105 protein-coding genes (2 of these 105 cut by a window edge) are annotated in these 114,956 nt (G+C 63.6%); 63 read left to right on the forward strand and 42 right to left on the reverse strand.

What is annotated here, in order from left to right:
• Nucleotides 1–419, reverse strand: the 5' portion of a protein-coding gene (locus ACLF6L_RS10440; RefSeq protein WP_412851645.1) for an Rrf2 family transcriptional regulator. 67 nt of this gene lie to the left of the window's left edge; 419 of the gene's 486 nt are visible here — the first part of the coding sequence; the start codon lies at nt 417–419; the stop codon falls past the left edge of the window.
• An 89-nt stretch (nt 420–508) separates the two neighbouring features.
• Complete coding sequence (locus tag ACLF6L_RS10445) at nt 509–985, reverse strand: DUF1249 domain-containing protein (protein WP_238616055.1); 477 nt, start codon at nt 983–985, stop codon at nt 509–511.
• 125 nt (nt 986–1,110) lie between these two features.
• On the opposite strand from ACLF6L_RS10445, the gene ACLF6L_RS10450 reads away from it, so the two are divergent.
• Entirely contained in the window at nt 1,111–2,745 is a 1,635-nt protein-coding gene (locus tag ACLF6L_RS10450; protein WP_238616146.1) for an alpha-D-glucose phosphate-specific phosphoglucomutase, read from the forward strand.
• 20 nt (nt 2,746–2,765) lie between these two features.
• Here the strand turns inward: ACLF6L_RS10450 and epmA are convergent, their stop codons facing one another.
• Entirely contained in the window at nt 2,766–3,686 is a 921-nt protein-coding gene (gene epmA, locus ACLF6L_RS10455) for an EF-P lysine aminoacylase EpmA (protein WP_412852783.1), read from the reverse strand.
• Nucleotides 3,687–3,712: 26 nt separating this feature from the next.
• Nucleotides 3,713–4,276, reverse strand: a complete 564-nt coding sequence (efp, locus tag ACLF6L_RS10460) for an elongation factor P (protein ID WP_008931599.1) — start codon at nt 4,274–4,276, stop codon at nt 3,713–3,715.
• A 141-nt stretch (nt 4,277–4,417) separates the two neighbouring features.
• Between efp and epmB the strand changes: the two genes are divergently transcribed.
• The 3 genes from epmB to ACLF6L_RS10475 all read left to right on the forward strand — a co-directional run bounded on the left by epmB (nt 4,418) and on the right by ACLF6L_RS10475 (nt 9,658).
• A complete protein-coding gene (epmB, locus tag ACLF6L_RS10465) occupies nt 4,418–5,458 on the forward strand; it encodes an EF-P beta-lysylation protein EpmB (RefSeq protein WP_238616054.1) in 1,041 nt (346 codons plus the stop codon).
• 101 nt (nt 5,459–5,559) lie between these two features.
• Nucleotides 5,560–7,323, forward strand: coding sequence for a hypothetical protein (locus tag ACLF6L_RS10470; RefSeq protein WP_238616053.1), 1,764 nt, complete (start codon nt 5,560–5,562; stop codon nt 7,321–7,323).
• A gap of 235 nt (nt 7,324–7,558) precedes the next feature.
• A complete protein-coding gene (locus ACLF6L_RS10475; protein WP_238616052.1) occupies nt 7,559–9,658 on the forward strand; it encodes a GGDEF domain-containing response regulator in 2,100 nt (699 codons plus the stop codon).
• Nucleotides 9,659–9,701: 43 nt separating this feature from the next.
• On the opposite strand, the gene htpX is transcribed toward ACLF6L_RS10475, so the two are convergent.
• The 4 genes from htpX to parE form a co-directional block, all read right to left on the reverse strand.
• Entirely contained in the window at nt 9,702–10,592 is an 891-nt protein-coding gene (htpX, locus tag ACLF6L_RS10480; protein ID WP_238616051.1) for a protease HtpX, read from the reverse strand.
• Between the two features lie 134 nt (nt 10,593–10,726).
• On the reverse strand, nt 10,727–12,979 hold the full coding sequence (gene parC, locus ACLF6L_RS10485) for a DNA topoisomerase IV subunit A (protein WP_412851646.1): 2,253 nt from the start codon (nt 12,977–12,979) through the stop codon (nt 10,727–10,729).
• 37 nt (nt 12,980–13,016) lie between these two features.
• On the reverse strand, nt 13,017–13,250 hold the full coding sequence (locus tag ACLF6L_RS10490) for a hypothetical protein (protein ID WP_008931591.1): 234 nt from the start codon (nt 13,248–13,250) through the stop codon (nt 13,017–13,019).
• Nucleotides 13,251–13,304: 54 nt separating this feature from the next.
• Nucleotides 13,305–15,197, reverse strand: a complete 1,893-nt coding sequence (gene parE, locus ACLF6L_RS10495) for a DNA topoisomerase IV subunit B (RefSeq protein WP_008931590.1) — start codon at nt 15,195–15,197, stop codon at nt 13,305–13,307.
• 291 nt (nt 15,198–15,488) lie between these two features.
• Here parE and trxA point away from each other — a divergent pair, with 291 nt between their 5' ends.
• Nucleotides 15,489–16,352 carry a thioredoxin gene (trxA, locus tag ACLF6L_RS10500; RefSeq protein WP_412851647.1) on the forward strand — a complete coding sequence of 288 codons (864 nt, stop codon included), beginning with the start codon at nt 15,489–15,491 and terminating at the stop codon, nt 16,350–16,352.
• Nucleotides 16,353–16,418: 66 nt separating this feature from the next.
• On the opposite strand, the gene ACLF6L_RS10505 is transcribed toward trxA, so the two are convergent.
• The 5 genes from ACLF6L_RS10505 to ACLF6L_RS10525 form a co-directional block, all read right to left on the reverse strand.
• Nucleotides 16,419–17,156, reverse strand: a complete 738-nt coding sequence (locus ACLF6L_RS10505; protein ID WP_238616047.1) for a DsbC family protein — start codon at nt 17,154–17,156, stop codon at nt 16,419–16,421.
• A gap of 143 nt (nt 17,157–17,299) precedes the next feature.
• Entirely contained in the window at nt 17,300–18,205 is a 906-nt protein-coding gene (xerD, locus tag ACLF6L_RS10510; protein WP_412851648.1) for a site-specific tyrosine recombinase XerD, read from the reverse strand.
• A gap of 3 nt (nt 18,206–18,208) precedes the next feature.
• Nucleotides 18,209–19,000, reverse strand: coding sequence for a slipin family protein (locus ACLF6L_RS10515; RefSeq protein WP_238616046.1), 792 nt, complete (start codon nt 18,998–19,000; stop codon nt 18,209–18,211).
• Nucleotides 18,997–20,499: an NfeD family protein gene (locus ACLF6L_RS10520; RefSeq protein ID WP_238616045.1), complete on the reverse strand. Its 1,503-nt coding sequence runs from the start codon at nt 20,497–20,499 to the stop codon at nt 18,997–18,999. The genes ACLF6L_RS10515 and ACLF6L_RS10520 overlap by 4 nt, the downstream gene beginning before the upstream one ends.
• Nucleotides 20,500–20,504: 5 nt before the next feature.
• Nucleotides 20,505–20,891: a PilZ domain-containing protein gene (locus ACLF6L_RS10525; protein ID WP_008931584.1), complete on the reverse strand. Its 387-nt coding sequence runs from the start codon at nt 20,889–20,891 to the stop codon at nt 20,505–20,507.
• A gap of 173 nt (nt 20,892–21,064) precedes the next feature.
• On the opposite strand from ACLF6L_RS10525, the gene ACLF6L_RS10530 reads away from it, so the two are divergent.
• Nucleotides 21,065–21,586: an RDD family protein gene (locus ACLF6L_RS10530; protein WP_238616044.1), complete on the forward strand. Its 522-nt coding sequence runs from the start codon at nt 21,065–21,067 to the stop codon at nt 21,584–21,586.
• Nucleotides 21,587–21,595: 9 nt separating this feature from the next.
• On the opposite strand, the gene lptG is transcribed toward ACLF6L_RS10530, so the two are convergent.
• Both lptG and lptF read right to left on the reverse strand, forming a co-directional pair.
• Nucleotides 21,596–22,657 (reverse strand): LPS export ABC transporter permease LptG, encoded by a 1,062-nt coding sequence (gene lptG / locus ACLF6L_RS10535; RefSeq protein ID WP_008931582.1) that lies wholly within the window; start codon nt 22,655–22,657, stop codon nt 21,596–21,598.
• Nucleotides 22,654–23,763, reverse strand: a complete 1,110-nt coding sequence (lptF, locus tag ACLF6L_RS10540) for an LPS export ABC transporter permease LptF (RefSeq protein WP_238616043.1) — start codon at nt 23,761–23,763, stop codon at nt 22,654–22,656. The genes lptG and lptF overlap by 4 nt, the downstream gene beginning before the upstream one ends.
• A gap of 155 nt (nt 23,764–23,918) precedes the next feature.
• Between lptF and ACLF6L_RS10545 the strand changes: the two genes are divergently transcribed.
• The 10 genes from ACLF6L_RS10545 to narI all read left to right on the forward strand — a co-directional run bounded on the left by ACLF6L_RS10545 (nt 23,919) and on the right by narI (nt 39,268).
• Nucleotides 23,919–25,412: a leucyl aminopeptidase gene (locus ACLF6L_RS10545; protein WP_238616042.1), complete on the forward strand. Its 1,494-nt coding sequence runs from the start codon at nt 23,919–23,921 to the stop codon at nt 25,410–25,412.
• Between the two features lie 22 nt (nt 25,413–25,434).
• Nucleotides 25,435–25,857 carry a DNA polymerase III subunit chi gene (locus ACLF6L_RS10550; RefSeq protein ID WP_008931579.1) on the forward strand — a complete coding sequence of 141 codons (423 nt, stop codon included), beginning with the start codon at nt 25,435–25,437 and terminating at the stop codon, nt 25,855–25,857.
• Between the two features lie 62 nt (nt 25,858–25,919).
• Entirely contained in the window at nt 25,920–28,682 is a 2,763-nt protein-coding gene (locus tag ACLF6L_RS10555) for a valine--tRNA ligase (RefSeq protein WP_238616041.1), read from the forward strand.
• 217 nt (nt 28,683–28,899) lie between these two features.
• Complete coding sequence (gene cowN, locus ACLF6L_RS10560; RefSeq protein ID WP_238616040.1) at nt 28,900–29,202, forward strand: N(2)-fixation sustaining protein CowN; 303 nt, start codon at nt 28,900–28,902, stop codon at nt 29,200–29,202.
• A 361-nt stretch (nt 29,203–29,563) separates the two neighbouring features.
• Entirely contained in the window at nt 29,564–30,844 is a 1,281-nt protein-coding gene (locus ACLF6L_RS10565) for an MFS transporter (RefSeq protein WP_412851649.1), read from the forward strand.
• 18 nt (nt 30,845–30,862) lie between these two features.
• Nucleotides 30,863–32,467 carry an antiporter gene (locus ACLF6L_RS10570; RefSeq protein WP_238616038.1) on the forward strand — a complete coding sequence of 535 codons (1,605 nt, stop codon included), beginning with the start codon at nt 30,863–30,865 and terminating at the stop codon, nt 32,465–32,467.
• Between the two features lie 70 nt (nt 32,468–32,537).
• The gene (locus ACLF6L_RS10575; protein ID WP_412851650.1) at nt 32,538–36,302 is read left to right on the forward strand and encodes a nitrate reductase subunit alpha; all 3,765 of its coding nucleotides are present in this window, start codon (nt 32,538–32,540) and stop codon (nt 36,300–36,302) included.
• Between the two features lies 1 nt (nt 36,303).
• On the forward strand, nt 36,304–37,854 hold the full coding sequence (narH, locus tag ACLF6L_RS10580) for a nitrate reductase subunit beta (RefSeq protein WP_238616036.1): 1,551 nt from the start codon (nt 36,304–36,306) through the stop codon (nt 37,852–37,854).
• 14 nt (nt 37,855–37,868) lie between these two features.
• Nucleotides 37,869–38,591, forward strand: a complete 723-nt coding sequence (narJ, locus tag ACLF6L_RS10585; protein ID WP_412851651.1) for a nitrate reductase molybdenum cofactor assembly chaperone — start codon at nt 37,869–37,871, stop codon at nt 38,589–38,591.
• The gene (gene narI, locus ACLF6L_RS10590) at nt 38,591–39,268 is read left to right on the forward strand and encodes a respiratory nitrate reductase subunit gamma (protein WP_238616034.1); all 678 of its coding nucleotides are present in this window, start codon (nt 38,591–38,593) and stop codon (nt 39,266–39,268) included. Before narJ ends, narI begins: the two co-directional genes overlap by 1 nt.
• A gap of 224 nt (nt 39,269–39,492) precedes the next feature.
• Here the strand turns inward: narI and ACLF6L_RS10595 are convergent, their stop codons facing one another.
• The 3 genes from ACLF6L_RS10595 to ACLF6L_RS10605 form a co-directional block, all read right to left on the reverse strand.
• Nucleotides 39,493–41,154: an ABC-F family ATPase gene (locus ACLF6L_RS10595; RefSeq protein ID WP_412851652.1), complete on the reverse strand. Its 1,662-nt coding sequence runs from the start codon at nt 41,152–41,154 to the stop codon at nt 39,493–39,495.
• 18 nt (nt 41,155–41,172) lie between these two features.
• Nucleotides 41,173–42,861, reverse strand: a complete 1,689-nt coding sequence (gene ggt, locus ACLF6L_RS10600; protein WP_412851653.1) for a gamma-glutamyltransferase — start codon at nt 42,859–42,861, stop codon at nt 41,173–41,175.
• 90 nt (nt 42,862–42,951) lie between these two features.
• Complete coding sequence (locus ACLF6L_RS10605; RefSeq protein WP_238616030.1) at nt 42,952–43,866, reverse strand: LysR family transcriptional regulator; 915 nt, start codon at nt 43,864–43,866, stop codon at nt 42,952–42,954.
• Between the two features lie 88 nt (nt 43,867–43,954).
• On the opposite strand from ACLF6L_RS10605, the gene wrbA reads away from it, so the two are divergent.
• The 19 genes from wrbA to ACLF6L_RS10700 all read left to right on the forward strand — a co-directional run bounded on the left by wrbA (nt 43,955) and on the right by ACLF6L_RS10700 (nt 60,911).
• The gene (gene wrbA, locus ACLF6L_RS10610) at nt 43,955–44,554 is read left to right on the forward strand and encodes an NAD(P)H:quinone oxidoreductase (RefSeq protein ID WP_238616028.1); all 600 of its coding nucleotides are present in this window, start codon (nt 43,955–43,957) and stop codon (nt 44,552–44,554) included.
• 220 nt (nt 44,555–44,774) lie between these two features.
• A complete protein-coding gene (locus tag ACLF6L_RS10615; RefSeq protein ID WP_238616027.1) occupies nt 44,775–46,697 on the forward strand; it encodes a methyl-accepting chemotaxis protein in 1,923 nt (640 codons plus the stop codon).
• 29 nt (nt 46,698–46,726) lie between these two features.
• Nucleotides 46,727–48,340: a chemotaxis protein CheW gene (locus ACLF6L_RS10620; RefSeq protein ID WP_238616025.1), complete on the forward strand. Its 1,614-nt coding sequence runs from the start codon at nt 46,727–46,729 to the stop codon at nt 48,338–48,340.
• Between the two features lie 43 nt (nt 48,341–48,383).
• Entirely contained in the window at nt 48,384–49,472 is a 1,089-nt protein-coding gene (locus tag ACLF6L_RS10625) for a protein-glutamate methylesterase/protein-glutamine glutaminase (protein ID WP_238616019.1), read from the forward strand.
• A gap of 28 nt (nt 49,473–49,500) precedes the next feature.
• Complete coding sequence (locus ACLF6L_RS10630; protein ID WP_238616018.1) at nt 49,501–50,127, forward strand: HEAT repeat domain-containing protein; 627 nt, start codon at nt 49,501–49,503, stop codon at nt 50,125–50,127.
• A 5-nt stretch (nt 50,128–50,132) separates the two neighbouring features.
• Entirely contained in the window at nt 50,133–50,978 is an 846-nt protein-coding gene (locus ACLF6L_RS10635; RefSeq protein ID WP_238616013.1) for a CheR family methyltransferase, read from the forward strand.
• Nucleotides 50,975–51,352 carry a response regulator gene (locus ACLF6L_RS10640; protein WP_200176117.1) on the forward strand — a complete coding sequence of 126 codons (378 nt, stop codon included), beginning with the start codon at nt 50,975–50,977 and terminating at the stop codon, nt 51,350–51,352. The genes ACLF6L_RS10635 and ACLF6L_RS10640 overlap by 4 nt, the downstream gene beginning before the upstream one ends.
• Nucleotides 51,349–54,006, forward strand: coding sequence for a chemotaxis protein CheA (locus ACLF6L_RS10645; RefSeq protein ID WP_238616011.1), 2,658 nt, complete (start codon nt 51,349–51,351; stop codon nt 54,004–54,006). Before ACLF6L_RS10640 ends, ACLF6L_RS10645 begins: the two co-directional genes overlap by 4 nt.
• Nucleotides 54,006–54,248 carry a hypothetical protein gene (locus ACLF6L_RS10650; protein ID WP_238616010.1) on the forward strand — a complete coding sequence of 81 codons (243 nt, stop codon included), beginning with the start codon at nt 54,006–54,008 and terminating at the stop codon, nt 54,246–54,248. Before ACLF6L_RS10645 ends, ACLF6L_RS10650 begins: the two co-directional genes overlap by 1 nt.
• A 5-nt stretch (nt 54,249–54,253) precedes the next feature.
• On the forward strand, nt 54,254–54,628 hold the full coding sequence (locus ACLF6L_RS10655; protein ID WP_238616009.1) for a response regulator: 375 nt from the start codon (nt 54,254–54,256) through the stop codon (nt 54,626–54,628).
• A 9-nt stretch (nt 54,629–54,637) separates the two neighbouring features.
• Entirely contained in the window at nt 54,638–55,906 is a 1,269-nt protein-coding gene (locus ACLF6L_RS10660) for a methyl-accepting chemotaxis protein (RefSeq protein WP_412851654.1), read from the forward strand.
• A gap of 38 nt (nt 55,907–55,944) precedes the next feature.
• Nucleotides 55,945–56,817 (forward strand): STAS domain-containing protein, encoded by an 873-nt coding sequence (locus ACLF6L_RS10665; protein WP_412851655.1) that lies wholly within the window; start codon nt 55,945–55,947, stop codon nt 56,815–56,817.
• A complete protein-coding gene (locus ACLF6L_RS10670; RefSeq protein ID WP_238616004.1) occupies nt 56,814–57,209 on the forward strand; it encodes an STAS domain-containing protein in 396 nt (131 codons plus the stop codon). The genes ACLF6L_RS10665 and ACLF6L_RS10670 overlap by 4 nt, the downstream gene beginning before the upstream one ends.
• Nucleotides 57,202–57,612 carry an anti-sigma regulatory factor gene (locus ACLF6L_RS10675; RefSeq protein ID WP_238616002.1) on the forward strand — a complete coding sequence of 137 codons (411 nt, stop codon included), beginning with the start codon at nt 57,202–57,204 and terminating at the stop codon, nt 57,610–57,612. Before ACLF6L_RS10670 ends, ACLF6L_RS10675 begins: the two co-directional genes overlap by 8 nt.
• A gap of 82 nt (nt 57,613–57,694) precedes the next feature.
• Entirely contained in the window at nt 57,695–58,078 is a 384-nt protein-coding gene (locus tag ACLF6L_RS10680) for an ATP-binding protein (RefSeq protein WP_412851656.1), read from the forward strand.
• Nucleotides 58,075–58,659, forward strand: a complete 585-nt coding sequence (locus ACLF6L_RS10685) for a SpoIIE family protein phosphatase (RefSeq protein ID WP_238615998.1) — start codon at nt 58,075–58,077, stop codon at nt 58,657–58,659. Before ACLF6L_RS10680 ends, ACLF6L_RS10685 begins: the two co-directional genes overlap by 4 nt.
• Nucleotides 58,660–58,669: 10 nt before the next feature.
• Nucleotides 58,670–59,743: a sensor histidine kinase gene (locus tag ACLF6L_RS10690; protein WP_238615997.1), complete on the forward strand. Its 1,074-nt coding sequence runs from the start codon at nt 58,670–58,672 to the stop codon at nt 59,741–59,743.
• Between the two features lie 17 nt (nt 59,744–59,760).
• Nucleotides 59,761–60,132: a response regulator gene (locus ACLF6L_RS10695; RefSeq protein ID WP_238615996.1), complete on the forward strand. Its 372-nt coding sequence runs from the start codon at nt 59,761–59,763 to the stop codon at nt 60,130–60,132.
• A complete protein-coding gene (locus ACLF6L_RS10700) occupies nt 60,129–60,911 on the forward strand; it encodes a ParA family protein (RefSeq protein WP_238615995.1) in 783 nt (260 codons plus the stop codon). Before ACLF6L_RS10695 ends, ACLF6L_RS10700 begins: the two co-directional genes overlap by 4 nt.
• Nucleotides 60,912–60,935: 24 nt before the next feature.
• On the opposite strand, the gene ACLF6L_RS10705 is transcribed toward ACLF6L_RS10700, so the two are convergent.
• From ACLF6L_RS10705 to ACLF6L_RS10720, 4 genes are all read right to left on the reverse strand, one after another.
• Nucleotides 60,936–61,847: a diguanylate cyclase domain-containing protein gene (locus tag ACLF6L_RS10705; RefSeq protein ID WP_238615994.1), complete on the reverse strand. Its 912-nt coding sequence runs from the start codon at nt 61,845–61,847 to the stop codon at nt 60,936–60,938.
• Nucleotides 61,847–66,349, reverse strand: a complete 4,503-nt coding sequence (locus ACLF6L_RS10710; RefSeq protein ID WP_412851657.1) for a PAS domain S-box protein — start codon at nt 66,347–66,349, stop codon at nt 61,847–61,849. Before ACLF6L_RS10710 ends, ACLF6L_RS10705 begins: the two co-directional genes overlap by 1 nt.
• Nucleotides 66,350–66,440: 91 nt before the next feature.
• Entirely contained in the window at nt 66,441–67,055 is a 615-nt protein-coding gene (locus ACLF6L_RS10715) for a BMC domain-containing protein (RefSeq protein WP_238615984.1), read from the reverse strand.
• Between the two features lie 17 nt (nt 67,056–67,072).
• Nucleotides 67,073–68,662 (reverse strand): BCCT family transporter, encoded by a 1,590-nt coding sequence (locus ACLF6L_RS10720; protein WP_412851658.1) that lies wholly within the window; start codon nt 68,660–68,662, stop codon nt 67,073–67,075.
• Between the two features lie 162 nt (nt 68,663–68,824).
• Between ACLF6L_RS10720 and gloA the strand changes: the two genes are divergently transcribed.
• Together gloA and ACLF6L_RS10730 are read left to right on the forward strand one after the other, a co-directional pair.
• Nucleotides 68,825–69,367: a lactoylglutathione lyase gene (gloA, locus tag ACLF6L_RS10725; RefSeq protein WP_412851659.1), complete on the forward strand. Its 543-nt coding sequence runs from the start codon at nt 68,825–68,827 to the stop codon at nt 69,365–69,367.
• The gene (locus ACLF6L_RS10730; protein WP_238615982.1) at nt 69,364–70,053 is read left to right on the forward strand and encodes an MOSC domain-containing protein; all 690 of its coding nucleotides are present in this window, start codon (nt 69,364–69,366) and stop codon (nt 70,051–70,053) included. Before gloA ends, ACLF6L_RS10730 begins: the two co-directional genes overlap by 4 nt.
• 28 nt (nt 70,054–70,081) lie before the next feature.
• Here the strand turns inward: ACLF6L_RS10730 and ACLF6L_RS10735 are convergent, their stop codons facing one another.
• Entirely contained in the window at nt 70,082–70,570 is a 489-nt protein-coding gene (locus tag ACLF6L_RS10735) for an LEA type 2 family protein (protein ID WP_412851660.1), read from the reverse strand.
• An 84-nt stretch (nt 70,571–70,654) separates the two neighbouring features.
• Here ACLF6L_RS10735 and ACLF6L_RS10740 point away from each other — a divergent pair, with 84 nt between their 5' ends.
• The 3 genes from ACLF6L_RS10740 to ACLF6L_RS10750 all read left to right on the forward strand — a co-directional run bounded on the left by ACLF6L_RS10740 (nt 70,655) and on the right by ACLF6L_RS10750 (nt 73,314).
• Complete coding sequence (locus ACLF6L_RS10740; RefSeq protein ID WP_238615978.1) at nt 70,655–71,206, forward strand: DUF2058 domain-containing protein; 552 nt, start codon at nt 70,655–70,657, stop codon at nt 71,204–71,206.
• Between the two features lie 111 nt (nt 71,207–71,317).
• Entirely contained in the window at nt 71,318–72,808 is a 1,491-nt protein-coding gene (locus ACLF6L_RS10745; protein WP_238615976.1) for an ammonia-forming cytochrome c nitrite reductase subunit c552, read from the forward strand.
• A gap of 50 nt (nt 72,809–72,858) precedes the next feature.
• A complete protein-coding gene (locus ACLF6L_RS10750) occupies nt 72,859–73,314 on the forward strand; it encodes a NapC/NirT family cytochrome c (protein ID WP_238615974.1) in 456 nt (151 codons plus the stop codon).
• A 16-nt stretch (nt 73,315–73,330) separates the two neighbouring features.
• Here the strand turns inward: ACLF6L_RS10750 and ACLF6L_RS10755 are convergent, their stop codons facing one another.
• A complete protein-coding gene (locus ACLF6L_RS10755; RefSeq protein WP_412851661.1) occupies nt 73,331–74,524 on the reverse strand; it encodes an NAD(P)/FAD-dependent oxidoreductase in 1,194 nt (397 codons plus the stop codon).
• 286 nt (nt 74,525–74,810) lie between these two features.
• Between ACLF6L_RS10755 and ACLF6L_RS10760 the strand changes: the two genes are divergently transcribed.
• The 3 genes from ACLF6L_RS10760 to ACLF6L_RS10770 are packed head-to-tail and all read left to right on the forward strand — an operon-like array spanning nt 74,811 to nt 77,472.
• Nucleotides 74,811–75,707 (forward strand): metal ABC transporter solute-binding protein, Zn/Mn family, encoded by an 897-nt coding sequence (locus ACLF6L_RS10760; RefSeq protein WP_412851662.1) that lies wholly within the window; start codon nt 74,811–74,813, stop codon nt 75,705–75,707.
• An 11-nt stretch (nt 75,708–75,718) separates the two neighbouring features.
• On the forward strand, nt 75,719–76,528 hold the full coding sequence (locus ACLF6L_RS10765; RefSeq protein ID WP_008932724.1) for a metal ABC transporter ATP-binding protein: 810 nt from the start codon (nt 75,719–75,721) through the stop codon (nt 76,526–76,528).
• A complete protein-coding gene (locus tag ACLF6L_RS10770; protein WP_238615969.1) occupies nt 76,525–77,472 on the forward strand; it encodes a metal ABC transporter permease in 948 nt (315 codons plus the stop codon). Before ACLF6L_RS10765 ends, ACLF6L_RS10770 begins: the two co-directional genes overlap by 4 nt.
• On the opposite strand, the gene kdsB is transcribed toward ACLF6L_RS10770, so the two are convergent.
• The 6 genes from kdsB to ACLF6L_RS10800 are packed head-to-tail and all read right to left on the reverse strand — an operon-like array spanning nt 77,469 to nt 82,326.
• Nucleotides 77,469–78,224, reverse strand: coding sequence for a 3-deoxy-manno-octulosonate cytidylyltransferase (gene kdsB / locus ACLF6L_RS10775; protein WP_008932722.1), 756 nt, complete (start codon nt 78,222–78,224; stop codon nt 77,469–77,471). The two genes, ACLF6L_RS10770 and kdsB, sit on opposite strands and share 4 nt — an antisense overlap.
• 44 nt (nt 78,225–78,268) lie before the next feature.
• Nucleotides 78,269–78,463 carry a Trm112 family protein gene (locus tag ACLF6L_RS10780; protein ID WP_238615968.1) on the reverse strand — a complete coding sequence of 65 codons (195 nt, stop codon included), beginning with the start codon at nt 78,461–78,463 and terminating at the stop codon, nt 78,269–78,271.
• A 7-nt stretch (nt 78,464–78,470) separates the two neighbouring features.
• A complete protein-coding gene (lpxK, locus tag ACLF6L_RS10785) occupies nt 78,471–79,478 on the reverse strand; it encodes a tetraacyldisaccharide 4'-kinase (protein ID WP_412851663.1) in 1,008 nt (335 codons plus the stop codon).
• An 18-nt stretch (nt 79,479–79,496) separates the two neighbouring features.
• Nucleotides 79,497–81,281, reverse strand: coding sequence for a lipid A export permease/ATP-binding protein MsbA (gene msbA, locus ACLF6L_RS10790; protein WP_412851664.1), 1,785 nt, complete (start codon nt 81,279–81,281; stop codon nt 79,497–79,499).
• The gene (locus ACLF6L_RS10795; RefSeq protein WP_238615965.1) at nt 81,278–81,697 is read right to left on the reverse strand and encodes an ExbD/TolR family protein; all 420 of its coding nucleotides are present in this window, start codon (nt 81,695–81,697) and stop codon (nt 81,278–81,280) included. Before ACLF6L_RS10795 ends, msbA begins: the two co-directional genes overlap by 4 nt.
• Nucleotides 81,694–82,326 carry a MotA/TolQ/ExbB proton channel family protein gene (locus ACLF6L_RS10800; protein WP_238615964.1) on the reverse strand — a complete coding sequence of 211 codons (633 nt, stop codon included), beginning with the start codon at nt 82,324–82,326 and terminating at the stop codon, nt 81,694–81,696. The genes ACLF6L_RS10795 and ACLF6L_RS10800 overlap by 4 nt, the downstream gene beginning before the upstream one ends.
• A gap of 67 nt (nt 82,327–82,393) precedes the next feature.
• Here ACLF6L_RS10800 and ACLF6L_RS10805 point away from each other — a divergent pair, with 67 nt between their 5' ends.
• Nucleotides 82,394–82,894, forward strand: coding sequence for an acyl-CoA thioesterase (locus ACLF6L_RS10805; RefSeq protein ID WP_238615963.1), 501 nt, complete (start codon nt 82,394–82,396; stop codon nt 82,892–82,894).
• Here ACLF6L_RS10805 and ACLF6L_RS10810 read toward each other — a convergent pair.
• Together ACLF6L_RS10810 and ACLF6L_RS10815 are read right to left on the reverse strand one after the other, a co-directional pair.
• Complete coding sequence (locus ACLF6L_RS10810) at nt 82,889–83,512, reverse strand: LysE family translocator (RefSeq protein WP_238615962.1); 624 nt, start codon at nt 83,510–83,512, stop codon at nt 82,889–82,891. The genes ACLF6L_RS10805 and ACLF6L_RS10810 overlap by 6 nt on opposite strands.
• Before the next feature lie 74 nt (nt 83,513–83,586).
• A complete protein-coding gene (locus ACLF6L_RS10815; RefSeq protein WP_412851665.1) occupies nt 83,587–85,881 on the reverse strand; it encodes a DNA internalization-related competence protein ComEC/Rec2 in 2,295 nt (764 codons plus the stop codon).
• A gap of 89 nt (nt 85,882–85,970) precedes the next feature.
• On the opposite strand from ACLF6L_RS10815, the gene ACLF6L_RS10820 reads away from it, so the two are divergent.
• A complete protein-coding gene (locus tag ACLF6L_RS10820) occupies nt 85,971–86,522 on the forward strand; it encodes a DUF2062 domain-containing protein (protein WP_238615960.1) in 552 nt (183 codons plus the stop codon).
• Here ACLF6L_RS10820 and lolD read toward each other — a convergent pair.
• Genes lolD through sfsA form a run of 3 tightly spaced genes read right to left on the reverse strand, consistent with a single transcriptional unit; the run spans nt 86,430 to nt 89,217 of the window.
• Complete coding sequence (lolD, locus tag ACLF6L_RS10825; protein WP_238615959.1) at nt 86,430–87,209, reverse strand: lipoprotein-releasing ABC transporter ATP-binding protein LolD; 780 nt, start codon at nt 87,207–87,209, stop codon at nt 86,430–86,432. The genes ACLF6L_RS10820 and lolD overlap by 93 nt on opposite strands.
• A 13-nt stretch (nt 87,210–87,222) precedes the next feature.
• A complete protein-coding gene (locus ACLF6L_RS10830; protein WP_238615958.1) occupies nt 87,223–88,470 on the reverse strand; it encodes a lipoprotein-releasing ABC transporter permease subunit in 1,248 nt (415 codons plus the stop codon).
• 30 nt (nt 88,471–88,500) lie between these two features.
• Entirely contained in the window at nt 88,501–89,217 is a 717-nt protein-coding gene (gene sfsA, locus ACLF6L_RS10835; protein WP_238615957.1) for a DNA/RNA nuclease SfsA, read from the reverse strand.
• A 112-nt stretch (nt 89,218–89,329) separates the two neighbouring features.
• On the opposite strand from sfsA, the gene ACLF6L_RS10840 reads away from it, so the two are divergent.
• On the forward strand, nt 89,330–89,623 hold the full coding sequence (locus ACLF6L_RS10840; RefSeq protein WP_008932709.1) for a hypothetical protein: 294 nt from the start codon (nt 89,330–89,332) through the stop codon (nt 89,621–89,623).
• 28 nt (nt 89,624–89,651) lie between these two features.
• Nucleotides 89,652–90,683, forward strand: coding sequence for an agmatine/peptidylarginine deiminase (locus ACLF6L_RS10845; protein ID WP_238615956.1), 1,032 nt, complete (start codon nt 89,652–89,654; stop codon nt 90,681–90,683).
• 52 nt (nt 90,684–90,735) lie between these two features.
• Here ACLF6L_RS10845 and mrcB read toward each other — a convergent pair whose 3' ends face one another.
• Complete coding sequence (gene mrcB, locus ACLF6L_RS10850) at nt 90,736–93,063, reverse strand: penicillin-binding protein 1B (protein WP_412851666.1); 2,328 nt, start codon at nt 93,061–93,063, stop codon at nt 90,736–90,738.
• An 87-nt stretch (nt 93,064–93,150) separates the two neighbouring features.
• Between mrcB and ACLF6L_RS10855 the strand changes: the two genes are divergently transcribed.
• The 4 genes from ACLF6L_RS10855 (at nt 93,151) to ACLF6L_RS10870 (ending at nt 98,157) form a co-directional block, all read left to right on the forward strand.
• Nucleotides 93,151–94,716 (forward strand): AAA family ATPase, encoded by a 1,566-nt coding sequence (locus ACLF6L_RS10855; RefSeq protein ID WP_238615954.1) that lies wholly within the window; start codon nt 93,151–93,153, stop codon nt 94,714–94,716.
• Nucleotides 94,717–94,729: 13 nt separating this feature from the next.
• Nucleotides 94,730–95,209 carry a C40 family peptidase gene (locus ACLF6L_RS10860; RefSeq protein WP_008932705.1) on the forward strand — a complete coding sequence of 160 codons (480 nt, stop codon included), beginning with the start codon at nt 94,730–94,732 and terminating at the stop codon, nt 95,207–95,209.
• A 14-nt stretch (nt 95,210–95,223) separates the two neighbouring features.
• A complete protein-coding gene (locus ACLF6L_RS10865; protein ID WP_238615953.1) occupies nt 95,224–95,721 on the forward strand; it encodes a DUF302 domain-containing protein in 498 nt (165 codons plus the stop codon).
• A gap of 78 nt (nt 95,722–95,799) precedes the next feature.
• Complete coding sequence (locus ACLF6L_RS10870) at nt 95,800–98,157, forward strand: putative bifunctional diguanylate cyclase/phosphodiesterase (RefSeq protein ID WP_238615952.1); 2,358 nt, start codon at nt 95,800–95,802, stop codon at nt 98,155–98,157.
• A 42-nt stretch (nt 98,158–98,199) separates the two neighbouring features.
• Here ACLF6L_RS10870 and ACLF6L_RS10875 read toward each other — a convergent pair whose 3' ends face one another.
• The 3 genes from ACLF6L_RS10875 to ACLF6L_RS10885 form a co-directional block, all read right to left on the reverse strand.
• Nucleotides 98,200–98,511 carry a hypothetical protein gene (locus ACLF6L_RS10875; protein ID WP_238615951.1) on the reverse strand — a complete coding sequence of 104 codons (312 nt, stop codon included), beginning with the start codon at nt 98,509–98,511 and terminating at the stop codon, nt 98,200–98,202.
• 83 nt (nt 98,512–98,594) lie between these two features.
• Nucleotides 98,595–99,035, reverse strand: coding sequence for a nuclear transport factor 2 family protein (locus ACLF6L_RS10880; protein ID WP_238615950.1), 441 nt, complete (start codon nt 99,033–99,035; stop codon nt 98,595–98,597).
• Complete coding sequence (locus tag ACLF6L_RS10885; protein WP_238615949.1) at nt 99,032–99,811, reverse strand: SDR family NAD(P)-dependent oxidoreductase; 780 nt, start codon at nt 99,809–99,811, stop codon at nt 99,032–99,034. Before ACLF6L_RS10885 ends, ACLF6L_RS10880 begins: the two co-directional genes overlap by 4 nt.
• 66 nt (nt 99,812–99,877) lie before the next feature.
• Between ACLF6L_RS10885 and ACLF6L_RS10890 the strand changes: the two genes are divergently transcribed.
• A complete protein-coding gene (locus tag ACLF6L_RS10890) occupies nt 99,878–100,852 on the forward strand; it encodes a MerR family transcriptional regulator (RefSeq protein ID WP_238615948.1) in 975 nt (324 codons plus the stop codon).
• Nucleotides 100,849–102,306 carry a cryptochrome/photolyase family protein gene (locus ACLF6L_RS10895; RefSeq protein WP_412851667.1) on the forward strand — a complete coding sequence of 486 codons (1,458 nt, stop codon included), beginning with the start codon at nt 100,849–100,851 and terminating at the stop codon, nt 102,304–102,306. The genes ACLF6L_RS10890 and ACLF6L_RS10895 overlap by 4 nt, the downstream gene beginning before the upstream one ends.
• Nucleotides 102,307–102,346: 40 nt before the next feature.
• Here the strand turns inward: ACLF6L_RS10895 and folE are convergent, their stop codons facing one another.
• The gene (folE, locus tag ACLF6L_RS10900) at nt 102,347–102,928 is read right to left on the reverse strand and encodes a GTP cyclohydrolase I FolE (protein WP_238616143.1); all 582 of its coding nucleotides are present in this window, start codon (nt 102,926–102,928) and stop codon (nt 102,347–102,349) included.
• 63 nt (nt 102,929–102,991) lie between these two features.
• Here folE and ACLF6L_RS10905 point away from each other — a divergent pair, with 63 nt between their 5' ends.
• From ACLF6L_RS10905 to ACLF6L_RS10950, 10 genes are all read left to right on the forward strand, one after another.
• Complete coding sequence (locus ACLF6L_RS10905; RefSeq protein ID WP_412851668.1) at nt 102,992–103,159, forward strand: hypothetical protein; 168 nt, start codon at nt 102,992–102,994, stop codon at nt 103,157–103,159.
• Between the two features lie 150 nt (nt 103,160–103,309).
• Nucleotides 103,310–104,653 (forward strand): NAD(P)/FAD-dependent oxidoreductase, encoded by a 1,344-nt coding sequence (locus ACLF6L_RS10910; RefSeq protein ID WP_412851669.1) that lies wholly within the window; start codon nt 103,310–103,312, stop codon nt 104,651–104,653.
• Nucleotides 104,650–105,399, forward strand: a complete 750-nt coding sequence (locus tag ACLF6L_RS10915; RefSeq protein WP_238615944.1) for a DUF1365 domain-containing protein — start codon at nt 104,650–104,652, stop codon at nt 105,397–105,399. The genes ACLF6L_RS10910 and ACLF6L_RS10915 overlap by 4 nt, the downstream gene beginning before the upstream one ends.
• A gap of 15 nt (nt 105,400–105,414) precedes the next feature.
• Entirely contained in the window at nt 105,415–106,647 is a 1,233-nt protein-coding gene (locus ACLF6L_RS10920) for a class I SAM-dependent methyltransferase (protein ID WP_412851671.1), read from the forward strand.
• Nucleotides 106,644–107,135, forward strand: coding sequence for a DUF3833 domain-containing protein (locus ACLF6L_RS10925; protein WP_238615942.1), 492 nt, complete (start codon nt 106,644–106,646; stop codon nt 107,133–107,135). The genes ACLF6L_RS10920 and ACLF6L_RS10925 overlap by 4 nt, the downstream gene beginning before the upstream one ends.
• A 369-nt stretch (nt 107,136–107,504) precedes the next feature.
• Entirely contained in the window at nt 107,505–107,825 is a 321-nt protein-coding gene (locus ACLF6L_RS10930; protein ID WP_238615941.1) for a high-potential iron-sulfur protein, read from the forward strand.
• 145 nt (nt 107,826–107,970) lie between these two features.
• Entirely contained in the window at nt 107,971–108,765 is a 795-nt protein-coding gene (locus ACLF6L_RS10935; RefSeq protein WP_412851672.1) for a hypothetical protein, read from the forward strand.
• A 94-nt stretch (nt 108,766–108,859) separates the two neighbouring features.
• The gene (locus ACLF6L_RS10940; RefSeq protein ID WP_412851673.1) at nt 108,860–109,666 is read left to right on the forward strand and encodes a peptidase; all 807 of its coding nucleotides are present in this window, start codon (nt 108,860–108,862) and stop codon (nt 109,664–109,666) included.
• Between the two features lie 181 nt (nt 109,667–109,847).
• A complete protein-coding gene (locus tag ACLF6L_RS10945) occupies nt 109,848–110,156 on the forward strand; it encodes a DUF485 domain-containing protein (protein WP_238615938.1) in 309 nt (102 codons plus the stop codon).
• Nucleotides 110,153–111,784 (forward strand): cation acetate symporter, encoded by a 1,632-nt coding sequence (locus tag ACLF6L_RS10950; RefSeq protein ID WP_412851674.1) that lies wholly within the window; start codon nt 110,153–110,155, stop codon nt 111,782–111,784. Before ACLF6L_RS10945 ends, ACLF6L_RS10950 begins: the two co-directional genes overlap by 4 nt.
• 56 nt (nt 111,785–111,840) lie before the next feature.
• On the opposite strand, the gene ACLF6L_RS10955 is transcribed toward ACLF6L_RS10950, so the two are convergent.
• Both ACLF6L_RS10955 and ACLF6L_RS10960 read right to left on the reverse strand, forming a co-directional pair.
• Nucleotides 111,841–112,716 (reverse strand): transglutaminase family protein, encoded by an 876-nt coding sequence (locus tag ACLF6L_RS10955; protein ID WP_412851675.1) that lies wholly within the window; start codon nt 112,714–112,716, stop codon nt 111,841–111,843.
• On the reverse strand, nt 112,716–114,956 hold the 3' portion of the coding sequence (locus ACLF6L_RS10960) for a circularly permuted type 2 ATP-grasp protein (RefSeq protein ID WP_412851676.1). 318 nt of this gene lie beyond the right edge of the window; the window shows 2,241 of its 2,559 coding nt (coding positions 319–2,559); its start codon lies off the right edge, out of view; it ends in the stop codon at nt 112,716–112,718. The genes ACLF6L_RS10955 and ACLF6L_RS10960 overlap by 1 nt, the downstream gene beginning before the upstream one ends.

Genomic DNA, 114,956 nt, shown 5'->3' on the forward strand with positions numbered 1-114,956 from the left:
CGGGCGATCTGCTGAACCTCGGGACGGTTGGCGAACTGGTCCAGGGTGATCCCGTCCAGGAACGCAAACAGTTGCTGACTGAGTTCATCCCAAAGCTGGTGAGTCAGGCAACGCTGCCCGTCGTGGCAGTCACCGGTACCCAGGCAACGGGTCATCTTCACGTTTTCGTCCACCGCTATGATGATGCTCGCCACGGTGATCTCGTCGGCGGGCTGCGCCAGGCGATAGCCGCCGCCGGGACCCCGCACCCCCTCCACCAGACCATGCTTGCGCAGCTTGGCGAAGAGCTGTTCCAGGTAGGACAGGGAAATCCCCTGGGTCTGGGAAATATCCGCCAGGGTGACAGGGCCGATCCCATCGTGGATGGCCAGGTCCAGCATGGCGGTCACCGCGTATCGACTCTTGGTTGACAGTTTCATGGACGCCCCCTTCCTCGGTTGTCAGGCTTCACAATTCCCGACTTGCTAAGTCAGGTTTAGAGGCAGTCTCACAAAACCAAGCTGGGGAGTCAAGAATTTTTTGCGGCGGCGCCCTCAAACCGATGGCCCTGATGCAGGCAATAGCCGAGCCATTTATAGAGAAAGCGGTTGAAACGCCAGCGGTGCTCCAGGGCCTGCCAGTCCGGATGATCGCCCAGACTGACTTCCTCGCCGGAGCGACGGCAGGCACACCCCATCACTTCCACCTGACGGGCGTCATGATAGACCCGCAGATGCAGATTGGGGCTCTTGCGACGATGCCGTCCCTCGTCGCCTTCAAAGTGATAGGTCAGTATCAGGGTGGTGGTGTAGGGGCAACACTCGATCACCTCCAGATGCAGGTCCATGGCCCCCGCCACCCGGGAAACCAGCGCACCCTGCTGTGATCTCAGTTCGGGAGAGAGTCGGCGCAGGCGGATGTAATTGGCCTCATACAGGTCCATCAACGCCGCAAAACTGCGGGGCCTGGGGTCCAGATAGGCGGGTTTGCGAGCCTCGATCAACATGGGCGGCATATTACCAAGGAGAACACTGGGAAAGCCATCGAGCCGAGACCCTCCATGCCCGATCGGGACAGATGACCGCGTATTTGGTAACTTCAATGACTCAAGCCACTCACCGCCGCGAGCCCATGAACATCAACCTGGTTGCCACCACCCCCTTCAAAGACCAGAAACCGGGCACTTCCGGCCTGCGCAAGCAGGTACGCGTCTTTCAGCAGCCCCATTATCTGGAAAACTTCGTCCAGGCCGTCTTCAACACCCAGACTGCGCTCAAGGGCGGCACCCTGGTGCTGGGCGGTGATGGCCGCTACTTCAACCGGGAAGCCATCCAGATCATCCTGCGCATGGCGGCGGCTCACGGAGTGGCCAAGGTCATCGTGGGACTCGGCGGGATCCTCTCCACCCCGGCGGCCTCCTGTCTGATCCGACGCTACCGCACCCAGGGTGGACTCATCCTCTCTGCCAGCCATAACCCCGGCGGCCCCCATGCCGACTTCGGCATCAAGTTCAATACGCCCAACGGGGGACCGGCACCGGAAAAGGTCACCAATGAGATCCACGCCGCCACCCTGACGCTGAGCGAGTACCGGATTGCCGATATCCAGCACGTGGACATCGATCACCTGGGCACCAGCAAACTGGGCACCATGGAGATTGCCGTGGTGGATCCGGTGCAGGATTACGCGGCACTGATGCAGAACCTGTTCGACTTTGATCGCATGCGCGCCCTGTTCAACAGCGTTCCCTTCCGCATGCGTTTTGATGCCATGCACGCGGTGACCGGCCCCTATGCCCGGCGCATCCTGGAAGACATGCTCGGTGCCCCTCCGGGCACGGTGATGCGGGCCGAGCCGCTGGCGGATTTCGGCGGCCACCACCCGGACCCCAACCTGGTCCATGCGCACGATCTGGTGGAGGCCATGAACGGGCGCACCGGCCCCGATTTCGGTGCCGCCTCCGATGGGGACGGGGATCGCAACATGATCCTGGGGCGTCGCTTCTTCGTCACGCCCAGCGACAGTCTGGCGGTTCTCGCGGCCAATGCCCACCATGTTCCCGGCTACCGCGGCGGCATTGTCGGCATTGCCCGCTCCATGCCCACCAGCCAGGCGGCGGACCGGGTGGCGGAGCATTTGGGCATTGAGTGCTTCGAGACCCCCACCGGCTGGAAGTTCTTCGGCAACCTGCTGGATGCCGGCCGGGTCACCCTCTGCGGCGAGGAGAGTTTTGGCACCGGTTCCGACCATGTACGGGAAAAGGACGGGCTGTGGGCGGTGCTGTTCTGGCTCAACCTGCTGGCGGTGCGCCACGAATCGGTGGAAAACATCGTCAAGTCCCACTGGCGTCAGTTCGGACGCAATTATTACACCCGCCATGACTTCGAAGAGGTGGACGCCCAGCGGGCGGAAACCCTGATGAACCGGTTGCGGGACCGTTTGCCGGGCCTGACCGGCAAACGCCTGGGTGACCACACCGTGAGCCTGGCGGATGACTTCGCCTATGAAGACCCCATTGACGGGTCCATCAGTCAGGGACAGGGGGTTCGCATCCTGTTCGAGGGCGGTTCACGGCTGGTGTTCCGACTGTCGGGCACGGGTACGGCGGGGGCGACGCTGCGGCTCTACGTGGAACGGTATGAGCCGGATCCGCAACGGCACGCACTGGAGACCCAGTCGGCGCTGGCGCCGCTGATTGCCATTGCCCACGAGGTGGCGGGCATCCGGGAACATACCGGGCGCGAGGCGCCAACGGTGATCACCTGAAGAGACAAAAGGCCCTGTTTTCAGGCCCGCTCCCAGTCAAAGGCCAGCACCTGCCGGATGTGGTCGCAACCACTCAGGCACATGAGCAACCGGTCCACGCCCAGGGCCACGCCGGCGCAGTCCGGCAAACCCTCGGCCAGGGCCGCCAGAAGATGATGGTCCACCGCCACCGCCGCTTGCCCGGCGGCCCGGCGGCGGCGGTTGTCCGCCTCGAAACGGGCGCCCTGCTCCACCGCATCCCCCAACTCATGAAAACCGTTGGCCAGTTCCACCCCACCCCAATACAGCTCGAAGCGCTCGGCCACCGCCGGATTCTCCGGACAGATCCGGGCCAGCGCGGCCTGGCTGGCAGGATAATCATGGATGAAAGTCAGACCATCCGCGGGTAGCGCGGGTGCCACCACCATGGACATGATCAGGTCCAGCCAGCCATCCCGATCCAGTTCACCCCGCACATCCAGCCCGAGCGCCCGCGCCCTGTCGGCCAGTTCCCCGACATCGGCATGCAGGGGATCGATACCGGCATGATCGAGCATGGCCTGCCGGTAACTCAGCCAGATGGTCGGACGGGATAGCCGGTCACCGGCCAGACCACGCACCAGATCATCGACTTCAGCCATCAGCCGATGGTGGTCGAACCCGACCCGATACCATTCCAACAGGGTGAATTCCGGATTGTGAGAGCGACCGGCTTCCCCGGCACGAAAGACCCGAGCAATCTGATAGATATCCCCCGACCCGGCGGCCAACAGGCGCTTCATGGGAAACTCAGGGGAGGTATGCAGCCAGAGGGTAGCCTCCGGCAGGGTCACGGTCAGGCTCTCGATGGCGGGATCCGTGGCCCCCGCCCGGGACAGGCAGGGGGTTTCCACTTCCAGCACCCCCCGCGCATGGAAAAAGTGGCGGATCGACCGAAGCAGATCCGCCCGACGACGCAACATCGCCGGAGCGGCGGAGGGAAACCAACTCACGCGCGGGAGACGTAGTCGCCGGTGCGGGTATCCACGCGGATCACGTCCCCTTCGTTCACGAACAGGGGCACCTTGACCACGGCCCCGGTCTCCAGCGTGGCCGGCTTGGTGCCGCCGGTGGCGGTGTCGCCGCGGATGCCCGGATCACACTGGGTAATCTTCAATTCCACGAAATTGGGCGGGCTGACCGACAGGGGTACGTTGTTCCACAGGGTCACGGTGCACATGTCCTGCTCCTTGAGCCACTTCATGGCATCAATGACCGCTGCCTCGTTGGCGGCATACTGCTCGAAACTCTCCGGCATCATGAAGTGCCAGAACTCGCCGTCGGCGTAGAGGTATTGCATGTCCGTGTCCATCACGTCGGCAGCTTCCACCGAGTCGCCGGACTTGAAGGTCTTGTCCAGCACGCGACCGGTCTTGAGGTTGCGCATCTTCACGCGATTGAAGGCCTGCCCCTTGCCGGGCTTGACGAACTCGTTTTCCACGATGGCGTACGGATCACCATCCAGCAGAATCTTGAGCCCGCTCTTGAATTCATTGGTACTGTACATTGCCATAACGATGCATCTCCGGATCGAGCAGGGCTCGAAGGGGTTTCCAACAGGGACAATCCCGGGTGGGCGGGGAATCTGGCAAACAGTCGGTCAAAACCGGCACAATGGGCTGGCCTGCCACGATCCACCCTGAAAAATCCGCCTATGATAACGCGATTAAATGTCCACCGTCAGTCGGCGGATTGGCAACGCGCCCTTGCCCAGGCCGTGACCGATCCGGAAGATCTGCTCAAGCGCCTGGGGCTGGACCCGGCCCTGCTGCCCGCCGCCCTGAAGGCCGCGGAACGCTTCCGGGTGCGGGTACCCCTGGGTTACCTGGGGCGCATGACCCCCGGAGATCCCGCGGATCCCTTGTTGCGACAGGTCCTGCCCCTGGCCGAGGAATGCCTGGAAATCCCCGGCTTTCAGTGTGATCCAGTGGGAGATCTGGAGTCGATGCCGATCCCGGGGCTGTTGCACAAGTATCATGGTCGAGTGCTGCTGGTCACCTCCGGCGCCTGCGCCATCCATTGCCGTTACTGCTTCCGGCAGCATTTTCCCTATCGGGACGCCTCCGCCATCCGGGAAGCCTGGCCACGGATACTCTGCTATCTGCGCGCCCATGAAGAGGTACGCGAGGTGATCCTGAGCGGCGGCGATCCGCTGACCCTGAGCGATGACAAGCTGGCGGCGATGGTTTCGGATCTGGCCGGCATTCCCCATCTGCGCACCCTGCGCCTGCACAGCCGCCTGCCGGTGGTGCTGCCTGAGCGGATCGACGATGCGCTGCTGAGCTGGCTGACCGGCACCCGCCTGCGCCCGATCATGGTCATCCATGCCAATCACGCCCGTGAACTGGACGGTACCACCCGGGCGGCCATGGAACGCCTGGAACTGGCCGGCGTACGTCTGTTCAACCAGACCGTCCTGCTCAAGGGCATCAATGATGACCCGGACACCTTGGCGGCACTCAGTCATGCCCTGTTCGACAGCGGCGTGCAGCCCTATTACCTGCACATGCTGGATCCAGTGCAAGGTGCCGCACACTTTGCCGTCACCGAGGAGCGGGCCCTGGCCATCCTGGACCATCTGAACCGGCAGCTTCCCGGTTACCTGATACCGCGCCTGGTCCAGGACATCTCCGGGCGGGACAGCAAGACCCCTCTGGTTCGCACGTTTCAAACCGTGAGTGATTCCGCGGTTTGAAAACTGGAAAAATAAGGTCTATAGACGTTAAAATAGTGAACCCCATCACAGAAAACCAGTCTCAAGGCCGAGACATAGGCCCCCTCAGAGAGTGAAACGAGATGCTGGTCGGAACCCCCATGGTGCAGCTTCAAGGCGATGATGCCCTCCCTTTACAACCAAGGAAGGTCAAACGCTGGCTGAAGGCGCTGCCCATGGCGGACATGGGGGAGACAACCCGCAGATTGCTGCAGGCGCTCCAAGCACTGAACGGACGATCACTGCCCCCGGCAGAGCGTCTTGAGATCATGGAACTCCTGCATCCCTCCCTGCTCATGGTGCAGGATCACCTGGGACGCCACTTCATCAATCGCTCCCTTCCCCTGCCGCCGCGAGGCCTTCAAATTGCCCATATCGCGGGAGAACTGCTGGCGGAAACCAGCACCGGCTATCTGCGGGTTCTCAGGGATTTAAGGGGCATCAAGAAAACAGGACTCTCCACCAGACAGCTGACGACGGCCATCTACCAGGGTCTGAACATGCTGGGAGCCCAGCAGAGACACGCCGCACGCCTGTATCTGCCCGCCCCACCGGGAACCTGGCAGGCCATGCATGAACTCCTGGCCGATGCGGAATATCATGGCATTCTGCACCAGGAACTGACGGACGAGCAGTCGAAACAGCGCACCCCCGCTCAGGCCTACCTGCAAGCGGCCCTTCTGGCCCTGGCCGCTCCACTGACCCTGCGTCAAGGTGAATCGGACCGGCTGCATCGCCATCTGGAAGCCCATTGTGCAACCTGCCATATCGGATCGGACGCCCTGCCCGATCATGCCGGCATGCTCTACCGGATCGATCTGCGCAGCGACCGCGCGCCGGACTACATCACACCGGATGAACTGGACAACACGGCAACCAGCCGGTTCCTGCGGATCGCGCCACTGATTCGTCAACTCCGCGACCTGGTGCGTCAGGAAAACAGCCGGCCACTGGACAACGACCTGATCCACAGAGCCCTGATTGCTTGGACGAACACGGCTCGGCGGCGTTTCAACCGCACCGGACGCGCCGGTCGGATCGATGTGACCACCGGCCTGGCCGACATCCATCATTGCATCACCCGGAAGGTCGATGCCGACCTGGGCAAGCGCTCCACGGACACGGACTTGACCCAATTGTCGCTGCAAGAGATCGATTACAACCTCCGCTCCATGGAGATGGGCATCTCGGTACGTTATCTGGCTGACATGCCCAAAGACCTGGGATCTTCCGCCTGGGACAGCATTGCCAAGGGCAATCTGGTAACCAGCACCACCCTCCCGGACAACGGAACCGCGCCGCCGAGTCCTGAGACTCCGACCCCGCAGGCATGGCAGCTGGTGGATAGCAGTGCCGGCGGTTTTCGCCTGCGTTGGGAGCAACCTCAGGCAGGACGTGTCCAGGTGGGAGAGCTGGTCGGCCTGCGCAGCAGCCATGAGGGCGCCGGGGCCGGCTGGCAACTGGGCATCGTGCGCTGGATGATGTTTCATCCCGCAACCGGTCTGGAAATCGGGGTTCAGATTCTGGCCCCGCGCAGTCTGCCGATCATGTTAAGACGCGCCAAGCGGCGGCTGGCCCATGGGCAACCGCTGGAGGGACTCATGTCCCCCACCATTCAGGTACTGCAACAGGCCACCAGCCTGTTCTGTCCCGCCGGTGCCTTCCAGGTCGATGACGAAGTGGCCGTGATTTTGGCGGGACGCACTCTGTCCGTAAGGCTTACCCGCAAGCTGGCGCACTCCAGCCGCTTCGAACAGTTCGCCTATGAACCCCTCAAAGACTTGCCTCAAGACCGCGAAGACAGCGACCCGACGTTGGCGAGCCCGGCGATCTGGTCCAGTATCTAGAAAATATTGAAGCGGGAGTCCGGAATTTCCCGTCCGTGACCGGATTCCCACCTGCTGGGGCATGACCTGACAAGAATATCCAGTGGTATTGCCTGCCCTTGCCCGAGGACATCCGGACCCTTCGGGGCCACATCCCTGATTGGCGATATCGGGGCGCTTGTCTATATAATCGAGGCCAGTGACCTCCGCCGGCACCCAGCCCGGCCCCATCCCGCGCACTCAGGCCAGGCACCGAATGGACAACCTTCTACGCCTACTGATCATTGATGACAACCTAAACGACGCCGAGATGATGGTGAGCACGCTCAAGTCCGCCGGCCTGGCCGTCAGACCCGAGCGCGCAGAAGACGAAGAAGACCTGCTGGCCAAGCTGAAGCAGCACCCCCCGGATGTCATTGTCTGTACCCTCGGGCACCCTTCCCTCTCCCTTGAAAAAGTCATTCAGGCCAGTCGCCAGATGGGGCGTCATGCCCCCGTGGTCGCCGTGGCCACGAATCCCGATACCGATGTCGTGGAATGCCTGGAGTCCGGTGCTCACGACATGGTACGCAAGGGTCACCTGGATCATCTGCGCCTGGTGATCACCCGAGCCCTGACCTTTCAGCAGCAGTGGCGCTCCCTGAAGTCCCTGGAGTCTTCGCTGAGAGAAACGGAGCGACGCTGTAAGATGCTGTTGGACAATGCCCGGGATGCCATTGCCTATGTCCACGAGGGCATGCATCTTTACGCCAATCCTGCCTACCTGGGACTGTTCGGATTTGCCGACATCGAGGAGATTGAAGGCATCCCCATCATGGACATGGTGGTACGCGAGGACCAGCAAAAGCTGAAGGAATGTCTGCGACAGCATGACCACAGCCAGACCGAGGACGTGCCCGCCGACACCACCACCCAGACCCAGGAACTGCAACTCAAGTCCATTTCCGGAGAAAGCTTTTCGGCAGACATGGAATTCAGCAGTGCCATCGTCGACGGCGAACCCTGCATTCAGATACTCATCCGGTCCGAGGCGGGCGGAAACACCCGGGAACTGGAAAAGAAGCTCAACTATCTGTCGCAGCGCGACCTGATCACCGGCCTTTACAATCGGCAGTATTTTCTGGAGTGCCTGCAAAAGTCCCTGGGACAGGCCACCCAGGGCAAGTCCAATGCCACGCTGATCGAACTGGCCGTTGACCAGTTCAGCAACATCAGGGAACTGGTGGGTGTGGCCGGCGCGGATCTGGTGCTCAGCGACCTGGGCAAACTACTGGAAGAGGCCTGCGGCCAATCCGATATCGTGGCCCGACTTGAAGGGCAGGCCTACGGCATCCTCAGTCAACACTGGGAAATGCAGGACATCCTGCAGTTCACCCGGGATCTGCTCAGCCGGATATCAGAACACATCTGCGAAGTGGAAGGGCGCTCCATCAGCATCACCGCCTCCATCGGGGCCGTGCAGATCGACGAAAATGCACCCGATATCGATGAACTGCTGTCCCGATCACACAAGGCCTGCGAGGAGGCGGCGGCATCGGGCGGCAACCGGACGATCATCTATCAGCCCAAGGAAGGGGAGATGACCCAGAAGCAACTGGATGAGACCTGGTCCAGGCGCATCCATGAGGCGATGAAGGGCAACCGACTGATTCTGCTGTTCCAACCTCTCATCAGCCTCCACGGCGAGGCCGGGGAACGCTACGAAGTCTTCATGCGACTTCTCAACGAGGGGGGCGAGGCCATCAGCCCCAGTCACTTCATGCCCAGCGCGGAACGTACCGATCTGGCACGGCAGCTGGATCAATGGGTCATCGAACAGGCTCTCGTGACTCTCGCGGCACGGCGCAAAGCCGGACATGACACGGTATTTTTCATCAAGATCACCGGCGGCACCCTCCACGACCCGGGCATGGTTCCCTGGATTGCCGAGCGGCTCAAGGAGCACCGCATCCCGGCCGAATGCGTGGTGTTCCAGATCAAGGTGGCCACCGTGATCGCTCATCTCAAACAGGCCCGGGATCTGGTCAAGTCGCTCAAGAGCATTCACTGCCAGTTCGTTCTGGACGACTTCGGCGTCGGAATCAACCCCTTCCAGATACTGCAGCACATTCCGGTGGATTACCTGAAGGTGGATGCCTCCTATACCCGCAACCTGGTCAAAAGTCACGAAGACCAGGAAGTGCTCAAGCACCTCACGAACACAGGCCATACCCAGGGCAAGATGATCATTGCCCAGCAGGTGGAAGACGCCGCCACACTCTCGGTGCTCTGGGGCCTGGGCGTGAACTTCATTCAGGGGAATTTCCTGCAGGCGCCCTCCGGTGCCCTGGAATACGACTTCTCGTCCATGGGGTGACCCTGCCCTTCTCCCCCAAGGGGAGAAGGGAGGGCACTGAAGATCAGCGGCCGCCGGCCTTGAGGGCCATGATGCGCTCTTCCAACGGCGGGTGGGTCATGAACAGCTTCTTGATGCCGTCACCCATGCCACCCCGAATACCGAAGGCACGCATCTGATCGGGCATCTGGCTGGGCTGCCCCTGGGCGGCACGCAGGCGCTCCAGGGCGGCGATCATCTTCTCGCGGCCGGCCAGTTTGGCACCCCCTTCGTCGGCACGGAATTCCCGCTGACGGGAGAACCACATGACGATGATGGAGGCCAGGATGGCCAGGATGATTTCCGCCACGATGGTGGTCACCCAGAAGGCCGGGCCATGGCCTTCCTCGTTCTTGAACACCACCCGGTCCACCAAGTGACCGATGACGCGGGCCAGGAAGATCACGAAGGTGTTGATCACTCCCTGAATCAGGGCCAGGGTGACCATGTCGCCGTTGGCCACATGGGCCACTTCGTGTCCCAGCACGGCCTCCACTTCATCCCGGTTCATGTTGTGCATGAGGCCGGTGCTCACGGCCACCAGGGCATTGTTCTTGCTCATGCCGGTGGCAAAGGCGTTGGGGTCCGGTGAATCGAAGATGCCCACTTCCGGCATACCGATACCGGCCTGCTGGGCCTGACGGCGCACGGTGTCCACCAGCCAACGCTCGGTCTCGTTGCCGGGCTGCTCGATGACCTGCACGTTCATGGTCTTCTTGGCCATCCACTTGGAAATGGCCAGGGAGATGAAGGAGCCGCCAAAGCCGAAGACGGCGGCGAAGACCAGCAGGTTGCTCAGGTTCAGGTTGGTCCCTGATTCATCCAGGATGCGCTCCACTCCCAGAATCCGCAGGGTGATGCTTAACACCACGATGATGGCCAGGTTAGTGGCCAGGAACAGGGCGATGCGCTTCATGCTGTCTCCATGATCTGAAGGTTGGGGTTTGTCAATGAAAGGTCCGGCGTATTAGATGGGGTTTGGCATGAAAAATTCAAGCACAAAGCGTCAGTCCGCCACGTGCAGGGCATTACCCGGCTTTCACTGGACCGCTATGGAATCACGGCATTGAGGGCATCCACCTTCTGGAACCCCCGGGGCAGCTTCCGGCCCCGACGGCCCCGCTCTCCCAGGTACTCCTCCAGCTCCGGTCCCTTCACCGCCTTGAACTTTTTGCCGGCCACCACATTGAGCACCTCGCCCTCCGCTACCAGGGCCGGTTCCACCATCCATTCCTCCCTCGCCTTGAGACGGGCCGGGGGGATGCTGATGATCTTGTTGCCCTTGCCCCGGGCCATCCGGGGCAGGTCCGACAGGACCGTGACCAGCAGATAGCCATCACTGGTGGCTGCCGCCAGACGCTGGCGCTCCAGATCCCGAATCCGGACCGGCGGCAGCACGTTGGCCCCCTCCGGTACCGTCAGCACCACCTTGCCTCCCCGGTTGCGGGAAATCATGTCTTCCAAGGTGCAGATGAAGCCGTAGCCGTGATCGGTGGCCAGCAGGTAGAGATCGTCCGGCGCCCCCATCATCACGCCGACAAAGCGGGCACCGTCCGGTGGGGACAGACGCCCGGATAGGGGCTCCCCCTGCCCTCGCGCCGACGGCAGGGTATGGGCGGCCAGGGCATAGGTGCGACCGGTGGAATCGATGAACACCGCCTGCTGATTGCTGCGTCCGGGGGAAGCGGACAAAAAGCCGTCACCGGATTTGTAACTGAGTCCGGCGGCATCCACTTCATGGCCCTTGGCGGCGCGCACCCAGCCCATGCGGGAGAGCACCACGGTCAATGGCTCCGAGGGGATCAGGGCCGACTCGTCCAGGGCCTGGGCGGCGGCCCGCTCGACGATGGGGGAGCGACGATCATCACCAAACTTCTCCGCGTCGGCGGCGATCTCGTCACGCACCAGGTTCCTGAGCAGTTCGCCGGAGCCCAGGATGGCCCGTAACTGGTCACGCTCCCGGGACAACTCGTCCTGCTCACCGCGGATCTTCATTTCCTCCAGCTTGGCCAGATGGCGCAGCTTGAGTTCCAGGATGGCTTCGGCCTGGGCATCGGTGAGTCCGAAGCGTTCCATCAGCACCGGCTTGGGCTCGTCGTGCTCGCGAATGATGCGGATCACCTCGTCGATATTCAGATAGGCGATCAACAGCCCCGCCAGGATGTGCAGCCGCTTTTCCACCTTGTCCAGGCGCCACTGCAGGCGGCGACGCACGGTCTCGGTACGGAAGGACAGCCACTCGGTCAGGAGCTGGACCAGGTTTTTCACCTGGGGCCGACCGTCCAGACCGATGACGTTCAGGTTCACCCGATAACTGCGCTCCAGATCCGTGGTGGCGAACAGGTGGGCCATGAGACCCGGGATGTCCACCCGGTTGGAGCGGGGTGTGATCACCAGTCGGGTGGGATGCTCATGGTCCGACTCATCCCGCAGATCCTCCACCATCGGCAGTTTCTTGGCGTTCATCTGGGCGGCGATCTGTTCCAGTACCTTGGCCCCGGAGACCTGATGAGGCAGGGCCGTGATGATGATGTCGCCGTTTTCCCGTTCATAACGGGCACGCATGCGCAGACTGCCGTTACCGGTGCGGTACAGGGCCACCAGTTCCCGGCGGGGGGTGATGATCTCCGCCTCGGTGGGAAAGTCCGGCCCCTGGACATGGCGACACAGATCCTCCACCGAGGCCTCGGGATGGGCCAGCAGGTGGATGCAGGCGGCGGCCACTTCCCTGAGATTATGGGGCGGGATGTCCGTGGCCATGCCGACGGCGATGCCGGTGCCGCCGTTGAGCAGCACGTTGGGCAGACGGGCGGGGAGGACCCGGGGCTCTTCCAGGGTGCCGTCGAAGTTGGGCACCCAGTCGGCGGTCCCCTGCCCCAGTTCCGACAGCAGCAGCTGGGCATAGGGGGACAATCGCGCCTCGGTATAGCGCATGGCGGCAAAGGATTTGGGATCGTCCGGCGACCCCCAGTTGCCCTGGCCGTCCACGAAGGGATAGCGGGAAGAGAAGGGTTGGGCCAGCAGCACCATGGCCTCATAGCAGGCGGAATCCCCATGGGGATGAAACTTGCCCAGCACGTCCCCCACGGTACGGGCGGACTTCTTGTGCTTGGAGACGGCGGACAGGCCCAGCTCGCTCATGGCGTAGATGATGCGTCGCTGCACGGGTTTGAGCCCGTCCCCCACGTGGGGCAGGGCACGGTCCAGGATGACGTACATGGAGTAGTCCAGGTACGCCTTTTCGGTAAAGGTCTTGAGCGGCAGGCGTTCGACGCCTTCCAGGTTCAGATCGTAATGGCTCATGAATGTCCGTCGATTGCGGGCAAGGAATCGGGAAGCTTCAGTCCTCTTCGGACTTCATGTCCCGCAGGTACAGCCAGCCCATGGGGATCATCAGCAGATAGCCGCCCACGGTGAGTATCCAGGCGTAACCCGGGAAGCGCCAGGCCGGAGGATAGAGTCCCCCCATGCCGGCGGTGGCCAGTTCCATGATGCCCACCATGGCCATGATGATGCCCGCGAAACTGAGCAGGACCAGCGCCAGACGCTTTCCGAATCCGATGGGTGTTGCCATTTCAAGCTCCTGTTTCCGTGTGAGTCCCGCACTGGGTGCGGCACTCTGAATCACTCAGATCACTTCGGCCAGGTGGCCCTTGTGCTCCAGCCAGCCCTTGCGGTCCGCCGCCCGCTTCTTGGCCAGCAGCATGTCCAGCAGGGCATCGGTCCCATCCCCCTCATCCAGGGTGAGCTGGACCAGACGCCGGGTATCCGGGGCCATGGTGGTCTCCCGCAACTGCAACGGGTTCATCTCGCCCAGACCCTTGAACCGGGTCACCGCCACCTTGCCCTTCTTTTTCTCCGCCGCAATGCGTTGCAGCACCCCCTGCTTTTCCTCCTCGTCCAGGGCATAGAAGATCTCCTTGCCCACGTCGATGCGGAACAGGGGCGGCATGGCCACGTACACCCGACCCTGGGCCACCAGCGGACGGAAATGACGCAGGAACAGGGCACACAGTAGGGTTGCGATATGGGCACCGTCGGAGTCCGCGTCCGCCAGGATGCAGACCTTGCCGTAACGCAGGTCCTTCAGGTCCGCGGATCCGGGATTCACGCCGATGGCCACGCTGATGTCATGAATCTCCTGGGAACCCAGCACCTGATCCGGATCCACCTCCCAGGCGTTGAGGATCTTGCCCCGCAGGGGCATGATGGCCTGAAACTCCCGGTCACGGGCCTGCTTGGCGCTGCCGCCGGCGGAATCCCCTTCCACCAGGAACAGTTCGGTCCGCGCCAGATCCTGGGCCGCGCAGTCGGCCAGCTTGCCGGGCAGGGTCGGCCCCTGGGTCACCTTCTTGCGCACCACCTTCTTGCCCGCCCGCAGCCGACGCTGGGCCGAGGAGATGGCCAGTTCGGCGATGCGCTCCCCCGCCGCCGGATGCTGGTTCAACCACAGGCTGAAACTGTCCTTGACCACGCCGGACACGAACGGTGCCGCCTCCCGGGAGGACAGGCGCTCCTTGGTCTGCCCGGCGAACTGGGGATCGAGCATCTTGAAAGACAGGATGTAGGACACCCCGTCCCAGACATCCTCGGGAGCCAGCTTGACGCCCCGGGGAATCAGATTGCGAAACTCGCAGAATTCCCGCACCGCGTCGGTCAGGCCGGTGCGCAGACCATTCACATGGGTGCCGCCCTGGGCGGTGGGGATCAGGTTCACATAACTCTCGGCCACGCCCTCGCCACCCTCCGGCAGCCAGACCACGGCCCAGTCCGCGGCGTCGGTGTCGCCGGAGATGCTGCCCATGAAGGGCTCTTCGGGCAAGGTCTCCGCCCCCTGCAGCGCCTCCATGAGGTAGTCCTTCAGGCCCGCCTCGTAACGCCAGTCACAGTGCTCGCCGGTGACCTCGTCATGGAAGGACATGGCCAGACCGGGACAGAGCACCGCCTTGGCCCGCAGCACGTGCTTGAGCCGGGGCACCGAGAATTTTGGGCTGTCGAAATATTTGGGGTCGGGCCAGAAGCGCAGCATGGTGCCGGTGTTGCGGCGACCCACCTCCCCCACCACCTTCAGATCACTGAGCTTGTGACCGTCGGCAAAGGCCATGTGATGTTCCTTGCCGTCACGACGGATCCAGACTTCCAGCTTCAGGGACAGGGCATTGACCACGGAGACACCCACCCCGTGCAGGCCGCCGGAGAACTTGTAGCTCTTGTTGGAGAACTTGCCGCCCGCGTGCAGGGTACCCAGGATCACCTCCACCCCGGGACGCTTTTCCTTGGGGTGCAGGTCCACGGGCATGCCGCGGCCGTCGTCGCTGACCGACAGGGAACCATCGCCGTGGAGCACCACGTCGATGCGTCCGGCGTGGCCGGCAAGGGCCTCGTCCACGGAATTGTCGATCACCTCCTGGGCCATGTGATTGGGCCGGGTGGTGTCGGTATACATGCCCGGGCGCTTGCGCACCGGGTCCAGTCCGGAGAGGACTTCGATATCTGAGGCGGTATAGGAACTGGCGCTCATGCGCAATACTTCCGGCTGCAAAGGCGCGCCTAATGTATGAAACATCACAACAAGTTACAAGCGCGCGGCGGGAACGCCCCTTGAAACGGGACGGCGGGAGCCCCAACAATGGGAAGGAGGCAGTGACCAAAGCCTTTGCCGTCACTTTCGCGAAAGCGGGAGCCCAGCGCTTTCAGTCCTTAACTGGATTCCCGCTTACGCGGGAATGACGTGACAGCCGATGGGTCTGTCAGCCTGGAAACCTCATCACAATGGGTCACCCCCTACCTACAACCACAGGATCTTCTACCCATGAGCCTTTCTCCCTTCATCGTCGATGTCACGGAAGCCGACTTCCAGCAAGTGGTGATCGAAGGTTCCCGCGAACACTTGGTGCTGGTGGACTTCTGGGCCGACTGGTGCCAGCCCTGCAAGATGCTGCTGCCCCTGCTCTCGGGACTGGCGGAGGAATATGGCGGCAAGTTCGTGCTGGCCAAGGTGAACAGTGACCGGGAACAGGGACTGGCCATGGAGCACGGCGTGCGCAGCATCCCGACGGTGATCTTCTACCGGGACGGCAGGCCGGTGGATCAGTTCATGGGCATGCAGCCCGAATCCGCCATTCGTGCCCAACTGGAAAAATACCTGCCCGGCCCCGAGGCGGCCGAGCGGGAGGCGGCGCAAGCAGCCCTGGCGGCGGGGGACGCGACCCGGGCGGTGACTCTGCTGGAGGAGGCGCTGCAAGGTCATCCTGACCGGCAGGCACTGAAGATCGACCTGGCTGACGCCCTGATGCAGGCCGGACGGGTGGATGAGGCGGAAACCGCCATCAAGACCCTGCCCATGGATCTGTATGAACAGGAGGCGGTGCGCTTGCTGGAAGCCCGACTCCATTTTGCGCGGGCGGTCGGGCAACCGGAAACCCTGTCGGCGCTGGAAAAAAGACTGGCAACCGATCCGGATGACCCGGACGCCCTACATCGACTGGGCTGCGCGTTGATCCTCAAGGGAGAGCATCAGGCCGGACTGGAGAAGTTGCTCCAGCTCATGCGCAAGCACCGCAAGTATGGTGACGATGCCGGCCACAAGGGCCTGCTGGCGGCATTCGAACTGCTGGGGGCAAGACACCCACTGGTGAACGAGTATCGGCGCAGGATGATGGCGCTGATGTACTGATCCCGGCAGGACCGCTCCCACACCCACCCATCTCCCCCGTGGAGATGGGTGGGGATGAGAAAAGGATCACTGGGCCGCGGCTTTCACGTGCCGGATCATTTCCATGATGTCGCCGGCCGGACGATAGCCGGGGATCAGGTCGCCGCTTTCCAGCAGGATGGCCGGAGTGCCGTTGATGCCCATCATCTGCCCCATGATGACGTGTTCCATGACCGGCGTGTCACAGGTCTTTTCCGTGACATTCTTGCCGTCCTTGACCTGATCCATGGCCTTGGCGCGGTCATCGGCACACCAGATACCCACCATCTTGCGGAAGGTGGGGCTGCCCTCGCCGGAACGGGGGAACATGGCATAACGCACCTTGACCCCCTGCTCGGTCAGCGCCGGCACTTCTTCATGCAGGCGGCGGCAATAGGGGCAATCCACATCGGTGAACACGGTGATGACATGCTCGGTCCTGCCCTTGGGGGCATAGACCACCATGCCGGCTTCATCCATTTCGGTCAGCATCTCGCGCCGCCCCAAGGAGCGGGATGCCGCCGTCAGGCTGCGCCGGGTGTCCAGTTCCACCAGCTCACCATCCAGGACATACCGGCCATCCGCGCTGATGTAGAACAGCTGAGCCCCGTATCTCACCTCATAGAGTCCCTTCACCGGCGTTTCCAGGATGCTGGTGGGTTCGGCATTGGGCACCAGCAGGGAGACCCGCTCCTTGAGCTGTCGCTGGATCTGGGCGTCGGCACCGGCCATGGCCGGCACCGCCAGCAGGATAACGAGGACAAGCGAAAGACCGTATCTGTACATGTAGATGACTCTTTGGTGGTGTTTGGCGATCACTGCAAATCGCAACGCTGTCAGGGTAAGACAAGGCACGGCGCCATTCGATCCCCTGGCAAGACATGAGATTCATCAAAGGGGGGCCATGGTAACGGGAACCGGTGGTGGGTTCACCCCCTGGGATGATGGACGGCGTGCAGATCCTTGAGCCGCTGCGTGGCCACATGGGTATAGATCTGGGTCGTGGAGAGGCTGGAATGGCCCAGCAACATCTGCACCACCCGCAGATCCGCCCCATGATTGAGCAGGTGGGTGGCAAAGGCGTGACGCAGGGTATGGGGCGAGAGGTGCTTACGGATGCCCGCGCTTTGCGCATGGCGCTTGATCAGGTACCAGAAGGCCTGCCGGGTCATGCCCTCGCCCCGACGGGTGACGAACAGGGCCTCCGACTGACCATGGCCCTGCATCAGTGCCGGCCTGCCCTCCGCCAGATAACGCTCCAGCCAGTCCATGGCCTCCTCTCCCAGGGGGACCAGTCGTTCCTTGCCGCCCTTGCCCAGGGTACGCACCACCCCATGACGACGACTGACCTGTCCCAGGCGCAACCCCACCAACTCCGAGACCCGCAGTCCGGTGGCATAGAGCACCTCCAGCATGGCCCGGTCACGCAGGCCGTTGGTGTCTGCCACCTCCGGGGCCGCCAGCAGGGCCTCCACCTCGGCCTCGGTGAGGGTATCGGGCAGCGGGCGCCCCAGCCGTGGGGCATCGATACGGGCCGTGGGATCATCCCGGATCCGGCCAGCCTGGAGCAGAAATCCATAAAAACGGCGCAGGGTGGACAACAGCCGCGCCAGAGTGCGGGGTTTGGCGCCCGCTTCCAGCCGCTGGGCCAGATAGGCCAGCAACCGCCCCCGGTCCGCAGTGACCAGGGATGTGTCTTGCGCCTCCAGATAACGGGCCAGACCGCTCAGGTCGGCCCGGTAGGCCGACAGGGTGTGCTCACTCAGGCCTTCCTGCATCCATAGTGTATCGAGAAACCGGTCGATGACCGGCTGATCCTTGAGTCCTTCCGCCACGAATCAACCCTTGTCCTCGGTTTTCTTCTCCACCACCCGGGGAAGTCCATCCCCCAGCAGATCCTTGAAGGCGCTTACCAGGTCCATCGGGAACGGGAAGATGACGGTGGAGGCGTTCTTGTTGGTCATGTCGCTCATGGTCTGCAGATAGCGCAACTGCAGGGCCTGAGGGCTACGGGCAATGATGTCGGCGGCCTCGGTCAGCTTCACCGCCGCCTGCAGTTCCCCTTCGGCGTGGATCACCTTGGCCCGACGTTCACGCTCGGCCTCCGCCTGCCGGGCAATGGCACGGATCATGGTTTCGTTGAGATCCACGTGCTTGATCTCCACGTTGGCCACCTTGATGCCCCAGGCATCGGTCTGGGAATCCAGGATGCTCTGGATGTCGTCGTTGAGCTTGTCCCGCTCCGACAGCATTTCATCCAGATCATGCTTGCCCAGCACGGAACGCAGCGTGGTCTGGGCCAGCTGGCTGGTGGCGTTGTAATAATCCTCCACCTGGATGATGGCCTTGGCCGGGTCCACCACCCGGAAATAGAGCACCGCGTTCACCCGCACCGTGACGTTGTCCTGGGAGATCACGTCCTGGCTGGGCACGTCCAGGGTGATGACCCGAAGGTCCACCCGGACCATCTGTTGAATGCCGGGAATGACGATGATCAGACCCGGTCCCTTGACCGACTGAAATCGTCCCAGAAAGAAGATGACGCCCCGTTCATACTCCGGAAGAATCCGGATGGACATCACCAGAAAGCCGAGAATCAGGCCCAGCGGGACCAATAGCGCGGTGATCATGATGTAACAGCTCCTGTCGTGATGGTCTTGTCGGAGACGGGCTCGACGGTCAGCGTCAGTCCGTCGATGGACTTGACATGGACGGTGTCTCCCTTGGCCAGGGGCACATCGCAACGAGCCAGCCAGGATTCACTATGCACCCAGACCCGGCCGCTGCCGCCGGAAAAATGCTTCATGACGGTGCCGGTGGCGCCGATGAGCTCTTCCCGGCCGGTGGTGACCTGACGGCTGCGGATACCCACCAGCTTGCCCAGCACCCACATCAGGAAGGCGGCGGAGACCAGGGCGGTGCCGCCCACCAGGGGCAAGGAGATATGCAGGTTGGCCTCGTCCACCAGGATGATGGACCCTACCACGAAGGCGGCGATGCCACCGAAGCCCAAAATGCCGAAACTGGGCAGGAAGGCCTCGGCGATCATGAAGACGATGCCCAGGAAGATCAGGGCCAGACCGGCATAATTGATGGGCAGTACCTGGAAGGCGTACAGGGCCAGTACCAGACAGATGGCCCCGACCACCCCGGGGAAGATATTGCCGGGGTTGGCCAGCTCGAAGATGATGCCGTAGATGCCCACCAACATCAGGATATAGGCGATATTGGGATTGGTGATCACTGCCAGCAGGCGGGTGCGCCAGTCGGGTTCCAGCTCCACCAGCTGCAGGTTTTCGGTGTTGAGCTCACGTTCGCCCACCTCCAGCTTGACCACCCGGCCATGGATCTGGCCGAGCAGATCCTCCAGACTTTCGGCCACCACGTCGATGACGTTCTTTTCCAGGGCATCGCTGGCGGTCAGGCTGACCGCTTCGCGCACGGCCTCCTCGGCCCAGTCCGCATTGCGCCCCCGCAGCTCCGCCAGTCCGCGGATGTAGGCCACCGCGTCCTCCAGCACCTTGCGCTCCATGGCCGTGGCGCCACGGCGCGGCTGCGGCTTGGCTTCCTCCTTGGCCTCGGTCTCCGCGGCATCCGATTCCCGTACCTCATCCGCGGTCCCGTCGTCTGCCGTCACATCCAGGCGTTGGTCGGACTCGCCCCCAGGCCGCTCCTGGGGCTCGTCGGGCATGCCCGGCATCCCGCCCACCTGCACCGGCGTGGCCGAACCCAGATTGGTGGCGGGGGCCATGGCGGCAATGTGGCTGGCATAGAGCAGATAGGTGCCGGCGCTGGCCGCCCTGGCACCGGAAGGCGACACATAGGTGACCACGGGAACGGGCGAGGACAGAATGCCCTTGATCATGTCGCGCATCGCGGTATCCAGACCGCCGGGGGTGTCCATGCGAACCACCACCACCTCGGCATTGCGCTCCCGTGCCTTCTCCAGTCCACGCACGAAATAATCGCTGGTGGCCGGCCCGATGGCGCCCTCCACATTCAGGATCAGGGCGATCCGTCCCTCCTGTGCCTGAGTCACGAAGGCCAGCCCGCCCCCCAGGCACAGCAGCAGAAACCACAGCATCAGCCGGGCCGGGAATGATCGGGACGAACGGAAGGATCGGATCATGGTTGTCACGACGAATGGACCTCGTACAGTGCGGCCAGGTCACGCTCCAATAGAGACTGGTCACCCAAATTGAGCTCTACCAGACGTTTGAGGTGCTGGGCACTCTCCAGTTCCATCTGGGTGATCCTAAGCCCCAGATCCCGACCTTCGATACGCTGCAATTGCACCATGAGCAGAATGTCCAGTTCCTCGGCCAGGGGCACCCGCAGATAGGCATATTCACCCAGGCGCCGCTGGGGCATGGGCCGGGCAGTTCGCACCAGCACCCCCTGCAGGGAGAGATCCACCAGCTCCACCGGGGTTTCGTCCGGCGACTCCAGGGTCATGTAGGCCACGCCCTTGAAGCTGACCCGATGAAAATGACGCCGTTCCTGACTCTGTTCTTCGCTCATGGGGTCCTCATCGCATGCCAATGGCGGGGGATCCGGTCATCCACCGACCTCCCACGAGTATAAGACCGCGCCGGGTGCTTTGCTGAAAAGCCCGCGACCGGGGCTATAATGCCCGCCCATCCCGCGGCTTCATCCATCCCCCAAGACACGCACCGACGCAGCCGGAACTTGCCATGACCGACGCCCAGACATCCGCCCCCCTCCAGCCCATCGGCATCCTGCGCCGCCTGGCCTGCATCGTCTATGAGAGCATGCTGCTCCTGGCCGTACTCATGCTGACCGCGCTGGGCGCCACCTTGCTGACCGGTCTCACCGAGGAACACCCCCTGTTCCCGCTGTTCACCCTGTTCACCCTGTGCGTGGCCTTTCTCTATTTCGGCTGGTTCTGGACCCGGGGAGGTGTGTCCCTGGCCATGCAGACTTGGCGCATTCAGCTGGTGGGCCGGCGGGGGCAGGCCGTGACCTGGATGCACGCCATGCGCCGTTTCCTGGTGGCCCTGCTGCAGTGGGTGGTGATCCTCGTCGGTCTCCAGGCTTGGCGCACCGGCTTGTGGCCGGTGGCGCTGGGCGTGCTGGTGGTGGTGGCCGCCGGTCTGGTCTGGACCTGGCGCCACCCGCAGAAGCTGATGCTGCACGACCTGCTGTCGGACACCCGACTGGTGCGCCTGCCGGATCACAAGAAAACCGGGGTTTGAGCAGAACGGCTAACGCACCCGTCGCAAGGCCCACAGGGCCACCAGCAGGAATACCGTCAGCGGCAGCACGGCGCTGAGGAAGGGGGGAATCCCGTACACCAGCCCCATATGGTTGAGGGTCCGGTTGAGCAGGTGGAATCCCACCCCGATCAGGATGCCGATGAACAGTCGCTGCCCCGCACCGCCGGTGCGCAGGGAACCGAAGATGAAAGGTATCGCCAGCAGCAGCATCACCAGACTGGACAACGGGGTGGTGAAGCGGGACCAGAAGGCCAGCTCGTAGGGGGCCGACTCCAGGTTATTCTCCCGCAGATAGGTGATGTAGCGGGCCAGCGCCCAGGCGGACATCTGCCTGGGCTCCACCACGATGACGTCAAACAGCTCGGGGGCCAGCAACCGCTCCCACCGTTCCATGGCCACCCGTTCCGCCTGGATGCCCGTGGACGAGATGCGACTGCGCACCACGTCCTCCATGACCCAGACACCTTCCCGGTAGCGGGCCTGGCCGGCCTGGACCGACTCCACCAAGCGTCCGGTGTCGTCGAACCGGTAGATGCGCAGATCCTGCAGCCGCAATCCGGGCATGATGGTGCGGACATTCAGGAAGCGGTCGCCATCCCTGGCCCAAAGGCCGCCACTGCCCACATGAACCTGGTCGGAATGGGAGAAGGTGCGCAGGCTCTGGGCCTGACGCTCCGCGGCCGGTGCCACCACCTCTCCCAGCAGCACCGCCGCCAGCATCATGACCAGTCCGGCCTGCAACACGGCGATGACGATGCGGTAAACGGACAGCCCGGCCGCCCGCATGGCGGTGAGTTCGCTGTTCTCGGCGGCAGTGCCCAGACTCAGCAGGGTGCCCAGCAGCACCGCGGTGGGAAACAGTTCGTAGAGACGGCGGGGGATGGTGAGTGCCGTATAGGTCACCGCCTGGATCCAGCCATAGGCCCCCTGCCCCACGTCATCCAGTTCGCCGATGAAGGTGAAAGCCACATCCAGCGCGGTCAGCACCAACAAGGCCAGCAGGGTGCCGCCGATCACCTGACGGGCGATGTACAGACGCAGGATCATCATGCCGGCACCTCCCGGCGGCGCCAGGCGATCATCAGCCAGCGCAGGCCGTAGCGATGCACCAGCAGATAAATGAGCAATATCCCCACCAGGACATGTACCCACCACATCCCCAACCAAGGTGGGGAAACCCCGTCCGCGTACCAGGACTGGGCCATGATCTGCAACTGGGCATACACCACATAAACCGCCACCCCCAGGGCCAGCTTGGCAAAGCGCCCCTGACGGGGCGAGGTATAGGACAGCGGCAGGGCCACCAGGGCCAGCAGCAGCATGGAGATGGGCGCGGCCAGCCGCCATTGCAGTTCGGCCCGGTAATCCAGACGCTCCGAACCCAGCAGCGTCAGGGTGGGCACGTTATCCGTGCGGTTGCGCACCGACACGGCATCGGGCTCGGGCATCCTCACCCCATGGGTCTTGAATTCGATGATGCGAAAATCCAGATCCCCCGGACTGCCCTCGTAGCGATAACCATCCCGCAGGACCAGAAAACGCTGTCCCGACACCGGGTCCACCTGTTGGGTGGCGGTGCGCGCCACCACCACCTCGGTCCGGTCACCCATGCGGCGCTGGATGAAAACGTTGTTCATGGTGCGGCGCTCATCGGCGAAGGACTCCACGAACAGCACCACACCGCCGAAACCGGCGCGGGTGAACCGGCCCGGCGTGACACCCATGAGGTCGGAGCGCTGACTCGCTTCGGCACGGATCTGGTCCACCATCAGGGAGGTCTGGGGCGACACGAACAGGGACAGGAAGGCCAGGATCAGGGTCAGCGGCAGGGCCAGGATGAGAATGGTCCTGTACAGGCGCCCGTACCCCACCCCGGAGGCCATCAGAGCGGCCATCTCGCTGTCCTTGTAGAGTCGTCCCAGGGAGAGCATCAGCGCCAGGAACAACGAGACGGGCAACAGCAGGATTAGCCCGTTGAACGTGCCAAGGATCAGGATGGGGGGCAGCACATCGCCGGGAATGCGGCCCTCGGCCGCCTCCCGTAGCAGCCGGGCCAGCACGCCGCCCATGATGATCAGCAGCAGCACCAGGGTCACGGCAAGCTGGGTGAACAGCATCTCCCGGACCAGATAACGGTCGAGCACCTTCAGGCGCATGCCGTCACCGCGGCCCCGGCGCCCCGGGCGCCTGTTGGTGAAGAGAACGGATTTTCCATAGAATGGATAAACTCTTGTCAGTCATGGGCAGGCTGATGAGCACGGCCCTTGCCCTGCCCTCACCATCCCCCACCCAGTTTCTCCCGAGGAACGGCATGGAATTCACAGTCGAAAGCACCCATCCCGCACAACAGCGCAGCGCCTGCATCATCGCAGGGGTGTTCGAGCGCCGGAAGCTCTCCGCCGCCGCCAAGGCCCTGGACGAGGCCACCGGCGGCGCCATCAGCGCCCTGGTCAAGCGGGGCGACATGGACGGCGAGCGCGGGCAGTGCCTGTGGCTGCATCATGTCCCCAATGATCTGGCGGACCGGATTTTGCTGATCGGCTGCGGCAAGGAACGGGAGTTCGGCGAAGCCGCCTTCCGCCAGGTCACCGCCGCCATGGTGGGCGCCCTGCGCCGGACCGGTGCCGACCAAGTGCATAATTATCTCACGGATCTGCCGGTCAAGGGACATGACCTGGAATGGAAGCTGGTACAGAGCGTGCTGGTGGTGGAAGACGGCCTTTACCGATTCGACGAATTCAAGAGCGGCAAGAAGTCCGACCCGCTCGCCCTCAAGCGCATGGTCCTCAACGTGGCGGACGCCAAGGACCTGGAAGCCGGCGCCAATGCCATGGCCCGGGCCTCGGCCACCGCCCTGGGCATGGCCCTGACCCGGGATCTGGCCAACCGTCCCGGCAACGTCTGCACCCCCACCCACCTGGCGGAACAGGCCCGACAGCTCAAAAAGGCCTACAAGGACCTGAAGCTGGAAGTGCTGGACGAGGAAGAGATGGAGAAGCTGGGCATGGGCGCCCTGCTGGCGGTCTCCCGAGGGTCCGAACAGCCGGCGAAACTCATCGTCATGGACTACCGGGGCGGTAAAAAGGGCGACAAGCCGGTGGTCCTGGTGGGCAAGGGCATCACCTTCGACACCGGCGGCATCTCCATCAAACCCGGCGAGGCCATGGACGAGATGAAGTTCGACATGGGCGGCGCGGCGGCGGTCATGGGCACCATGAAGGCCGTGGCCGAACTCCGCCTGCCCATGAACATCATCGGTGTCATCGCCGCCGCCGAAAACATGCCCGACGGCAAGGCCACCAAGCCCGGCGATATCGTCACCACCCTCTCGGGACAAACGGTGGAGATTCTCAACACCGACGCCGAGGGCCGTCTGGTGCTGTGTGACGCCCTGACCTATGTGGAACGCTTCGATCCGGACGTGGTGGTGGACCTGGCCACACTCACCGGCGCCTGCATCATCGCCCTGGGCCATCAGGCCTCGGCGGTACTGGGCAACCATGGTCCGCTGATCAATGAACTGCTGGCCGCGGGCAGGCACAGCGGCGATCGGGCCTGGGAAATGCCCTTGTGGGATGAATACCAGGAACAGCTCAAGAGCAACTTCGCCGACATGGCCAACATCGGCGGCCGACCGGCCGGCACCATCACCGCGGCCTGTTTCCTGTCCCGGTTCACCAAGAAGTACAAGTGGGCCCACCTGGACATCGCCGGGGTGGCCTGGAAGAGCGGCAAGGAAAAGGGGGCCACCGGACGTCCGGTGCCGCTGCTGATGCAGTTCCTGGCCAGCCGGGTGAAGGACTAGACGGCGCCCCGCGGCTCACACCATGACCCGAGTCGATTTTTACACCATCAAGAGCGACCAGCCCCAGGCCCGCCTGGCCATCACCTGCCGGCTGATCCAAAAGGCCTTCGGGCTGGGGCACCGGGTGCACGTGCACACCGGCTCCCCCGGCCTGTCACGGCAACTGGATGAGCTGCTGTGGACCTTCCGGGACGATGCCTTCATCCCCCACGGGATCAACCCCCAGGATCCGGACATGCCGGTGAGCATCGGCCATGACCGGGTCCCACCCACGGCCCGGGATCTGCTGCTGAACCTGGCCGACACCGTGCCCGAAGGCTACGAAGGCTTTGCCCGGGTGGCGGAAATCGTCAACGAGGACCCCGTGGTGAAACAGGCCGGGCGCGACCGTTTCCGCTACTACCGGGAACACGGCTGCGACCTGCACCACCACCCGCTGGGATGACCACTCCCACCGAAAAGCATCATATAATCCGCCACTTTCGCCCGCACCCAGACACAGGCACCATGGACAAGACTTACGACCCCCACGCCATCGAGCAAGCCATCTACCAGGAATGGGAGGGCCGCGGCTGGTTCGCTCCCGCGGGCGAGGGCACGCCCTACTGCATCATGCTGCCGCCGCCCAACGTCACCGGCACCCTGCACATGGGGCACGCCTTCCAGGACACCCTGATGGATACCCTCATCCGCTACCACCGGATGCGGGGCGACAACACCCTCTGGCAGGGCGGCACCGACCATGCGGGCATCGCCACCCAGATGGTGGTGGAACGCCAGCTGGCCCGGAACGGCCAGTCCCGCCATGATCTGGGCCGGGAGGCATTCCTCGACAAGGTCTGGGAATGGCGGGACCACTCCGGCAACCAGATTCAGCAACAGCTGCGTCGCCTGGGCACCTCCATCGACTGGCACCGGGAGCGTTTCACCATGGATGCCGGCCTGTCTCGGGCGGTGACCGAGGTCTTCGTGCGCCTGTACGAGGAAGGCCTGATCTATCGCGGCAAGCGCCTGGTGAACTGGGACCCGGTGCTGCACACCGCCGTTTCCGACCTGGAGGTCATCTCCGAGGAAGAACAGGGCAAGCTCTGGCACCTGCGCTACCCCCTGAGCGACGGCTCCGGTCATCTGGTGGTGGCCACCACCCGCCCGGAAACCATGCTGGGGGATACCGCCGTGGCGGTGAATCCGGAGGATGAGCGCTATCGCCACCTCATCGGCAAAACCGTCACCCTGCCCCTCACCGGCCGCGAGATCCCCGTGATCGCCGACGACTACGTGGACCCGGAATTCGGTTCCGGCTGCGTGAAGATCACCCCCGCCCACGATTTCAACGACTACGCCGTGGGCAGCCGGCACGATCTGCCCATGATCAACATCTTCACCGTGGATGCCCGCATCAACGATGCCGCGCCCGAAGCCTACCGCGGCCTGGATCGCTTCGATGCCCGTCGGCAGATCATCGCCGACCTGGAGGCCCAGGGCCTGCTGGAGCGCATCGACGATCACAAGCTCATGGTGCCCCGGGGTGACCGCAGCGGTGCCGTCATCGAACCCTTCCTCACCGACCAGTGGTACGTGAAGGCCGCGCCCCTGGCCGAACCCGCCATCCGGGCGGTGGAGGACGGCCGCATCCGCTTCGTGCCCGAGAACTGGAGCAAGACCTACTTCGAGTGGATGCGCAACATCGAGGACTGGTGCATCTCCCGCCAGATCTGGTGGGGTCACCGCATCCCCGCCTGGTACGACGAGGCCGGCAACATCTACGTGGGCGAGGACGAGGCCGCCGTGCGCCGCAAGCACCGGCTGGGGGACGAGGTACGCCTGACCCAGGACCCGGACGTACTGGATACCTGGTTCAGCTCCGCCCTGTGGCCCTTCTCCACCCTGGGCTGGCCGGAGCAGACCCCGGAACTCAAGACTTTCTACCCCACTGCGGTACTGGTCACCGGCTTTGACATCATCTTCTTCTGGGTGGCCCGCATGATCATGATGGGCCTCAAGTTCATGGGCGACGTGCCGTTCCGGGAAGTCTACGTCACCGGCCTGATCCGTGATGCGGAAGGCCAGAAGATGTCCAAGTCCAAGGGCAACGTGCTCGACCCCATCGACCTCATCGACGGCATCAGCCTGGAAGACCTGCTGGCCAAGCGCACCACCGGGCTGATGCAGCCGCAGATGGAAAAGCGCATCGCCCAGGCCACCAAAAAACAGTTCCCCGACGGCATCCCCGCGTTTGGCACCGACGCCCTGCGCTTCACCCTGGCGGCCCTGGCCTCCAGCGGCCGGGACATCAAGTTCGACCTGGGCCGCATCGAAGGCTACCGCAACTTCTGCAACAAGCTGTGGAACGCCGCCCGCTATGTGCTCATGAACACCGAGGGCCAGGACACAGGCCTTTGCGGCGGCGCGGTGGAACTGTCCCTGGCGGATCGCTGGATCACCTCCCGTCTGCAGGACACCATCGCCGAGACCCATCGCCAACTGGGGGAATACCGCTTCGACCTGGCGGCCAAGGCCCTGTACGAGTTCACCTGGTACGACTACTGCGACTGGTACCTGGAGCTGTGCAAGCCGGTGCTCACCGGCGAGGACAGCAGCGAGGCCGCCCGCCGCGGCACCCGCCGTACCCTGGTGCAAGTCCTGGAAACCCTGCTGCGCCTGATGCACCCGGTGATGCCCTTCATCACCGAGGCCATCTGGCGCCAGGTGGCCCCGCTGGCCGGCGTGACCGGCGACACCCTCATGCACCGCCCCTACCCGGTGGTGGAGGAAGCCCTGAAGGATGCCGGCGCGGAACAGGAAATCGAGTGGGTGAAGACCTTCATCCTGGGCATGCGCCGCATCCGCGCCGAGATGGACATCTCCCCCGGCAAGCCCCTGCCGGTGCTGCTGGACAACTGGAAACCGGAAGACCAGGCCCGCTTCACCGCCAACCAGGGCTTCATCCGGTTCCTGGCCAGGCCCGAGTCGGTACAGTGGCTGGAAGGCACCGAGGCCCCGGAATCCGCCATGACCCTGGTGGGTGAAATGCGCCTTTTGATCCCCCTGGCGGGCCTGATCGACAAGGACGCGGAAATCGCCCGTCTGGAAAAGGAGATCGCCAAGGTGCAGAAGAACCTGGCCCAGTGCGAGGGCAAGCTCGCCAACGCGGGCTTCGTGGAGCGTGCCCCGGCCGAAGTCGTGGCCAAGGAGCGGGAGCGGGTGGCCGAAATGGCAACGACCCTGCGGGAACTGGAAACCCAGCTGGAGAAGATCCGGCGGCTGTGAGGCCGTCGCGCCGAAAAACCCCCTCTCCCGCCTGCGGGAGAGGGGCTGGGGTGAGGGCCTCAAAAAGCCCAAAACCTGTCATATTCCCTACAATCCCCCGCGCATCCTGTGCCCTGCCCCGGCAATTCCGTCATATTAACAGGCACTTACAAATCCATAGAAACTGGCTCGCTCCTTGCTTGATACTCAGCACAATACCGATTCAAGGAGCCCGTTCGTGACCCGTCCCAATCTCCACCCCGACGCCGCCAACGCCCGCTACATCAGCTTCAAGGACCTGGATTGCGACGGCAACGCCCGCCGGGTCATGAGCCTGATCGAGGAATACACCGCCGATCCGGCCCAACAGTCTCCCTTCTGGGACTACTTCCTGGGCAAACGCAACCCGAAATCCGGCCCCAAACCGGACGACCTGTTCCTGATCCACGCCAACATCAACCAGATCCGCGAACTGTTCGAGGCATGCGGCGATGAAGACGCCCAGGCCCTGCTCACCTGGGTGGAGGAGGCCTGCTGCTGAAACATCCCTGCCCTCCCGGAAAGGTCAGGAGTTCAAGATCGTATAGACTGCAGGCCTGCCTGGAAAAACACCTGCGCCGATACCCCGTCCCCCCGCGCTCTTTGAGAGGCTGTCTTTTCGTCACCTCATATGAAGGCAAGCCCAGCCAAGGATTCTAGAACACGAAAAACCATTTTCAAGACAAAAGCATACTGAGTTGATTCAGGGCAATCTCTCCGCACGGGGAATCCCGATCGCCCTTGAAACAGTACCTGGGGCATCTAGCCTATATGACACAGCGTCATGAGCTTATGGCGCCTGCAAGCCTCTTCCCCGCGGATGCCGTTTCCGCGCCCGATGGTTCATGGATGAGGGGTGCTCCATGGCCTTGTCTCGACAGCAGATCTCCGCCGTCACCATGAATACCATGGCCTTCACCGTGTGCTTCGCGGTGTGGACCATGTTCTCGGTGATCGGTGTCCCCATCCAGCAGGAACTGGGACTGACCGACACGCAGTTCGGCATTCTGGTGGCTACTCCCATCCTCACCGGTGCCCTGATCCGCCTGCCCCTGGGCATGCTCACCGACCGCTTCGGTGGGCGGATCGTGTTCACCCTGCTCATGCTGTCCACCATTGTTCCAGTATGGATAGTGTCCACCCTGGAGCAATATTGGGCCATGCTCGTTGCCGGGCTGTTCGTGGGCGTGGCCGGCGGCTCCTTTGCGGTGGGCATCTCCGCCACCGCCCGCTGGTTCGACCGTCGACACCAAGGGTTTGCGATGGGCATCTTCGGTGCCGGCAACGCCGGTGCCGCGGTGACCAAATTTGTGGCCCCGACCCTGGTGGTGATCTACGGCTGGACCATGGTGCCCAAGGTCTACGCGATCTTGATGACCATCATGGCCCTGCTCTACTGGCTGCTCACCTACCGGGAACCCAGGGAACACCTGGCCCCCAAGACCATCACCATCCGTGAACAGCTCTCCGCACTCAAGGATCCCAAGGTCTGGAAGTACTGCCAGTACTACTCCCTGGTTTTCGGTGGCTATGTGGGTGTATCGCTGTGGATGACCCGCTACTACATCAGTGAATACGGCGTCGGGATCCAACTGGCCGCCCTGCTGGCGGCCATCTTCGTGCTGCCCTCCGGGGTAATACGGGCCGCCGGAGGCTGGCTTTCCGACCGTTTCGGTCCCCACCGGGTCACCTGGTGGGTCATGTGGTCCAGCCTGATCTGTCTGTTCTTCATGGCCTATCCCGAAACCCGCATGGTGATCCCCCGCACCGACGGCGAGGCATGGGATGTGACCCTCAAGTTGGACATGTGGGTGTTCACCGCCTTGCTGTTCGTCGTCGGCATCGCCTGGGGCGTGGGAAAGGCCTCCGTGTTCAAGTACATCTCCAACGAATACCCGAACAACATCGGCGTCATCTCCGGCACCGTCGGCCTGGTGGGTGGTCTAGGCGGTTTTCTGCTGCCCATCATGTTCGGTGTCCTGGTGGACATCTTCAAGTTCAACGAGATCGTCTGGTGGCTCTGCTTCGGCGTCACCGCCGTCTCCCTGATCTGGATGTGGTGGACCGAACGCAAACCCATGGCGACAAGCACTGCCGAAAGGCACTCACCCCCCCGGACAGACACACAACCGGACCAGGCATGAACCTCGGGAGATCAAGTCATGGCTGCCGACATCAAGGAATGGAATGTGGAAGACAAGGCCTTCTGGGACTCCCGGGGCCGACGGATCGCCAACCGAAATCTCTGGATCTCCATACCCAATCTGCTCTGTGCCTTCGCCATCTGGACCATGTGGGGCATGATCACGGTGCAGATGATCAACCTGGGTTTTCCTTTTGAACCCGCCGAACTCTTCGCCCTGACCGCCATCGCCGGTCTCACCGGCGCCACCCTGCGCATCCCCGCATCGTTCATGATTCGCCTGGCGGGCGGACGCAATACCCTGTTCCTGACCTCGGCACTGCTGATCCTGCCGGCCCTGGGCGCCGGTCTGGCCCTGCAAAGCCAGGATACCCCGTTATGGGCATTCCAGTTGCTGGCCTTCCTGTCGGGCATCGGAGGCGGCAATTTTGCCGCCTCCATGAGCAACATCAGCACCTTCTTCCCCAAGAGCCGTCAGGGGCTGGCCCTGGGCATGAATGCCGGTCTGGGCAACTTCGGCGTCACCACCACCCAGATCCTGATACCGGTGGTCATGACCGTGGGCCTATTCGGCTTCATCGGCGCCGGGGGATCCATGACCCTGCTGTCCGACAGCGGGACCCTCATCGGGCGTATCCCCGCCGGCACCGAGACCTGGATCCAGAATGCCGGTTTCATCTGGGTGGTGATCCTCGCCCCCCTGGTCATGGCCGCCTGGTTCGGCATGAACAACCTGCGCCCCATCACCCCCGAGCCGGGGCACCCACTGGCGGCCTTCAGTCGCATTCTGGGGCTGTATGCCATCGGTTTTGTCACCGCCGGGATCGGGCTGTGGCTCTATCTGCCGCCTCCCACGGGGCTCGGCATCCTCAACATGTGGCTGGCCATGCTGCTCATCATCCTGCTCACCCTGGGACTGATGCGGGCCACGCCGGGGCGGATCGGCCAGAACTCGGCCCGCCAGTTCGCCATTTTCAAGGACAGGCACACCTGGTCCATGACGATCCTCTACATCGTCACTTTCGGTTCCTTCATCGGGTTTTCCATGGCCTTGCCCCTGTCCATCACGGTGATCTTCGGCTTCAGTGCCGTGGAGATCGACGGCGTGATGGTGCGGGTGGCCAATCCCAATGCACCCTCGGCCATGACCTATGCCTGGATGGGGCCCTTCGTCGGTGCCCTGGTACGCCCGGTCGGCGGCTGGATCTCGGACAGGATGGGCGGGTCCATCGTCACCCAGATCATCGCCGGGGTGATGGTGGCGGCCTCGGTGGCTGCAGGCTACATCATGATGCTGGCCTATCAGTCACCCACGCCGGAACAGTATTTCCTGCCCTTTTTGCTGCTGTTCATCCTGATCTTCGCCGCCACCGGCATCGGTAACGGTTCCACCTTCCGCAGCATCGGCATCATCTTCAACCGTGAACAGGCCGGTCCGGTACTGGGCTGGACCTCGGCGGTGGCCGCCTACGGCGCCTTCGTCGCCCCGATGGTGATCGGTGAGCAGATCCGCGCCGGCACCCCCGAGAATGCCATGTACGGCTTCGCCGTCTTCTATGCCCTGTGCATGGTGCTCAACTGGTGGTTCTACCTGCGTCGCAACGCCTATGTGAAGAATCCTTGAAAGCCATGGACGCTTCACAGCAATGGGCCGATGAACGCCATCACGGCATCGGCCACAGGAGGAATATCCCATGAGTCATTTGCTGGACAGGCTGACCTTTTTCAAGAAAGTCGAAAGCACGTTTTCCGAAGGACACGGCAGCGTGACCCGGGAAGACCGGCGCTGGGAAGACGGTTATCGCAAACGCTGGCAACATGACAAGGTGGTGCGCTCCACCCACGGCGTCAATTGCACCGGATCCTGCAGCTGGAAGGTCTATGTCAAGAACGGTCTGGTGACCTGGGAGGTCCAGCAGACGGATTACCCGCAAACCCGTGCCGAGTTGCCCAATCATGAGCCCCGCGGCTGTGCCCGCGGCGCCAGTTACTCCTGGTACCTTTACAGCGCCAACCGGGTGAAATACCCACTGATCCGCAGCCGCCTGCTGCAGCTCTGGCGTAAAGCCCTGGCGGAGCATGCCGATCCGGTGGAGGCCTGGCGCAGCATCGTGGAAGATCCCGACAAGGCCCGAGCCTACAAGACCGCCCGCGGCATGGGCGGCTTTGTCCGCAGCCGCTGGGAGGAAGTGAACACCCTGATCGCCGCCGCCAACATCTACACCATCAAGGCCTACGGCCCCGACCGCATCTACGGCTTCTCCCCCATCCCCGCCATGTCCATGGTGTCCTACGCGGCGGGCTCCCGTTATTTGTCCCTCATCGGCGGTGCCTGCGGCAGCTTCTACGACTGGTACTGCGACCTGCCCCCCTCCTCGCCCCAGACCTGGGGTGAACAGACGGATGTGCCGGAATCCGCAGACTGGTACAACGCCGGCTTCCTGATGATGTGGGGCTCCAATGTTCCCCAGACCCGTACCCCGGATGCCCACTTCATGACCGAGGCGCGCTACCGCGGCACCAAGATCGTCGTGGTCTGTCCGGACTACTCCGAGGCCTCCAAGTTCGCCGACCTGTGGCTGCATCCCAAGCAGGGCACGGACGCGGCACTGGCCATGGCCATGGGCCATGTGATCATGAAGGAATTCCACCTGGACAATCCCAGTGATTATTTCACCGGGTATGTCCGGGAAAAGACCGACATGCCCTGTCTGGTGATGCTCGAATCCCGGGGAGACCATCATGTGGCCGGTCGCATGCTGCGGGCCGCGGATCTCAAGGGCGGCCTGGGCCAGGACAACAACCCGGAATGGAAGACCCTGGCCTATGACGCGGCAGGAAAAACACTGGTGGTACCCAACGGCTCCATCGGCTTTCGCTGGGGTGAAAAGGGTCCGGGGGCGGGGCGCTGGAACCTGGAACCCAAGGATGCCGCCAGCGGTGAGGACGTCACCCTGGCCCTGACCCTGATCAATGACCGGGAAGACGTCGCGGCGGTGGCCTTCCCCTACTTCGGCGGCTCCCGTCATCCCCATTTCACCCATACCGACCACGACCCGATCCAGGTCCGTCACGTCCCCGTCAAGCGGGTGAAACTGGCCAACGGCGACGAGGCCCTGGTGGCCACGGTGTTCGATCTGAGTTGCGCCAACTACGGCATCGATCGAGGCCTTGGGGGTGAAAACGTAGCGTCCAGCTATGATGACGATATCCCCTACACCCCCGCCTGGCAGGAGCGCATCACCGGCGTGAAGCGGGATCAGGTCATCACCGTGGCCCGGCAGTTCGCTCAGAACGCCCACCGGACCCACGGCCGCTCCATGGTCATCATCGGCGCGGCGATGAACCACTGGTACCACATGGACATGAACTACCGGGGCATCATCAACATGCTGATGATGTGCGGCTGCATCGGCCGGAGCGGCGGCGGCTGGTCCCACTATGTGGGCCAGGAAAAGCTCCGCCCGCAAACCGGCTGGCTACCGCTGGCCTTTGCCCTGGACTGGCATCGTCCGCCCCGCCACATGAACAGCACGTCCTTCTTCTACATCCACTCCAGCCAGTGGCGTCATGAAAAGCTGTCCATGCGCGAGATCCTCTCCCCCCTGGCTTCCGACCAGGACTGGACCGGCACCCAGATCGACTACAACCTGCGTGCCGTTCGCATGGGCTGGCTGCCCAGCGCCCCGCAACTGTCGAAAAACCCGCTGGAGATCTGCCGTGACGCCCAGGCGGCCGGCAGGAGCAGCGCCGACCATGTGGTGGAACAGCTCAAGTCCGGGGAACTGGGTTTTGCCTTCGAGGATCCGGACAACCCGGCCAATGTGCCTCGCAACCTCTTCGTCTGGCGCTCCAATCTGCTGGGTGCCTCCGCCAAGGGTCATGAATATATGCTCAAGTACCTGCTGGGCACCCGCCACGGCATCCTGCAGGAAGACCATCCGGATCACCCGATGGAGCGTCCGGAAGAAGTCACCTGGCGGGATGTCCCCATGGAGGGCAAGCTGGACCTGCTGGTGACCCTGGACTTTCGCATGTCCACCACCTGCATGTACTCGGACATCGTCCTGCCCACGGCCACCTGGTACGAAAAGCACGATCTCAATACCTCGGACATGCATCCCTTCATCCACCCGCTGACCGCCGCGGTGGACCCGGCCTGGGAATCCCGAACGGACTGGGACATCTTCAAGGGCATTGCCAAACGCTTCTCGGAGGTCTGCCAGGGACATCTGGGGGTGGAAAAGGACATTGTCACCCTGCCCCTGCTCCACGACACCCCCACCGAACTGGGTCAGCCCCTGAGCGTGGCCGACTGGAAGCGGGGAGAATGCGATCCGGTGCCGGGCAAGACCCTCCCGGCGCTGGTGGAAGTGGAGCGGGATTATCCGTCCACCTATCGCAAGTTCACCGCCCTGGGTCCCCTCATGACCAAGGCCGGCAACGGCGGCAAGGGAATCCAGTGGAACACCGAAGCAGAAGTGGCGGCACTGGGCGATCTGAACCTGCGGGTCGAGGAGCCCGGCGTGAGCCAGGGCATGCCCAGGATCGAAACGGATATCCAGGCGGCCGAGACGGTGCTCATGCTGGCACCGGAAACCAACGGTCATGTGGCCGTGAAGGCCTGGAAGGCCCTGTCACGGATCACCGGCCGGGATCACACCCATCTGGCCCGGCCCAAGGAGCACGAAAAGATCCGCTTCGCGGATATCGTTGCCCAACCCCGCAAGATCATCTCCTCCCCCACCTGGTCGGGGCTGGAGGACGAGAAGGTGTCCTACAACGCCGGCTACACCAACGTCCACGAACTGATCCCGTGGCGCACACTCACGGGGCGCCAGCACTTCTACCAGGATCACCCCTGGATGCGGGCCTTCGGAGAACCCCTGTGCGTGTATCGACCACCGGTGGACATGAAGACCATCGATTGCCTGGGAGACCAATACGGCGACGGCAGTCCCCAGGTGGTACTGAACTTCATCACCCCTCACCAGAAATGGGGTATCCACAGCACCTATACCGACAACCTGCTCATGCTCACCCTGTCCCGAGGCGGTCCCATCATCTGGATGAGCGAGGTGGATGCCCAAAAGGCCGGCATCGAGGACAACGACTGGATCGACGCCTTCAATGCCAACGGTGCCATCGCCGCCCGGGCCGTGGTCAGTCAGCGGGTACCGGAAGGCATGTGCATGATGTACCACGCACAGGAAAAGATCGTGAATACCCCGGGATCCGTACTCACCGGCACCCGTGGTGGCATTCACAACTCGGTCACCCGCACCGTGCTCAAGCCCACCCACATGATCGGTGGTTATGCCCAGCTCAGCTACGGCTTCAACTACTACGGCACGGTGGGGGCCAACCGGGATGATTTTGTCATCATCCGCAAGATGCGTCGGGTGAACTGGATGGATCAGGCCACCGGGATACCACAGCCCGAGCAGGAGGATCGCTGAAATGAAGATACGTGCCCAGATCGCCATGGTCCTGAATCTGGACAAGTGCATCGGATGCCACACCTGTTCGGTGACCTGCAAGAACGTGTGGACGTCCCGGGACGGCATGGAATACGCCTGGTTCAACAATGTGGAAACCAAACCGGGGATCGGCTACCCCAGGGAATGGGAAAACCAGGGGCGCTGGAAGGGAGGCTGGCATCGGCGCCGGGACGGCGGCATCGTCCCGGCGATGGGCGCCCGCTGGAAGGTGCTGTCCAATATCTTTGCCAATCCGGATATGCCCCAGATCGACGAGTACTACGAGCCCTGGGACTATCACTATGCGAATCTGCAAAACGCGCCCGAGTCCGGGACCATGCCGATGGCCAGACCCTACTCGGCCATCACCGGCCTGACCATGGACAAGATCGAATGGGGGCCCAACTGGGAGGAGATCCTGGGCACCGAGTTCAGCAAACGCTCCCGGGACTACAACTTTGATCAGGTGCAAAAGGACATGTACGGGGCCTTTGAAAACACCTTCATGATGTATCTGCCCCGCCTGTGCGAACACTGCCTGAACCCTGCCTGCGTGGCCGTCTGCCCCAGCGGCGCCCTCTACAAGCGCGAGGAAGACGGCATTGTCCTCATCGACCAGGATAAATGCCGGGGCTGGCGCATGTGCGTCTCCGGCTGTCCCTACAAGAAGATCTACTACAACTGGCATACCGGCAAATCGGAGAAGTGCATCTTCTGCTACCCTCGCATCGAAAACGGTCAGCCCACCGTGTGTGCCGAAACCTGTGTCGGCCGCATCCGCTATCTGGGGGTACTGCTCTACGACGCCGACCGCATCGGTGAGATCGCCGCCACCGAAAGCCACGCGGACCTCTACCAAGCTCAGCTGGACATGTTCCTGGATCCGGAAGATCCCGACATCCAGACCCTGGCGCGCCGGGAAGGGATTCCCGAATCCTGGCTGGAGGCCGCCCGTCGCTCGCCGATCTACAAGCTCGCCATGGACTGGCAGATCGCTTTCCCCCTGCACCCGGAGTACCGCACCCTGCCCATGGTCTGGTATGTGCCGCCCTTGTCGCCCATTCAGTCTGCCTGCGAATCCGGTGCCCTGGGCCACAACGGCATCATCCCTGATGTCGAAACCCTGCGCATCCCGATGCGCTACCTGGCCAACCTGCTTACGGGCGGCAACGAGGCCCCCGTGACCCTGGCACTCAAACGCATGCTGGCCATGCGGGCCTGGATGCGCAGCAAGACCGTGGAAGGCAGACCGGAGCCGGAGGCCCTGGAGGTGGCCCAACTGACTGAATCCCAGGTGGATGCCATGTACCGTCTCCTGGCCCTCGCCAACTACGAGGATCGCTACGTCATCCCCACCAGTCACCGGGAATATGCCGACACCCTCTACGACGCCCTCGGCGAACGCGGTGGTTGCGGCTTCAGCTTCGGCAACGGCTGTGCCGATGGAGCCAGTAGTCACAACCTGTTCGGCAACAAGCCGCTCACGGATCGCCGCATGCCGCCGATCAAGGTTGAGCCACCCCGCTCATGACAGGAGCAAGACCCATGCAAAAGACACTCAAGCTCATCTCCTGTCTGCTGTGCTACCCCGACGAGGCGCTGCAGCAAGCCATGGGGACCCTGACATCCATCATCGATCAGGAGGGGGCCATTCCCCCGGCGCGGCGGGAGGCGCTGCGGACATTCATGGACGACTACCTGCATACGGACCTGTACGCACTGCAGGAACGCTATGTGGCGTTGTTCGATCGGGGGCGTGCACTGTCCCTGCATCTATTCGAACACGTGCATGGCGAGTCCCGGGACCGGGGACAGGCCATGGTGGACCTGATGGACCTGTATGAACGCCATGGCATGAAGCTGGATGCCAGGGAACTACCCGACTATCTGCCGTTGTTCCTGGAGTTCCTCTCCGTCCTGCCGCCGGATCAGGCACGCTCGCTGCTGGGTGATGCCCTGCCCGTGATCACGCTGGTGGGGGCCAGGCTGGAAAAACGCAACAGCCCCTACCACGTGTTGTTCCAGGCCCTGGAAACCTTGACCGAGGCACGCGAGGATCTGCGGGACATTCGGAACCAGGCGGCCACGGAAGGTCCGGATGAGAGTCTGGTGAACATGGACAGGGCATGGGAGGAAGAGGCCGTGAGATTCATGGGCGCCGCCCCCTGCGGGAATCAGGACACCCGCCACGAGCACCCCCTGGTGCAACGACCGTATCCCGGGCACCGCGTGACTGCGTTATCGATCGACTCTGGAGGACGGCAGTGATGAACTACATGCACGAACTCATATTCGGTTACTATCCCTACGTGGCCCTGAGTGTCTTCCTGCTGGGCTCCCTGATCCGTTTCGAGCGGGATCAGTTCACCTGGAAGAGTCAGTCCAGTCAGTTTCTGCGCACCGCCAACATGCGTCTGGCCAGCAACCTCTTTCATGTAGGCATCCTGCTGCTGTTCTTCGGCCACCTGTTCGGCCTGCTGACGCCACCCGCGGTCTACCATGCCCTGGGCCTGTCCACCGAAACCAAGCAGTTGCTGGCCATCATTGTCGGCGGCATTTTCGGCATCATCTGCTTCATTGGTCTGACCATGCTGCTGCACCGGCGTCTTACCGACCCGCGCATCCAGGCCACCAGTAGCAGGGCGGACAACTTCATCCTGATCCTGCTCTACGTACAACTGATCCTGGGCCTCATTACCCTGCCCATCTCCATGACGCACCTGGATGGCGCCAACATGGTCGCACTGGCAAGCTGGGCCCAGCACATCGTCACGTTCCAGTCGGGCGCCGCCGCCCTGATCGCCGATACCAACTGGATCTTCAAGCTCCACATTTTCCTGGGACTCACCCTCTTCCTGGTGTTTCCCTTCACCCGTCTGGTCCATGTCTGGAGTGCACCGGTATCGTACCTGGGACGGACCTATCAGCTGGTACGCAAACGCTGACAACCGCCGGTCTCGCCCTTGGAGCCCAGCACCAAGAACTGGTCAGAGCGGGCGCGGCGCCACTCTGTGCGCCATTCATCAAGCGACGCATAGCCGTTGGCTGCCAGATCGAACTGCGCACGAAATCGCTTGCGGCGGCGCTCCTTGATCGAGGCGATCTTGCCCTTGAGGTGGATGGCGGTGGCATTGAACTGCCGCGCCGTGAGTCCGATTTCAAGAGCCTGTTAGGCCACCACGCCCAACTCACGCAGATAATCATCGTAGGTACCATTGAAATCCGTCACGCCGTTTTCGTTCAGCTCGATGATGCGTGTTGCCAGGCTGGAAACGAACTCCCGGTCATGGCTGACGAAAATCAGCGTGCCGGGGTAGTTCTCCAGGGCCAGGTTCAGCGCCTCGATGGATTCCATGTCCAGGTGGTTGGTCGGTTCGTCCATGATCATCACGTTGGGTTTCTGCAGGATCAGCTTGCCGAACAGCATACGGCCCTGCTCGCCACCGGAAATCACCTTGACCGATTTAAGGATGTCATCGTTGGAAAACAGCATGCGGCCCAGGGTGCCGCGCACCAACTGGTCGCCGCCGAGGGTCCACTGCGCCATCCAGTCGATCAGGGTCTCGTCGTTCTTGAAGTCGTCGGCGTGTTCCTGGGCAAAATAGCCCAGATCAGCGCTTTCAGCCCATTTGACCGTGCCGGTCATCGGTGGCAGTTCATTCACCAGGGTGCGTAGCAATGTCGTCTTGCCGATGCCGTTGGGGCCGATGATCGCCACGCGCTCACCGGCCTCGATGTGCAGACTCAGGTTCTTGAACAGCGGCTCGCCGTCGAAACCCTGGCTGACCTTGTCGAGGATCACGGCCTGACGGTGCAGCTTCCTGTACTGATCGAAACGGATGAACGGACTGACCCGACTCGAAGGCTTCACCTCATCCAGCTGGATCTTCTCGATCTGCCTGGCGCGGCTGGTGGCCTGCCTGGACTTGGAGGCGTTGGCCGAAAAGCGGCTGACGAAGGTCTGCAACTCGGCGATCTGCGCCTTTTTCTTCGCGTTGTCGGACAGCAGACGCTCGCGGGCCTGAGTGGCGGCCGTCATGTATTCATCGTAGTTGCCGGGGAACAGGCGCAGTTCACCGAAGTCCAGATCCGCCATGTGCGTGCAGACGCTGTTGAGAAAATGGCGATCATGGGAAATGATGATCATGGTGCTGTTACGCGAGGTCAGAATGCCTTCCAGCCAGCGGATGGTGTTGATATCCAGATGGTTGGTCGGCTCGTCCAGCAGCAGCACTTCCGGATCGGAAAACAGCGCCTGGGCCAGCAGGACGCGCAGCTTCCAGCCGGGCGCGACCTCGCTCATGGGCCCGCTGTGCTGTGCCAGCGGAATACCCAGGCCGAGCAGCAGCTCACCGGCACGGGCTTCGGCGGTATATCCGTCCATTTCGGCAAATTCGGTTTCCAGTTCGGCCACCTTCATGCCGTCTTCTTCGCTCATTTCCGCCAGGGAATAGATGCGGTCGCGCTCGGCACGCGTCTTCCACAGCGCCTCGTGCCCCATGATCACGGTGTCCAGCACGCTGTACTTTTCATAGGCGAACTGATCCTGGCGCAGCTTGCCCAGACGCACGTTCGGCTCAAGCATCACCTGGCCGCTGGAAGGTTCGAGATCGCCCCCCAGGATCTTCATGAAGGTGGACTTGCCCGAGCCGTTGGCGCCGATCAGGCCGTAGCGGTTACCCCCGCCGAACTTGACGGATACGTTTTCGAAGAGGGGCTTGGCCCCGAACTGCATGGTGATATTGGCGGTGGAAATCAAAAGAAAGTCCTGCGGGAAAAGGATGGTGTCGCCGTCGAACGGCGATGAGGGCCCGAAAACCGGATCCGGCATGGTACGGGCTCCGGCCCGTTATTGACAGGGTGCAAGCGACCGACTTTCAGATGAAGCAGTGCCGACCCCGCGCGGGTCGGCGGCGGCCTCAAAACGACTGTCCGGCTCGACGATGACTACCTGAAGATTGCCCCAGGGTCGGGAACGAGCCTCCAGTGCGTGTCCCTTGGCCTGCAGGGAGGTCTTCAGGCCATCATCCAGGGCATCGGGCTCATGCTCGATATGATCCGGCAGGTACTGGTGATGGAAGCGAGGTAACGACGCCAGTCGTTCCGCATCCGCCCCCTCATGAAACTCCAGCGCCGCGAGCATCACCATGGTGATGATGCGACTGCCGCCGGGTGTGCCCAGGGCGGCAATACGCCCATCCATCTCCAAGAAGGTGGGCGACATGCTCGACAGCATGCGCTTGCCCGGCTCGATGCGGTTGGCCATGGACTGCATCAGGCCATAGGCATTGGGCGCCCCCGGCGCGGCCGTGAAGTCATCCATGTGGTTGTTGAGCACCACGCCGGTGCCGGCGGGCATGAAGCCGGAGCCGAAGGGGTAGTTGAGGGACAAAGTGGCCGACACCCGGTTACCCCGGGCATCGATGATGGAAAAATGCGTGGTGTCCTCGCCACCCGGGACATCCGTTACCCCCGGCAATTGATCGCTGGGTCGGGCACGGCGCGGGTGGATGGTGGCGGCCAGACCGGCGGCGTAATGCGGATCGGTCAGACGCTCCACGGGCACCGGCACAAAGTCCGTGTCGCCCAGGTAGCGGGCGCGGTCATGATAGGCCAGGCGCATGGCCTCCACCTGATGATGCACGCGGGCAGCGTCATCCCCGGCATCGGGATCCATATGGGCCAACACCTGTAGTGCCTGGGCCAGGGCGATGCCACCGGAGGAAGGCGGCGGCGCCGACACCACCCGCATGCCCCGGTAGCCGAAGGTCACCGGTTCGCGCTCCACCACCTGATAGCTCGACAGGTCCTCTTCGGTCCAGATCCCCCCGGCCTCGTCCATGGCCTGGATGAGCCGCTCGGCCACGGGTCCCCTGTAGAATCCGTCACGTCCCGATTCCGCCAGTCGCTCCAGGGTCAGGGCCAGGTCCGGCTGGCGGATCACGAAGCCCTCTTCAGGCACCTCGCCATCGTCCAGAAAGACCGCTGCCGCCTCGGGCCACTCCCGCAGCGTGTCCCGGCGGAAGGATGTCAGCCGATGATAGATTGGGTCCACCGGGAACCCTTCCCGGGCCAGACGGATAGAGGGCTCCAGCAATACCGACAGGGGCAGCACACCGTATTTCCGCGCGATATGGTCCAGCGCATCGGGCGTGCCGGGAATGGCGGCCGCCAAGGGGCCGTTCATCACCCGATCACGTTCAAATTCGCCGTCATCGTCCATGAACATGTCGGAGTGGGCCGCCAATGGCGCCCGCTCCCGGGCATCCACCATGATCTGCCGTCCCGTGCCGGCCTCATGCAACAGCCAGAAGCCGCCGCCGCCCAAGCCGGATCCATAAGGCTCCACCACCGCCAGTACCGCCCCCACGGCCACGGCGGCGTCGAAGGCGTTCCCTCCCCGCACCAGTATCTCCAGGGCGGCTTCGGTGGCCAGTGGGTGGGGAGTGGCAATACCGTGGGGAGGTGGATCCGCCGCCAAATGCCCTGCCATGCACAGGCCCATCAGGAGAATCAGACATCGGATCGAACGAAACATGAGGGTCTCCTCCGGGGTGATTCGGGGGGCGGCGGCGGTCGGCATAGACAGGATAATCGAATCAACGATACCGATCAGACAAACGCCCCCCTACACCCCACCTTCAAACCGCGCCACCAGAAAATCAATCAACGCCCGCACCCGGGGCGGCAGCCAGCGTCGGTCGGCATACACGGCATATACGGTCAGTGTCGGTGCGTGCCAGGCATCCAGACAGGTGACCAGCCGGCCCCGCGCCAGGGCATCGGCGGCCAGGAAGCGGGGCATCAGCACCAGGCCCAGTCCAGCCTCGGCGGCGGCCACCAGTACCTCGCCGTTGTCCGATCGCACCGAACCGTGCACCCGGACCACCTGTTCATCCCCATCACGGCAAAATCGCCAGTCATGGCCGGCGGGATCGTTGGTGTATACCAGACATTCATGATCCGACAGGTCACGGGGATGGGCCGGAGTGCCCCGTTCCCGCAGGTAGCCGGGACCGGCGCACAGCACCAGGTCCACCGTGGCCAGCGGCCGGGCCACCAGGGTGGGATTGAGCTGGGAGGCCACACGGATCGCCAGGTCGAACCCGTCCTCCACCAGGTTCACGATACGGTCGTTGAAGGTCACGTCCAGTGACACCTGGGGATGTTGCCGCTTGAACTCGGCCAAGGCCGGCGCCAGATGACGAATCCCGAAACTGACCGGCGCCGAAAGACGCAGACGGCCCCGTACCGTGCCGGTTTCCAGGGCCAGGTCCTGCTCCGCCTCGTCCACCAGTTGCAGGATGCGCACCGCCCGCGGATAAAAGGCGCTGCCGGCTTCCGTGAGGGACTGGCGCCGGGTGGTACGCTGTAGAAGTCGCGTACCCAGATGGCGCTCCAGCTTGCTCACATAGCGACTGGGCTGGCCCCGGGCCAGACCCAGCCGTTCCGAGGCGGCACTGAAGCCGTCGCATTCCACCACGGTCACGAAGACCCGTAGGGCGCGCACAAGATCAAAATCCGGCAGATTGATGTTTTTCATGCATCGATATTATGCCGATACCCGGGTTTATCAAGCACGGTAGAAGGGTTTCAATCAAAGCACACACCCATCTTTCAAGGAGATCGCCATGAGCAAGGTCCTGGTCCTGTATTACTCCATGTATGGTCACGTCGAGACCCTGGCCCAGGCCATTGCCGAAGGGGCGCGCAGCGTGGAAGGCACCACCGTGGACATCAAACGCGTGCCGGAGCTGATGAGTGAGGAAGATGCCCGCAACGCCGGTGCCAGACTGGATCAGGCGGCGCCGGTGGCCAATCCTGAAGATCTGGCCAACTACGATGCCATCATCTTCGGCACCCCGACCCGCTTCGGCAACATGGCCTCCCAGATGCGCAGCTTTCTGGATCGTACCGGCGGCCTGTGGGCCCAGGGCAGGCTGGTGGGCAAGGTGGGCAGCGTGTTCACGTCCACCGGTACCGGTGGCGGCAGTGAAACCACCATCACCTCTTTCTGGCATACCCTGGCCCATCACGGCATGGTGATCGTCGGCGTTCCCTACGTGATACCGGAAACCACCGACATTTCCGAAGTGCGGGGCGGCAGTCCCTACGGCGCCGCCACCATCGCCGGCGGCGACGGCAGCCGCCAACCCAGCGACAAGGAGCTGACGATCGCGCGGCTGCAAGGCAGCCACGTGGCGCGAATCGCGGGCAAGCTGCGAGGCTGAGCCTGGTCTCCAGGCCGCCGAAATACCGTTGACACCTCCCCGTCCGGCCGCATGGCATCCATGCGGCCGGACGGCGTTGCAAATCCCATGTACGTCCATCCAGAATCCTGACGCGACTATCCAGAATTGCGCCTTCCTGCCGATACCGGGTCTAGACTCGTTAAAGCGTCATTGCATACGCCCCTCCCCTTTGGTTGGTCACCCTGTCCAGGAACGCGCCATGGCCCTCGTAAAAAAGACTCCCAGCACATCGCCCTCATCCCCGGGTAGCGAGGATTCCCGCACCCACGCCGCCGCGGCCCGCGAAGCGGAAGCCCAACGCAAGCGAGCCCGAACCCTGGCCAAGCAGCAGCAAGCCGCCGAGCGCATCGCCTCGGCCACCGCCCAGTTGGCTTCCGGCATCAATGAGGCGGCCTCCGCCGCCGAGGAACTCAAGCGGGCCTCCGATCAGATCGCCTCCGGCGCCGAGGAGGCTTCCGGTGCGGCCCAGGAATCCCTTACCGCCTTCAAACAGGTCAACCTCGCCCTGTCCCGTCAGCTGGAAAACGCCAATAGCGCCCAGGCCAGGGTGGAATCCCTCAAGGAACTGGTCACCGGGGTCGGTGGCGAGATCGACGGTTTCATCACCAATGTGGGTATCAGCGCCCAGCGCCAGAGCGAATCGGTGAAGATGGTCAGCGAGTTGGAGCAGCAGGCCGCCAATATCGGCGACATCGTCAAGGCCGTGGCTCGCATCGCCGATCAGACCAACCTGCTGGCCCTCAATGCCGCCATCGAGGCGGCCCGGGCCGGCAAGCACGGCAAGGGTTTTGCCGTGGTCGCCGATGAGGTTCGCACCCTGGCGGAAACCTCGGAGAAGAGCGCCAAGCAGATCCAGGATCTGGTCGCCCAGATACAGAAGGATGTCAAGCAGATCTCCGAAGGCATCAACACTTCCGCCGGCAAGGTGCAGCAGGAAGTGGAAAACGGCAAGCAGATCACCCAGCAACTGAAGCAGATCCGCGACGATACCGCCGTGATCACCGGCGGCATCCAGGAGATCGCCACCGGCGCCCAGCAATCCGAAAGCGCTGCCAGACAGGCCCTCAAGGGTACCGAAGAGATCGCCACCGCCGCCGAGGAGCAGTCCGCCGCCGCCGAGGAATCCGCCAAGACCGTGGCGGAGCAGACCCAGGCCCTGGGGGAATGCGAACAGGCGGCCCAGAGCCTGTCGGAATTGGCGGAGGAGCTGCGCAGTTCCACCGACATCAGCAAGAGCGCCGAGGAAGTCGCCTCGGCCGCCGAGCAGCTGTCGTCGGCGGTACAGGAAATCAACCGCTCCGGGGCGCAGATCATGGCGGCGCTGGACCAGATCCGCAAGAGCGCCCAGCTGCAGTCTTCCGCCACCGAGGAATCCTCCGCCGCCGTGATCCAGATCGAAAAGGGCGTGGAGATTTCCCAGCAACGGGCAACGGCCACGGAAGAGAAGATCCGCCACATCACCCAACTGCTCAAGACCAACCAGCAGAGCATGGAAGAACTCATCCGGGGCGTTGCCGAATCCGCCGACGCCTCCCGCGAGAGCCTGCGTCAGATCAAGAATCTGGAACTGGTGTCACGGCGCATCGACAAGATCGTGGATGCCATCACCACCGTTTCCATCCAGACCAACATGCTGGCGGTCAACGGTTCCATCGAAGCCGCCCGGGCCGGCGAATTCGGCAAGGGCTTCGTGGTGGTGGCCACGGATATCCGCAACCTGGCCCATGACTCGGCGGAAAACGCCGACCGCATCAAGGATCTGGTGAAGGCGGTGCAGGACCAGATCGACACCGTCTGGCGCGACCTGGAGGAAAACATCAACGCCGCCAATACGGAGGCGCAGAAGGCCAGGAGCATCACCGCCGGCCTGCAGACGGCGGAAACCGACGTGGCCACCGTACAAAAGAGCGCCCGTGAAGTTCTCAATGCCGCCACCGAGATTGCCACCGCCATCGGTCAGGTGAAAACCGGGGTCGAGCAGATCGCCGCCGCCGCCGAAGAGGCGGAAAAAGCGGCCGCCGAGGCGGCTTCGGCGGCCGGTCAGCAGGCCCAGGGGGCCGAGGAGCTGGCGGCGGCCATCGAGGAAATCGCCTCGCTGGCCGATGAACTGCAAAGCGCCTGACACCAGCCACCGTATTGCGGGAGATCGTCATGACCAACGAAACGGTCGCATCGTCCCCCCCGGGCGGGGGTGATACCCAGTCAACGAACCCGGATCAGGAGTCCGACGTTCGTCAATTCGTGATCTTCATCTGCGGCAGCGAGGTGTTCGGGGTCGACATGGCCCCGGTACAGGAAATCATCCGTGTGCCCGAGGTCGTCCGCGTTCCCATGGGTCCCCCCGCCCTGGAGGGACTCTCCAACCTGCGCGGCAAGGTGCTGCCCATCATCAGTCTGCGCCGTCTGTTCGACTTTGACCGCCGCGACAGCGATGACGCCTCCCGTGCCCTGGTGATCGACCTGGGTCAGCCCCTGGGCTTCGTGGTGGACCGGGTCAGCAGCGTGGTGGCGGTGGAACCGGAACAGATCGAGGACGTCAGCAACCTGAGCACCACGGTGAATACCGAGATGCTGTCCGGCCTGCTCAAGGATGTCGGCGGCTTTCCCATGGTCATGGTGATGGATTTCGAGCGTCTGATCAGCGCGGAATTTGCCGACATCGCCCGGATGGCCCGCGGCACCGCGGCCCATGCCCTGGCCCAGGAACACTCCGACGATGAGGAAGACGGCGAGGATGCACAGGACGAACTCCAGCTGGTGAGCTTCGAAGTGGCGGAACAGGAATACGCCATTCCCATCGAGCACACCCAGGAGATCGTCCAATTCCCCGAGCAGATCGTGAAAGTACCCCGTTCCGAGGCCCATGTGCTGGGGGTCATGAACCTGCGCAACCGTCTGCTGCCCCTGGTATCCCTGCGCTGTCTGTTCGAGCTGCCCGATCGAAGCGCCGATGAACAGAGCCGCATTGTGGTGGTACGGCTGGGCACCATCACGGTAGGACTGGTCATGGACAGCGTCAATGAGGTCCTGCGCGTGCCGCTGAGCGCCGTGGAAGCCATGCCCGCCATCCTCTCCAGCACCGGCAACCTGGGCGAAATCTCCCGCATCTGCCGCCTGGGACAGGACGGCAAACGCCTGGTTTCCATCATTTCCATCGAGCACCTGTTCCGGCATTCATCCATTCAGGAGGCGATCAATACCGTGAAAGACATGCAGGAAGACGACCCGGCCATCCTGGACAGTCAGGAAGAGCAGGACGACGACGAGGAACAGGTGGTGGTATTCCGCCTCGACAGGGAAGAGTTCGGCGTGCCCATCGACAGCATCCAGGAGATCGTGCGGGTCCCCGAGGAACTCACCCGGGTCCCCAAGGCCCCCCACTTCGTCGAGGGCGTCATCAATCTGCGCGGCTCGGTGCTGCCGGTCATCGACCAGCGTCGTCGCCTGGGACTGCCCACCACCGAACGCAACGACCGTCAGCGCATCATGGTCTTCCTGCTGGACGGCATGCGCACCGGGTTCATCGTCGATTCCGTGGCCGAGGTGCTGAAAATTCCCCGCACCGCCATCGAACCCTCGCCCCGGCTTTCGGAGGAACAGGCCCGACTGATCGGCCGGGTCGCCAACATGGAGAAACAGAAACGCCTGATCCAGCTGATCGATCCTTCACACCTGCTCGCCCGGGAGCAGCGCGCAGTCCTGGCCGGCCTGACCGAGCAGCAACAAGACGAACAGCAAAATGTGCAAGGCACCAGTGGCACCTGAATTTCGCCTCTCCTCAAAATATACAGAGACTTAAGACAAGACCGTGATCAAGCTGCTGATCGTCGATGACTCCGCGCTGATGCGCCGCCAGCTCAAGGCCATCTTCATGGCGGAAGGCGATTTCCAGGTGGAAATGGCCCGCCATGGCCAGGAAGCGGTGGAACTCAACCGCACCTTCGAGCCGGACGTCATCACCCTGGACATCAACATGCCTCAGATGGATGGCCTGACCGCCCTGTCCCTGCTCATGGCGGAACGTCCCGTGCCCGTGGTCATGGTTTCCTCCCTCACCGAAAAGGGTGCCATCGCCACCCTGGAGGCCCTCAACCTGGGTGCGGTGGACTATATCCCCAAGCCGGGCGGTACCATTTCCCTGTCCATCGCCGAAGTGGAGGCGGAGATCATCGCCAAGGTGCGGGCCGCCGCCGGGGCGCGCATCAGAAAATCCCGGGGTCTGGCGGCCCGCATCCGCGGCAACCTGTCCGTCCGCGAAACGGCCAAGCCTTCTCCCCGGCCAAGCACCAGCCCACTGCCCATGGGGGAAGAAGCGGACGGTGACGGCCTGGTCATCATCGGTGTTTCCACCGGCGGTCCCCGCACCCTGGAAGAGATCCTGCCCCTGCTGCCGGCGGATTTTCCCTGGCCGGTCCTGGTGGCCCAGCACATGCCCCCCAGTTTCACCCGCCCCTTCGCGGAACGCATGAACAGCCTCTGCGCCCTGGAGGTGCTGGAACTCCGGCGACCGCTGGAACTGAGGCCCGGGCAGATTCATATCGGTCGGGGCGGTGCCGACATCGTGGTCGTACAACGCGCCGGCAAGCGTCTGGTCAGCGCCCGTCCGGAGTCGCCGGAGATGCTCTGGCACCCGTCCGTGGAACTGCTGGGACGCTCGGTGCTGCAACACTGCAACCCGCGCCGGGTGATCGGCGTCATGCTCACGGGCATGGGGTACGACGGGGCCGAAAGCTTTACCGAACTCAAGCGCCGGGGCGGCCGCACCATCGCCGAATCCGAGCAGTCGGCGGTGGTCTTCGGCATGCCCGCCGAACTCATCAAACGCGGTGGCGCCACCACCGTGCTGCCGGTGGAAAGGATTGCGGAACAGATCATCAAATGGGTCCATGCCAGCTGACTCAACCTTTTAACCCAAGGATTGCACCATGGCGTTGAAAAAGGGACAGCCCACCCCCCCTTGCCATAGTCCCGGCGAGCGTCAGGAGCCCAGAAACCTGGAAACCCTGCTGCAGACGCTGCTGGACGAAGATGTCATGAAACGCCGCTGGGCCGCCCGGGACCTGGCGGAACATCCGGCGGCGGCGGAAGCACTGGTCACACGGCTTCGCCACGAAAAGGATGCCACCGTGCTGCAGGTGATCGTCACCTCACTGGGCTGCATCGCCAACGAGGTGGCCATTTGCGGGCTGATCGACTGTCTGTATTCGGAACACACCCTACTGCGCAACGCGGCCATTGAAGTGCTCAAGGAACTGCCCGAGCCGGTCGCTCCCCACATGGGAAAGCTCCTGCACGATCCCGATCCGGATGTGCGCATCTTCGCCGTGAACGTGCTCGAATCCCTGCGTCATCCCCAGGTGGAGGCATGGCTGCTGGAGGTCATTCTCAAGGACGAACACATCAACGTCTGCGCCACCGCCGTGGATCTGCTGGGCGAGGTGGGCAGCCCGCAGTCCCGGGATGCCCTGCGGGCACTCAAACAGCGTTTTCCGGAGGAACCCTATATCCAGTTCGCCGCCGATCTGGCCCTCAAGCGCATCGGGGCCGGGTGATGTCCATGCAGAAACCCAGCGTCATCAGCGACGAGGATTTTCAGAAATTCCGGGAATTCTTCTATCGCAAGACCGGCATGCTGTTCGAGGACAGCAAACGCTATTTCGTGGACAAACGCCTGCTTGAGCGCATGGCCGCCACCGCCAATGAAAGCTTTCGCAACTACTTCACCATGCTGCGCTTCCAGGCCTCCGGGGCCGAACTGCAGACCCTGATCAATGCCATGACGGTGAACGAAACCTACTTCTTCCGCGAGGAGTACCAGTTTCGCTGTCTGGTGGATTCCATTCTCCCCGAACTCGTGGCCCGACGCTCATCCTCGCGGCCCATCCGCATCTGGTCGGTGCCCTCCTCCTCCGGCGAGGAACCCTACGGTATCGCCATCTACCTGCTGGAACACTGGCCGCTGCTCGAACAGTGGGACGTGGAGATCATTTCCTCCGATATCGATACCCAGGTTCTGGAGCAGGCCCGCAAGGGACTGTATGCCAGCCGGGCAATCCAGCACCTGCCCACCAATCTGCTGAAAAAATATTTTCACCGGGCAGGCAGCCATTACCAGATCAGCCAAAGCCTGCGGGAAGCGGTGGAGTTCACCCGTGTGAACGTCCACGATGCCGCCGACATGCGCGGTCACCGGCAGTTCGATGTCATCTTCTGCCGCAACCTGCTGATCTATTTCGACGACCTGTCCCGCAAGAAGACCGCGGAGTCCTTTTTCGATGCCCTCAACCCCGGTGGTTTCATCTGCCTTGGGCATTCCGAGTCCATGAGCCGCATCTCCTCGCTGTTCCAGATCCGGCGCTTTCCCGAAGCCATCGTATATCAGAAACCCCTGGAGGCGAGATGAAACGCATTCTCGTCATAGACGACGCAGCCACGGTCCGGCTCTATCACCGTGAAATCCTCGAACAGGCCGGCTTTGCCGTCATCGAGGCCATCAACGGACTGGAAGCCCTGGAAAAACTGGAGATGGAAGGCCCCTTCGACCTCTACCTGGTGGATATCAACATGCCCAAGCTGGACGGCTACGGCTTTCTCAAGGCACTGCGCGAGAAGGACATCCCGCAGGCGCCGGCCATCATGATCTCCACCGAGTCGTCGCCCCGGGACCGTGAGGCCGCCCTGGTCGCCGGCGCCAACCTGTACGTCGTCAAGCCGATCAGGCCCGAACAGCTACTGCCTCAGGTACGGGGCCTGCTTGGAGAGGGGCATCCGTCATGAATCCGTTACTGGATCAGTTCATCAGTGAATCAAGGGACGCCATCCAGTCCATCGGCGAACGGCTCATGCAGCTGGAAAACACGCCGGATGATCATGAACTCATGGATGAATTGTTCCGACTGGTCCACACCCTAAAGGGCAATAGCGGACTGTTCGACTTTCCCGAGATGACCCGTGTACTCCACGGTGCCGAGGACCTGATGGACACCGTCAGGGACGGCCGCATCGGCTATTCCCAGTCGCTGGCGGATCCACTGCTCGAGGCGATGGATTTTGTCTCGGCCCTGCTCGACGAGATCCTCGCCGGCGGCGACGGCAACCTGCCCGCCGATGCCGAACGCACCGCGGCCGCCGTGGCGCTGACCGATTCCCTGCGTCGACTCATCACGGCTCGGGCCGAGCAGGACGAACCCGAGACAACCGCCGCCGAACCATTGACGGCCTCGACCCCGGCAACACACGCCCGCCCCGATGACCCGGCCGACGACGTGACAGACCCGACGACGCGGATACCTGAAGCCGCGCGCATGGATGCATATCGTCGCATGGTCCAGGGGCAGTCCTGCTCGTGGCTCAGTTATCGGCCCGAGGAAGAATGTTTTTTCAAGGGGGAAGACCCGTTCTATCAGATCACCCAGCTGCCCGACCCCCTCTGGCGCCGAGTCAGTGCCCGGGAACCCTGGCCGGCCCCGGACGCCCTGGATGCCTACCGCTGCCTGCTGCATTTCGAGTGCGTCATTCCCATGGATCCGCGGGAGCTGACGGAACACTTCCGCTACATCCCGGACCAGGTGGAGATCATCCCCCTTCAACCGGCAATGCTGGCCATTCCTACCGGGGAAACGCACGACGGCCTGCCCGTGGCGGAATACCTTGAGACCGCGAAGTCACACCTGGAATCCGGCAACCATGACGGTCTGGCCCGGGCCAGCCGACTGCTGCTGGAACTATCATCACCCGAACTCAAAGTAGCCTCGGCGCTGCGCTGGCTGCTGCTGGTACTGGGCACCCAGCCGGACGACACCCGGCTCCAGCAAAAACTGCTGGACGACATCCGCCGTGGAGCAGGTATCGGTGACGACACGGCACCCGTCCTCGAAGACACCGCCGCCCCCGATGCCGACATCATCTCGACCCAGGCCGAAATCCTCGCTCTGGAGGATACACCGCCCTGGCTCCCCGGCCGCCTGCGGGCCGTCGCCGCCAGCCTGCGGGCAGCCTTCACTCAAGCGGGACAGCAGGCCCGCCTTGAAGGCATGGACGAGGCCCTGCGGGCGGCGCTGGAGCAGAAGGCATCCTCGCCCCTGGCCCGATGGCTGGCGGACCATGTCACGCCGGCACCGGTCGGCGTCGATCCCGCACCGGCGGCGCCCAGCACCGTCGCCACCGAGCCCGCCCCCACCCCCGCCACGCCGGGCGCAACAACCGGCAACGGAGAGGCCCGCAAGTTCGGCCGCCGCCTGGAAGACAACTATGCCAGCCCCAGCGCCATCAAGGTGGATCAGGCCAAGATCGACCGACTGATGAACCTCATCGGCGAGATGATCGTGGCCAAGAATGCCCTGCCCTATCTGGCCGCCCGTGCCGAGACGGTATTCGGCGTGCGGGAGCTATCCCGGGAAATCAAGGGACAGTACGGCACACTCAATCGCATCGCCGATGAAATGCAGGACGCCATCATGCAGGTTCGACTGCTGCCGGTGTCCTTCGTGTTCCAGCGTTTCCCGCGGCTGGTCAGGGATACCGCCCATAAACTGGGCAAGGAAGTGCGACTAGTACTGGAAGGAGAATCCACCGAGGCGGACAAGAACGTCATCGAATCCCTGGCCGATCCCCTGGTCCACATCATTCGCAACAGCCTCGACCATGGCCTGGAGACCCCGGAGGAACGTCGCGCCGCCGGCAAGCCGATGGCGGGACGGCTCACCATCAGCGCGCGTTCCGAATCAGACCGGGTGGTGATCGAGATCGCCGATGACGGTCGCGGCATCGACCCCGCGGCGATCCGCCGCAAGGCCTATGAAAAGGGTATCATCGACGAACAGGCCCTGGAGCGGCTCACGGATCAGGAGGCACTGAATCTGGTCTTCGCCCCCGGTTTTTCCACCGCCGCCCAGGTGTCCGACCTGTCCGGACGGGGCGTGGGCATGGACGTGGTGCGCACGGCGGTGGCGCGGGTCAACGGCAGCATCGATCTGAAAAGCCGACCGGGCGAAGGAACCCGCCTGCGGCTCTCCCTGCCCTTGTCCATGGCCGTGACCAACGTGATGATCATCGTCTCCGCCGGCCAGCGTTTCGGCGTCTCCATGGACGCGGTGGCGGAAACCGTACGGGTGGCACGGACCGACATCCAATGCATCAAGCACCAGATGACCACGGTTCTGCGCGGCCGCGTGGTGCCGCTGGTGGCGCTCAATGACCTGCTGGCCCTGGACGAAGCCCAGGTTCCCAACGATGATGGTGAAATGGCGGTGGTGGTGGTGCGCATCGAAAACGATTTTCTCGGCATCATCGTGGATGACTGTCGCGAGACCGTGGACATCATTCTCAAACCCCTGGCCGGATTCCTCGGCAACCTGCGGGGTTATGCCGGCTCCGCCCTGCTGGGGGACGGATCGGTTCTGCTGGTGCTCAATCCCCGGGAGTTGCTGTGATGGGCATTGAAATCGATGACAACACCTTGCGGGTCACCGACATGCTTGGCGTCGAAGATGCCGAAATCTTGCTCGACTGGCTGCTCAAGCATCCCGAAGGCAACCTGGATCTGGCCGGCTGTACCCACCTGCATGCCGCCAACTTGCAGGTCCTGATGGCCACCCGCCCCCGGATCACCGCCTGGCCCGAAGACGCCCGGCCGGCAGACTGGCTCAGACACGCACTCAATCAAGAGGAATGAATTCCATGCCCAAGACCATTCTTGTGGTGGATGACTCAGTCACCATGGTCATGAGCCTGAAAACCAGCCTGCAGATCGCCGGTTTCACCGTGGAGACGGCCCACGACGGTCAGCAGGCCCTGGACAAGCTCAAGTCCGGCGTCAAGCCGGACCTGATCATCACCGACATCAACATGCCCCGCATGGGCGGGATCGACTTCATCCGTCATGCCCGCGCCCTGCCGGGCATGCGCTTCATCCCCATCCTGGCCCTGACCACGGAAAGCCAGCAGGCCAAGCGGGACGAGGCCAAGAAACTGGGTGCCACCGGCTGGTTGCTCAAACCCGTCAGTGGCGCCGACCTGATCAAGGTCATCAAGCAAGTCCTGCCCGGCGCCTGAGGACACCCCATGACGGTCCTGACCGAGCAGCGCCGGAAACTGGCCGAAGCCTCCCTGCAACAGGCGCGCACCCTGCGTCGCAACATGGCCGTCTCCACGGTGCTGGGCACCCTGCTGCTGTCCCTGCTGGTGTATCACACCCATGCCTGGCCGGCGCGGCTGTCGCAATGGCTGGGCATCAGTGAACCCGCGGTACTGGCGATCATGGTGGCCATTGCCCTGCTGGGGACCAACTTCCTCGCCGGACTGGTATTCTTTCGCACCAGCTACCGCAACGCCGGTTCCCTGTGCCGCACCCTGGAGGCGCTGGACGAGGAACTGGTCAAGACCGAGACACAACTGGCAGCCAGCCGCGATTCCATGCATGCCACGGCCGATATGGATCAGGCCTTTCAGGACGCGCTGCGGCAGAACCTGCAGGACAGCGAGACCTACACCCTGGGCATCATCGAACGCACCGGCCGGCTCAACGAGGCGGCCGGAAAGCTGCTGGACTATCTGCACCACTCCAGCACCAACGCGGCCACCATGGCGGTGGACATCCAGCAGGGTGTGGAGGACATGAACAGGATTGCCAGCTTTGTGCGCGAACTGCCGGACAAGATCCGTCAGGATGCCGAGGTGATTCACCACATCCTCCAGGAGGTCAAGCAATTGGAAGGGCTCGCCGCCTCCATCAAGGAGATCAGCCAGCAGACCAACCTGCTGGCCCTCAACGCCGCCATTGAAGCCGCCCGGGCCGGCGACTCGGGGCGCGGATTTGCCGTCGTGGCCACCGAGGTACGCGCCCTGGCCAATCGTGCCTCGACGGCGGCCGACACCATCGAATCCGGCCTCAATCAGGCCCTGATGGCGGTGGAAAACAGCCTGGCCAACAGCAACCTCGGCGACTCTCACCACCACCTGGAAAAGGCGACCCAGGTGGTTGATGCCTTCCAGGCGTTGCAGCACAGTTACGAGGACATGCGCCAGTTCTACAAGACCCTGTTCTCGGTGGTCACCCGGCACAATACCGAACTGGCGGAACAGATTGCCGACATGCTGGGGCTGATGCAGTATCAGGATGTGGAGGGACAGCGGTTGACCCGCATGACCGACACCCTGGCGGAGCGTTGCCGGCTCTATGCCGGCGTGGATCAGTCTCCCACGGGTTTTGCGCCCCTCCCGGAGGAGTTGCAGCAGCTGCTGGCCCGCTATCTGGAGGACGAGGCCCGTCACAGCCACCCCGACCACCAGACCACCACCCCCGATGCGGGACCGCGTATCGAACTTTTCTGATGCCGCGCATCGGCATCCGTGACCCGACGAGAATGCCCATGACCGTTTCCCTGTCACAACACCTGCAAACCCATCGGGATGAGATACTCGCCGAATGGTTCGCCGAGTGGTTGCCCGCCGATAACAGCGGTCAACCGGGCTGGGCATCACCGGCACAGACCCGACACATCATGCAGACGCTGTTTGACCAGATCCTGTCGGCGCTGACGACGGCCCCGCCGGATCAGCTCCCCGACCTGGACGAGCAGGCCCCCCTGTGCGTACATCTGCGACATCTGGCCGCCGAACAGGCCCGCAACCCGGAACAGGCCACGGATCCCTTGCGCCTGCTCTTCAGCCTTCGGCAACTGCTGCTGCGTCATGTCACGGCCTGGGACCGGAAGAGCGAAACACTCTCGATGGCGGAACCCATGCTTCGGCTGGATCGCTATTTTGACCGGATTGCACTGTTCGCCTTCAACAGCATACTCAGCCTGCGGGATCGCCATATTTCGGAACAGAATCTGTCACTGATGGAACTGTCCACTCCCGTGCTGCGCCTGTGGCATCAGATCCTGCTGCTGCCTCTGGTGGGCATCATCGATACCGGACGGGCCCGTCAGATCGCGGATCATCTGCTGGAGGCCATTGCCCGTCATGAAGCGCGGGTGACGGTCATCGACCTGACCGGCGTCCCCATCATTGATACCAGCGTGGCCCAGCACATCATGAAGACCATCGACGCCGCCCGTCTGCTGGGTAGCCGGGTGGTGCTCACCGGCATCAGTCCGGAAGGCGCCCAGACCCTGACCAAGCTGGGCATCCGCTTCGGCGATGTCATCTGCCGCGCCAGCCTGCGCGCCGGTATTGCCGAAGCCCTGATGATCACCGGCAAGCGCATCACCGCCATGGAGGATCCGGCACACCCATGAAAAAAATTCCCATCCTGCGTCTGGGACGAATCCTGCTGGTCTCCATTCAGGAAGACCTCACCGACAACGAGGCCATGCAGTTCCAGTCCGATCTGGTCAACAAGGTCGCGGAGATCGAGGCCCTGGGCGTGGCCGTGGACATCACCGCGCTGGACGTGGTGGACTCCTACATGGCACGGGTCATCAACGATACCGCCAGCATGGTGCGCCTGCTGGGCGCGGAAGTGGTGATCTGCGGTATCCAGCCCTATGTCGCCATGACCCTGATCGAGATGGGCAGGGATCTGATCGGAGCCGACTGCGCCTTCAACCTGGATCAGGGTCTGGAGATGCTCAGGGAGCGCATCGCCCACCGCGGCGACATCCGTTTCACCGGTGACGGGGATGAATGAACGACGACCGTCCGTACGGCTTGCCATCGGCAACAGCAGCGACATCGTCACCGCCCGCCAGGCCGCCCGCGAGCTCAGTGCCCATCTCGGCTTCGGCAAGGCCCACCAGACCCGGCTGGCCACGGCGGTCTCCGAACTGACCCGCAACGTGATCCAGTATGCCGGGGCAGGCTCCTGCCTCATCGAAGACCTGTCGGACCCGGGCGAACGCATGATCCGGATCACCATCGAAGACCACGGCCCCGGCATTCCCGATCTCACCCTGGCCCTGCAGGACGGCTTCAGCACCAGCGGCGGCCTGGGCGCCGGATTGCCCGGGGTCCGCAGACTGGTGGACAGTTTTCATATCAGCTCGAACCCTGGGCTGACCCGCATCGTCATCGCCATTCGCAAGCCCGTCTGACATGTCACGACAGCCCCCGCCCCACACCCACTGCACGACTGCCCCCGCACAGATCATACCGATCCACGGTGAACAGGATGTCATGCAAGCCGCGCGCGCGGCCCGGCAGATGGCCGAACACCTGGGATTCGGCCGGGCGCAAGCCTATCACGTGGCCACGGCCGCCTCGGAGCTGACCGCCAACATGGCGGTACATGCCGGCGGCGGCACCCTCCACCTGCAGCCACTGACCGACAACGACGGCAGCATCATCGGGCTTGAAATGAGGGCGGAAGACCAGGGACCGGGCATTCCGGATCTTGATCTGGCCATGACTGAAGGGTACAGCACGGCAAGGCGGCTGGGCTGCGGTCTGCCCGGAGCCAGCCGCTTGATGGACGAATTCAGCATCAGTTCCACCTTGGGACAGGGGACCCGCATCAGGGCCATCAAATGGTGCCGTCACCGGCCCGTGGACAGATCATGAAATCATGCAGCGACAATCTGGGTCGAGCCATCCGGCCGATGCCGGGTGAAACACTCTGCGGGGACCAGGTCGGCTGCTGGCGGCAGGGCGAGACACTGTACATGGCGCTTGCCGATGGATTGGGACACGGCCCGGAGGCTCACCATGCCGCCCTCAGCACCATGCAGCATCTGATGGCGTTGGGATCGTTGCCGCCCACCCGACTCCTCGGCCGGTGCGACACCCTGTTGCGAGGCACCCGTGGCGTTGCCTTGGCCATGGCGCTGATCGATGATCAGGGGACACTGACCCACGTCGCCGTCGGCAACATCCGCGCCCTGCTGCTGCAACAGGATCGACTGACAAGACTGGGGGGCGCACGAGGCATTGTCGGTGCCGGTTTCCATCGTCTCTACGCAGAGCGTCATCTGCTGCGGCCGGGTGACTGGCTGGTCATGTTTTCCGACGGTATCAGCGAGGATATCCCCATTTCCGATGCCCTGAAGGATGCCTCGCCGACGGACCAGACCGCCCGGACACTGTTGCAACGCTGGGCACGGGACAACGACGATGCCGCCATCCTCCTCTACCGACATGCATGAATCCGCCGACTTGGATAGCGATGACGACATCACGGCGCGCTACACCCGGCTGCTGCTGCAGGCCGTCCTCACCGACGACCCGCTGACCACGGAGCAGGCCCTGACCGATGCCGCCGCCCTTGGCCGGGAAATGGTGAGTCGCGAACTTCCGCTGGAGGAAGTCAGCGAGATCCATCATGCCGCCCTGGTGGCGCTGGCCCAGGCACATCCGGAACTGACGCTGGCAACGGTGGCGGACAAGGTCACGGCCCCGCTCATGGAGGCCTACATGGCTTACAGCCTGGCCTTTCGCGAGCAACTGGAACATCGCACCCAGGCCATCCTGAGCGCCCGTCTCGATCAGCTCCGCCGTCTGGAGGCCATCGGCACCCTGGCTTCGGGCGTGGCCCACGAATTCAACAACATATTGGGCAGCATCATCGGTTTCAGTGAACTGCTCACGGACGAGGTACAGCCCGACTCCAGCGGCGCCCGGTATCTGGGCCATATCCTCAAATCCAGCTTCAAGGCCCGTGACCTGACCACCCGGTTGCTGGATTTCGCCCGCTCAATGCCCGAGATCCTTGAGCCCGTCAATGTGGTTCCCGTCGTCGGCGAAACCATCGAGCTACTAAGGGCTACCCTGCCCGTGCACATTCGACTGGTCATGGACGAGGGTCCCGGGCAGGCCTGGGTGATGGCGGAGCACAGCCAGATCCAGCAGATCGTCATGAATCTTTGCATCAACGCCGCCGATGCCATCCAAGGGCGGGCCGGGATGATACGGGTCGGCATTGATACCCTGCCGCGGACATCGGATCAGCCCGGCCCCATCGTCCGCCTGAGCGTCACCGACAACGGCGAGGGGATGACACCGGAGATCCAGGCACGTATCTTCGATCCCTTCTTCACCACCAAGCCCCCCGGCAGGGGAACCGGGCTGGGACTGTCGGTGATCCATGGCCTGGTGACCAGCCTGGGCGGTACGATCACCCTGGAGAGCACCTCCGGTGCGGGCACCCGGTTCAGCATCGACCTGCCCGCCCTTGGCGGACATACCCCGGGTCCGGGTCACACGGCGCCCCCCAAAGACCTGTCCCCATGACAGACACGGAAAAGACCATGACCACAATCCTGGTAGTTGATGACGACAACACTTTCCGGACCATGTTGCAGGAAATGCTGAGCAAGGAAGGGTTCCGCGTACTCGGCGCCGCCAGCGGCACCCAGGCCCTCACACTCCTGGAGTCCCATTCGCCGGACCTGATCATGACCGACATCCTGATGCCGGACGGCGATGGCATCGAACTGATCAATGCCCTCAATCAGCGCAACAGCCCCATTCCCATCATTGCCATGTCCGGCGGGCGCCGTTCCATCAGCCTGGAATTCAACCTGGAGTCCGCCGAACTGATGGGCGTGAAGGCCACCCTGCCCAAGCCCTTCACCCGTGAGTCACTGCGCCGGGTTCTTGAGGAAACCCTGCATCCATGAGCGCGGCGGGGGGAACGGGGCCCACCGTGCTAGTGGTCAGCAACCGCAAGGGGGGTACCGGCAAGACCACCACGGCGGTCAACCTGGCGGCGGAATTCGCCGCGACGGGCCGTCGCACGCTTCTGATCGACCTGGACACCCAGGGGCACTGCGCCCTGGGCCTTGGGGTCACGCCTTCCCCCACTCGACCCACGGTGCACCATCTCTTTCAGGACCACGACATCGGTCTGCTGGACGCACGCTATCCCACCTGCTGCCTGGGCCTGGACCTGGCCCCCGCCAATCCGGATTTTCAGCACGGCAGCGCCCCCGATGACGAGCAAGTGCTGGCACGGGCACTGGCGGATCCGGCACTGACATCCCGCTATGATCAGGTTGTCATCGACTCGCCGCCCTCCCTGGATCATCTGCTGCTCAATGCCCTGGCGGCCGCCCACTGGGCGGTCATCCCGTTCATGCCGCACCCCCTGGCCGGTGAAGGGGTCAAGCAACTGTCGAAGGTCTTTTTCAAGGTGGCCATGCGCAGCAATGCCAACCTGCGTCTGATGGGGGTGTTGCCGGTGATGCTGGACATGCGGGTCCGGCAGCACCAGACCGTCCGCGATCAGGTGGCCCGGCAGTTTGGCGAGGACCGGGTACTGGGCGGGATTCGCAACGACATCAAGCTGGCGGAATCCTTCGCCGCCGGGCGACCCATCCGGCTGTATGCGCCCCGCAGCCGCGGCAATGAGGATTACAGGACAGTCTTCGGAGTCATCGAACAACGCATGCGAGCCTGAAAGCCGGATCGTTCATTCAGGCGCTCACTCCATCACCCGGTCGCGCCCATGGGACTTGGCCCGATAGAGTGCCTGATCCGCCGCCTGCTTGAGTGCTTCCGCGGACGGCAGCGGTGCCGGGGCGGCATGGGTGGCAACACCAACACTGACGGTCAGGCAGGAAGAGACGCCGGAATACTCATGGGGAATCATCAAGTCTCTCACCGCCGCCACCATGCACTCCCCAACGTGCCGGGCACCCTGGGCATCCGTATCCGGTAGCAGGGCAACGAACTCCTCTCCCCCGTATCGGGCGACAAAATCCGAAGGTCTGGCGATACTGCCTTTCAGCACCTGAGCCACCCGGCGCAGGATGACATCTCCCGCGCCATGGCCGTAATGATCGTTGTAGGATTTGAAACAGTCGACATCGATCATGAGCAGGGACAGGCAGGAAGGGACATGACGGGACAGGCGTGACCATTCCTCCGCCAGTGTCTGGTCGAAATGACGCCGGTTCGGAAGCTCCGTCAGACTGTCCTGAAGCGATATCCGCTCCAGCTGGTCGGCCTTGAGTTTGTAATTGATGTGATTACGTACCCGGGCACGGACAATGGCCGGATTGAAAGGCTTGGAAATGTAATCCGCCGCCCCCAGGTTGAAACCCTTTTCCTCGTTGACATCATGATCCAGCGCCGTCACGAAGATCACCGGGATATGCCGGGTACGCGCATCTTCCTTGAGCCGATAGCACAACTCATAACCATCCATGTCCGGCATGAGCACATCCAGCAGGATCAGGTCCGGAGCCGGTTCCCTGCCGGCCAGGATCAGGGCCTTTTCCGCCCGGGTCGCGGTCAGAATACGATACTCACTGCTCAACAGATTGGCCAATACATGAATGTTGGCGGGCTGATCGTCAACGATCAGCACCGTGGCCTTGACCTCGTTCAACATCAGACTTCAATCTCCAGACCGGCGTCGCATGCCAGTTTCCGTAACAGATCAGCGGCCCTCTCGTGCTCAAGATCAGCCAGTAACTGCTCCAACTCCTTCACCCTGGCCTCGCCGACACGTCGCCGCAGGCAGTCGGTCACCCGATGTATGGTATCGGCGGCCACCCACTCGCCGGCCAACAGGGAGGCATGCACCCTCTGCATCAACACCCTCACGGACTCGGGGTCATCAACCGTGTCCCGTTCGACCACAGGCGCCACCGGCAAGGTGGTCAGACTTTTACGCACTTCGTTCAGGGCTTCGATGAACGAGGCACGCAGTCGCCGGGGAACATCGCCATCTTTCTCCAGGGCCTGCTCCATGGCCCTTGCGCGTCTCTGCAGACGATTTGCGCCCAGAGTTCCCGCCAGCCCCTTGAGGGTGTGAAGGCTGTGCCGCAACATTTCGGCATGGGGTGGCTTCAAAACCATATCGATATCGGAGAAACCGGTCTGCAGCTCCAGATTGAAACGACGCAGCATGTTCAGATACAAGGAGGCATTGCCCTCGAAGGTCCGCAGACCACGATCCAGATCGAACCCCGGCAGGTCGGAGGGCAGCGCGCAATCAGGAGACGAGGCAGCCGTGTCACCGGCCCGCATGGTATCTTCATGCAGCCAGCGCCTCAACATGGCAAACAGGGCCTGGGTATCGATCGGCTTGGCCAGATGGCCGTTCACGCCCGCCGCCCGGGCGCGTAGCCGGTCATCATCCATCGCCGCCGCGGACAACGCCACGACCGGCAACTCCGAAAAACGCTGACGAATACGCCGTGTCGCTTCAATACCGTCCATCACCGGCATCTGCAGATCCATGAGCACAAGATCGACAGGCTGCTGCTCCAGCAGATTGACGGCCTCCAGACCGTTACAGGCCACCATGACTTCGACACCGGTATTTTTGAGTATCTGCATGGCCACCTCCTGATTGATGGCATTATCCTCCACCAGCAGGATGGTCTGGCCGGGAAAGGTGGGGACCCTGCCTTTCCCGTGAATCAGACCGTTGGTGGTTGCTGCCTTGGAGACGTGGCCGGATAGAGGAAGCTGAAGTTCGAACTGGAACAGACTGCCCTGGCCGGGCGCGGAGTAAAGCGCCAGTTCCCCGCCCATCTGCGCCACCAGGCGACGACTGATCACCAGACCCAGACCGGTGCCGCCGTATTTGCGGGTGGTGGAAGAATCCGCCTGGGAAAAGGGAAGAAACAGCTTGGTCTGTTGCGGCTCGCTGATCCCGATGCCGGTATCCCGAACCTGGAAACGCAATCGCACCGAGGTACCCTCGTCGCCCAAGGCAAGCTGATGAATTGCCAGGGTCACCCGCCCCTGTTCGGTGAACTTGACGGCATTGCTCAACAGATTGCTCAGAACCTGGCACAGGCGCAGGAAGTCTCCCTCCACCATCAGCCCGCCATCGGTTTCCTGTTGCAGTATCAGCTCGATACCCTTGGTTTCCGCCGTGAGGGCAAACAGGGCTCGCATGCGATCCAGCAGTTCATCGAGAAGGAAAGGATGACAGTCCAGTTCCAGCCTGCCGGCCTCGATTTTCGAATAGTCCAGGATGTCGTTGATGATGCCCAGCAGCATGCGTGAAGCATCACGTATCTTCGCAAGATAATCCTGCTGCCGCTCATCCATGGGGGTGTTGAGCAATAACTCCGTCATGCCGATGAACGCGTTCATTGGCGTGCGGATCTCATGACTGATGTTGGCCAGAAACTCACCCTTGGCCCGATTGGCGCGCTCGGCCGCCTCCTGGGCCTGCCTGATGTGGGAAATATCCTGAATGATGGACCAGATCACTTCCCGCCCATCCTGATCCGTAGTCTTGAATCCATGGAGCAGTACCGGGTAGCGACTGCCGTCCTTGCGAATGTATTCCTTTTCGAAGGGACCGTAGAAGCCCGTCGCTTCCATGGAGGCCAGAGCCTTTTCTTCCTCGGGCAGGTAAGACGCGGGCGTCAGCTCCCAGTAGCTGAGTCGTCTGAACTCTCCGGGGGTATAGCCGGCAGGTTCGTTGATCGCCCGATTGAATTCGAGAAACTGCCCGGTCCTGAAATCATTCATGGCGATCCCGACCGGTGACAGCTCGAACAAACCTCGAAACTTGGCTTCCTGTGCCGCCAGTTCCCGGGCGGCCATGACCCGATCCGTGATGTCCTCGTTGACGCCGACCACACGTACCGCCTCTCCGGCCTCGTTGCGCCTGACCTGGGCCAGACCACGCAATGTCCTGTGTGCCCCATCCCGGTATCGCTGTATCTGGAACTCCACGTCGAAACGGACATCCTCCTTCAGCAGGCGCTCGAATGCCCCCAACACGGTCGGGAGCGATTCGGGCAGGACCCGTGCCTGCCAGTCCTTGAAGCGACCGCCGAAGATCTGCTGATCCACGCCATAAACCCTGAACATCCCTTCGTCCCAGAGCAGCACGTCATTGGCGATGTCGTAGTCCCAGATACCGATATTGGCCGCCTCGGTGGCGAGCTTGAGCCGTTCCCTGCTCTCAAGCAGGTGCATTTCATTGTTTTTCTGCGCCGTGACGTCCCTGAACACCACCAACAGACAGGGTCCGGAACTCAATTCCATGGCAACCACGGAAATATTTGCATGGATCAGACTGCCGTCCTCGCGGCGCATCCGGGTTTCGAAATCATCTCGTCCCCGCGCCATGATCTTCGACACATGCGCCTCCACCTCATCCGGAGTTTCCAGGGCCTCGTAATCCTGGATACGCAATCGGGAGAACGCATCGGCGTCATAACCCAACGTCTGGTGAGCGGCGGCATTGAACTGCAGGGGCAAGGTGGTCTTCGGGTCGAGCAGCAAGACGCCGTCCGGATACAGATCGAACAGCATGCGAAACTTGCGCTCCTCTTCCTCCAGCGCCTTTCGGGTCCTGATCTCCTGGGTCTGACCCAGCAGGTACCCCCGCAGCATGAGCGGATTGCCCTCATCATCGTACTCCGGCACCGAGTATTCATAAAACCACTGATACCGACCGGCCTTGTTACGCAATCGATAATGCTGCTCGATGGCGGGCGCACGACCGGCCAGTTCCATGGCCGTGTCCCGTTCCAGTCGGGGCAGATCCTCGGGATGGACCAGATCCGCGAACAGAAAATTCGGCGCCAACATGGACTCGACCGAAAAGCCAAGCACACTCAGAACATTGCTGGACACATAACGCATTGGCCAACCTGGTCTGGGATGCCACACACAGACCATGACCGGCCCGCCCGTAAACAGCCTCAGCTCCCGCTCCAGCTGCCGGGAACGAACGACCGCGGCACTGACGTCCTGCAGCAGGAACAGGAAGTGACCGGATCCGCCCAGGGGCTTTGCCTTGAGTTCCACCGCCACCCCCAGACCATCCTTGCGCATCATCACTTCATCGCCCTGATAGGCCTGCCCCTGCTCCAGGCACTGCAATACCCGGCACTGGCCCCGGGGAATGAAAGTATCGGTCTGATCGCAATGCAGCCACCCTGACAAACCGGGCTCGGCGTCGTCAGGGTGGCTGCATTGAAAGAAATCCATCACGGGCCGACCCAGCATTTCCTCGACCCCATAGCCCAATAACGCCGATACCGCCTGATTGACCCGGATGACCAGCCCCTTCCCGTCGACAACAACCAAAGCCGCGGGCACCTCATCGGTCAGTGTCGTGAGCGCCTGGTTGATTTCCGCAAGCTCGCGGTTGAGCAAGTCCAGTTCTTGCTGATGATTCCTGAGCAGAGTGAACCAGCGGTTGTAATAGAGGCTGACCAGATCTTTCTGGCTGACAAGGCCGCTGAGGCGCCCCTTGGCATCCACGACAACCACCCGCTTGATCCGTCTTTCACGGCAAAACGTCAGTGCCTCGGCGATGGTGGCGTGCTCGTCCAGAGTCAGCACGGGGTGAGTCATGTAATCCGCCAAAGCCCCGTTCAGATCAGCACCGGATTGCAGCAGGCGAATCACGTCCCGCTGGGTCAGGATACCCACGGGCCTGTCGTGACGAATGGCAACGGTGGCGGTACATTTTCCCAGGTCCATCAGGCGCATGACATCCTTGACGGGCAGTTGATCATCCACCGCCAGCGGCTGACCACCCTGTAACAGCTCGCCCAGACTCTGGGTCTCGGCCAGCATCCTGGGGTCCAGGCTGGCAGCCAGATCGCTGTAACTGACAATGCCGGCCAGTTTGCCTCCCTGATCCACCAAGCAGACATGCTCGCAACGATTGCGTATCGCCTTGAGTCCGTCCAGAACGGAGTCTTCCTGATCAAGCATGGGAGCTTCGGGCAGATCCAGCGCCGACAGTGGCGTGGACATGGCCACACCCTTGACCTGGAATGACAGCAGCATGCTCGAAAGGATCAGGCGATAGCCATCCGCGGCAATAATCACCACGGTGCGGATGTTATGCCGATTCATGCTGTCGAGTGCGTCGGCCAGGGTGGCCGTGACGGGCAATGTCACCAAGCGGCGTGTCGCAACACTGTGCAGTCGGGGAAAGAACATTGGCCTACCTCACAAACGCGAAGCCCGAGTTCACGCCGAGTGACCCGGCTCAGATCCCCGCCGGATGCCTCACCGCCGCCAGTGCCGCTTCCGCCGCCTCGTCCACATCCGCCTCGCTGCCCGAGAGGGTAAGGCGACCGAAGGCACCGACGGCACGCACATCGATCAGGGTGATGTTGGCCGCCTTTTCCGCCTGATTGGCGGCGTAGACCACGTAACCCGCCGGTTCCGTTTCCAGAATGAACAGACTCTCCCCCGGCAGGATCATGGACCCCCGGCGGTTCTGTCGGTTGATCAAAACACTGTGATCCGGGGTGATGCCGCGGATGGTTTCCTGCCAGGCGACCCGGCAGGTCTCACGGTCTTCCTGGCGTGCCCCAAGGCGGGATAGCAGCACCCGGCCCGCCTCGCGCACGTCGCTCTGGTCCCGCTGGTGAATCACCATCGAGCCGTAGGCCCGCTCCACCACCTGCTGGGCCAAACGCACCCGCGTCGCCTTGAGGGCCATGTCGGTGAGCCGGTGCACCGCCATTCCCGGCGAGACCTCGATCCACAGACAGGCATCCCCCGGTACCGGCAGAAACCCCTGGGAGACCGTGGCCATGTAGGCCGCCAGCTGCGGCTGCAGGGAATCCATGAATACATAGGTTCTAAGCTTGATCATCAAAGGTGCCTGTCGATTCAAGAAGTCTTGTCTTCATCCCTGCTCTTGCCTTCCAGTTCATCCAACCGTGCCCGAACCTTGAGGAAACGTCGCATGTCCGTCTTGCTGATGGGCAGGACATCCCGGCGCAACAGTCGCACCAGGGCCGCCACCATCAGGATCATGATGATGCAGAACGGCACCGCCGCCACCAGCGAAGCCGTCTGCAGGGCCTCCAGGCCGCCAGCGAAGAGCAGCGCTCCGGCGATGGCCGAGATCAGCACCCCCCAGATGATCTTCACCACCAGCGGCGGTGTCAGGCTGCCCCGGGTGGTCATGCTGCCCAGGATGTAGGAAGCCGAGTCCGCCGAGGTAATCAGGAAGGTGGTGATGAGCAGCAAGGCCATCAGCGACAACAGGATGGAAAACGGCAGGATGTTGAACAACTCGAACAGGGCCACGGTCACGTCCCGGTTCACCGCCTCGGCAATCTGGGTGCCCGCGTTGAGATCGCTATAGAGCGCGGTGCCACCGAAGACGGCAAACCAGAAACAGGCGATCAGGGGCGGCACGATCATCACCCCGAAGATGAATTCCCGGATGGTCCGGCCCCGGGACACCCGTGCCACGAAGGCCCCGACGAAAGGTGACCAGGCAATCACCCAGGCCCAGTAGAACAGGGTCCAGTCCCTGACCCAGACCCCGCCTTCATAAGGTGTGAGACGCAGGCTGTAATTCACGAAATGGGTCAGATAATCCCCCATGCCCAGGGTGAAGGTCTCCAGAATGAACACCGTCGGCCCGGCGATGAAGACCACCAGCAGCATGAACAGCACCAGGGTCATGTTGACGATGCTCAGGTATTTGATGCCCTTACCCAGGCCGGTGATGGTGGACAGGATGTAGGCGCTGAAAATCCCCACGATGATGAGGACCTGCACCCAGCCCGTATTGGGGATACCGAACACCGCGCTCAGGCCACCGTTCATCTGCAGCACCCCCAGCCCCAGGGAAGTGGCCACCCCCATGACCGTGGCGATCACCGCCAGGGAGTCCACGCCGTCCTTGACCCAGGGCTGCTTGCCCAGCACCGGTTCCAGGGCGGTGGACACCAGACCGTTCTGCTTGCGACGAAACTGGAAATAGGCAATCACCAGGCCCACGATGCCGAAGATGGCCCACTGATTCACCCCCCAGTGGAAGAAGGAATACCCCATGGCGATTCGGGCCGCCTCGGTGATCTGCGCCTCGTTGCCGGAGAACGGAGAGGTATAGAAATGGCTCATGGGTTCGGCCACCCCCCAAAACACCAGACCGATGCCGAATCCGGCGGAAAACAGCATCCCGACCCAGGTGTAGAAGCGAAACTCGGGACGCTCATCCTCCCGGCCCAGGCGGATGTTGCCGTAGCGACTCAGGGCCAGGCCGACCAGAAAGATGACAAAGCAGAAAACGGAAATGAGGTAGAGCCAGCCGAAGTGCTCGGTGGTGAAGATATACAGTCGTCCGGCCACGCGACCAAAACGTTCCGGTATCAGGGCACCGGTCAGAGCCAGGATGGCGATCAGGGTGGCGGAGAGGGTGAAAACAGGGTTCTTGAGCAGATCCAGAAAACGCGGGTTTTCCATGCTTGTTTGGGTTCCAGGCGGCATCCGGGGCTGGATAGTTCATAAAACTATGTATGATCATCATGAACTTGTCGAGTCCGGCCATGGCACCCGGGCCTGAAACCACAGCGCCCGTTCCGTGGTCGACAACACTGTTCACCCATCACGATGGAGCATCATCCCATGGCCTTTGATACCGAGCATGAACCCGGCATGACGGCCGCGCCCGCGCCCCGGACCGAGGGGTTTCGTCTCAACCACTGCATGTTGCGCATCAAGGCGCCGGAACGGTCCCTGGACTTCTACAGCCGGGTATTCGGCATGCGTCTGCTGCGCAAGCTGGACTTCCCCGAACTGGAATTCTCCCTCTATTTCCTGGCCCGCCTGGACCCGGACGAAGTCGTTCCCGAAGACCGGGACGAACGCACCCGATGGACCTTCAGCCAGCGCGGCATCCTGGAACTGACCCACAACTGGGGTACCGAAGACCAGCCCGATTTCAGCTACCACGACGGCAATGAAGAACCCCGGGGATTCGGCCACATCTGTTTTGCCGTGCCGGACCTGGATGACGCCGTCCGCTGGCTGGACGAAAACCGGGTTCCCTTCGTCAAGCGGCCCGAGGAAGGGGCCCTCAAGGACGTGGCCTTCGTCACCGACCCGGACGGCTACTGGATCGAGATTCTGGAACCGGCCCGTCTGGGCAAGCTGGGCAACGGCGCATGAGCGAGACCTGGCCCGCCCGGGGCCCCTTCCTGCGGGACCGACCGCTGATCGTGGAAGCCAGCGGTCGTCCTTCCGCCATGGACAAGCAGGCGACCGATACCCCGACCTGGCTGGACCGGGACGGGTTCAAGGGGGATCGGGTGGTCAATGTACAGCATCACGGCGGCCCCGACCGGACCGTGTGTCACTACCCGGCCCAGCACTATGCCCTGTGGATCCGGCACTACCCTTTTCTGGAGGGTGAACTGGCGCCGGGCGCCTTTGGCGAGAATCTCAGCACCGAAGGCCTGTCGGAAAGGGAGGTCTGCATCGGTGACTGCTTTCGCTGGGGCGAGGCGGTGATCCAGGTGAGCCAACCCCGCTCCCCCTGCAGCACCCTGGAGGCCCGGCATGAAGCACCGAGACTGAGCCGGCGCATGTCCCACAGCGGCGCCATCGGCTGGCTCTACCGCACCCTGGAGCCGGGATGGGTGGCGCCGAATGCACCACTGGAACGCATCGAGCCCCATCCCGCCCGGGTGAGTGTTGCCCGGGTCTGGGCGGTCCACATGGACACCGAGGCCGACAATGCCGGCCTCCAGGCCCTGGCCGAGCTGGCGCCGCTGGCGAAGGTGTACCGGGACCGGTTCCGCCAGCGACTGGATTATCGGCGCCGGCAGGCGGACCAGGGTCGCCTGTTCCCCTGATCCGCCCTCTCGCCGGCGGGGATGCGCATCACCGCCGCATCCCCGCCAGCGAGATCTCCCCCGCCTCCTCCAGGGTCAGGAACCGGCTCAGTCCCCCCGTGTCCATCCGGGCCTTCAGGGTGTAACGGAAGGTATCCCGCTGGGTCTGGCCGAGCAGGTCATTGAACAACCGCAGCCCATTGATGAGATCGATCCCCGCCTGCACCTCGATGAGCTGCTCCCCGTAGGCGGGCACCGTCTTCAGGTCACTGGCCACGCCGGTAATCAGCCGCCGCCCCTCCAGCTCCACGTGGTAGCTCATGCCCCGCAGGGGCAGCGGCGTCGGATTGGGATTGACCACCCGCAGCCCGATGAGAAACCGGGGCGAGAGGGAATCGGAAGGCAGGGTCCGGAAGGAGTCCAGCAGCAGGGACGGAGTCTCGTAGCCGGGCCGCATGCCGGCACAGCCGGATACCAGCAAGGCGCCGGCGGAGAGAAGAAAAAGACGACGACGGGGCGAGAACGGATGTTTGCTCATGGGGCGGGCCTGTGCATCTGCACTTTGAGACGTGAGCGGGTAGAATAATCCACCCACTCCCATCGCCCAAATCCCGGAATTGCCATGGCCAACCCCTTTCAAGAACAGCTCCTCAAAGCGGGGCTGGTGGACGAGAAGCGTGTCAAGAAGGTGCGGCACGACGAGGCCCGCAAGCGCAAGGGCAAGGCCGGCCAACCGGCCGACACCCCCCCGGACCCGGCACTGAAGGCGGCGGAAGAGGCCCGTCGCCTTGAAGCGGAAAGGTCACGGGAACTGAATCGCCGGCAAAAGGAAGCGGCCGAGCGCCGCGCCCTGGAAGCCCAGGTGCGACAGCTGGTGGACACCCATCGGCAGTCCCGGGAAGGCGCGGAACTGCCCTACCACTTCCAGCACGGCACCACCGTCCGGCGCATCCTGGTGACCCGGGAACAGCGGGACCGACTGGGCAACGGCCGCCTGGGCATCGTCACCCTGGATGACGAACACTACGACATCGTACCCAGGGACGCGGCGGAAAAGATCCGCGAACGGGATGCCTCGCGGCTGGTGCTGCTCAACGAGCCGGCGCAAAAAACGCAGAAGGACGAGGATGACCCCTACGCCGGGTATGAGGTGCCGGACGACCTGATGTGGTAACGGGTCGCGGAGTGAAACACCTGCTATTCTCAGGGTCAAGGGCATTCATCCACCCCGCCGTGACAGCAGGTGTTCTGGGCCGTCCCGCGGGCATACCCTGGGGAGGGCGTCATGCGCAGTCTCATTACCCTGCTTGCCGTCACCGGCCTGGTTATCCTGCCGCCATGGCTCATGGCCGAAGACCTGGACCCGGGAGAAGGCAATGCCGCCTTCCGGCATCTGCCCCAGTACCAGTCCTACCTGGAGAACCGGGACGACACCCGGATGACCGAATTCGGCGGTTCCGTCCCCCATCGAAAACATGATGACTTCAATCCCCTGCCCAAGGGCTACAAGCACGCTCAGCCCTATCTGAAGAACCTCTGGCTGGGCTATCCGTTCATGTATCACTACGACCGCGCCCGCGGCCATACCTTTGCCCTGCGGGACGTCACCCATACCGACCGGGTCAACCGCTACGATGAACACGCCGGTCTGCCCGCCACCTGCTACAACTGCAAGACCAACGCCATGCCCCAGCTGCTGACCCGTTACGGTGACGACTTCTGGGCCATGAATTTCCACCGCTTCCGCACCGTCCTGGACCCGGACCGGCACACCATCGGCTGCACCAACTGCCACGACCCGTCGGATCACATGCGCCTGGTCATCACCAGCGTCCCGCTGACCGAAGCCCTCGAACGCCAGGGACGAGACTGGCGACAGGCTTCGCGGGACGAGATGCGCACCCTGGTCTGCGCCCAGTGTCACGTGGAGTACTACTTTGAAACCGGCGAACACGGGGTTGCCGCCAAGCCCCACCTGCCTTGGGATGAAGGCATGAATCCGGAAGACATCTACCGCTTCAAGTCCGCCGGAGACCCGGACCGGGACGGCTTCAGCGGTCAGTTCCGGGACTGGGTGCACGCGGTGTCGAAAACCCCCATGCTCAAGGCCCAGCATCCGGAATACGAAATGTTCCATGACAGCGTCCATGCCCAGGCCGGGGTCAGCTGCGCCGATTGCCACATGCCCCGGGTTCGGGTGGGACCGGCCACCATCACCTCCCATCACTGGACCTCGCCCCTCAAGAGCGAGGCGATGATCCGCAGCGCCTGCCTGGGCTGCCACGATCAGCTCACCCCGGCCCAACTCAGGGAACGCACCGAATACAATCAGGCCCGGGTATGGCGTCAGCTCAACATCGCCCAGGAAAAATCCGTGCGCGCCCATGAGGCCGTGCGTCAGGCCATGGAATGGCCCGGTGTGGACCAGGCCCTGCTGGCCCAGGCCAGGGAAAAGGTACGCAAGGGACAATGGTTCTGGGACTACGTCTCCGCCGAGAACAGCGCCGGTGCCCACAACCCGGTGAAGGCCCTGGATACGCTGGCCTCTTCCCAGCAGTACAGCGACGAGGCGGTGCAGCTGGCGATTCGGGCCACCGGCCATGCCATCGCCGAATCCATGGACCGCCCCATCGGTGAACTGGTCCCGCCCATCCGGGAACACAGCCGCAAGCTGCAGCAGGATCCGGCCCATCTGGAGAGCCACCCCTGGCTCGGCTATCTGCCCCTGCTGCCGGAGGCAGAGCTGATCTGGGACGGTAACCAGCGTCTGCGTTGAGACCGAGACCACCGGCGGGCCGATCGGCCCGCCCGAGCGGGGAGGACAGAATGATGAAGATGTTCCGGACCATGGCCGCGCTCCTCATCCTGTTGGCATTGCTGGCCTTGGGGGGCACCGCCGGGCACCACATGACCACCACCGATGCCTTCTGCAGCAGTTGTCATGCCTATGAGAAGGTCTCCTGGGATCAGGGGCAACACCCCGAGGTGGGTTGTCTGGACTGCCACACGGGAGGCTTCATGCGGGACAAGGTGCAAGGCGCGCGCAAGATGTTCCTGGTCTTCACCGGACAGCGGGATCCCCACCACGACCGGCTGCCCTCATACCCCGAAAAGACCCAGGCCAACTGCAAGGGCTGCCACCTGACGGAGACGGCGGCGGTCCACCAGCCCTTCTTCCTGGCCCGGCATGAGGGCTATATGGCGGCGACGGGCAGCTGCATGGCCTGCCATGAGTCGGGCCATGTGGCGGCGGTGAGGGAACAGCGCCATGGGCGACGGTAGGCGGGCCGGACGAGTCCTATACGCACTGCCCCGCCGCGTGGCCCGATGACCAGGCCCACTGAAAGTTGTAACCGCCCAGATGCCCCGTCACGTCCATCACCTCGCCGATGAAATACAACCCCGGCCGATCCCGGCAGGCCATGGTCTTCGACGACAGGGCCTCCGTGTCGACCCCGCCCACGGTCACCTCCGCGGTCCGGTAGCCCTCCGTGCCGGAGGGCCACACGGTCCAGCGCTTGCAGGCGGCCTCCACCGCCTCGATATCCCCGGTGGTGAGTTGCTCCAGCGGCTTGTCCTCCACCCAGCACTCGCACCAGCGCTGGGCCACCCGCCGGGTCAGATGCTGCCCCAGCCAGGTCTTGAGGGCCATTTTGGGCCGCTCCCGACGCAGACGTTGGAGATGGGCGGCCAGATCCAGCTCCGGCAACAGGTCGATCTCCACCGGCAGACCCGGTTCCCAGTAGGAAGAAGCTTGCAGCACGGCGGGACCACTGAGTCCGCGGTGGGTGAACAGGAGGTTTTCCTTGAAGCCGTGGCCCGCCACGGTCACCCGTGCCTCCAGGGCGATGCCGGAGAGATCGCGCACCCGTTCCAGGGTGCGTCCGGACAGGGTCAGGGGCACCAGGGCGGGCCGGGGCGGATGCACCGTCATGCCCAGAGAGCGCGCCAGCGCCATGCCGAAGTCGGTGGCCCCGAGGGTGGGGATGGAACATCCGCCGGTGGCGATCACCAGGGACTCGCAGCTCACCGGCCCCTGGGGGCAGAACAATTGATGGGGTTCGCCGATCCGCAGGTCGCTGACCGGACTGCGGGTCTCGATACGCACACCGCCGGCCCGGCATTCATCCAACAGCATGCGGAGAATATCCTTGGCGGAATGGTCGCAAAACAGCTGGCCGTGGCTGCGCTCGTGATAGGCGATGCCGTGACGCTCCACCAGGGCAATGAAGTCGGCCGGGGTATAGCGGCTCAGGGCGGATTTGACGAAATGGGGGTTACGGCACAGATAGTTATCCGGTCCCACATGACGATTGGTGAAATTGCAGCGCCCGCCGCCGGACATGAGGATCTTCTTGCCCACCTTGTTGGCATGGTCCAGCACCAGCACTCGCCGGCCGCGGGCGCCGGCGACGGCGGCGCACATGAGCCCGGAGGCACCGGCGCCGATAATGACCACATCGAAGTGGCGAGCCATAGGGGAATGATTCATGGGGGCGATTCTAGATCAGACAGGCGGAAAAATGATAAGCCCCCCTCCCCCAGGTGTCATTCCCGTGCAGGCGGGAATCCCGGTCGAATATGTGGGCAAGCAGGACCGGCACCGCGGTCATTCCCGCGAAAGCGGGAATCCAGGAGCGAACCCAAAAGCCCCTGGGCTCCCGCTTTCGCGGGAGTGACAAAGGGGCATTAGAGCGACCAAAGGAGAACAACGTGGAACTTATAATATGGAATAAGTCCAATTATCATAAAGCCAAACCACCCAAAAGGATTGCCCCATGTTCCGCGCCAGCCTGCTCACCCTACTCGTACTTCTGATCGCCTGGACCGCCCCCGTCGGGGCACGGGAGGGCCGGGTGGTGGCCACCTTTTCCATACTGGGCGACCTGGTCAGGGAAGTCGCCGGTGAAGACATCACCGTTGACGTGCTGACCCCGGTGGGCGCCGAGGTCCACGACTGGGAACTCACGCCACGCAACTTCATGAGCCTGGAACGGGCGGATATCGTCTTCTACAACGGTTTGGATCTGGAACAGTGGATGCCTCAGGTGAAAGGCACCGTGCGCAACCAGACTCCCGTGATCGCTGTCGCCGAAGCCTCCGGATTCGAGACCCGGCCCATCATCACCGGTGAATTCGCGGGCGTGCCCGATCCCCACCTGTGGATGGACCCGCGGGCGGCAGCCGCCTACGGCCATGCCATCGCCGCCGCCCTGGCCGGAGAGTGGCCGGAGCGGGCGCGGGATTTCCAGCAACGGGCCAACCGGCTGGAACAACGCCTGTTGGCCCTGCATGAAGAACTCGAACAGACCCTGGCCGACATCCCCGATGATCAGCGCCTGCTGATCACCAGCGAGGCCGCCTTCGTCTACTTTGCCGCCGCCTATGGTTTCGAGCATGACGGGGTCTGGGGGACCAATGCGGAAACCGAGGGCTCCCCCAGACAAATCATGCGCATCGTGGATCGGGTCCGCGAAAGCCGGCCCCGGACCCTGTTCTGGGAAAGCACGATTTCGGACCGGCATGTGCGTAGCGTGGCCGCCGACACCGGCGTGGCCGTGGCCGGACCGCTCTATGTGGACTCCCTGGGAGAACCCGGTAGCGGTGCCGAAGATTATGCCGCCATGATGCGCCATAATGCCGCCTTGCTGCGCCGGCATCTGGGCACACCATGAGGAAACCCGACGTGGTCCTGAGACTGACACCCAAACCCATGGCCGTCGAGGTGAAGCGCCTGAGCGCCGCCTATGACGGCCAGCCCGTGCTGGAGGATGTGGACATCGCCCTGCCCGCGGGCAAGTGGACCGCCATCATCGGCCCCAATGGTGCCGGCAAGTCCACCCTGTTCCGCATCCTGCTGGGGGTGATGAAACCGCTGCGCGGGGAGGTCACGGTGCATGGAGAGGACCCGGCCCGGCAGCGCCGCCTGGGGCATATCGCCTACATGGCCCAGCAGGAAGCGGTGGAATGGGACTTCCCCATCTCCGTGCAGGACACGGTGCTGACGGGACGTTTCGGCCACATGCGCACAGATCCCTGGTGGCGCCGGCTGCTGCCGCCCCGCTGGGCCGAGTCCCGTCACTGGGACGTGGTGCACCGGTGCCTTGAGGCGGTGAACATGCGGGATTTCGCCAGCCGCCCCATCGGCGCCCTCTCCGGGGGACAGAAAAAGCGCGTGCTGCTGGCCCGGGCCCTGGCCCAGGAAGCCCGGCTGCTGCTGCTGGATGAGCCCCTGGCCGGGGTGGATGCCGCCAGTGAACGGCTGATCCTGGACCTGCTGGCCCGGCAGCGGGCCGCCGGCCGCACGGTGGTGATGGTCACCCATGACATGGACAGTGCCAGACGCTATGCCGATCAGGTACTGCTGATCAATCGCACCATCGTGGGCATGGGTGCGCCCGACAACATGCTGGTGGACGAGATGCTGGCACGCACGGCGGTGGCCGGATGGCGCCCGGTGGCCCGGCGCGACCCACCCCTGGAGGCCTTTCCATGATGGAGATCCTGGAAACCCTGGGCATCGGGCTGATCGACGCCCTGCTGTGGGTACTGATGCTGGGGGTGGGCCTGCTACCCGATGCCCTGGCGGAACCCTTCAGTTACAGCTTCATGCAGCGGGCCCTGCTCACCGCCATCCTGGTGGGCGCCATCTGCGGCCTGCTGTCCTGCTTTGTGGTGCTCAAGCGCTGGTCGCTGCTGGGAGATGCCATCTCCCATGCGGTCCTGCCCGGCGTGGCCATTGCCTATCTGCTGGGCTGGCCCTTTTTCATCGGCGCCTTCATCGCCGGCGCCCTCACCTCGGTGGGCATCGGCGCCCTGGAGAGACACACCCGGCTCAAGGCGGATGCCGCCATGGGGCTCATGTTCACGGCGGCCTTTGCCCTGGGCGTGGTCATCATCGGCAAGATCGCCACCAACACCCACCTCATGCACATCCTGTTCGGCAACGTGTTGGGCGTCCAGTACCCGGCCCTGCTGCTGACCCTGTTCGCGGGACTACTGGCATTGCTGGCGGTATGGGCCTTCTACCGGCCGCTGCTGCTGTACACCTTCGACCCCATGCAGGCCCAGGCCCTGGGCTTCAACACCGGGCTGATCCATTACGGGTTGATCCTGCTGCTGACCCTGACCATCGTCGCCAGCCTGGAAACCGTGGGGATCATCCTGGTGGTGGCCATGCTCATCACGCCGGGGGCCACCGCCCACCTGCTGACGGAACGGCTGACCACCATGATGATGCTGTCGGTGGCCGTCGGCGTGACCGCATCGGTGGTGGGACTTTACCTGTCCTTCCGGCTGGACGTGGCATCGGGGGGCGCCATCGTGCTGGTGGCGGCGGCGCTGTTCCTGATCACCCTGCTGCTGGCACCCCGCCATGGACTGTTGGCGCGGTGGTGGCGTGCCCGACGTCTGCGGGCACCCTCCCCGGCCGCCGGCTAGGCCTGCCGCAGCACCAGGGTGACCCGCTCCACGTCCTCCTGGGTGTCCACCCCCGCCGGCGGGGTTTCCAGGGCCACGTCCACATGGATCCTGGCGCCATGATAGAGGGCCCGCAACTGCTCCAGGCTCTCAAGCCGTTCCAGGGCACAGCTCTCCATGCAGGTGAAGCGCTTCAGATACCCCACCCGGTAGGCGTAGAGGCCGATGTGGCGCTTGCAGACCTGCAGGGCCGGTGACACTTCCATATCCAGGGCATCCCGTTCCCAGGGAATCGGGGCACGGCTGAAATAGAGGGCGAAATCCCGGGCATCCCGCACCACCTTGACGGTGTGAGGATCATACAGTTGGGCAGCCCGGGTGATGGGGGTGCACAAGGTGGCGATCATGGCTTCCGGACGGGCGGCCAGATTCTCCGCCACCTGGCGCACGATGCAGGGCGGAGTCAGGGGCTCGTCCCCCTGCAGGTTCACCACGATGGCATCGTCCGGCCAGTCCATTCGCGCCGCCACCTCCGCGATTCGGTCGCTGCCGGAAGCGTGATGCACCGAGGTCAGGCAGACCCGGGCGCCGAAGGCCCGGGCGGCCGCCTCGATCCTGGCATCGTCCGTGGCCAGGACCACGTCCTCGGCTCCGCTGGCCTGGGCCCGCTCCCAGACATGTTGCACCATGGGCTTGCCCGCCAGGTCCACCAGGGGCTTGCCGGGCAGGCGCGTGGAACCGTAACGGGCCGGGATGACCACCTTGAAGGACATTCAGTACCTCTCCGTGACTGCAACCATGGATGATCCCCGACGGATCACTTGTCCTTCCACTTCTCCAGTTCCTCTTCCGTCAGCCGGCGGGCCTCGTCTTCCAGCATCACCGGAATGTCGTCACGGATGGGATAGGCCAGCCGGGCGCCGCGGGAGACGAGTTCGCTCCGTTCCTTGTCATGGATCAGGGGACCCTTGGTGACCGGGCAGACCAGAATATCGAGCAAGCGTTTGTCCATCGTTCCATTACCTCAAGCTGTGAAGGCGGTCCAGGGCCTGGACCGCGCGCAGTATTGCCGATGCCAGGGCCGGCTCGGGCACGGCGCTGACGGGTACGAACCAGTGTTCGGGGCCGGCCATGCCCCGGCATTTTACGGCATCCTTCTCGGTCATCAGTACCGGAAGACCGTCGTCAAAGCGTATCTCATCCACCGTGTAGGGATGATGATCCGGAAAAGCATGGGGGATCACTTCCAGACCGGCCGCCGTGAGCATGTCGAAGAAACGGGGCGGGTGCCCGATCCCCGCCAGGGCATGGACCCGCCGGCCGCACAGCGCCGCCAGGGCCATGACCTGTTCCGGCCGTTGCACCGACAGGGCCAGGGTGCCGGTGAGCTGCATGGCTCGCTCCCCGGGTCGGGGCGGACCGTTGACCACCACGAAGTCCACCTCGTCCAGTCGTCCCGGCGGCTCGCGCAACGGACCCGCCGGCAGGCACAGACCATTGCCGAAGCGTCTTTGGCCATCCACCATGACGATCTCCAGATCCCGCCGCAGGGCATGGTGCTGCAGGCCGTCGTCGGCGACGATGATGTCGCAGTCATGGGCCGCCAGCAGCGCCCGCGCCGCCCGATTGCGATCCGGGTCCACGTAGACCGGACAACCACCGCGGATGGCGATCAGCACCGGCTCGTCTCCCACCTGAGCCGGATCGCTCTCCGGCGTCACCGACTGGGGCCAGTGCCGGGCCTGCCCCCCGTACCCCCGGCTGACCACTCCGGGCCGGTAGCCGTGGTCCTTGAGCAGGCCACAGAGCCAGACCACCATGGGGGTCTTGCCGGTCCCCCCCACGGTCAGGTTGCCCACCACGATCACCGCCCGCACCGGCAGCCGGGGACGATAGCGGTTGCGGTGACGATGCCGGGCCCGGTTGAGCAGGACCACGGCGGTATACAGCAGCGACAGCGGATAGAGGGCCAGGGCGACCGGGTTGCGGTCGTTCCAGTAATGATCCAGGGATTTCACCGGCCCCATGTCTCCTGCCCCACACCCTTACAACCCATCGTCACTGAACTGCAGACGGTGCAGGTGGGCATACATGCCGTCCCGGGCCAGCAGGTCCCGATGGGTGCCGGACTCCAGGATGCGGCCATCCTGCATCACCACAATGCGATCGGCCTTTTCCACCGTGGACAGACGGTGGGCGATGACCAGGGTGGTACGATTTTGCAGCAGGTGATCCAACGCCTTCTGGATGTGCCGTTCAGCCTCCGTGTCCAGGGCCGAGGTGGCCTCGTCCAGGATCAGGATGGGGGCATCCTTGAGCAGGGCCCGGGCGATGGCCAGGCGCTGACGCTGACCACCGGAGAGCAGGACCCCGTTATCCCCCACCAGGGTGTTGAGTCCTTCGGGCAGACGACGGATGAACTCCATGGCCTGGGCCGCCTCCGCCGCTTCCAGGATGCGGCGTTCATCGGAGGGGTCCACCTGGCTGCCGTAGGCGATGTTGTTGGCGATGGTGTCGTTGAACAGGGTCACGTGCTGCCCCACATAGGCGATCTGGCGACGCAGATCCGCCAGGCGGTACTGGCGAATGTCCACCCCGTCCAGCAGCACCTCGCCCCGCTGGGGTTCATAGAAGCGGGGCAGCAGGTTGACCAACGTGGTCTTGCCGCTGCCGGAACGGCCCACCAGGGCCACGGTTTCTCCCGGGGCCACGTCAAGGTCGATCTGCCGCAGCACATCCCCCTTGGCGGCATCGTAGCTGAAGCTCACGCCCCGCAGCCGGATCTCGCCCCTGGCCCGATCCAGGGACAGGGTGCCCTGGTCCCGCTCCAGGGGCTCATCCAGCAGACCGAAGATGTTCTGTCCGGCGGCGATGCCCTTCTGCAGCATGGCGTTGACGTTCACCAGACGGCGAATGGGTGTCAGCAGGAGCAGCATGGCGGTGATGAAGGACACGAAGGTCCCCACCGACACATCCTGGAGCAGGGATTCGTGGGTGGCGATCCACACGATCAGGGCCAGGGCGATGGCGACGAAGAACTGGATGATGGGCAGATTGCTGGCCTGGGTGGCCACCATCTTCATGTGCAGGCGACGGTTGCGTTCGTTGATCTCGTCGAAGCGGGACTGTTCGTAGTCCTCGCCGCCGAAGATCTTGACCACCCGGTTGCCGTCCATCACCTCGCCGGCCACGTGGGTCACATCCCCCATGGAGGCCTGGATGCGACGGCTGATCTTGCGGAACCGGCGGGTCACCCGGTCCACCGCAAAGGCCACCGCCGGGGCCACGATGAGTACCGCCAGGGTGAGCTTCCAGTTCAGGTACAGCATCCAACCGAGCAGACCCAGGACCGTGACCGTATCCCGGATCAGGATGGTGATGCTGTCGGTGGAGGCCGCCGCCACCTGCTCCACATTGTAGGTCAGACGGGAGATGAGCTGACCGCCGGCATTGCGGTCGAAATAGGACACGGGCATCTGCAACAGATGCCGGAACATGCGCCCGCGCAGTTCCTTCACCACCTGCCGCCCCACCCACTTCATGGTGTAGTTGGACAGGAATTCCGCCACGCCGCGGATGAAGAAGATGCCGATGATGGCCAGAGGAATCCAGCGGATGGCATCCGGGTCCCGGTCCACGAAACTGCCGTCCATCAGGGGCCGCATGAGGGCGGCAAAGCCGGTCTCGGTGGCGGCGGTGATGAGCATGGCCACCAGGGCCATCAGCAGGTAGGGCCAGTATTTCAGGGAATGGGACAGCAGCCGGCGATAGACCTCCACGCCGGGGATCTGATACTGGGTCTGTCCGGGAAGTGATGAAGGACGGCTCATTCCGGCTCACCGCCCAAGGTGGCGATGGACAGGCGGGACACACCGAGGCGCCCGGCCACGTCCATGGCGGTGACCACGGACTGGTGCGGGGTGCGGGCATCGGCCCGGATCACCAGGGGAATGTCCTCCCGACCGCCGAGGAACTCCGTCAGTGCCGCCCGCAGGGTCTCGGGGCGGGTATTGATCAGCTCGGCGCCGTCGAGGAAATAGCGTCCCTGGGCATCGATCACCAGATCCAGGGCACGGGGCGGACTCTCCTGCTCCAGGGAGTCGGCCCGGGGTAGTTCCAGCTGCAGCACGGAATGACGGTCAAAGGTGGTGGACACCATGAAGAAAATCAGCAGCAGGAACACCACGTCGATCAAGGGCGTAAGGTTGACCCCGATCTCCTCGGTCTGTCGACGACGGAAATTCAAGACGGCTTCACCCCGGGGGCGGCCACCCGTTCACCCTTGAGCACTTCCACCAGCTTGATGGCCTCTTGCTCCATGTCCAGCACCAGCTCGTCCACCCGACCGCGAAAATAGCGGTGAAAGATCATGGCGGGAATGGCCACGGAGATCCCCGCCGCCGTGGTGATCAGGGCCTGGGAGATGCCGGCGGCCAGCTCGCCGGGGCTGCCCACGCCCACTGCCGTGATGACGGAAAACACCTGTATCATGCCAACGACGGTACCCAGCAGTCCCAGCAGGGGGGTGATGGCGGCAATGGTGCCCAGGGTATTGAGAAAGCGTTCCAGCTCATGAGCCACGCGACGGCCGGTTTCCTCGATGGTTTCCTTCATGACCTCCCGGGAACTGCGCCGATTCACCAGCCCGGTGGCCAGGATTCGCCCCAGGGGAGAACCTTCCCGCAGGGCGCGAATGCGGGCTTCGTCCAGTTCACCGGCCTGAATCCATTGCCAGATCTGCACCACCAGCTGGGGTGGGACGACCCGACGGCGGCGCAAGGTCCAGAAGCGTTCGATCACGATGGCGAGCGCAATCACCGAACATGCGATGATGGGCAGCATCAGCCAGCCACCGGCCTTGACCAGTTCAAACACGTCTTGCGTCACTCCGGGTTGATTCGACTGGAGGGCATGATACTTGAAACAGGGGCTTGAAGGAAAAATGGAAAAACAGCAGAAGACCCTCACCATGAGCGTGCTGATGACCCCGGACATGGCCAACTTTTCCGGACATGTCCATGGCGGCGCCACGCTCCGGCTGCTGGATCAGGCCGCCTATGCCTGCGCGGCCCGTTACTCCAACAACTATGTGGTCACCCTGTCGGTGGACCAGGTCTTTTTCCGCGAACCGCTCAGAGTCGGCGAACTGGTGACCTTTCTGGCCTCGGTCAATTACACCGGCAAGACCTCCATGGAAGTGGGCATCCGGGTCATCGCCGAAGACATCATCAAACACCACAGCCGTCATGCCATGACCTCCTACTTCACCATGGTGGCGGTGGACGGAAACGGCCGCCCGGTCCGGGTGCCTTCACTTGACATCGAAACACCCACCGAGCGGCGCCGCTACGAGAATGCCGCCATGCGCCGGGAACTGCGCCAGGAGATCGAACGCCGGCACGAGCAGATTCGCCAGCAGTACCGGCCGACGCCGGCATCATGAAGCGGCACTGATCAGTTCCCAGCCTTCGTGGAGCAGCAGCAGGGCCAGCACCAGCAACATCCCGCCCAGGGCGCGCATGGTGTGGATGTAGGGTCTGCCGGAGAGCAACCGTCTTGATCGGCCCACCAGCACGGCGATGCCGATCTTGGCACCCACCAGCAGCAGATAAAAGCTGCCGATGAAGGCCGCCGCGGCAAACCAGGTCTGCTCCAGCGCCCTGACCGTCAGGGGGCCTCCCACGGTCAGCCAGAACAGGTAGGGATGGGGACTCAGGACATTGACCAGCACCGCCTTTTGCAGCGACCGCTCCCGGGGCGCCGCTTCCGCCCCCATGGGGCTGCCGGAAAACGTCAGTCCCTGCCAGGCCAGGTAGCACAGGAACACCCCGCCGCCCAGGGAGATCAGGCCCAGCAGGGTATCCAGTCCGGAAAGCCGGCTGAGTACGAAGAGGGTCAGCAGAATGATGGGAAGATCCGTCAGTACCGGCGCCAGGGCCACCTTGATCCCGGCGCGGGCACCATGTTGCAGGGTTTCGGAGATCACCAGGGCCAGCAGGGGACCCGGCGCCATGCCGGCGGAAAATCCCAGGATCATCCCGGTGCTTAGGCTGGTGATCATCGATGTGACCTTTTTGTTCCTGTATTCGATCAATGGATTCCCGCTTGCGCGGGAATGACGTATTCAAAAAAACCTCAGCGGTGCCAGTGGCGGCGGGCCGCGTGACGATGCCCCGGCTGCACGATGACCCCCTCCCCCGGCACAAAGTCCACCCGCAGGGCGCCTTCATGGGCGGGGTCCAGCAGCGGAATGCCACGGACCCGAAGCCGTTCGAGGGTTTCTTCATGGGGATGCCCCAGGCGGTTTTCAAAACCGGTGCTCACCAGGGCCAGCCGGGGTGAAACCCGGTCCAGCAGGGCCTCCGACGAGGACGTGCGCGAACCATGGTGAGGCAACAGCAGCACGTCCGCGGACAGTCCCTCCCCTTCACCGCGCACCAGTACGGCCTCTCCCAGTCGCTCCACATCCCCGGGCAACAGCACCGAACCCCCGGGGCCGCTCACATGGAGCACACAGGAAGACTCGTTGTCATCCCCCCAGCCCGGCGGTGGATGCAGCATGCGGAACGTCACCCCGTCCCATTGCCAGGTCTCGCCCCGCAGACACTCCCGGCTCAGGGCATGGGGCAACCGCTCCGGAGACCGGCTCAGCACCTCGCCCACCCGAAGACTGTCCAGGATGGCCGGGGCGCCGCCGATATGATCGTTGTCGCCGTGGCTGACCACCAGCCGATCCACCCGCCCCCGTCCCTCGTGCCGCAGATAGGGCACCACCGCCGCCGATCCGGCATCAAAGCGCGGGCTGAAGCGCGGGCCCGTGTCGTAAACCAGGGTATGGTCACGGGTCTGCACCACCGTGGCCAGCCCCTGCCCCACATCCAGCACGGTGAGCCGAAACTCCCCCGGCTGCAGTGACGGCCTGGCCGGCCAGAGCATGGGCAGCAGCAACAGCACTCCCAACCAGCGGGCAGGCAGGGCTCGGGGCGCCAGGATCAGGGCCAGCCCCAGCAGGGCCGGCCACAGGGTCCAGAACGGGGGCGCCGCCCGCCACAGGGACCAGGGCCATGATCCCATGTGCTCCAGCAACGGCCACAGGAGGCTGACGGCCAGATGGGCCGCCAGCCAGCACCACTGGGCGGCCCAGGGGATCAGCGGGGCCAGCAACACACCGCCCAGGGTGAGGGGAACGACCACCACGCTGACCCAGGGCACGGCCACCAGGTTGGCCAGCGGGGAAACCAGCGAGCCATGCTGGAACATCACCAGGGTCAGGGGCAGTAGCCCGACCCCCGCCACCCACTGGATACGCAGCACCGCCCTGATCCCGCCGGGTCTTTGCAATCGACCCGTCATGGCATACAGGATCACCCCCACGGCGGCAAAGGAGAGCCAGAATCCGGCATCCAGCACCGCACGCGGGTCCAGCCCCAGCACCACCAGCAGCGCCAGCGCCAAGGTCCGGCCCGGCCGGGCCACGCGCCCGAGCCAAAGGGCACCCAGGGCCACCACGAGCATGGCCAGGGCCCGCTGGGTGGGGACGGCAAATCCGGCCAGGGCCGCATAACCGGCGGCGCAGATCAAGGCACCGATCACCGCCGCCCGCTGGGCGGGCAGCCTCAGTGCCAGCGCCGGCACCCGTCGCCAGCCCCAGAGCATCAAGCCGTATCCCATCCCCGCCATCAGGCCCACATGCAGGCCGGAGATGGCCATCAGGTGATTGGTGCCGGTATCGATCAGGGTGGTCCACTGCTCCGGCGCGATACCGGAACGGTCCCCGACCGCCAGTGCCCGCAGGATCCCGGCGTAGGGGCGCCCGTCCAGCCCCTGCCCCATCCGCTCGACCAGATCGGCCCGCAGGCGATGCAGCCGATGGATCGGGCGGTCATCCATGCCGAGCCGTAGTGCCGAGTCCGGCTCACGCACATAGGCGGTGGCACCGTAACCCTGGCGAAACAGCCAGCCCTCATAATCGAAACCACCGGGATTGCGAAACCCCGTGGGCCGGCGCAGGCGCAGGGTCAGCTGCCAGCGCTCCCCGGGTACCATGTCGGGAGACTGCCCGTACCAGGCCACCCGTACCCGTCGGGGCAGCCGCTCATCCGGGTCGTACATGCCGTCCGCCCGGCCTTCGACCCGAAAACCGAAGCGAACCCCGCGGTCCAGTGCTTCCGGCAGGGAGTCCACCACCCCAATCAGGGTCATGTCCTGTCCGGAGAGTCCCGCGGGCAGCCACGGACCGGCCACCAGATGAGTGTGCAACAAAGCCCATGAAAAGCCTAACAGGGCGATGGCCGGCCATCGCGCCAAAGGCATGAATCTGTAGAATAGGGGCACGGCCAGGCAGACAACGACCCACGCAAGCGTGGGCAGATGGGGAAGGCTGTGGAGGACCAGCACCCCGAGAAGAAACGCCAAGGCCTGGCTTTGCATCTTCCGCTCCCTGGAAAAGCATCCATAATGGGCGGCCCGCCCGAGGCATCCGCCGCGGGACCGTGGCCCCCCGAACCGTGCAAGAATCCATGGCAAAAAAGCTCATCAAGAGCCTGTTTCCAACCTACCACAAAGTACGGGAACATGAATCCCTGCGCTTCTTCGGCGCGGTACTCAATGATCCCAACCTGTGGCACCTGAACCGACGGTCCGTGGCCGGAGCGTTCGGCGTCGGCCTGTTCGTGGCCTTTCTGCCCATCCCGGCCCAGATGCTCACCGCGGCTGCCCTGGCGATCATCGTGCGGGTGAACCTGCCCATTTCCGTGCTGCTGGTCTGGATCAGCAACCCCCTCACCATGGCCCCCATCTACTACGTCGCCTACACCATCGGGCGTTTCCTGATGGGCGAGCCGCGGCGGGGATTCTCCTTTGAACTGAACCTGTCCTGGTTCACCGGGGAACTGGTGGTGATCTGGAAACCGCTGCTGCTGGGCAGTCTGGTGATGAGCGTGGTCGCCGGGCTGGCGGGGTACATCGCCATACGGTTGCTATGGCGACTGCACATCGTGCGCCGTCTGGACCTCAAGCGGCGGCGCCTTCCCCGGCTCGGACGCCGCGGAGGACCGGCGCAGGGGCCTTAGCCGCCCTTCTTCCAGCATCATGACCCGGTCCATGCGCTCCGCCAGTTGCATGTCGTGGGTCACCACCACAAAGGCGGTGCGCAACTGGCGATTCAGACGCAGCATCAGCTGGAAGATCTCCTCCGCCCGCCCTCGATCCAGATTGCCGGTGGGTTCATCCGCCAGCACCGCGTGGGGCTCGGTGATCAAGGCGCGAGCAATGGCGGCCCGCTGACGCTCCCCGCCGGAGAGTTCACCCGGCTTGTGGGCCACGCGGTTGGTCAATCCCACCCGCTCCAGCAGGCTGCGGGCACGGTCCGCCGCCACCCCCGGATTCTCGCCACGGATCAACAGCGGCATGGCCACGTTTTCCAGCGCCGTGAATTCCGGCAACAGATGATGAAACTGATAAATGAACCCCAGATGCCGATTGCGCAGTTTGCCGCGTCTGGCGTCGGAAAGGCGGGCCACGTCCTGGCCACAGATGCTCACCGTGCCCTGGGTGGGCAGATCCAGCCCCCCCAGGAGATGCAGCAGGGTACTCTTGCCGCTGCCCGAGGCACCAACGATGGCCACTTTCTCCCCCGGCTGCACCTCCAGATCGACGGCGCTCAGGACATCCACCTTGAGTCCGCCTTCATCGAAGGTCTTGCCAAGGCCGCGGCACTGGATCACCGGGCCTCGGGTATCGATCTGCCAATCCACCATGAACGTTCTCCCGCTACTCGTATCGAAGGGCATCGGCCGGCTGGGTGCGGGAGGCCCGCCAGGCCGGATACAGGGTGGCAATCACCGTCAGACCAAAGGCCAGCAGGCCCACCCGCGTGACATCGTGCAGCTTCAGGTCGGACGGCAGGTCGGAGATGTAGTACACATCCGGCGACAGGAACTTCAGGCCCAGCAGGGATTCGATGGCGGGAACGATGGTTTCCACGTTCAGGGCCAGCGTGACCCCGCCGATCACCCCGAGCACCGCGCCGACCACGCCGATCAGCGTCCCCTGGACCATGAAGACCAGCATCACCGAGAACGGTGTCATGCCCAGGGTGCGCAAGATGGCGATGTCCGACTGCTTGTCGATCACCACCATCACCAGAGTGGAGACGATGTTGAAGGCCGCCACCGCCACGATCAGCGACAGAATGATGAACATGACGGTCTTTTCCGTCTGCACGGCACGGAAGAAGTTGGCGTGCTGGCGGGTCCAGTCATTGACCCAGAAGCGCCCCTCCAGCTCGGAGGCCACCTGACGGGCAATCAGCGGTGCCCGCATCATGTCATCCAGCTTCAGACGCAGGCCGGTGACGGCATCATCCATCCGGTAGATCTGTTGGGCATCGTCCAGATGGATGAAGGCACTGCTGCGGTCATATTCGAACATGCCCACCTCGAACACCCCCACCACGTCCAGACGACGCATGCGCGGCAGCACGCCCACGGGGGTCACCGCCGCCTGGGGAGTGATCAGCGTCACCTTGTCGCCCACGCCCACGCCCAGCGCCAGCGCCAACTCCCGTCCCAGCACCACGCCGAACCGTCCCGGCTGCAACCCATCCATGCTGCCGAGGATGATGTGTTCACCCACCTGGGAGACACGGGCCTCCAGATCGGGCACCACGCCGCGGATCATCGCCCCGCTGACCTGCCGGCCACTGGAAAACATCCCTTCCGCCTCCACGAAAGGCGCCACGCCCACGACACGGTCGGCCCCTTCCACCTGGGCCATCACCTCGGGCCAGTGGCGCAGGCGGCCATCGAATTCGGCAATGGTGGCGTGGGACGCCATGCCCAGGATGCGCTCCCGCAGCTCCTTCTCGAACCCGTTCATCACCGACAGCACCGTGATCAGCGCGGTGACGCCCAGGGCAATCCCCAGCATGGAAATGAGGGAGATGAAGGAAATGAAGTGGTTGCGGCGCTTGGCACGGGTGTAGCGAAGGCCGACGAAGATCTCAAGGGGTCGAAACATGGGCGGATTAAATCACAGGCCAAGGTGAATTCATATGTGGATCGACAGGTCCACCGGCAGGGGACGCATGAGTTCAATCCCGCAAGGCGAGACCCGGGCACCCAGTGCCAGCACCTCCACCCCGGCCGCATGGGCCCGGCGCAGCCAGATCCCGTATTCCGGATCGATGGCATCCGCCGGACGGACACCGTGGACATCCTCTCGCTGGACGCAGAAGATCAGGGCTGCCCGATGCCCCGCCTCCACCATGGCGATCAGCTCCCGCAGGTGCTTGCTGCCACGACTGGACACGGCATCGGGAAACAGGGCCACGCCCCCCTCCTGTACGGCCGCCGTAACGTTCTTCACTTCCACGTAGCAGTCCACGCCGTCCAAATCCAGCAACAGATCGATGCGACTGTTGTGCAGACCGTACTTCACCTCCCGTCTCAGGCCGGTGAAGTGTGCCAACTCCGGCACCCTGCCGGCACGGATCGCCTCCTCCACCAGCGTATTGGCGCGACCGGTATGGATGCCCACAATGACCCCGTCGGCCTCCACCAGTTCCCAGGTATGGGGGTATTTCCGCTTCGGATCCTCGGAACGGCTGAGCCAGACCCGGGACCCCGGCGTCATGCAGCCCAGCATGGAACCGGTATTGGGGCAATGGGCGGTGATCGTCTCGCCGTCATCCATGAGCACGTCGGCCAGAAAACGCTTGTAACGCCGCTGCAGGATGCCGGAAGCCAGGGGCTGGGAAAAGATCATCGGACAAAGGGTCTCCATCGGGGAACGGGCGGGAACGGGCAGTATTTCCTCACCCTGGGTGCGGTGCTATATTCAGACACATCAAGCCAGTCCGGAGACCATGATGCCAAGAATGCCCGCCTTCTGTGCAGTCCTTGCCGGGGCCCTGTTCATGGTATCCACCGCGACCGCCGACATCCTCGTCATGCCCGACGGCACCCCCCGGGTGGTACAACAACCGGAACAGCCCGTTCGTGGCATGCACAAGAACACGGTACTCCATCGCCATGGCGAACCCGAAGTCCGTCATCCCACGGTGGGCCGGCCTCCCATCACCCGTTGGGACTACCACGACTTTTCCGTGGTTTTCGAAGGCCGTTACGTGATTCACACCGTGGTGCGCGGCAGCCGAGCCCCGCATCCCTGATCCCCGCATAACCCCCGAAGATACGTCCATGTCCCGCACCCTGCTCCCCGAGTGGGCGCCTCAGAGCGCCGTGATGCTCACCTGGCCCCATGAAGACACCGACTGGGCACCGATCCTGGAGGAAGCCGAAACGGTCTTCTGCCGGATCGCCCATGAAGTCACCCTGCGCCAGGGCCTGGTAGTCACCTGTCAGGATGAGACCCACGAGGCCCATGTCTGTCGGCGTCTGACCGAGGCGGGCGTGGACATGACCCGGGTGATCACCGGGCTGGCTCCCGCCAACGATACCTGGGCGCGGGATCATGGCCCGATCACCGTGCTGGCCGACGGCGCCCCGTTGATGCTGGACTTCACCTTCAACGGCTGGGGCGGCAAGTACCCGGCGGAGGCGGACAACGCCGTCACCCGTCGACTGCACCAACAGGGAGCCTTCGGCAATCTGCCCCTGACCACGGTGGACTTCGTGCTGGAAGGCGGTTCCATCGAGTCGGACGGTCTGGGCACCCTGCTCACCACCCGTCAGTGCCTGCTGACGCCCACCCGCAATCCCGATCTGGACGAAGCCGGCATCGAGGCCGTGCTGCGGCGGGAACTGGGCGTGGAGCGGATCCTGTGGCTGAGCGAGGGTCATCTGGCGGGGGATGATACCGATAGCCATGTGGACACCCTGGCACGGCTGTGCAGCCCCGACACCATTGCCCATGTGGTCTGCGATGACCCCGAAGATCCCCACCATGCCCCCCTGGCGGCGATGACGGCGGAACTGGAGGCCTTCAGAACCCCGGAGGGCAAGCCCTACCGGCTGATCCCCCTGCCCCTGCCGGCCCCGATTCATGACGAGGAAGGGCGGCGACTGCCGGCGACCCATGCCAATTTCCTGATCATCAACGGGGCGGTGCTGGTGCCGACCTATGGGGATCCAACCGATGCGGTGTCCCTCACCCGCCTGGCGGAAGCCTTCCCGGAGCGGGAGATCGTGGGCATCGACTGCCGCCCCCTGATCCATCAGTTCGGCAGTCTGCATTGCGTGACCATGCAACTGCCGGCCGCCATCGACTGACAAAAGATGGCTTATTGAGTCCCTGTGGGAGCCTGTCCGCCGGCGAACGGGGCTATGGCATCATCCCGCAGGGGGAATACTCCCGGGGGGCCGAGCCACGGATGAACGGCATCCAGCGCGCGGTCTCGCACTGCTCCAATGCCCGCAGACCGTAGGCCGGGTCCACCAGCAACCACTCGATCTCCTCCGGCGGGGTCTGCGACAGCCCCCGTCGGGCCACCCGGGCCATCACCTCGCCCCAGACCGGCAGGGCGCCGCTGGCACCGGTCAGCCCGGTGGGCTGGTTGTCATCCCGCCCCACCCAGACCACGGACAGGACATCCCCGCTGTAGCCGGCAAACCAGGCATCCCGCAGCTCATCCGTGGTGCCCGTCTTGCCCGCCACCGGCAGATCCGCCGGCAGCCGCCGCTGCAGGGCGCGACCGGTACCGCTGCGGGTCACCTCATGCAACGCCGCCGTCACCAGATAGACCGCCTCGGGATCCGCCGCCAGGCGCAGGGACAGGGGGTAACGCTGCAACAGTTGACCCTCCCGATCCACCACTTCCCGGATCGCCCGCAGGGGGACCTGGTAGCCACCGGAGGCCAGCCCCTGATAGAGGGCCGTCACTTCCAGCGGCGTCATGTCCACCGCCCCCAGCACCAGCGAGGGAAACGGCGGCACCCGACGCTCCAGCCCCAGGGCGTTGAGCTGATCCACCACGTTGGCGATGCCCAGATTCAGACCCAGCCGGGTCGTGGAGATGTTGTAGGACTGGACCAGGGACTCCTGGGCGGTGACCCAGCCATGGTACTGACGATTGGCGTTGCGCGGGGTCCAGGTATCGCCGTTCTCCAGACGCACGGTCAGGGCCTCGTCATCCAGCAGGGTGGCCAGGGTGAAACGTTCCGGCCGGGACAGGGCGGCCAGATAGACCATCGGCTTGATCACCGAACCCACCGGCCGACGGGCCTGCAGGGCCCGATTGAAGGCGGCCTGACGCATCTGCCGATCTCCCACCAGGGCCAGAACCTCGCCATTGTCCGCGCTGGTGACCACCACCGCCCCCTGCAGACTCCCCGCCTCCAGACGCCGCTCCCGCTCCAGCCGGTCCAGTTCCCGGGTCAGGGCCTGCTCGGCCGCCAGCTGGGCCATCGGATCCAGGGTGGTGAAGATCAGCAGCCCCTCTTCCCGCAGGTCTTCATCCCGATAATCCCGACGCAGCTGCTCCCGCACCAGCTGGATATAGGCCGGGAACGGGCTGACACCGGACGGGGCCTGGGCGCTGACATTCAGCGGCCGGGCCTGGGCCCCGGCCAGTTCATCCGCACTCAGATATCCCGCCTGTCCCATCAGTCCCAGGACCAGGTTACGACGGTTCATGGCCCGCTCCGAACGCCGCCTGGGTTCATAGAAATTCGGCCCGCGGATGATGCCCACCAGCAGGGCCATCTCCGCCACCTCCAGTTCATTGAGACGGCGCTGGAAATAGAACTGACTGGCCAGACCAAAGCCGTGAATGGCGCGCGCGCCGTCCTGCCCCAGATAAACCTCGTTCAGGTAGGCCTCCAGGATCTCGTTCTTGTCATAGCGCCGTTCCAGCAGCAGGGCCATGATGGCCTCGTCGAACTTGCGCGCCAGGGTACGGTCCTGCGTGAGGAAGTAGTTCTTCACCAGCTGCTGGGTCAGGGTGCTGCCCCCCTGCACGGTACGTCCCGCGCGCAGATTGGCCAGGGCGGCGCGGGCAATGCCCATGGGGTCGACCCCGAAGTGCCGGTAGAACTTGCGGTCCTCCACCACCAGCAGGGCCTGGATCAGCGCCGGCGGCACGTCTTCCAGGCGCACCAGCACCCGGTCCTCCCCGTGGGAGGGATAGATATTGGCGATCAGCGCCGGCTCCAGACGCAGCAGCGAGACGGGTCCGCCGGCGTCCAGATCCTCCAGGGCCGAGACCTGACCACCGCCGAAGCTCACCCGGACCCGCCGCGGCGGCTCATGACCATCGGCGAACGGGAACCCCCGGGTACGGATCACCAGGCTGTTCCCCTGACGTCGATACTCGCCTTCCCGATCCCCTTCCCGGTAGTGGAGCAGGCTCAGTTCCCGAACCAGGGCATCGGCATCCAGCGGCAACCCCACGTACAGCTCCAGGGGGCGGGCAAACACCCGCGCCGGTAGCGCCCAGCGCTTACCCTCGAACTGGGCCTGGATCTGTCGATCCAGTTGCACTGCGTGATGCCCCAGCAACACACCCCCCACCACCAGGATCACCAGCAGCAGGGGCCAGAGCCGGAACCGACGGGGTGGACGGGACCTGCCGCCCTTGCGGGATGCGGTACGGGTACGCGCCTTGCCGCGGCCGGGGCGGCTGGAGGTGGAAGGCTTGCGGGTCTTGGTCATGACTCTGATCGACAGGAAGGCTGCGGTTTCGTGCCCTACACTATACCCTTGAATCCAGTTTCCCATCCGGAGCCTGTTCACACCCTCATGCACCCCGATCAGACGACGCAACAGACACTCATCCGGAGCCTGAAGCATCCGGCGGCCTATCCCCATCCCGTGGCGCAGGTGCAGTGCATCGAGACCCACATCTCCACGGTGCTGCTGGCAGGCGAGTTTGCCTACAAGATCAAGAAGCCGGTCAGCCTGGGATTTCTGGACTTTTCCAGCCTCGAACAAAGACGGCATTTCTGTGAAGAGGAACTGCGCCTGAACGGTCGTCTGGCGCCGAAGATATACGACGGCGTCGTCGCCTTTTCCGGCGATCCGACGCACCCCGCCTTCAACGGCACCGGCCCCGTCTTCGAATATGCGGTACGCATGCGCCGCTTTGATCCCGACGATACCCTGGATCATCTCCATGACCGAGGGCGCTTGACCCCGGACCTGATGGACGCCATTGCCGCCCGGCTGGCTCGCTTCCACGCCGACATCCCGGCCACCCGGGACCATGGCCGCCCGGCGCAGGTACTGGCCCCCATGCTGCAGAACTTCGAACACATCCGGGGCCTGCGGCCGGTCGGGCTGGATCTTGCGCCGCTGGCGCGCCTGGAAGCCTGGACCCGGGCACAACACCGGGCACTCACCCCCCTGCTGGAGCAACGGCATCGGGACGGTTTCATCCGCGAGTGCCACGGCGACCTTCACCTGGGCAACATCGCCCTGGTGGACGGGGAACCCACCCTGTTCGACGGCATTGAATTCAATCCGGCCCTGCGCTGGATCGACATCATCAGCGAAGTGGCCTTTCTCACCATGGATCTCATCGACCGGGGCGCGGAAGCCCATGCCCACCGGTTCCTCAATGCCTGGCTGGCGTCCACCGGAGACTACGAAGGCATGCCCCTGCTGCGTTTCTACCAGGTCTATCGGGCCATGGTGCGGGCCAAGGTGGCCGCCATTCGCCTGGACCAGCCGGACTTGTCCGATGCGGAGGTCCGGACGACCACGGCAGCCTGCCGTGACTATCTGCAACTGGCGGAGCGCTTCACCCGGCCGGGCGCGGTTGCCCTGTTCATCAACCACGGCTTTTCCGGCAGCGGCAAGACCACCCTGAGTCAGCCTCTGGTGGAAGCCACCGGCGCCATCCGCATTCGCTCCGACGTGGAGCGCAAGCGCCTGGCGGGCATGGATGCCCACGAGCGCGGCAAGGACGAGTACCAGCAGGGCCTGTACAACCAGGACCGAACCGCCCAGACCTACGACCGGCTGGCGGCGTTGTCCACCTTGCTGCTCCGGGCCGGATACCCGGTGATCGTGGACGCCACCTTTCTCAAGGCGGACGCCCGCGCCCGGTTTGCCGACCTGGCCCGGGATCTGGGTGTTCCATTTCGGGTGCTGGATTATCAGGCGGACCCGGACTGTCTGCGGGAACGAATCACCCGCCGCATGACCGCGGGCGATGATGCCTCGGACGCCGACCTGGAAGTGCTGGAGATGCAGTTGCAACACCATGACCCGCTGGGACCGGATGAGCCCGTCATCACCCTCCGGGCAGACCACCCCCCACCGGTGAATCAGATACGGGAACTGCTGTATACCCCATCAAACTGACGAGGCAAATCCGATGAGTCCATGGCTTCGCCTTGCCCTGGTTGCCGCGACCCTGCTGCTGGGGGCCTGCGGCACCAGCCCGACACGTCCGCCCGCGGACCCCGAGACCCTGGACCCCCAGCGCTCTCAGGTCGTGTTTCATGCCCTGTCCATGGTGGGCAAGCCCTACCGATACGGCGGCACATCACCGGAGGACGGGTTCGATTGCAGTGGACTGGTGTGGTTCACCCACCATCACGCGGGCATCCCGGTACCTCGCACCACCACCACCCAGAGTGAGGGCGTACGGCGGATCTCGACTCAGGCACTGACACCAGGTGACCTGCTGTTCTTTCGCACCGGCCGTGCCGGTCCCGGCCATGTGAGCATCTATATCGGTGACGGACGTTTCGTACACGCCCCGTCCAGCGGACGGCCCGTCACCACGGAAGACCTGGATCATCCCTACTGGAGCCGGCGGTTCCTGCATGCCGGCCATTTCTACTCACCCTGAAGGAGCGCCCGACCATGATGCCGACGTCCGTCCGTGCCCTGTGCCTCGTCCTGCTGGGCTGCCTGACCCTGGGCCTGCCCGTCCAGGCCGTGGAGCCGAGGATCGTGAATGAACACCTGAAGGTCTATAGCATCGAGGGCGACTATGCCCTGTACCGGGAAGCCCTGGAGATGGCCATCATCGACCGCGGCATCGTCATCAACAATGTGGCCCATATCGGCGCCATGCTCTCCCGCACCGGAGCGGACATCGGCGGGGAAGCGATTTTCATCCAGGCCGAGGCCCTGGAGTTCTGCAGTGCCGTGCTGTCGCGGCGCATGATGGAAGCCGAACCTCACCACATCGTCTTCTGCCCCTACGTCATCAGCGTGTACGAGTTGGCGGATGCACCGGGCACCATCCACCTGGCCTACCGGCGCCCCACCCTGCCGGGTGACGCGCAATCCCGGGAGGCCCTGGAAGCGGTGGATACCCTGCTGGACGAGATCGTTCGGGAGGCGCTGGCGTTCTAAGCGGTGTCGGTATGGACACTCGGACAACGACGCAGGATACTGTCGGCATCAGTGGATCACCCCCCCTCCGGAGGGCTCATGGATCGACTTGGCCCCCGCATCAGCCTGGCCATCGGCGCCCCCATCATCGCCTTCATGGTGATCGCCGGGATGGCACTCTTTGACCGGCAACAGTTCAGCCATGATGTATCCGAGGGCCTGGCTGTCGCCGGTCTCGCCCTGGAGAGCAAGCGACTGATCCACGCGCTGCAGGCGGAACGGGGCAGTTCCGTGGGTTTTCTGAGCGCCCGAGACAACGATTTCCAGATCATTCTGGAAGAAGCCCGCCGGAGCACGGATGCCGGCATGGCGCGCTTCATGCCCCTGGCAAGAGAAGCCCTGGATATCGAAGACCCCGTCCTTCAGCAACTGATGGGAAGGCTGCTGATCGATCTGGATCACCTGGAAAACCACCGCGTCGAGGTGGATCACCTCGGTTTGGAGCCTGTCGAGGCCCTGCTCCTTTACAACCGCCTGGTGGAGGCGACGATCCTGATCGCCACCCACATCCCCGAGACACTGCCCAACGCGGATATCCGAAAACTCATCACGGCCTACCGGCCATTGCTCCTCCTCAAGGAGTATTCAGGTCTTGAACGGGCATTGGGCAGCGCCTGGCTGAGCGCACGGGAACCGGATTCACTGGTGTTCCAGCATTATGTCAGTGCGGTTGCCATTCAGGGCAATCATCGCGGCCAGTTCATGGCGCTCGCACCACCCCATCTGGCCGACCGCCTCGTCACCATCGAGGCCCAACCGGCCAATCAGGAATTGCTGGCCGCGCGCGCGGCCATCCTCAATTACGGCGTGGCGGCCAAACCCGAATACCTGAGCGCCGTTCGATGGTTCAATGTCACCACCGAACGGATCAATGCCCTGCTGGAGCTTGAGATAACCCTGACCGGGGAAATCATGACCCAGGCCGGGAACGCCCGGAAACGGGCCCAGCATGAGGTCATCGTGCTACTGAGCACGATTTTGTTGTTGCTGGGTCTGAGTCTGGGGCTCTCGGTCGCCATTGCCCGGGATCTCGTCCACCGATACAGGATGCATCAGGCATCCATGGACCGGATCGCTCACATGGCCCGCCATGACCCCTTGACGGACCTGCCCAATCGACGTTACTTCACCGAACTGCTGGAGCAAAGACTGCAATCCGCCAGGTCGACCCACACCCCATGCACCCTTTGCCTGCTGGACCTCAAGGGATTTGCGGACGTGAACCGGATCTGGGGCGAGTCGGTGGCGGATCAGGTACTGATGCAGGTGACCGACAACATCCGGGTCACCAACCCCCCCGACATACTGCTGGCCCGGATCTATGGTGACCAGTTCGCCCTGTTCACCGAACACCAACCGGGTTCCTGGGATTCAGCAGCCTTCGCGGAGCGGATTCTTAAAGTGCTGGACGCCCCCTTGAAGGTGGGGCAAAGACGGATCGACACAAGCGGCAAGGCCGGCCTGATCACCTGCCCGCCCTACCCCGAACACGCCACTGAACTGCTGGCCCTGGCCGGCTTCGCGCTGGAGCATGCCAAATCCGACCACCGGCGGCAGTTCCGCTCGTATGAACCGGTGATGCTGGCCAATCACACCGCGCTCAAGCAACTGGACCATGACCTGGAAAAAGGACTGAAGGAAGGGCAGTTCACCCTGCACTACCAACCCAAGATTGACCTGCAAACGGGTCTTGTCGTCAGTGTGGAAGCGCTGTTGCGATGGCATCACCCTGATCGGGGAAACGTCCCTCCGGACATGTTCATCCCCAGGGCCGAGGCCAACGGTACCATCATTGAAATCGGAGATTACGTACTGAGGGAAGCGTGTCGTCAGGCTCAGCACTGGCGGGAACACGGTCATCCGACACTGACCATGGCGGTCAACCTGTCCACCGTGCAGGTCTACCAGGCGGACCTGCTGGAAAGGGTGAAACAGGCGCTGACACAGTCGGGACTGCCCGCCGAAGCCCTGGAACTGGAACTGACCGAAAGCGGCCTGATGCAAGACATGGACACCGCGGTCTCCGTGCTGCGGCAGCTGGTGGAACTGGGTATTTCACTGTCCGTGGATGACTTCGGTACCGGTTATTCTTCCCTGGCCTATCTGAGACGTTTCCCGGTGGACGCCCTGAAACTTGACAAGCGTTTTGTACAGGATCTGGAAGCCGGGGCCGGAGAAGAAGCGGAAACCGTTGCCGAGGCGGTGCTGGCCATGGCCAGGAGCCTGTCCCTGATCTGCGTGGCGGAGGGCGTCGAGACCCCGGCACAGGCTGCCTGGTTGAAGGAGAGGGGATGTCAGCAGGCACAGGGATACCTCTACGGCCGGCCACTCCCCCCGGAGCAGTGTGAAAAACTGCTTGGCCCGCAAGCGGGATCATCCCTTTCCGCCGAGCCGTGATGACCACCCGCGCGAGCGGCCGTCACGGCCCGGGATTGGCGGCTATCTGACGGGGCGCTCCCGCAAGGCCGCGGCGCCGTCATGGGACTGGCGATCGGCCCCGAGCAGCATCGGCAACTCTTCCACCTCTTCGGTCATGAACTGATCGCCGTCCATCCAGGGGGGCGGGTTGCCGGGCCACATCTCCAGGGTCCGGGCCAAGGTGGGGCTCTCCATGCCGCTGAACAGATCGGCCATGGCGTCCTGTGACACGGGCGTCTGCAGGGTCAGCACCAGCCCGGTCAGCATCACCAGACCACCCAACAGAAAGGGGCGGTCACCGGAAAGGGCTTGGGAACGAATGGGGTCGGACATGATACCAGCCTCAAGCTTGAGTCGTTTGCAGGGTATAGCCGACTTGGACCCGGATTCAAGCCAAAGATTCCTCGCCCGCCGGCTCAACTCCCGATCCGGCGCCGCACAAACCGGAGCAGGCCGCCCAGCAGGGGGATCTGGTCATACAGGTATTCGGCCGGGTCCCAGTAGTCGATATGGCTGAAGACCTTGCCCTCGTCGTTGAACAACACCCGGCTGATGCCGTCCACGTCCAGATGTAGCCGGCCGTCGGCACCCTCGTCCCGGTCCATGAAACGCCAGTGGAAAAAGGCCGTATTGCCCTGGACGGCCCAGCAATGCACATAGAATCGCGGGGCCGGACACTGACGGAACATGTGCCGGAACACCGCGGCAATCTGCTCCAGCCCCGTCACGTCGTTGAAGGGGTCCTTGAAGCGGGCATCCGCCGTGAAGAACTCGTCCAGCCGGGCCAGATCCGGCTCCCTGAGCTGAGAGAAAAATTCGGCATACCGCCGCGCCCATGCATCCATTGATTCGCTCATCGGCCGTCCACCATGCGTCGGGTCAGCGCCAGAAAGAGGCGATGGGGCAATATTCTGAGGCTTTTCATGATCAGGGCAAAGGGGCGAGGGAAACTGATTTCGAAACCCTTGCCCTCCAGTCCCTTCATGATGGCGTCCACGGCCGCGTCCGACTCCATGAGAAAGGGCATGTGGAAGCGATTCTTGTCGGTCATGGGGGTCTTCACGAACCCGGGATTGATCACCCGCAGCTGCACCCCCCGCATGGCCAGTTCCGGTTGCAGGGACTCGGCCATGTTGATCACCGCCGCCTTGGAGGCCCCATAGGGCGCGGCCCTGGGCAAGCCCCGATAGCCGGCCAGGCTGGCGGTCACCAGGATCCGCCCCTCGCCCCGTGACAGCATGAAGGGCATCACCGCCGCCAGTCCGTTCACCACGCCCAGATAGTTGACCTCCATGATGCGCCGGAACAGGTCGGGATCGAAGTCCTCCAGGCCCATGGGCTCATAGTCGCCGGCGTTGAAGATGGCCGTCCCGATGGGACCCATCCGGGACTCGATCTGCGCGGCCACGTCGGCCAGTCCCCGGGTATCGGTGACGTCTCCCGGGAAGACCTCAATGGCACCGGGTACCGGTGATTGCTCCGCCAGCGCCTGCAACCGCTCGCGGCTGCGGGAGGTCACCGCCACGCGCCGACCGGTGGCGGCCAGACGCAGGGCCAGTGCCTTGCCGATGCCGGTGCTGGCCCCCACCAGCCAGACCAGCGGTGGGGTCGTTACGGTTTGTACCTGATTCATTACCGTCTTCCTCCTGTCCCGCAAAGGTCTACACAAATATTATACAACGATTGTACAATCCTGCTCATGAATCCTGCTCCGGCTCTCCCCATTCCCGCTTCGGACGAAGACGGGCTCTACCCCATCCGCACCGTGTCTTCGGTCACCGGTGTCAACGCGGTGACACTGAGGGCATGGGAGCGACGCCATGGGCTGATCTCGCCCCAGCGGACACCCAAGGGACACCGGCTTTACAGCATCCAGGACATCGAACGCATCCAACAGATACTAGCCCTTCTGGAACAGGGGATTTCCATCGGCCGGATTCGTGGTGTACTGGAACAGGACCTGTCCCCGGCCACCGCATCAACACCCTCCCCTGTCGTGACACCACAGACGGCCTCGCCCCGGATCACGGCGGATGCCTGGCGGGACTACCGCTATCGGATGGAACACGCAGTACGGCAATTCAGCACCCGGAGACTGGAAAAGGTCTATGGCGATGCCATGTCCCTGTTCCCCCCTCAACAGGTGATATGCCGCCTGATCCACCCGTTGCACCAGGCCCTGGCACAACACACGGCTCAAGGCGCCGAGGCAGAGGCGGAAAGCCGATTTTTCCAGGCCTGGGCCTGCCAAGCCCTGTGTTCCCGACTGCGTCATGAGTTGCACCACGGCTCCGGACCCTTGCTGGGCATTGCCCCCCTGCCCCATGAAGCCGATCACCTGGAATTGCTCATGCTGTCTCTGCTGCTCGCCATCCGTGGGCTGCGGGTCACGCGGCTCTCGGGCCCGGTCTCTCTGGCGGCCATCGAATCCCTATCCCGCCAGGTCGCACCGGCGGGCATGGTCCTGTGCGGACAGCACCCTCGGGCCGCGCAGCTTGAACCGTGGGCCACCACCCTGAGCATCCCGGTCTTCCTGGCCCTGACAGACAACGGACACCTCCCGTCGGCCTGGCATGGCCGAGGCATTCACCTGCTGCCCCCGGATCCCCAAGCGGCCGCCGAACACATCGGCAGTCGTCTCCAGCCATCGAACTCCCCCATGGAATCCCCATGAAACCCATCCTGCTGTGGCTGCGCCGCGACCTGCGCCTGGCGGACAATCCGGCCCTGGCCCACGCCCTGCGGACAGGGCAGCCGGTGATCCCTGTCTACATCCACGCACCGGAGGAAGAAGCCCCCTGGTCCCCCGGGGCCGCCTCCCGCTGGTGGCTGCATCACAGTCTGGCCGCCTTCTCCCGCGCCCTGGAGGCAGCGGGCTCACGGCTGATCCTGCGCCGGGGAGCCAGCCTGGAAACGCTCCTGCGGCTGGTCGACGAGACGGGGGCCGGGCAGGTACTCTGGAACCGGGTGTATGAGCCCGCTCTGATCGAACGGGATCGCCGGATCAAGGCGGCCCTGAAGGACCGGGGACTGGCGGCGGAGAGCTTCAACAGCGCCCTGCTGTTCGAACCCTGGACGGTCAGCAACAAGAGCGGCGAACCCTACCGGGTGTTCACCCCCTTCTGGAAGGCCTGCTGCGCCACGGGGCTCCCCGATGACGTGGAAACCACACCGGAATCCATCACGGCGCCGACATGCTGGCCCGACGGCGATCACCTGGAATTCTTTGATCTGCTGCCCCGCATTCCCTGGGACCAGGGCATGGCTGCCTGCTGGCAGCCGGGCGAGGACGGTGCCCACCGGGCACTGGAACATTTTCTGGCGGGCGCCGTCCTGACCTACAAGACCGACCGGGACCTGCCGGGACAACCGGGCACCTCTCGCATGTCGCCCCATCTCCATTTCGGCGAAATCGGCCCAAGACAGCTGATCCGGGCCTGCCGGCGCCTGCAGGCGCAGGGAGCGGGGGCCGCCGCCGGCGCCTCGCTGGAGGCCTTCATGCGGGAGATCGGCTGGCGGGAATTCGCCTTCCACCTGCTGTTTCATTTCCCCCACACACCCGAACAACCGCTGGATGAACGATTTGCGGATTTTCCCTGGCGTGATGCCCGGGACTACGCGGCGGATCTGGAAGCCTGGCGACGGGGTCGCACCGGCATCCCCTTGGTCGACGCCGGGATGCGGGAGCTCTGGCACACGGGCTGGATGCACAACCGGGTACGGATGATCGTCGCCTCGCTACTGGTCAAGAACCTGCGCATTCCCTGGCAGACGGGGGCACGCTGGTTCTGGGACACCCTGGTGGACGCCGACCTGGCATCCAATACCCTGGGCTGGCAATGGACCGCCGGTTGCGGGGCTGACGCGGCCCCCTACTTCCGGGTGTTCAACCCGGTGCTGCAGGGAGAGCGCTTTGATGGCCGGGGTGAGTACATCCGGCGCTGGGTACCGGAGCTCAAACCTCTGCCGGATCGGTATCTACAGGCTCCCTGGACCGCCCCCGCGGGCCTGGTGCCAAGGGAGTATCCGCGCCCGCGGGTCGACCTGGGGGAAAGTCGCAAGGCGGCCCTGGCGGCATGGGAGCAGCTCAAGGGCGCCTCGCGGTCCGAAGCATCGGGGACGCCCTGAATTCCCCGTCACGCCTCTCTCCCACGTGAACCCGTCACTCTCAGCCGCGACGGATCAGGTCCATGAACTCCGACCGGGTACGGGCATCCTCCCGGAAGGTGCCCAGCATCACCGAAGTCACCATGGTGGAGTTCTGCTTCTCCACCCCCCGCATCATCATGCACATGTGACGGGCCTCCGCCACCACGGCCACGCCCTTGGCACCGGTCACGTCCATGATGGCCTGGGCGATCTCCCGGGTCATGCTTTCCTGAATCTGCAACCGACGGGCGAACATGTCCACGATGCGGGCCACCTTGGATAGCCCCAGCACCTTGCCGTCGGGCAGATAGGCCACGTGGCACTTGCCGATGATGGGCAGCAGGTGATGCTCACACAGGGAATACAGCTCAATGTCCTTCACCAGCACCATCTCGTCGCTGCTGGAAGCGAACAGGGCGCCGTTGACCAACTCTTCCAGTGACTCATGGTAACCCCGGGTCAGGTACTGCATGGCCTTGGCGGCCCGCAGGGGCGTGCCCTTGAGGCCCTCCCGTTCCGGGTCCTCACCCAGACCCACCAGCATCTTCCGATAATGGTCCGCCAGGGCCTCGGCCGACATCAGCTTGAGCGGGGCTTTCATGGTGCCGTCTCCGGCAATCTGCGCAACTGGCTTCATGGTCTTGATCTCCTGATGATTCATGAAATGACCACCGTCCCGGAGGCGGTGGTGCGTTGCCTTTTTCAAACCATCTTCACAGGTGTTCCGGCTTTCCCGGCCTTGCTGATGCTGGCTTCCAGTGTTCTAGCAGCTATGCTCGCCAATGGGGCGTGCACGGCAATCGGTATCGTCGGCACGGATCAGGAACGTTGACGCGGCATCGGGTGTCGAACCACTCTGTCAGGCCCGGCCGAGGGCGGCACACAGGCCGTGCAAACGTATCCCGAGTTAGCTTGTACAGCATTTTACAATCCTTGTACAGTTAATGTATAAGAACAATTCCAGATCTGAGGAAATGAGCACATGGCCCGTGAACGTATCGCCGTCGTTGGTGCAGGCATCTCCGGACTGGCCGCCGCCTGGCTGCTGTCCCGTCACTATGACGTCACCCTGTTCGAAAGGAATGATTACATCGGCGGACACACGAACACGGTGGACATACCGGGACGCAAAGGCCCCCGCGGCGTGGACACGGGCTTCATGGTGTTCAACCACCGCAACTATCCGCACCTCACCGCCCTGTTCCAGCACCTTGGCATCACCAGCCAGCCCACCGACATGTCCTTCTCCGCCTCGGTGGGCAATGGGCGCCTGGAATATGCAGGATCGGACCTCAATACCCTGTTTGCCCAGCGCCGCAACCTCACCAGTCCGCGCTTCCTTCGGATGCTGGCGGATATCATGCGCTTCAACCGAGCCGGCAAGCGCCTGCTGGAAACCGGCACCAGCACGGACATGACCCTGGGGGGCTATCTGCTCAATGAGGGCTACGGACCCGGCTTCCGGGATGACTACCTGCTGCCCATGGCCGCGGCCATCTGGTCCTGCCCCACCCACAAAATGCTGGACTTTCCGCTGCTGTCCTTCCTGAACTTCTTTGCCAATCACGGCCTGCTGGACCTGAGCAACCGCCCCCAGTGGCACACCGTCACCGGCGGCAGTCGGGAATACGTGAGAAAGATGCTTGCCGCCCTGCCGGAGAATGTCCATGTGGCCCGCCGGGTGGTGGCGGTGCAGCGTCAGGAAGCCCGGATCCGCCTGATCATCGAGGATGGCTCGGAGGCCTTTTTCGATCAGGTCGTGTTCGGCTGCCATGCCGACGAAACCCTGGACATGCTGGAAGCGCCTTCCGAGGACGAAACCCGGATCCTGAAGGCCTTCCAGTATCAGCCCAACCGGACCATCCTGCACACCGACACCCGCCTGATGCCGAAGCTGCGCAAGGTCTGGTCTTCCTGGAACTACCTGGCCCGTCACCGTCTGACCGATGCCCCGGCCAACGAGGTTTCCGTCACCTACTGGATGAATCGCCTCCAGGCCCTGGACGAGCCGGAGGAATACCTGGTCAGCCTCAATCCTCTGGAAGAACCACTGCCGGAGAAGGTGATACAGGAGATCATCTATCACCACCCGGTCTTCGATCAGGGGGCCATGGACGCCCAGCGGATCCTGCCCACGATCCAGGGCCGTGACCGACTGTGGTTCTGTGGTGCCTGGACCGGCTACGGCTTCCACGAAGACGGACTGCGCTCCGCCCTGCAGGTGGCCGCTCAGCTCGGTGTCAATCCACCCTGGACCGTGGCGCCCCAGGCCGAAAATGCCCTGCCGGTTCGCACCCTGCCCCGGGTCGAGGCATCCGAGGTATGACGCAACCTCACCGCCTCTACCGCACCCGGGTCATGCACCGCCGGCTGTTCCCGGTGGAATATCGCTTCATCTACCGGGTCTTCAGCCTGCTGGTGGACGTGGACCGGCTGGATGATCTGGACCGATCCCTGCGCCTGCTTTCGGTCAACCGCTTCAACCTGCTGAGCCTGAATGTTCGCGATCACGGCCCCCGTGACGGGTCGCCCTGGCGACCCTGGGTGGATGCCTGCCTGGGCCGGGCAGGGATCGACCTGGAAGGGGGACAGGTGCAGCTACTGTGTTTTCCCAGAGTGCTGGGATACACCTTCAACCCGCTGAGCCTCTGGTACTGCCGGCACCGGGACGGCAGTCTGCGGGCCATCATCTGCGAGGTCAGCAACACCCTGGGAGACTGCCATCACTATCTCCTGCACGCCGACGGTGCCCCCATGACATGGCCGGTGCGCGCCTCACAGGAGAAGCTGTTCTACGTCTCCCCCTTCATCGAGATGGACGCCCGCTATCAGTTCCGGCTGTCGGAGCCCGATGAGGCATTGAATGTCCTGATCCACGAATACCAGGATTCCCGACTGATGCTGTCCGCGGCTCAGACCGGCCACGCCCGTCCCCTCACCGACGGTGAACTGCTCAGGGCGACGGTCGCCGTTCCCTTCATGACCCTCAAGGTCATTGCCGCCATCCACTGGCATGCCCTGAAGATCTGGTGGAAAGGTGGACAGTACTACAGCAAGCCGACGCCGTCCTGAAGAGGAGAAACACCGATGTCCCTGGAACAGACCCCCACCCAAGGCAGCACCAGCACCCTCGCCTCCCGCGCCCCGTCCCTGGCCCTGCGTCTGCTGCTGCGCCATCTTCGGCACCTGCATCAGGGGGTTCTCACCATCGAGACGCCGGATGGCCATCGCTGGACCATCGAGGGCCGGCATCCCGGCGGCAGCGGAGAAATCCGCATCCACCGCCCCTTCGCGCTGGTACGGCGCCTGCTCACCCGAGGGCTGGTGGGATTCGGTGAAGGCTACATGGTGGGTGACTGGGACAGCCCCGATCTGCCCGCCCTGCTCAACATGGGCGCGGTGAACCAACCCCACATTCCCCATCTGGTGAACGGTTCAAGGCCGGCCCACCTGTGGGACAGCCTGCGCCATCGCCTGCGGGGCAACAGCCGTCCCGGCAGTCGCCGCAACATCGCCTTTCATTACGACCTGGGCAATGACTTCTACCAACAATGGCTGGACCCCACCATGACCTATTCCGCGGCCGTGTTCGAGCAGCCGGAGGAATCCCTGGAGACGGCACAGACACGCAAATACGCCCGGCTGCTGGAACGCCTGGAGGCCGCGCCCGGTGCGCATATCCTGGAGATCGGTTGCGGCTGGGGCGGCTTTGCCGAACATGCGGCCCGCCAGGGCTACCGGGTGACCGGCATCACCCTGTCCCGGGAGCAACTGGACTACGCCCGCCGACGCATCAAGGCCGCCGGACTGTCGGATCGGGTGGAACTGCGACTGCAGGACTACCGCGACCTGAAAGAGCAGTTCGACCACGTGGTCTCCATCGAGATGTTCGAGGCCGTGGGAGAACGGTGGTGGCCCACCTGGTTCCGGATCGTGCGGCAATGTCTGCGTCCCGGCGGCCGTGCCGCCGTTCAGGTCATCACCATCGACGTCAAGGCCTTTGACTACTACCGCACCCATGCGGACTTCATTCAGCTCTACATCTTCCCGGGAGGCATGCTGCCCTCGGTACCGGCCTTTGAACAACACGCCACCGAGGCGGGGTTGAAGATCAGGGAAACCGCCTTCTTCGGCCAGGACTATGCGGACACCCTGCACCACTGGTACCAGCGGGTGTGCGAGCAGGCACCGGCCATCCTGAGTCTGGGCGGTTATGACCAGCGATTCCTGCGCACCTGGCGTTTCTATCTGGCCTATTGCGAAGCAGGATTCCGCTCCCGCAACACGGACCTGATGCACGCCGTGCTGGAGGCGAAATGATGAAACCCGAAGACTATGCGAACACCACACCGGCCCTGGATCTGGAGGCCTATTTCACCGGCGACGTGCGGGCCTGGGGACTGTTCCAGGATCGTTTCGGCAAGGTCAGGCGCCAGTTCACGGTGGATATCCGGGGATACGTGGAAGACGGCGAACTGGTGCTGGAAGAGGATTTCGTCTACCTGGACGGTGAAGAGGACCGACGGGTCTGGCGCCTGAGACGCCTCGACGAACACACCTATGAAGGCCGTGCCGCCGATGTGGACGGGGTGGCCGTGGGCAAGCTTTACGGTCAGGCCTTCAACTTCCGTTACGTGCTGAACCTGCCCATCGGTACCCGGGTGGTGAAGGTCAATTTCGATGACTGGATGTTCATGCACGAGGACGGGGTGCTGGTGAACCGGGCCGTGATGAGCAAGTTCGGCATCCGCCTGGGGGAAGTGACGCTGTTCTTCCAAAAGCAGGACAGGGAACCGGAGTCTGCATGAAATGGAAAAACCGTGCCGTCGCTCTCTCTGCACTGCACCGTCGCTCCCGCGAAAGCGGGAGCCCAGACGCTTTCACTCCATCCCCTGGATTCCCGCTTTCGCGGGAATGACCGATCCGGCACATCCACGTTTTTTTTGACACACACCAAGCTTCCGGACTAGCCCTTGGCATCACAATGTTGGATACTACCGGCCGTCATATTCCGTTATATTTGTAAGCCCATCAGGAATGGCGACACACATTCTTGTCGGGATCTTCAGTGGCGGATCGATTTCCGCCACCTCCTGAGGCACAGACCAGGATCGGGCCATGTACCCGCGGCTGCGCCCCATGATGTAAACATCGCGAGACGTTAGGAGAAGACCATAATGAAGAAGCAAGACCTCAGCCGCAGAAGCTTCCTGAAGTTCGGTGCCGCCGGCCTGGCCGCCATCCCCGTCGTGAGCATGGGCATCAGCACCGCCGTGGCCGCCGAGCGCCTGGATGAGAACTCCCCCGAGGCCCTGGCCCTGAACTACAAGCATGACGGCGCCAGCGTGGACCACCCCTCTCACGCCGCGGGTCAGAAGTGCATCAACTGCCTGCTGTACACCGACCCCAGCGCCACCGAGTGGGGCGGCTGCGCCGTGTTCCCCAACAAGCTGGTGAACGCCAACGGCTGGTGCACCGCCTACGTGGCTCGCGGCTGATCCCGCCACGACCGCTGACGGTTGCAGGCGGCCCTTTCGGGCCGCCACCCGGAGAAGACCCGCCTTGCGCGGGTCTTCTCGTTTGCGGGGAATCTTCCCCGTCCGGTACAGTCGTAATGGTCATGACCCTTGGGGAGATCCACCCGTGACATCACCCTGCGCCGGACTGAGCAAGGCCCTGATCCTGACGCTGGTCCTGCTCCTGCCCGGGATCGCCGGAGCCGCCGTGCCCACTGCCCAGGTCATCACCCTGGAACATCGCCCCGCCGAAGAGATTCTGCCCCTCATCGAACCCCTGCTGGGTCCCCGCGATGTCATCACCGGCAGCGGCTTCACGCTCATCGTCCGCAGCCGTACCCAGACCCTGGCGGAAATCCAGCGGGTCATCGCCGACCTGGACACCCCGCCACGCAATCTGTACATCAGCGTGCGCAGGGGAAGCGCAAACCAGGATGCCGCCCCGGCACTGCCGATGGCGCCCGAGCCCCCCCGCATCGCCCGCCGTACCACCACCGACCGGGGCGTGGAGCATCAAACCCTGAGGGTCCTGGAAGGCCATGCCGCCTTCATTCGCAGCGGCGAATCCATCCCCGTGGGCAGCCGGCGCCTGGTTCCCGTGCCGGGCGGCTTCGCCCTGGAGACATCCGTGGAGTACCGGGACCTGGGACGCGGCTTCCTGGTGCGTCCCCGCCTGCTGTCCGGCGATCGGGTGCACCTGGACATCCGCACGGTGTACGAGCGGGAAAGTCCGACCGGCGGGGGACGCCTGGACCTGCAGGCCAGCGAAAGCACACTTTCCGGCCCGGTGGGTGAATGGATACCCCTGACCCATGCCGGCACCAACCGCAGGGAAGACGCCGCCCGCGTCAGCGGTACCCGACGACAGCAGGACTGGCAGGACATGCCGTTATTCGTGCGGGTGGACGTCATCCACGATTGACTCCCCTGCTCTCGGCCCGAGACCGGCATGATTGACGCCCGTTTCCCCCACGCCTACTATGCCTAGCGACGCTTGAGCCGGACTCCCTCCCTTCATGACCTATTGCCTTGCCATCACCCTTGACGACGGACTGGTATTCGCTTCCGATTCACGCACCAACGCGGGTGCGGATCAGGTGGCGATGTATAGCAAGATGCACACCTTCGAACTGGAGAAGGAACGCGTCTTCGTACTGCTGACCGCGGGCAATCTGGCCACCTCCCAGGCCGTCCTCGCCCGAATCAAGCGGGATATCGAGGACGAGGCCGAGGAGAGCCTGCATTCCGTGCGGGGGTTGTCCGACGCGGCCGCCTACCTGGGACGCATCAACCGGGAAGAACGGGAAAAGCATGAGGACACCCTGACCAAGGCCGGCTTCAGCGCCGATGCCTCCTTCATCCTGGGAGGGCAGATCGGCCGGCAGGCGCCGGAAATCTATCTCATCTATCCCCAGGGCAACTTCATCACCACGTCAAGCCATACCCGTTTCCTGCAGATCGGTGAAAGCAAGTACGGCAAGCCCATCCTGGACCGCATCGTCGCGCGGGAAACCGCGCTGGGAGACGCAGCCCGCTGCGCCTTGGTATCCATCGACTCGACCATGCGTTCCAACGTGACCGTGGGTCCGCCGATCGAGGTGATCGTCTACGAAAGGGACACCCTGGCCTTCGAACACTACCTCTGCCTGGACGCGGACGATGATTATCTGATGGATCTCAAACGGGCCTGGGACGACAATATCCGGCGGGCCTTTCAGGATCTGCCCCGTTTCGATTGGGAAGGCACCCGTGGCCAAAAACGTCGCAGCACGCAAATCACCACGTTGCGCAAAGCCGCCAAAAAGACGGTCAAAAAGGGCTGAGTCAGCCTCTCCCCCCCTGTCCACGCCACCGGCATCCCTGTTTTCTGCGGACATTGTCTCCAATTTCCGCATTTTTTTTCCATGTTCAGTCGCATGTGGGTAAACTGCGCAACAGACTTTTTGCGGTGCAACAAAAAGTTATTTGATCATAACCAAAATCAACCTGATAGAGGGGAGGTCCATGGACCAAAGTACGATCGATCGTATCAAGGCGGATCCCGATTTCCAGACGCTCGTCAAGAAACGGGCAAGGCTGGCCTGGGGACTGAGCGCGCTCATGCTGCTGGTGTACTACGCCTTTATCATGCTGGTGGCCTTCGCACCCTCCGTGCTGTCCATCCGCCCCTTCGGCGACAGCATCATCACCCTGGGTGTTCCCATGGGCGTGGGCATCATCGTGTTTGCCTTCCTGCTGACCGGCATCTACGTCTACAAGGCCAACACCGAGTTCGACAAGCTGAGTGACAAGGTGAGGGAGCTGGCACGATGAAGATCCTTATTGCTCTGACGGCAGCCGCCCTGCTGATGGCCTCGGCCAACGCCTATGCGGGTGAAGGCATCAGCTATGCCTCCACCATCATGTTCCTGATCTTCGTGGTCGCCACCATGGGGGTCACCTACTGGGCGGCCCGGCGCACCAAGACCGCCTCCGACTTCTACACCGCCGGGGGCGGCATCACCGGCTTCCAGAACGGCCTGGCCATCGCCGGTGACTACATGTCCGCGGCATCCTTCCTGGGGATCACCGCGCTGGTCTACACCTCCGGCTTCGACGGCCTGATCTATTCCATCGGCTTTTTGGTGGGCTGGCCGGTGATCATGTTCATCATGTCCGAACGCCTGCGCAACCTGGGCAAGTTCACCTTCTCCGACGTGGTGTCCTTCCGCTTCCAGCGCACTCCCATCCGCGTGTTCTCGGCCTTTGCCGGCATCACCATCGTCCTGCTCTACCTGATCGCACAGATGGTGGGCGCGGGCGCCCTGATCCAGACCCTGTTCGGCCTGCGCTTTGAAGTGGCCGTGATCATCGTGGGTATGCTGATCATCGCCTACGTGACCTTCGGCGGCATGCTGGCCACCACCTGGGTGCAGATCATCAAGGCGGTACTGCTGCTCTCCGGCGCCACCTTCATCGCGGTGATGGCCCTGTATCTGTCCGACTTCAGCCTGGAAACCCTGTTCCGCACCGCGGCCGACACCCATCAGAAGGGTGAAAGCATCTTCAATGTGGGTGGTCTGGTGAATGACCCGATCTCCGCCATCTCCCTGGGGATCGCCCTGATGTTCGGTACCGCCGGCCTGCCGCACATCCTGATGCGCTTCTTCACCGTGCCCAGTGCCAAGGAAGCCCGCAAGTCCGTGTTCTATGCCACCGGCTTCATCGGCTACTTCTATGTGCTGACCTTCATCATCGGCATGGGCGCCATCGCCTTCGTGATGGGCAACCCGGCCTACTTCGACGAAGCCGGCAACATGCTGGGCGGTTCCAACATGCCGGCGGTCCACCTGTCCCATGCCCTGGGCGGCGACCTGTTCCTGGGCTTCATCTCCGCCGTGGCCTTCGCCACCATCCTGGCGGTGGTGGCCGGCCTGACCCTGGCGGGTGCCTCGGCCATCTCCCATGACCTGTACGCCAACGTGATCAATAAGAACGCCACCAGCCAGCAGGAAGTGCGGGTATCCCGCGTGGCCACCCTGGTGCTGGGTGTGATCGCGGTGCTGCTGGGGATCGCCTTCCAGAGTCAGAACATCGCCTTCCTGGTGGGTCTGGCCTTCACCATTGCCGCCTCCACCACCTTCCCGGTGCTGATCATGTCCATGTACTGGGGCGGCATGACCACTCTGGGCGCGGTCCTGGGCGGCACCCTGGGCCTGGTCTCTGCCGTGGTGATGGTGGTCCTGGGCCCGAACGTGTGGGTGCAGGTGCTGGGCAATGAACAGGCCATCGTGCCCTACAGCAACCCGGCCCTGTTCACCGTGACCATTGCCTTCGTCGGCATCTGGGTCTTCTCCCTGATGGACAAGTCCAAGCGGGCGGCGGTGGACAAGCAGCTGTTCGAAGCCCAGTACATCCGTGCCCAGACGGGCATCGGCATCGACAAGGCCTCGCAGCACTAAGGTCGTTCCCTTCAAGGCCCTTCTCCTTCGGGAGAAGGGCCTTTTTTTGTGCCCGTCTACCCTTCCCGCACCACGTCCACCTGGACCTCCAGGTCGTGGGAGTCTCCGCCCCCGAACAGCACCCCCTTGACCGGGGTCACATCCGTGTAGTCCCGTCCCCAGGCCAGGGTGATGTGCCGGTCCATGGGAATCAGGTTGTTGGTGGGATCCAGATCCAGCCAGCCCTCGCCCGGTATGTAGACGGAAAACCAGGCATGGGAGGCATCAGCCCCTTCCAGCTTTTCCTGTCCCGGCGGCGGCAGGGTTTCCAGATAGCCGCTGACATACCGTGCCGCCAACCCATGGCTGCGCAAACAGCCCAGGGCCAGATGGGCAAAGTCCTGGCAGACACCGCAACGATGACGCATCACCACGGGCAGTTCCGTACTCACGGAAGTGAATCCCGGCCGATACTCGAACTCCTGGAAAATCCGTCCCATCAGATCCGCCACCGCTTCCCCCAGGGGCCGTCCCGGCAATAGAGAGGCCGCACCATAGTCCCGCAATTCCGGCAACAGCGGCACCTGAGGCGACGGCAGGACATATTGTCGGGCGTCCAGGATCTCCGGCGTCACCTCCCGTTCCAGCCGGTCGCGCACCGTTTCCCAGGACTGCAGACCAAGGGGCTCCACTCCGGACGGCTGCAAGGTCACTTGGCTGCAGGCGGTGATTTCCAGTTCCAGATGGCTCTGCTGGATACTGAAGTGATGGACCCGGTTGCCGAAGAAATCCACCCGCTCCCCCTGGTAGCCCGGCAATGGGCTCACCTGCAGGGCCAGGGATTGCAGGGACTGGGTCGCCGTATCCCTCGGTGCCAGGTGAAGCTCGTTGTGGCACAGACCCACGGGACTGGGATAGCGGTAGCGGGTGACGTGCCGGATGCGGTAATTCATCAAATCCCCGGCTCGGGCAGATTGGAAACCAGCAGATGCTGGCTGCGGGTGAAATCAAAATAGGATCGGCTCAGGGCATCGGAGGCGCTGCCGAGCAAGTGCTGCTGGCGCGCCAGACACTGATCCAGGGCCTGGCGATGACCTTCCGTGTCCGGCAGGGCCAGTTCACGCAGATGCAGGCGACGCAGTTCATTGCGCGCCTCCAGGATCAGACGCTCCGCCGGGGTCAGGCGCTCATCCCGCTCGGTCCGGGGCATGGCGGCGCCATGGCACTCCAGGGCGGCCAGCTGGAACCCCAGGGAACGCGGATTGCGTTCATCGAGCAGAAGACTATCCAGCAGGGCCTCGGGACGCAGGGCGTGGGGATCGGCGGCGGTGTTCTCGGCATAGTTCAGGACCGCTTCCAGCAAGGCCGGCTCGTCCTCCGGGGCGCAAGGGCGCACCAGGGTGGCCCGCAGCAGGCCGGCCAGCATCAGGCCCCGCTCCAGGCGGCGTCCGGCATCCAGGAAAACCCAGTTCAGATGCCGGGGCGTGCTCTCCTGGGCCAGGCCGGACATGGCCAGCAGGTGGGTGATGAGTTCATCCAGGTGGCGCACCAGATGTTCCGGGTCCCGGGGTTGCCACTGCCCCAGGGCGTTGCTGCGCTCCCGCAGGGCCGAGATGACCCGCCAGCTATCACCGGAGATGCGATCCCTGAGTTCATGTCCGGCCCGCAGCAAGGACTGCAGGGTGAAGCTCAGGCTCCCGATGCGTTCACGGTCCAGGATCAGTGCCAGCAACTCCGGCGCCGGATCGATCAGGGCGGTCTCCGCCCCTTCCAGGACAAAGCCGGGATAAGTGGCCGTCAGGTGGGTCAGTGCCCGCAGCAGGGTACGCAGGGTGGCATCCCGGGCACCGCTCCCGCCGGATTCCCTCACCAGGCGACGGCGCATCAGCACCACCAGCATGAGTCGCAGGGTACCCTCCGCCCGCTCCGCATAGCGCCCCATCCAGAACAGGTTTTCCGCCACCCGTCCCGACAACGACACCGGGGTACCCAGCCCACCCACCATGGGCATGGCCCCCACCAGGGCCGCTGACGGCTCGGCCTCGGAGGCCAGCACCCAGGTATCCTTGCTCACCCCGCCCGCCTGATTCGAGACCCAGGCAGCATCCCTGGCGCCCGCCACTCGGGACAGGCCGCCGGGCATCACCACGTAATCACCGTCCCGGGCACACAGATAGGTTCGCAACCAACCCCGACGGGGCTCCAGGTCGCCCTCGGGGCCGAAGGCCGGCAGGGTGGACAGTTCCAGACGCTCCTGGGCTACAAAGCCGCCGGGGTTGGCGCGGATGCGCGCTTCCAGGGATTCCCGTTCCGGTCGGGACAGCGCATCACCGAACACGGCGCTGCTGCGACCCGGTTCCAGATCACGGATCACCAACCGTTCCAGCCGGGACAGGACATGATCCCGTTGCCGGGGATCACCACACCACCAGGTCTCCACCGTCGACAGGATCAGATCCTGCCCCAACAGGTGGCGGGCAATGGCGGGCAGATAGGCGGACAGGGCGGGACATTCCAGTACGCCACTGCCCAGGGGATTGATGATGGCCACCCTGCCCCGTCGCGCCACTTCCAGCAGGCCCGCCACCCCCAGCCAGGAATCCTGGCGCAGTTCCAGCGGGTCGCAGAAGCCGTCATCCACCCGTCGCAGGATCACGTCCACCGGCTCGGGGCCGTTCAGGGAACGCAACCAGACCCGTCCCTCGGAAACCACCAGATCCTGCCCCTGTACCAGGGTGTATCCCAGGTAGCCGGCCAGGTACACATGCTCGAACCAGGTCTCGTTGAGGGGGCCGGGGGAGAGCAGCACCACCCGCGGTTCATTCTGTCCCATGGCCGGTGCGCGCAGGGTGGCCAGGGTGCGGCGCAGGGTCTGGAAAAACCGGGTGAGCCGATGGGCCTGGGCATCCCGGTACAGGCTGGGGAATACCCGGGACAGAATCACCCGGTTCTCCAGGGCGTACCCTGCCCCGGAAGGGGCCTGGGTGCGATCTCCCAGGACCACGAAATGCCCGTCGGGACGGCGAACCAGATCGGCCGCGTACAGGGCCAAGGGGTTGGGGATGGTGGGCAGGCTGCCGACGCAGGGACGCAGGAATCCCGGATAGCCGTAGATCAGGTCCAGGGGCAGCAGCCCCTTGCGGATCAGTTCCCGGGGACCATAGAGATCCTTGAGGATCAGGTTCAGGAGTTC

It is taken from the genome of Ectothiorhodospira shaposhnikovii (assembly GCF_047222355.1).
Taxonomy (GTDB): domain Bacteria; phylum Pseudomonadota; class Gammaproteobacteria; order Ectothiorhodospirales; family Ectothiorhodospiraceae; genus Ectothiorhodospira.

Coding starts and splice junctions, on each gene's coding strand:
- ACLF6L_RS10685 (WP_238615998.1), top strand. CDS start 58,075: ATGAAATCATGCAGCGACAATCTGGGTCGAGCCATCCGGCCGATGCCG.
- ACLF6L_RS10450 (WP_238616146.1), top strand. CDS start 1,111: ATGAACATCAACCTGGTTGCCACCACCCCCTTCAAAGACCAGAAACCG.
- ACLF6L_RS10745 (WP_238615976.1), top strand. CDS start 71,318: ATGCGCAGTCTCATTACCCTGCTTGCCGTCACCGGCCTGGTTATCCTG.
- parE (WP_008931590.1), bottom strand. CDS start 15,197: ATGAGCGCCAGTTCCTATACCGCCTCAGATATCGAAGTCCTCTCCGGA.
- ggt (WP_412851653.1), bottom strand. CDS start 42,861: ATGTTTCGTTCGATCCGATGTCTGATTCTCCTGATGGGCCTGTGCATG.
- ACLF6L_RS10515 (WP_238616046.1), bottom strand. CDS start 19,000: ATGATCACCGCGCTATTGGTCCCGCTGGGCCTGATTCTCGGCTTTCTG.
- ACLF6L_RS10530 (WP_238616044.1), top strand. CDS start 21,065: ATGACCGACGCCCAGACATCCGCCCCCCTCCAGCCCATCGGCATCCTG.
- ACLF6L_RS10565 (WP_412851649.1), top strand. CDS start 29,564: ATGGCCTTGTCTCGACAGCAGATCTCCGCCGTCACCATGAATACCATG.
- ACLF6L_RS10915 (WP_238615944.1), top strand. CDS start 104,650: ATGACGCAACCTCACCGCCTCTACCGCACCCGGGTCATGCACCGCCGG.
- ACLF6L_RS10940 (WP_412851673.1), top strand. CDS start 108,860: ATGACCTATTGCCTTGCCATCACCCTTGACGACGGACTGGTATTCGCT.
- ACLF6L_RS10645 (WP_238616011.1), top strand. CDS start 51,349: ATGAATCCGTTACTGGATCAGTTCATCAGTGAATCAAGGGACGCCATC.
- ACLF6L_RS10950 (WP_412851674.1), top strand. CDS start 110,153: ATGAAGATCCTTATTGCTCTGACGGCAGCCGCCCTGCTGATGGCCTCG.
- parC (WP_412851646.1), bottom strand. CDS start 12,979: ATGAGCCATTACGATCTGAACCTGGAAGGCGTCGAACGCCTGCCGCTC.
- ACLF6L_RS10780 (WP_238615968.1), bottom strand. CDS start 78,463: ATGGACAAACGCTTGCTCGATATTCTGGTCTGCCCGGTCACCAAGGGT.
- ACLF6L_RS10475 (WP_238616052.1), top strand. CDS start 7,559: ATGGACAACCTTCTACGCCTACTGATCATTGATGACAACCTAAACGAC.
- ACLF6L_RS10770 (WP_238615969.1), top strand. CDS start 76,525: ATGATGGAGATCCTGGAAACCCTGGGCATCGGGCTGATCGACGCCCTG.
- ACLF6L_RS10505 (WP_238616047.1), bottom strand. CDS start 17,156: ATGTACAGATACGGTCTTTCGCTTGTCCTCGTTATCCTGCTGGCGGTG.
- ACLF6L_RS10445 (WP_238616055.1), bottom strand. CDS start 985: ATGTTGATCGAGGCTCGCAAACCCGCCTATCTGGACCCCAGGCCCCGC.
- ACLF6L_RS10520 (WP_238616045.1), bottom strand. CDS start 20,499: ATGATCCGATCCTTCCGTTCGTCCCGATCATTCCCGGCCCGGCTGATG.
- ACLF6L_RS10735 (WP_412851660.1), bottom strand. CDS start 70,570: ATGAGCAAACATCCGTTCTCGCCCCGTCGTCGTCTTTTTCTTCTCTCC.
- ACLF6L_RS10945 (WP_238615938.1), top strand. CDS start 109,848: ATGGACCAAAGTACGATCGATCGTATCAAGGCGGATCCCGATTTCCAG.
- ACLF6L_RS10715 (WP_238615984.1), bottom strand. CDS start 67,055: ATGATCAAGCTTAGAACCTATGTATTCATGGATTCCCTGCAGCCGCAG.
- ACLF6L_RS10905 (WP_412851668.1), top strand. CDS start 102,992: ATGACCACCGTCCCGGAGGCGGTGGTGCGTTGCCTTTTTCAAACCATC.
- ACLF6L_RS10640 (WP_200176117.1), top strand. CDS start 50,975: ATGAAACGCATTCTCGTCATAGACGACGCAGCCACGGTCCGGCTCTAT.
- ACLF6L_RS10870 (WP_238615952.1), top strand. CDS start 95,800: ATGGATCGACTTGGCCCCCGCATCAGCCTGGCCATCGGCGCCCCCATC.
- ACLF6L_RS10525 (WP_008931584.1), bottom strand. CDS start 20,891: ATGAGCGAAGAACAGAGTCAGGAACGGCGTCATTTTCATCGGGTCAGC.
- lolD (WP_238615959.1), bottom strand. CDS start 87,209: ATGGTGGATTGGCAGATCGATACCCGAGGCCCGGTGATCCAGTGCCGC.
- efp (WP_008931599.1), bottom strand. CDS start 4,276: ATGGCAATGTACAGTACCAATGAATTCAAGAGCGGGCTCAAGATTCTG.
- ACLF6L_RS10805 (WP_238615963.1), top strand. CDS start 82,394: ATGGAAAAACAGCAGAAGACCCTCACCATGAGCGTGCTGATGACCCCG.
- ACLF6L_RS10890 (WP_238615948.1), top strand. CDS start 99,878: ATGAATCCTGCTCCGGCTCTCCCCATTCCCGCTTCGGACGAAGACGGG.
- ACLF6L_RS10490 (WP_008931591.1), bottom strand. CDS start 13,250: ATGGCAACACCCATCGGATTCGGAAAGCGTCTGGCGCTGGTCCTGCTC.
- ACLF6L_RS10595 (WP_412851652.1), bottom strand. CDS start 41,154: ATGCCGGATCCGGTTTTCGGGCCCTCATCGCCGTTCGACGGCGACACC.
- ACLF6L_RS10830 (WP_238615958.1), bottom strand. CDS start 88,470: ATGTTTCGACCCCTTGAGATCTTCGTCGGCCTTCGCTACACCCGTGCC.
- ACLF6L_RS10700 (WP_238615995.1), top strand. CDS start 60,129: ATGAGCGCGGCGGGGGGAACGGGGCCCACCGTGCTAGTGGTCAGCAAC.
- ACLF6L_RS10545 (WP_238616042.1), top strand. CDS start 23,919: ATGGAATTCACAGTCGAAAGCACCCATCCCGCACAACAGCGCAGCGCC.
- ACLF6L_RS10865 (WP_238615953.1), top strand. CDS start 95,224: ATGATGCCGACGTCCGTCCGTGCCCTGTGCCTCGTCCTGCTGGGCTGC.
- ACLF6L_RS10875 (WP_238615951.1), bottom strand. CDS start 98,511: ATGTCCGACCCCATTCGTTCCCAAGCCCTTTCCGGTGACCGCCCCTTT.
- ACLF6L_RS10760 (WP_412851662.1), top strand. CDS start 74,811: ATGTTCCGCGCCAGCCTGCTCACCCTACTCGTACTTCTGATCGCCTGG.
- mrcB (WP_412851666.1), bottom strand. CDS start 93,063: ATGACCAAGACCCGCAAGCCTTCCACCTCCAGCCGCCCCGGCCGCGGC.
- ACLF6L_RS10925 (WP_238615942.1), top strand. CDS start 106,644: ATGATGAAACCCGAAGACTATGCGAACACCACACCGGCCCTGGATCTG.
- ACLF6L_RS10570 (WP_238616038.1), top strand. CDS start 30,863: ATGGCTGCCGACATCAAGGAATGGAATGTGGAAGACAAGGCCTTCTGG.
- narH (WP_238616036.1), top strand. CDS start 36,304: ATGAAGATACGTGCCCAGATCGCCATGGTCCTGAATCTGGACAAGTGC.
- ACLF6L_RS10575 (WP_412851650.1), top strand. CDS start 32,538: ATGAGTCATTTGCTGGACAGGCTGACCTTTTTCAAGAAAGTCGAAAGC.
- ACLF6L_RS10660 (WP_412851654.1), top strand. CDS start 54,638: ATGACGGTCCTGACCGAGCAGCGCCGGAAACTGGCCGAAGCCTCCCTG.
- ACLF6L_RS10810 (WP_238615962.1), bottom strand. CDS start 83,512: ATGATCACCAGCCTAAGCACCGGGATGATCCTGGGATTTTCCGCCGGC.
- ACLF6L_RS10555 (WP_238616041.1), top strand. CDS start 25,920: ATGGACAAGACTTACGACCCCCACGCCATCGAGCAAGCCATCTACCAG.
- epmA (WP_412852783.1), bottom strand. CDS start 3,686: ATGTTGCGTCGTCGGGCGGATCTGCTTCGGTCGATCCGCCACTTTTTC.
- sfsA (WP_238615957.1), bottom strand. CDS start 89,217: ATGATCTTTTCCCAGCCCCTGGCTTCCGGCATCCTGCAGCGGCGTTAC.
- ACLF6L_RS10860 (WP_008932705.1), top strand. CDS start 94,730: ATGAGTCCATGGCTTCGCCTTGCCCTGGTTGCCGCGACCCTGCTGCTG.
- folE (WP_238616143.1), bottom strand. CDS start 102,928: ATGAAAGCCCCGCTCAAGCTGATGTCGGCCGAGGCCCTGGCGGACCAT.
- ACLF6L_RS10675 (WP_238616002.1), top strand. CDS start 57,202: ATGAATGAACGACGACCGTCCGTACGGCTTGCCATCGGCAACAGCAGC.
- ACLF6L_RS10750 (WP_238615974.1), top strand. CDS start 72,859: ATGATGAAGATGTTCCGGACCATGGCCGCGCTCCTCATCCTGTTGGCA.
- ACLF6L_RS10695 (WP_238615996.1), top strand. CDS start 59,761: ATGACCACAATCCTGGTAGTTGATGACGACAACACTTTCCGGACCATG.
- kdsB (WP_008932722.1), bottom strand. CDS start 78,224: ATGTCCTTCAAGGTGGTCATCCCGGCCCGTTACGGTTCCACGCGCCTG.
- ACLF6L_RS10840 (WP_008932709.1), top strand. CDS start 89,330: ATGCCCGCCTTCTGTGCAGTCCTTGCCGGGGCCCTGTTCATGGTATCC.
- ACLF6L_RS10620 (WP_238616025.1), top strand. CDS start 46,727: ATGACCAACGAAACGGTCGCATCGTCCCCCCCGGGCGGGGGTGATACC.
- ACLF6L_RS10820 (WP_238615960.1), top strand. CDS start 85,971: ATGGCAAAAAAGCTCATCAAGAGCCTGTTTCCAACCTACCACAAAGTA.
- trxA (WP_412851647.1), top strand. CDS start 15,489: ATGAGCCTTTCTCCCTTCATCGTCGATGTCACGGAAGCCGACTTCCAG.
- ACLF6L_RS10550 (WP_008931579.1), top strand. CDS start 25,435: ATGACCCGAGTCGATTTTTACACCATCAAGAGCGACCAGCCCCAGGCC.
- lptG (WP_008931582.1), bottom strand. CDS start 22,657: ATGATGATCCTGCGTCTGTACATCGCCCGTCAGGTGATCGGCGGCACC.
- narJ (WP_412851651.1), top strand. CDS start 37,869: ATGCAAAAGACACTCAAGCTCATCTCCTGTCTGCTGTGCTACCCCGAC.
- ACLF6L_RS10880 (WP_238615950.1), bottom strand. CDS start 99,035: ATGAGCGAATCAATGGATGCATGGGCGCGGCGGTATGCCGAATTTTTC.
- ACLF6L_RS10630 (WP_238616018.1), top strand. CDS start 49,501: ATGGCGTTGAAAAAGGGACAGCCCACCCCCCCTTGCCATAGTCCCGGC.
- ACLF6L_RS10665 (WP_412851655.1), top strand. CDS start 55,945: ATGACCGTTTCCCTGTCACAACACCTGCAAACCCATCGGGATGAGATA.
- htpX (WP_238616051.1), bottom strand. CDS start 10,592: ATGAAGCGCATCGCCCTGTTCCTGGCCACTAACCTGGCCATCATCGTG.
- ACLF6L_RS10755 (WP_412851661.1), bottom strand. CDS start 74,524: ATGAATCATTCCCCTATGGCTCGCCACTTCGATGTGGTCATTATCGGC.
- wrbA (WP_238616028.1), top strand. CDS start 43,955: ATGAGCAAGGTCCTGGTCCTGTATTACTCCATGTATGGTCACGTCGAG.
- ACLF6L_RS10705 (WP_238615994.1), bottom strand. CDS start 61,847: ATGTTGAACGAGGTCAAGGCCACGGTGCTGATCGTTGACGATCAGCCC.
- ACLF6L_RS10470 (WP_238616053.1), top strand. CDS start 5,560: ATGCTGGTCGGAACCCCCATGGTGCAGCTTCAAGGCGATGATGCCCTC.
- lptF (WP_238616043.1), bottom strand. CDS start 23,763: ATGCGCCTGAAGGTGCTCGACCGTTATCTGGTCCGGGAGATGCTGTTC.
- msbA (WP_412851664.1), bottom strand. CDS start 81,281: ATGAGCCGTCCTTCATCACTTCCCGGACAGACCCAGTATCAGATCCCC.
- ACLF6L_RS10730 (WP_238615982.1), top strand. CDS start 69,364: ATGAGCGAGACCTGGCCCGCCCGGGGCCCCTTCCTGCGGGACCGACCG.
- ACLF6L_RS10815 (WP_412851665.1), bottom strand. CDS start 85,881: ATGCAAAGCCAGGCCTTGGCGTTTCTTCTCGGGGTGCTGGTCCTCCAC.
- ACLF6L_RS10650 (WP_238616010.1), top strand. CDS start 54,006: ATGGGCATTGAAATCGATGACAACACCTTGCGGGTCACCGACATGCTT.
- ACLF6L_RS10885 (WP_238615949.1), bottom strand. CDS start 99,811: ATGAATCAGGTACAAACCGTAACGACCCCACCGCTGGTCTGGCTGGTG.
- lpxK (WP_412851663.1), bottom strand. CDS start 79,478: ATGGGGCCGGTGAAATCCCTGGATCATTACTGGAACGACCGCAACCCG.
- ACLF6L_RS10670 (WP_238616004.1), top strand. CDS start 56,814: ATGAAAAAAATTCCCATCCTGCGTCTGGGACGAATCCTGCTGGTCTCC.
- ACLF6L_RS10910 (WP_412851669.1), top strand. CDS start 103,310: ATGGCCCGTGAACGTATCGCCGTCGTTGGTGCAGGCATCTCCGGACTG.
- ACLF6L_RS10740 (WP_238615978.1), top strand. CDS start 70,655: ATGGCCAACCCCTTTCAAGAACAGCTCCTCAAAGCGGGGCTGGTGGAC.
- ACLF6L_RS10920 (WP_412851671.1), top strand. CDS start 105,415: ATGTCCCTGGAACAGACCCCCACCCAAGGCAGCACCAGCACCCTCGCC.
- ACLF6L_RS10615 (WP_238616027.1), top strand. CDS start 44,775: ATGGCCCTCGTAAAAAAGACTCCCAGCACATCGCCCTCATCCCCGGGT.
- ACLF6L_RS10895 (WP_412851667.1), top strand. CDS start 100,849: ATGAAACCCATCCTGCTGTGGCTGCGCCGCGACCTGCGCCTGGCGGAC.
- epmB (WP_238616054.1), top strand. CDS start 4,418: ATGATAACGCGATTAAATGTCCACCGTCAGTCGGCGGATTGGCAACGC.
- ACLF6L_RS10955 (WP_412851675.1), bottom strand. CDS start 112,716: ATGAATTACCGCATCCGGCACGTCACCCGCTACCGCTATCCCAGTCCC.
- ACLF6L_RS10635 (WP_238616013.1), top strand. CDS start 50,133: ATGCAGAAACCCAGCGTCATCAGCGACGAGGATTTTCAGAAATTCCGG.
- ACLF6L_RS10930 (WP_238615941.1), top strand. CDS start 107,505: ATGAAGAAGCAAGACCTCAGCCGCAGAAGCTTCCTGAAGTTCGGTGCC.
- ACLF6L_RS10605 (WP_238616030.1), bottom strand. CDS start 43,866: ATGAAAAACATCAATCTGCCGGATTTTGATCTTGTGCGCGCCCTACGG.
- ACLF6L_RS10845 (WP_238615956.1), top strand. CDS start 89,652: ATGTCCCGCACCCTGCTCCCCGAGTGGGCGCCTCAGAGCGCCGTGATG.
- ACLF6L_RS10655 (WP_238616009.1), top strand. CDS start 54,254: ATGCCCAAGACCATTCTTGTGGTGGATGACTCAGTCACCATGGTCATG.
- ACLF6L_RS10720 (WP_412851658.1), bottom strand. CDS start 68,662: ATGGAAAACCCGCGTTTTCTGGATCTGCTCAAGAACCCTGTTTTCACC.
- ACLF6L_RS10855 (WP_238615954.1), top strand. CDS start 93,151: ATGCACCCCGATCAGACGACGCAACAGACACTCATCCGGAGCCTGAAG.
- narI (WP_238616034.1), top strand. CDS start 38,591: ATGAACTACATGCACGAACTCATATTCGGTTACTATCCCTACGTGGCC.
- gloA (WP_412851659.1), top strand. CDS start 68,825: ATGGCCTTTGATACCGAGCATGAACCCGGCATGACGGCCGCGCCCGCG.
- ACLF6L_RS10680 (WP_412851656.1), top strand. CDS start 57,695: ATGCAAGCCGCGCGCGCGGCCCGGCAGATGGCCGAACACCTGGGATTC.